This is a genomic window from Chryseobacterium sp. TB1-D10, from assembly GCF_059803555.1.
The window spans coordinates 1-114747 of the sequence record NZ_JAPFHB010000011.1 but is presented as its reverse complement, the minus strand read 5'-3'; the positions used below and the strand labels follow the sequence as shown (position 1 = coordinate 114747).

Below are 114747 nucleotides of genomic sequence, written 5' to 3'. Positions count from 1 at the left end.
CGCGAGGTAGAGCAGTAGGTAGCTCGTCGGGCTCATAACCCGGAGGTCGCACGTTCGAGTCGTGTCCTCGCAACCAATTTAAGAGAATCAATTTTTTGATTCTCTTTTTTTATTTAAAATTCGTAAATTTGATTATGGCAAAAATCCTAAAAATATATCCCGAAAATCCGCAGGAAAACCTTATTAATGAAGCTGTTAAGGTTTTACAAAACGGTGGCGTGATCATCTACCCTTCTGATACGATTTACACCATTGGCTGTGATATTTATAATCACAAGGCAATGGAAAGGCTTGCCCAAATCAAAGGAATCAAACTGGATAAGCATAAGTTCTCCATCATTTGTAATGACCTGAGCCATCTTTCTGAGTTTACAAAACCCATAGAAACCGCAACTTTCAGATTTTTGAAAGCACATTTGCCTGGCGCTTTCACATTCATTTTGGAAGCTAACAGAAATTTGCCTACCTCTTATAAAGGTCATAAAACTGTAGGAATCCGGGTTCCGGACCACATTGTTCCGCAAATGATTGTAGAAAAATTGGGTCATCCTATTGTTTCGACAACTATTCATTCTGATGATGAAATTTTGGAATATTCCACAGATCCGGAATTGATTGCTGAGAAATATGACAAATTGGTTGACCTCGTCATCGATTCTGGTTACGGCGATAACACGGCTTCCACAATCGTCGATTTGACTTCCGGCGAACCAGAAATCCTAAGACAAGGAAAAGGGATTCTTTAAATTCCAAGTTCGAAATTCCAAATTTTGAGTCATCAACTTTGAACTTTAAACCATAAACTTTAAATTCCCTAATGAAATTTATAACTTCTCCAGCTAAATTGATGAACATAGAAAATTCGACGGAATTTTTGAAAAGTACAACTCCGAAATTTATTAAGGATTCTGAATTCATTCAATCCCATTTGAAAGAAAAATCGCCGAAATATCTTTCAGAATTAATGGAAATTTCCACCAAATTGGCAGATGAAAATTGGGAAAGAAATCAGAAATGGAGCGCAAGACCTACCGCTAAAAATTCTGCTCCGGCATTGTTTGCTTTTACTGGCGAAGTTTACAGAGGTTTGGACGCCAATTCTTTGGATAAAAATGCCGTAGATTATCTTCAAAAAAATCATAGAATCCTGTCCGGACTTTACGGATTGCTGAAACCATCCGACAAAGTGATGTTATACAGGTTGGAAATGGGACGACCATTCAAATTTGATTCTTACAAAAACATCTATGAATTCTGGACAGAAAAAGTGACGGAACAATTAAATTCTGAACTTAAAAAAAATGAATTGCTGATCAACCTTGCGAGTACAGAATATTTTAAAGTCATTGACAGAAAAGCCTTGAAAGCGAAAGTCATCGATTTTGAATTCAAGCAAATACAGCCAGATGGAAAGTTGAAAACGATTGTGGTCTACACCAAACACGCTCGTGGATTGGTTTTGCGTTTTTGTGCAGAAAAGCAGGTTAAGACGTTGAATGACATCAAAGCTTTCAACTACGAGAATTATTTGTTTGATGAGAAACTTTCGACCGAAACTAATTTGGTTTTTACGAGATAAATTATGAAGCCTTCCGAAATTAAGATTCTCTTTCACGAAGAACTTTCAGAGATTTATTCAAAATCTGAGATTGAGGAATTGTTCTCTATTTTCTGTGAACATTTTTTGAATCTTAATAAAATTGAATTGCGACATAGTTTTGAAAATTATTTATCAGAAAGTGATTCCAACAAATTTTCTGAAGCCATTTATGAGTTAAAAACAGAGAAACCATTTCAACAAATTCTTGGTGAAACGGAGTTTTATGGAATGAAATTCTTTGTGAACGAACACGTCCTGATTCCAAGGCCAGAAACGGAGGAACTGTTAGAATTAGCGATCGGGAAAATACAAGAACATTTTATCATTCTGAATGAAGTGAAACGAAATGAAGAATCTTTAAAAGATTCCTCGTTCAAATCAACTTTCAAAATCCTCGACATAGGAACCGGCAGTGGAATCATTCCGATTGTTTTGAAAAAGCATTTTCCGGAAGTGGAAGTCACTGCGATTGATATTTCGGATGAAGCTTTGGAAGTAGCGAAGAAAAATGCAGAGTTCCATAAAACTGAAATTAATTTCATCAACAAAGATTATCTGAATGAAAATCTGGATAATGTTTATAATGTCATTATCAGCAATCCGCCTTACATCGGTATTGAGGAAAACCCAGATATTGAAGAATCCGTGAAAGGTTTTGAACCGAACTTGGCGCTCTTCTCTCCTACTGCGGACGCTTTGATCTTCTACAGAAAAATTGCGGAAGATTGCAAAAAGCATTTATCAGAAAACGGATTGCTTTTTCTTGAAATCAATCAAAAACTTGGTACAGAAACATTAGAATTATATCAAAATCGATTTTCTGAAGCTGAACTTTTGAAAGACATTTCGGGAAATGACAGGATGATTTTTGGCAAGAAATAGCAGATAATCTTATGAAATATTATCTATTCATAGTCTTAGCATTAATATCTTGCACTAAAGAAGATGTTATCAGTACTTTGAATTTCAAGTCTTGCCAAGTCAGTTATCCTATATATGCAAATGGAGAAAAATTTCTTTATGAAGGGCATTCCATTTCTAATAAATGGGAATTGGAGTCTGCAAAAAAAGAGTTGGCACTTTGTCTTTGTGAAGAATATTTGATAAAACCTGACAAAGAAATCAAGGATAAAATTTTGGAAATATATCACGACGAAATGAAATATTATCAAACTGCATATCCTAAAAATTTAGACTTCAACCTGATCCTAAAAAACAGAAAGGAAATCTTTGACCCAAGGATTTTAGTTGATTGATAGACTTAATGCATCTTTTTTTTGCTTCACTTTCTGAAAAGAAAAAGATATAGCACTTCACTATATGTAGCATACATTATCAGCAGATCTGAATGTTGATACAAAACAGCAAAAATGCCGCTCCAAATAAATACCCAATAATATATTGGAATTTCCTTTGGATTATTCTTTGATAATCTTCGAAACCTGCTTTGTTTTATCTGAAAAAATGATTTCTACGAAATAGACTCCAGTGTTAAGTTTTGAAATGTCGATGTTGCCTTTTTGTGCATGTTTAGAAATAGTTGTTCCCAAAGTGTTTACGATATTTATTTCTGATATTTTCTTGCAGGAAGTAACATTTAAAATATTCATTGCCGGATTTGGATATAATGTGGCTTCATTTTTCTTGAAATTAGTTTGATTTGCTGACAGATATGCGACCGAAAGTCTCAAAATTCTGCCGCCATTGCCAGTGATAAATAATTGATCTCCAAATATATCCATAGATTTTATATCGTAAAAGTCGTCATTATAAAATACTAAATTCCATGTCTGCCCTGCGTCTGGTGTTGTATAGATTCTGCTGTTATCTGCAACAAAACCAACATTATTATTGATGAATTTAATTTTATCAAACCCATAATCCAAAATGTTAGATTGAACCCAACTGCTGCCACCATCGGTTGTTTTATGAAAGCTGCTGTCACCTTCATCAGATTTTATAAATATGTTATCTTTATCTAAAGCATAAAAAATGATTTGCCAACTAGAATTATTAAAACAAGGACTCCATGTAACACCACCGTCTGTAGTCTTGTAAAGGATGGAATTCATTCCGGCTCTCATTCCAAATCCGACATTCTGATCAACGAATTTTAGGTATATAAAACTATAATTTGAAATTTTTTCCCAACTAACTCCTCCGTTGGTTGTTCTGAAAACCCCTGGCTGATTATAACCTCCACTTACATAACCAAGATTTTCATTAAGAAAAGAGATAGAATATAGACTTTCATAAAGAATAATATTGGTAGAGTTATTAGTAAGATTCCAATTTGTACCTCCATCTGTAGTTTTGTAAACAGATCCTTGGTTGGCGCCGATCGAGTATCCGACACTTTCATTAACAAAGAAGAAAGCCTGTGTATTTTGATTCGGTGGAGACTGAAGTTTTACTAATGTATTTTCATTCGTATCCATTTTGAAAAATTCTCCTTTATTGGTTTTCATAAAACCTTTATTTGGAGTTACTAAATGGAATTCATTGATCTCATCATAGGTAGGCGAATAGTTTTTCCAGTTTGCACCACCATTTTCTGTTTTGATGATTCTGCCATTGTCTCCCACGCAAATTCCATTTTGGGGATCGAAAAAATACAGAGATCTGAGATCGTAGCCACTATCGTATGTAAAAGTTGGCATTGCGCTGATCCATTGCCAACTGCTACCACCATTTTGTGTTTTATAGATTGCACCGTCACGTCCAACTGTTATCCCACTGTTATCATCAAAAAACTGCATACCATAGGCTTCTCGACTATAAAAATTTAACCCAAGTTTCTCCGCCATTTGTGGTCTTCAGCATATCGCCATGTCCTTTATTTGCAAAACCTATATTTTTTGTAGGAAAGCTGATAGAGTAAAAGTCTGAGGGCATCCCTGGTTCATTAATTGTTGAATACCAGTTTTGGCCGCCATCGACTGTCTTTAGTATTTTTCCATTATAACAAGCAGCGTGACCGGTATTTTCGTCTGTAAATACAGTTGCAGCTGCAGATCCTCCACTGATGTAACTGCTGTCGTTCCAAGTAAGTCCATTATCGAAGGATTTTAATAAGGTGCTTTGTCCGGAAACATAGATCGTATTGTCGTTGATAAAGTTAATAGAGTTCAAATTAAAACCATACTGATAAACTCTGACCCAGTTTTTACCATAATCATCGGATCTTAGAATTGCTCCATCGCCAGCAATAATTCCGATGTTATTTTTAAACTTAATTTCGCGCGGAAAAAAATCCAAAGTCCGATTAATTTCCCAAGTAACACCTTTATCAATCGTTATCAATAATTGTCTTTTGCCATTAATTATAAACCCTAAATTTCCATCAGCAAAGGTTATTTTATTATTTTGCGAATCTGAAGGTTTTGGGTATAGCATTTCAAAATTATTTTGCCCAAAGACGAAACTGCAAAATACAAGGTAAATTAATAGAGATTTTTTCATGATATAATATTTTATCCAATTCTTTTTCTGATGAATATTTCGTAAGCCAAATAGATGAGCGGCAACGCCATAATTCCTATGTAAGGAGAGTTTTGAATAGCCAGCTGTGGAAAAATAATTATCGCATAAACCAATCCGAAAAATGCACCTCCCAAGTGTGCTGCATGCCCGATATTGTCATTTGCCCTGGGATTCAGCATCATATAAACGGAATATCCGAAGTATAAAACGCCGAAAATGTAACCGGGAATACTAATTGGAAGAAAAAGAATACCTAATTTGATATTCACAGGATCTAGCGAAACTGCCGCAAAAATAATTCCTGACACGCCTCCACTTGCGCCAATGGCCGAATAAAATGGGACGTTCCTGTACACATATAGACAAAAAATATTGCCTAAAAGTATAGAACCAATGTAAATTGCTAAGAAACCAACAATTCCAAAAACCTCAATGACTAATGGTCCGAAAGCGTACAAAACGTACATATTCAGAAGCAAATGCAAAAACTCTGCGTGCAAAAATCCAGCTGACAAAAGTCTAAGATATTCTTTACGTCTTTGGATGCTGCCCACTTCGAATTTATATTTCTGGAAAAATTCCGGCTGCTGAAATCCGACGTAGCTTATGACGCAGGTAATTACAATTATGATGAGTAATATAGTATTCATTATTTTTATTTAATTATTTTGGCTAGAGCTGTTTAAAATTATTCAGTAACATCTTCGTCGAAAAGACTTCCGATGATTCCGCCATCGTCATCCAGATCTTCATCTGATGTTTCTTCGATTTCGGGTTCTTCTTCTATGATTTCCGGTGGTTCCGGGATTGTAATATTAATGTTTTTAACTTTATCTCTAGTCAATTGATTTCCAATAGCTTTGATTCCTTTGACGGTGATAAACTCGTCCAAATCGACAGTTTCCGGATCCTTTTGTTTGTTTTTGATTTTTGGATAAACTAGCTCGGCAATGGCTCCAACTTCTGTTGTCACAAATTCCAGGAACGATTTCGGATTATCGTTGCTGAAGAAGGATTGAATATTGGTTGTATTTTCCAACAGGAAACGTTTCACAAAATACTTGTCCTTCTCGCCATCGAAATAGATGCAAGTGATGGCTTGTTCCGGTTTCCATTTTTCGAGAATCAGATATTCGTCATCGAAACGGTTCATCAAATCGAAGGAAACCAGTTTGGCTTCGCCGTGAGAATTGATGGTCAAAATCTTGTCGTCGCCTTTGAAACTTCCAAGTAAAGTTCCTCTTCCGTCCGCGTTGAGACGTCTTACGGAATCATCGAACCAAATTTTTCTTGGTGCCAAAGTGGAAACGCCTTCTTCTTTGAGATCGACTTTCTTCACCGCATATTTTGTTACAAGATTACCTTTGGAGTCACGGCCTTTGATGGCAATTTCTGAGAAATCAATATCGATTTTATTTTTTCTGACTCTCGCATTTGGTTTCAACAAAACGGAAACAACTTCCGCTTCGCCATTTGGATTGGCAGAGAAATAAAGCATTTCCGAACCTTTTTTGTCGGACGCCAATTTGTAATCTGTATTTCTAGTTACACCAGTCACGGAGAAACGCTTCATATAATAAGGACCTTCTCGGCCTTCGCGATAGATGGAATTGTAAACCGTGCGTTTGTCATTCTTTTTCCAAATCGCAACATGGACAATATTTTTTCCGATGAAAGTTTTGCCTTCCACTTTGACAACCTTCATCGTGCCGTCTTTTTGGAAGGTGATGATGTCGTCTATATCAGAACAATCGAACAAGAATTCATCTTTCTTGAGTGAAGTTCCGATGAAACCTTCTTCGCGGTTGACATAGAATTTTTCGTTTGCCACAGCAACTTTGCTCGCATCAATGGTGTCGAAAATCCTTAATTCGGTTTTTCTTTCTTTTCCTTTTCCGTATTTTTTCTGAATGTTTGTGTAATAATCTATCGCATAAACAATTAAGTTTTCCAGATGATGTTTTACCTGCTCGATTTTCCCTTCTAGTGCGAGAATATTTTCTTTAAATTTATCAAGATCGAAACGTGAAATTCTTTTGATTCGGATTTCCGTTAATCTCAAAATATCTTCTTCTGTAACGGCTCTCAGCAAATGTTTGGTGTGAGGTTTCAAACCTTCATCAATTGTCGAAATCACATCTTCCCAGGATTTCACTTCCTCGATATCGTGGTAAATTCTGTTCTCGATAAAGATTCGTTCTAATGAAGAGAAGTGCCAGTTTTCCTGCAACTCGTGAAGTTCGATTTCCAATTCTTTTTTCAACAAAGAAACTGTGTGGTCTGTATTGTGTTTCAGAATATCGGAAACCGATAAGAACATTGGTTTATCACCAACAATCACACAGGCATTTGGCGAAATCGGAACTTCGCAATCTGTGAAAGCATAAAGCGCATCAATTGTTTTGTCCGGCGAAACATCGGGATGTAAGTGGATATTGATCTCAACCAAATCAGAAGTGTTGTCTTCTATCTTTTTGATTTTGATTTTTCCTCGTTCATTAGCCTTGATAATACTGTCAATCAAATCGCCTGTATTTTTGGAAAAAGGCAATTCTGTAATTGTAAGTGTATGTTTATCTTTTTGAGTAATTCTGGCTCTGGCTCTTATTTTTCCGCCACGTTTTCCGTCGTTGTAATTGGTAACATCCAACATTCCTTCCGTTAAGAAATCGGGAAATAATTCGAATTTTTTACCTTTGAGATGAAGGATTGAAGCTGTAATTAATTCGTTGAAATTATGAGGCATGATCTTGGTCGAAAGTCCGACTCCAATTCCCTCCACGCCTTGTGCAAGAAGCAATGGGAATTTTACCGGAAGGTCGATTGGCTCATTGTTTCTGCCGTCATAAGATTTGGTCCAATGCGTGGTTTTTGGGTTGAAGACAACGTCCAGAGCAAAAGGCGTCAATCTCGCTTCTATATATCTCGCTGCTGCTGCTGAATCTCCTGTATAAATATTCCCCCAGTTTCCCTGAGTGTCGATCAATAATTCTTTTTGACCAAGCTGCACCATGGCATCTGTGATAGACGCATCGCCGTGTGGATGGTACTTCATCGTATTTCCGACAACGTTTGCCACTTTGTTGTAACGTCCATCTTCTAACTCACGCATCGAGTGCATAATCCTACGTTGAACCGGCTTGAATCCATCAAAAATAGAAGGAATCGCACGATCCAAAATGACGTAAGACGCATAATCCAGAAACCAGTCTTTATACAGACCCGAAACTTTCTTCAGGCTTTCTTCGTGATGTGTACTTTCTTCCATTAATCTGTTTCTGTATTATCTAGGTGTGTATTTTCTTTATTCGATTTTATTACTTTGTTCAAAGAAAATTTCAGATCCTTTACCTGTTTTTTATTTAAAAAAGAAATATCATATTTCAGGATGAGCACGTGACTTTTTTTGCTGGAAATATAAATATATAATTTTTTAAAAATCAAAGCATTAACAATGTTGAATTTTATTAATTTGTACTTTGGAAATTCATCTTTTGAATTTTTCTTTGATAAAAGATAAAGAATATGATTGTTCCTGAAATTAAGTGCTTCACCATCACTGTCATATTCAAAAATTGGGCGTCCCAGCAAATAAAGAAAAAGAAACATTAATGTGGGGAATAGTAGCAGAACCCAAGCTTTGTCACCAAAAACATCAAATTTATTGATTTCGAGAATAAATGCAATGATTCCCAATATAAAAACAATTCCAACTAATGAGTAGATGAAGTTATAATAAGGTGTCCTATTTCTGTTACTCAGTCGCATCCTTATACTGTTTCTAAGTTCTCTTTTTTGTCAATATCGCCTTCTTCCACGACCAAATTATCCAGAATAAATAACTGTCTGTCCGGCGTATTTTTGCCCATATAAAATTCCAGAATCTGAGTAATTGTCTGATCTTTGCCTAAAACCACAGGTTCCAATCTAATATCTTTCCCTATGAAATGTTTAAACTCATCCGGCGAAATTTCTCCAAGTCCTTTGAATCGCGTTATTTCCGGATTTTTACCTAGTTCATTCAGCGCTTTCAACCGTTCTGCATCAGAGTAGCAATATCTTGTTTCCTTTTTATTTCTTACCCTAAATAAAGGTGTCTGCAAAATATAAAGATGTCCATTCTTAATCAAATCCGGAAAAAACTGAAGGAAGAATGTAATCATCAACAATCTGATGTGCATCCCGTCAACATCGGCATCAGTAGCTATAATGACGTGATTATATCTTAGATCTTCCAGACTTTCTTCGATGTTAAGAGCAGCCTGCAAAAGGTTGAATTCCTCATTTTCATACACCACTTTCTTTGTCAATCCATAGCAGTTAAGCGGTTTTCCTTTCAACGAGAAAACTGCCTGAGTTTCTACATCTCTGGATTTTGTGATCGATCCGGAAGCAGAATCTCCCTCGGTGATGAAGATCATTGTTTCGGATTTTCTTGTCGCCTTTTGATCATTATAATGATGGCGGCAATCTCTCAGTTTTTTGTTGTGAAGTGAAACTTTCTTTGCACGTTCTCTTGCCAGTTTTTGGATTCCGGATAGTTCTTTTCTTTCACGTTCCGAAATCATAATTTTTCTCAGAATAGCTTCCGCCGTTTCGGGATTTCTGTGAAGATAATTGTCCAGTTTATTTTTAAGCGAATCGATAATGAAAGTTCGAACCGTCATTCCGCCAGGTTCTATTTCGTTTGAACCTAATTTTGTTTTGGTCTGAGACTCAAAAACCGGCTCAATCACTTTGATGGAAACTGCAGCAATAATCGATTTACGAATATCCGCTGCTTCAAAACTTTTATTATAAAATTCGCGGATGGTTTTTACGAAAGCTTCGCGGAAAGCGTTCAGATGCGTTCCTCCTTGCGTCGTATTCTGTCCATTAACGAAAGAAAAATAAGTCTCAGTTTGAGATTTATCAGAATGTGTGATGGCTACTTCTATATCTTCTTCTTTCAGGTGGATGATCGGATAAAGAATATCGCTTTCCAGTTCCTCTTCCAAAAGATCCTTCAATCCATTTTCGGAAAAGAATTTTTCGCCGTTGAAAAGAATAGTCAAACCCGGATTAAGGTAAGCGTAGTTGCGAAGCATTCGCTCCACATATTCTTTTCGGAATTTGAAATTGATGAAAATTTCTTCATCCGGGACGAAACTGATTTCGGTTCCGTTTCTGTCAGAAGAATCGGCTTCGGGATAATCGATTTTGATGATTCCTTTGGAGAATTCTGCCATTTTCACACGGTTTTCTCTTACAGATTTCACCCGGAAAAATCCTGATAAAGCGTTTACGGCTTTCGTACCAACGCCATTTAGACCAACCGATTTTTTGAAAGCTTTACTATCATATTTTCCACCGGTATTCATTTTGGAAACAGCGTCTACCACTTTCCCAAGCGGAATTCCACGGCCGTAATCACGAATCGTGACTTTGCCTTCATCTACTTTGATTTCGATGCGTTTTCCGGCTTTCATCACAAACTCATCAATCGAGTTATCAATGATTTCTTTGAGAAGAATATAAATCCCATCGTCCGCCGAAGAACCGTCGCCCAGTTTTCCAATGTACATCCCAGGACGAAGCCTGATATGCTCTTGCCAATCGAGGGTTCTGATGTTATCTTCGGAATAATTTACAGGATTGATTTCGCTCATATTTTTTGATTTCTAAAAACGTTGAAACCGTGAAAGAATCGGTAACTCACAAATTTAACGAAATGAAATTTAATTTGAAAGTTTTAAGAATTAATTTTGATGGATGTTGGTAAATTTATCTACAAAAAAAACCAGACAATGGTCTGGCTTTGATTTCTTTAATTTAATCTTAAAGTTATTTTTTAATAATTTTCTTCGAAATAATATCTGACCCAGAATGAACATTAAGAATATATTGTCCCACAGGCAATTTTCTGATATCGGCTTCAGTTGATTGAGTTTCCAAAACCATCTTTCCGGAAACATCGTATAATCTGATTTTCTGAATATTATCTACACCTTTAATTTTAATAAAATCTGAACTTGGATTTGGATAAACCTGAAGATTAGCTTTGTTAATATCTGTGACAGCCAAAGCTTCCGTTTCCAAAACCTGAATATTATCGATGATTAAAACCAAAAGGTCTGTACAATTATAATGTCTGAAAACGACTTTCACATCCTGACCTTTGAAGCTGGAAACATCGACAGTCACATGCTTGGCTTCTTCCATATAACCTGCATCCAAAGTTTCTTCAAAAACAGGAGTTTCAGTTCCTGTAAAAGCCGAATTTGCAGGAATCACATAAACGGCATAATGCTCCTGGAAGATCTCATCATCAAAAGCACCAACATCAAACTTCAAGCTTAGCTGCTTTGCGGAATTGTTTGGCAAAGTGATTAATGGACTCGTTAAAGTATTATCCGGCGTAAAAGCTTCAAAATACCAAGACCAGGAGGTGGCGTAATATCCGGTAAAAGCGTCTACAGAACTGTTATCAAACTCCCATTTTTCTCCGTCGCCATCTTTATCTGTATTTAGCCAGGAATTCCTGCCAGTTTCGGTTTCAAAATCTTCTTTGAAAAGCACCGTTTGAGCTGATGCTGCCAAACCCGATAACAATAGAGAAGCAAATAATAATTTTTTGATCATAATTATTTATTTTAAAATATTTGCTAAAAATAGTAAAAATTAAAAATCCCGATCGGCATTGGAAGATTTTATTTCTTGTTTTTTGCTTCGAAGAAATTTTTGAAAATTAATTCTTCTCTTTTTCCTTTTAGTTCGAATTTTTTAAAGAGCAGGCTGCGTGCAAGATTTCTTATAAAGTGATCCTTATCACAAAGTTTCCAGTAGGAGTCCTGATGAATGGCTTTGGGTTCCCGGATTTTATAAAAAGTAGTTCCCCAATTGTCCTCGTCGTGATAAAACTCTATGATGCCGCAATGTTCCGGAATTGTTTGGTGATCTATCATTCCCATTGGCAACAGAAAACTGAAAGAATTACAGATATAATCGCCACAACCAATTTTGTCGTGTTTCAGAAATTTTTCACCGGTTTTCAGATTGGTATATTTCTTTTTGAAGTCGTTTTTGAAATCTGATTTGGATAATTTAATTTCAATTTCGTGACTGAAACCATCATTATTGATTAACAAAATATCAGCTTCCCAATCCGAATGAAAAAAATTGGTCAGAACAATTTCTTTGTCAAAATCGCAATTGGTATTGATAAAACTATGAACAAGCTCCTCTATTTTCAACATCATCTTTTAGATCTAATATTTGCGGACTGTCACGTGATAGCAGCTTTGCTGTTTTTCTTTGATGTAGAAAATGCGGCCAAGATTTTTATAAGATTCGAGGACTTCCTCCAGTTCTTTTTCCAATTTTGCATTGACTTTCAAAGCGTTATCAAAACGAACATACGAAATATCAAAAGCTGCTCCATAATTGTGAGAACTGATTCCTAAAGCCGCATTAGAATTTACTTTTCTGAGTCTGCATTGGTCTTCCAAAGTTCTTGTAACAGAAGAAACTACGAAGAAACTTTTGGTTTCTGTTGCAAATTTGGCGGCCATATTTTCCAGAGTAGTTTTTGCTTTTTTCACCAAATACGGCCGGCTGTATTCCAAAGCCAGCAGACGGTAACCGCGGGATTTCTTTTTTACTTTTACAAATTTTCCTTTTGCAATATATTTGTCTACTGATTTTGAATTTTCCAAAATTTCGACCCCAAAGTTTTGAGATGCCAAAAGATGCGGCTTGTAAAGTGCAGTAGGTTCCACCTTCAGAACTTCTTTCAGGTCATAACATTTCTGAGATTTGAAAAATGAAAAACACAACAAAAAAATTAATGATAAAAACCTCATTAAAAAAATATTAAATTAGAATTTTGACTAAAATTTATGTTTGTGTTTTTTTATAAATCTAAGAAACCAAAAGGCTGCAACCACGAATATCAGAGTGATCAATTCTTCCTAAAACCTGGAATGTTCCGTTTTCTGCTCTCCCTAAATCTTGTGTGGCGATAAATGAGCAGGAATGCAAATTTGCAAGATCAATTATATTAATAGCACCAGTTCTTCCCTCTTCAACGTAGGAAAAAGGATCTTCTGTATTTCTGATGAGAATTTTCATCCAGTTTGGACTTTTATAAATATTTTCCCCTAAAGAATAAGCCTGTGAAAGCAGCTCCGTCATAGAATATTCTGAATATATTTTATCGGTTTTGAAGCCTTGTTTGAAAATCTTCAGCAATTCATCTTTTGTCATTTCTTCTTTTCTGCCTTTCATTCCGCCAGTTTCGATAACCGTTAAATTCTGAGATTGCAAAATTGAAAGATTCTCAGATTCCATTGTATCAATAAAATCTAATAAGGCAAAAGAAACGCCGAAAAGAATTACTTTTTTATCATTTAAAGTCTGAAGCAAATCAAACAATTCCTGATGATTGTAAAGGAAATAACCATTTTCAGGTTTGTCTGATTTTTTCATCAGAAAATCAACCATATAAATCAAAGATGAATGTGTATTTTCGGAATAATTTGGAAGCAATCCAAGGAAAATATAATCTTCCGGTTTTCCTATAAATTGTTCAAAACTTTTATAGATACTTTTTTCATAAAGCGAAAAATCTGCGATGTAATGCTTGGACCGATTCATTTGAGTTGTTCCCGAACTTTGAAAATAATGATCCGAAACAGAATTTTCATCTAAAACCAGATGATTCTTAAACATTTCGATCGGTAAAAACGGAATATCATCAACTTCTTTTATTAATGATAAATCAATATTCAAATAGTCAACAAATTTTCTGTAAACTTCTACATTTTCATATTGATAACGAAAAGTTTCCAAACAAGCTGCCTGGAAATCTGATTCTGTTTTTATATCGAAAATATTCTGCTTCATTGTTTTAAATTAAATTTTGAAATTTAATCTTCAAAAGTTTTTACTTCAAACGAGTTCCCATCGTAAACACCGTACGTAAAATAGACAATCCAATCGCCAAGATTGATATATTTTGCACCTTTTTCCAAGTCAAAAACAAGAGGAAGATGGCGGTGTCCGAAAACAAAATAATTGATGTCCTCTGTTTTAAGTTTTTCCTTGGAATATTGTATCAGAAATTCTTTGTCTTCACCTAAAAATTCTTTGTCCTCTTCTCCGGAAATCAATTTATTTTTCTGAGACATATAGTTGGCAATTCTCATTGCAATATCAGGATGAAGCCATCGGAATAACCACTGGGCAAGAGGATTTGTGAACACTTTCTTCATTCTTTTATAACCTTTGTCTCCTGGTCCAAGACCGTCTCCGTGGGCTAAAAGAAATTTTTTATTCTTAATTACGTAATATTTTTTTTCAAAATAAACTGGGATTCCTAATTCTTCTTCGAAATAGTTTTTCATCCATAAGTCGTGATTTCCTACGAAAAAATAAATATCAATTCCGGAATCTTTCAGTTCTGCAATTTTTCCCAAAACACGGATATATCCTTTTGGAACCACATATTTCCACTCGTGCCAGAAATCGAAAAGATCACCCATCAAGAAAAGAACCTGCGCATCTTTTTTGATAATATCCAGCCACCGGATAAATTTCTCTTCACGTATTCTGCTTTGTTTCAAATCCGGAACTCCGAAATGCTGATCGGAAGCGAAATATATTTTTTTATTTGAATCAAGATTAATATTCATAAATTGATAATTGAAACGATTATGAATTAATCAAAATTATTACGTTCGTCGTTTTGGTCTCTTTTGCTGTAGATCCACATCCCAACGCCTAAACCAATAAACGCCGCAGACGCAGTAAGCAAAGCTCTGGATAATTTGTCCGGTGCATCATTTCCAAGGTAGTTCATCAAGAATATAATCACAAACGTTATTATTCCGATAAGAATGTATCTCAAATTCATATGTTAGAGTTTGTATGAAATCATTACACCACCTTTATAAGGAAGCAATTCTCCACTTCTGTTTGTTTTCCTTCCCATAGAATCTCCGCCAAAATCATAACGGTCTCCGCTAAGTTTGTCATACCCTTTGTAGAAGCTTTGCATTGTTCCAACTCCAAGATACACATCCATATTTAATTTTTCACTCAATTTGAATTGATATCCTGTAATCCCTCCAATGATAAAAGAATAACCCTTCTGGTAGAGGTTTGAATTGATGTAAGGTGTGACTTCACCATTTTTATGAACATAATAGTTATCATTCCAATAACCCCACTTCTGAATATTAAAATGAGCCAGAGATAAATCTGCACCTAAATAAAATCCTTTGAAAGCTTCATTAAAATAATACCTCCCATTAAAACCCAGCATATAAACTTGTGCGTGCTTGCCTGCAAAAGATTTCCAAGGAGAAATAAAGATATCTGCCTGTGCTGTAAAATGTTCCGTAAAGCCGTGTTCTACGCCAACGTTTAACATTCCAACTGGAAGGAATAAAGCATTTGCTTTAATATAAGTTTCGTTTTTCTGTGAAAAGCTAAAAAGTGATAGACAAATTAATGTGCTTAATAATAATTTCTTCATCTTACTTTTTATTCAGGATTTCATTCATTTTTGTAGCATCTCTGTTTTCGTCTTTTGCAAAATTTGCAGCCATTCCTGCGAACATTTTAGCTTCGTCTTTCTTTCCTAATTTATTATATAAAGTTGCCAAAATACTTGTAGAATCATAATTTTCCTGTGACATTACCACTTTTTCCGCCCATCGTGCTGCACTTTGAAGAGATTTTGGATCTGTTACATTATCGGCAAACACACTGGCTGCAGCAAGTAATTCCGAACTATTAAAATCATCCGGATTTTTGTAATATTCCAAAGCGGTTTTCTCGTAAGCCGGGTAATTGTCGTGTGAAATATAATAATTGAGTTTGTAAATATTCAGGCTTTTTATAAGGTCTTCTTTTGGAAGTAAACCTTCTCCTTCTTTCAGAACTTTTGCATCGTCTATTGTTTTCGTTTTATCGTCTGTTGCAGAGTTTACCAGCTTCATCAATTTGAGATAATTATCAAACTGTGTGTAATTTTTCTCTGTTAATAATTCTACGATTGCAGTTTTATTCGATACGAAAACTTTGTAATTGGCATCATCTACAGACTGTGTGAAATTGAGAAGCGCATTCACTTCTTCTCCTGAAAATGTTTTATCTTTTTTGCTGGCAAAATACTTTTCTGATGCTTGTTTTGCTAAGATTGGATCTTTGCTTGCATAAAGATTAATGAAATTAAGTAGTGCCGGCTGATCTAATTTGCCTTTCAGGAATTCATCTTTCAGATTGGTATTGACCAATTTTGGATTGTTATTTTTCTTACCTAATGCTAAGAAATCTTCCGTTTTCAGATAGCCTAATTCTTTGCCAATCACTTCACCTTCTCCATTCAGGAAAAGCAAAGTCGGGTAACTTCTGATGCCGTATTTTGCGGCGAGCGTTGGACCTTCACCTTTTTCCATATCAAAGTGGGCATTGATGAAATTTTTGTTGTAATAATCTGCCACAGTTGCATCTGTGAAAACGTTGCGTTCCATCAGTTTACAAGGTCCGCACCAGGCAGCGTAAGCATCCAGAAAGATCAATTTTTTTTCGGTTTTGGCTTTGGCGAGAATGGTTGCGAAATCTGAATCTTCAAACTTGATGTTTTGCTGAGAAAAAACAAGCTGAATGGCGAATATTAAAAAGAAAAATGATATTTTTTGCATTCTGAGAATAAATCGAATTATCTTGCGAAGATAACCATTCTGTAATAATTGGCAGAGTTTGAAATCCTAAAGTTTTAATTTTTTAACTTTGCAAATCTCTGAGAAGACTTGAGATTAAGATTAAAGATTTTCTGATATTTGTTTTAATTGATAGTCCGAAGTTGGATAGTATATAGAACGCTTCAACTTTGCGAAGCGCAGCCCGACTTGAACGGAAATCCTTTTTTGCGTGCACTCGAGTTCTATTTAGAGACAAAACGTGAGCAAAAAAGATTGGGAGTGGAAGGCGGATAAAGCTGCCCAAATAATAAACGACGAAAGAACTAATAAAATATGAGGAAATTATCCTTGCTTTTTACGAAAGATGGCTTGCAATGGCAGATTTCTAAATCCAGAAAGGTTTTGGAAGAAAAGATTTTCCTGAAAGATGAGGAAACGCCTGACAATCTGGTGACGGAAAAATTGGATGAAGTTTTGGCTTCGGAAAAGTTTTCGGAAATCTCCGTGATCTCGGCTATCAACCATTTTTCTGTGGTGGAAGAAGGTTTTGACCAGCACGATTTGGGCTACGACCTGATTGCTTACAATGCGGACGTGAAAAAGGATTCTGAGGAACTGATGTTGTCTGTGAACAAGAAATTTGGCGTTCAGTTCTATTACAGTTTTCCCAAGGATTACTATCAGAAAATCAAGGCGTTGGAAGTTCCTGTTCATTTTAATTTTTCTGGTGAGAAATTTCTGAATTCTTTGAATGTGAAAAATCGAAAGGAAATTCACGTGAATCTGTATCATCAGCAAGCAGAGTTCTTTGCCATCGAGAATAAAAAAGTAGTGCTTTACAATAATCTGGATGCGACTTCGGAAGTGGATTTTCTTTATTTCATAATGTTTACCTTGAGTAAAATTGATTTTGGAATTACGGAAACTTACTTTTATATCTATGGAGAAACCACGGAAAACGAAACCTTTATCTCGGAAATGCAGAAATTTGTGCCGAATCTGAAAATCGTTTTTGACAATCTGCACAAGAAGAATTTTGTTTTGAGTTAAGACATTTTATCTTTTTAAATCTCTCGCAGATAGGCAAATTTTGCAGATTTAATGAAAAAATCTGCTGAATCAGCAAAATCAGCGGGAAAATAATTTCAACTCTAAGAAATTAGAGAATATCATTTATCAACTATCAATTATGTATCGAATCATATCCGGAAAATGGAAAGCGAAGAAAATTGCAGCTCCAAAAAACTTCGAAGTACGACCAACCACAGACTTTGCAAAGGAAGCGCTGTTCAGCATTTTGGAACATCGTTTTGATCTGGAATTCTGCTCGGTTTTGGATCTTTTTGCAGGAATTGGTTCCATCACTTTGGAATTTGCTTCCAGAGATTGCCAGGATATCACTTCTATTGAACTGAATCCTAAACACGCCGGTTTCATCAACACAACCGCTCAGGAGTTGGGAATGGGATTGCAAGTGAATACGCAACGTTTTGACGTTTTCGATTGGTTGAAAAGAAAGAAAAATCACGAGAAAAAATATGATATTATCTTTGCTGATGCGCCTTTCGAAACCGACGAAAAAAAATACAATGAATTGATTGACTTGATTTTGAGCAACGAATTATTGAAACCAAACGGACTTTTCGTTCTGGAACATCAAAGCAGACAAAAATATCCGCATCCGAACTTGAAAGACAGCAGAAAATATGGGAATATTAATTTCTCGTTCTTTGAAGCTCAACCAGTTTCTGAATAAAATTTGAAATGAATATGAGGAATTTCAATATCAAATTTTTGAGCTTAATTATTTTATTTTTCAGCTTAAAAGTCTCTGCACAGAATTCTTACATCAATCAATACAAACCAATTGCGACGGAACTTTCCAAGGAATTTGGGATTCCATCTGCTATTATTCTTTCCATTGCCTATGTGGAAACCGGTGGTGGAAACAGCAAACATGCACAGACGCTGAACAATCATTTTGGGATGGTCGGAAAAAATACCGTGAACAATTCCAAATTCAAAAGTTTTGAAAATTCCAAAGAATCTTTCCGCGCTTTCTGCGAAATGATTTCAAGAAAAAAATATTATCAAAAACTCAAGGGAAATTTGGATTATTCTGAATGGCTGAATGCGATTGCTTCTGCCGGATATGCTGCAAAACCAACGGAATGGAAAAAGAAAATTACTACTGTCATTAATAAACTTGGACTTTAATTCTATATAAATAAAAAATGCCTCGATTATTCGGGGCATTTTTCTTTAAACTAATTTTGCGAGATAAATCTCAACTGGTTTACCTAGTAAATCAGGCGCTTTTTCTACAAATTCTCTGATGTAAGATTGCTGGTTATGAGCATCCAAACCTTCCTGGCATTTCCAGATCTCGTGAAAGATGAAAACCGTTTCGTCCTCCAGACTTTGCTGTAATTCGTACTTTTCACAGGCTTCTTCTTTTATGGTATTCAGAACCATATTTTCAAGAATCGATTTTAATTCCTGAATTTTATCTTGTTTCGATTTTAAAATCGCTGTTAAATAGATTGACATGATTAATTTAAAATTTCAGATTCAACATTGACGAATACATCTTTGAGGTAAGATTTGTATTCTTTCTCGTAATTATCGATTCGTTGCTGAGTTGCTGCTTTTTCCATATCGTGGAAATGGAAACTTCCAAGATGCTTCATTCCTGTAAACGCATTCATCCTGTGAAAACCGAACAAAACGCCCTCATCCACAGAATGTTGATTGAAAAATTCACCTTCCAACGTGAAAGCCGTTTCCGGTGCATTCCAGCTTGTGGTGACGAAATAATGTTTGCCGTGCATCAATCCGCCAGTTCCGTAATTAATCGCATGATTCACTCGTGAACGGCCGTCACTTTTGTAAATGCCGTTGTTGTGACCTGCTGTGAAAACTTCATCAATATAAAACTTCAAACGGTTAGGCACCTGAAACCACCAAACCGGAAAATGATAAACCACAACATCTGCCCATTTAAAATTTTCTGCTTCCTGAGTTGCATCAAATTCGTCATTCACATTTGTAATTCTAATTTCAAAATTCGCATTTTCAAGAACATCCTTTGTCCAGTTGGTGATGGTTTTGTTAAAGCTTCCGCCAGAATGTGCGAAGGTTTGTCCGCCGTTGATTACAAATATATTTTTCATTAATTAATTTTTTAAATTATTGATACTGCAAATTTCCGACAGAAAAATCAATTATAAAAATAATATAAATTATATATTTGCATTATAAATATGATGATACAATGATAAATCTGGAATGGCTCAGGACTTTTAAAAGTGTTTATGAAACTCAATCTTTCACGAAAGCTGCAAGAGAATTGTACATTTCTCAGCCCGGCGTCAGCCTTCATATTGGCTCGCTGGAGGCTTACGTTGGTTATACATTATTTGAAAGAATTTCCAAAAAACTGATCCCAACAGAGAAAGCGAAAATCCTTTACAACTTTACGCTGGAACCGCTTCTGAAACTGGAAACTGCAGAACAGACGTTTCATAAAACCACGAAAAATGAACGTTCGACGGTAAGTATCGGGATGTGCTTTGAGACCTTTCAGTTTACTTTGGAAAAGCATATTCCTACTTTGGATTTCAACGTCATCATCAGATTTGGATTGTATGAGCAGATGTTTTCGGATTTGGATAATGGACTGCTGGATCTCATCATCACACCAAAAAAAACGAATATCAAGAATCTTGATTTTGAAGCTTTTTCTAAAGAGAAAATTGTTCTGATCAATGGAAGCGGGACTGATACTTCCGAATTAAAGACACTGATCAAAAATCAAAAAATAGAAGAAGCCGAAGCCTGGCTGAAACAGCAAATATGGTACAGCACAGCTGCAGATATGGAACATTTAAATCACTTTTGGAATCTGAATTTCAACCGACATCCGGATTTCAAACCAAATTACATTGTTCCGAATATTTGCTCAATCGTCCGCTGTTTGAGTGGAAATTCGGGTTTTTCTATTATTCCGGATTTCCTTTGTAAGAATGAACTGGAATCAGGCGGAATTGAAATCACTTGGGAAGGAAATCACAAAATCGAAAATATTCTCCATTTTGGAGAACGACTGAAAAATCCGGTTCAGAATGAGGTAAATCTGATCAAAGAAATATTCCGAAATGAAAGATTCTAAGATCTGGGATATTATTATTTATTTAAAATTACTAAAATAAATTAGAGTACCTTAAGTTCCAAATCTATTGTTTTACCGAAGAATTTCTTAGATATTTTTTCGAAATTTTTGGTAATATCTGACAAATAAAATTTGTAAGTTGACTTGTGCTCTTCATTCAAAAGATGATGTTTGTCCAAAATCATTTTCAATTGGTTTGCAACGATATTCGGAGAATCTATAACCCGAACTCTGTTTCCGTAATATTGTTTGATCTCGTCTATCAACAGCGGATAATGTGTACATCCAAGAATCAAAGTTTCAATATTCTTTAATTTGCTATTACTCAAATAATTATAAATAATAGAATGGGTAATCGGATGATTTTTAAAACCTTCTTCTATTGCCGGAACGAGAAGCGGCGTTGCTAATTCATCGACCTTGATGAATTTGTTATGCTTACGGATTGACTTTTTGTAAAGTCCTGAATTCACGGTTGCTTTGGTCGCAATGACGCCAACATTATTATGAATTTCGTAAGCCACTTTCTCGGAAACCGGATTTATGACATCTATCACAGGTACTTTTTCTGCTACCAAATCAAGAACTTCTTTGAGCGCATTTGCCGTTGCTGAATTACATGCAATTACAATGGCCTTGCAGTTTTTCTCCAATAAAAACTGAGTGATTTTTGTTGAATAACCGACAATTGCTTCGCGTGATTTTTCGCCGTAAGGAAGGTGTTTTGTGTCTCCGAAATAGATAAGATCTTCATTGGGCAACAGTCTTTTGATTTCTTTTGCCACCGTCAAACCACCAACACCGGAATCAAAAATCCCGATTGGCTGATTGGCTGAAAGATGAGAATAGTCGGCTTTTTTATTTTTCAATTTTTGGAAAAATTATGTAGCAAAAATAAGGATTTTATTAGAAGTTTTTGTCATTTTAAAAGAATCTCAAAGTTTAGATTCCTACGGAATGACAAAATAATGTTTTTACTTAAAAGTAAATTTTAAACCATAAACAAATCACCCGCAATTCCGTCTGCTAAAAACCAGTGTTTTTCCGGGATTTTGAGATAATTATTTTCAATTATTAATATTCCGGAATTGAGCTTAGTTTCGATTTCTTTATTAAGATAATTGATTATTTCTAAGGAGAAATTTCGATTAATTTTATTTAAATCTACGCCCCAGATTGTTCTGAGTCCGATCATTATCATTTCGTTGAAACGGTCTTTTTCCGAGAGAATTTCGGTTTCTTTTGGAATTATATTTTGAGTGATATTCTTGATGTAAAGCGCATTATTGGCTACATTCCAGCTTCTTTCAAGATGTCCATTGTAAGAATGTGCGGAAGGACCAATTCCCAAATATGGTTCAGATTTCCAGTATGCCGAATTGTGTTTTGAATGAAAACCTGGCTTTCCAAAATTTGATATTTCGTAATGATCAAATCCATTATCTTTCAGAAAATCAGACATGTAATAGAATTCCTGATTCTGTTCTGCTTCCTCGGGAGATTTAACTTTTCCGTTTTCAATCCATTTTTCCAGGACAGTTTTTGGTTCGATTGTCAAAGCATAGGAGGAAACGTGCGGAACCTGAAGTTCGATGGTTTTGTTAAGATTTTCTTTCCAGATTTCGAAGTTAGAAGTTGGCGAGCCATAAATCAAATCGATGCTGATGTTTTCCAATCCGAAATCCTGAGCGCGTTTGATAGAACTTTCTGCTTCGGAAGCATTATGCGCACGATTCATCAATTTTAAATCTTCATCAAAAAAACTTTGTGTTCCTATAGACAATCGGTTGATTTCTGTTTGCGATAGTTCTTTAAGAAAATTTTTATTGAGGTCGTCGGGATTAGATTCTATAGTGATTTCAATATTTTCATCAAAACTAAAATATTTTTGGAATTCGTCTATTAGAGATTTAATTTCGTCAACACTAAGAACCGAAGGTGTTCCTCCACCGAAATAAAGAGATTTTAAAGTCTTATTTTCGAGTTCGTTATGTCGTAATCCGATTTCTTTTTTGATCGCCAAAATCATCTCATCTTTCAAGCTAAAAGAAGTTGAAAAATGAAAATTGCAATAACTGCATTTTTGCTTGCAGAAAGGAATGTGAAGGTATATCATTAAAAAAGCCCTGAAAAATTCAGAGCTCAAATTTATTCAAATTATATTATTTATCTGTATCGGAAGCCTCTTGTGTTGATAAAATTCTCGATATTGAAACCAATTGTCAACATAAAACTGTTCCCAAAATTATCCGTCAGTTCTGAAACTCCGAAGTTATAGACACCCCCAAATGTGAAGTTACCAACTCTACCTTTGATAATTGGTGACATCCCAAGATTCTCACTTCCAACTGCTGTTTTTGCACTTCGGAAACTGATCCCTGCAGAGATGTTACTCCTCTCTCCAAAAGCAGTTGCCATCAAATTATAATCCATGATTCTTGAAGAATTGGTATTTAAATTCATCATCAAAGATGGTGTCAGGAAAATGCCTTCTGTGAAATGCCAGTCGTAGCCTGCATTCAGGTAAAATTTGGTAGGTGATGGCTCTATTCCATTGACAATCGGGATATCATTACTGATAGGAATATCAATCACGGAAACACCTGCAAAGAATTTCCGATACTTTACGGCAGCACCAAGGTTGGCATATGCAATGAAGATATCATTTGTATTTTCTCCTAAAACAGGATCTCCAGCCTGCTCTGGATTGATTTTGGTGTAATCGATATTCATATTATAAAGATTGGTACCAACACCAAATGAAAACTGATCCTGGCGGTCTTCTTCGTCTGAAAGAGGTACAAAATAAGATGCACCAAGCATCAATCCATTGGAAGATATAGGTCCATTCTGATCTCTAAAAAACGAAACTCCAGCACCTACTCTATCAAATACATTTGCATGCAAACCGATAGACTGGACATTTGGAGATTCATCTAACTGAGAAAATTGTTTCTGATAATTCAGATTCAGTACCACATCATCTGTTTTACCTAATAATGCAGGATTGAACAAAAAATCGCCATCAACAAGATATTGCTGATAAAAAGGCAAAGTTTCCTGAGCTTTGACATTAATAAAAGAAACTGTTATAAACAGTAATAATATTTTATAAAATTGGTAAGTTTTCTTCACAATGCAAATATATAAAACTCTAATTATTATCGAGATATTTTCTCCAACGCTCGGATGCTTCCTGCATATCTTTTGGCATTGGACTTTCAAAATACATCTCTTTTTTGGTTGTTGGGTGGATGAATCCTAAAGTATGCGCGTGCAAAGCGTGTCTCGGTAATACCTCGAAAACATTCTGAACAAATTGTTTGTACTTCGGTAAATTTACACCTCTCATTATAATATTTCCTTCATATCTCGCATCATTAAACAAAGTATGCCCAATATGTTTGAGATGCGCGCGGATCTGATGCGTTCTTCCGGTTTCCAGCTTACATTCTATCCAGGTCATGTAACGGAAACGCTCCAAAACTTTGTAATGTGTTACAGCGTGCTTCCCGTGGCTTCCGTCTTCATAGGTGTACATCTGCATTCTGTTTTTCGGATGTCTGCCGATGTGTCCGGTTACAGTTCCAGTATCATCTTTTACATTTCCCCAGACAAATGCCCAATATAGGCGTTTTGTGGTTCTGTCAAAAAACTGTTTTGCCAAGAAACTAAGTGCATATTCAGTTTTTGCTATCACCAATAATCCGGATGTGTCTTTATCTATCCTGTGAACCAATCCCACTCTGTCCAGATCTGAATTATAATTGGGATCTTTTGAAAAATGAAAAGCCAGTGCATTTACCAATGTTTTATCCCAATTTCCAAATCCCGGATGAACCACCATTCCCGGATCTTTATCAACGATAATCAGATCACTATCCTCATAAACGATATTAATTGGAATATCTTGTGGAATGATAACATTTTCTCTTGGCGGATGTGCGAGAAGTATACTAACCTCGTCACCAGGCTTCACTCTGTAATTTTGCTTTACAGGATTTCCGTTAACTATAACGTTACCGGCTTTACAGGTTTGTGCAATTTTATTTCGGGAAGAATTCTGGCGAAATATCAGTAAAAATTTATCGATCCTAAGTGGCTCCTGTTTTTTATCTACGGTGATATTAAGATGCTCAAAAAGTCCGCTGTTTTCGTCATCAGCAGAAATATCTTGATTAATTAATTCATCTTCTAAAAAATCTTCGGTCTCGTCCAGCATATTTTAATTTTAAAAGGCTTCAACATTTGTCGAAGCCTTTTGTTTTATTCAATCACCACTTTTTTAGGCTTTGGCTTATCTACGGGTTTTGTAGATTGTGGTGTGTTTGTATTTTGTTTCACAGCTGTCGAAGTATTCGCAGGCTGTGTTGTTGTAGTTTTTGGTTTAGTAGCAGAAGTAGTTTGTGTAGCTCCTGCCGATGTGGTTGAAGGGTTGGTAGAAACTGGGGGTTTTGTAACCGCAGGTCTCTGCTCAGTAGTTGGCGGTGGAACTTCATTATATTGTATAGGCGCTAAGGTCGTATCGATTTTTGGTCGGTACATATCATCCAGCTGTTGTATTTTGCTTTGTAATTCTGCCGGTGTTTTTTTACTCGCCCAAAGATCAATCTGCATTCCCTGATCTCGCAGAGAGCCAAATTCGGGATCTTGATAATAAACGATATCGGATTCATCTTTTCCGCCGTCTTCGTGATCTACGATTCCGACTTCAAACAAAGCCTGAGCAATGATTTTTTTAGCTTCCTGAACAGTTCTTCCCACAACATTCGGAATAGAAACATTTCTCAAAGGTCCAGATCCTATTACTAAATCAACACTGGAAAACTTTGGCAGCAAAGTTCCCGGCTTGATACTTGTTCCATTGTAAATGATCTTGAGAACTGCATCACGCTGAATACTCGGTTCATAAAGTGTATCTCCGACTTTCAAACCAACAAGAGTCAATTGATTAAAAGCCAAGCCTTTATACCTGTCAATAATATCCGGAACTGCCACTTTTGCCCAGGTTCTTGGATTTACTTTCAAGACAATAGCTCTTCCGCTTTTCACACTTGATCCCGGCGATGGGAACACAGCCAAAACCTGAAACGGGCGGAATTTCGGATCATATTTAAAACTATCCACCTCATATTCCAAACCGGAATCATCGAGAATCTTGATAGCATCGTGCACTTTCATATTCATCACATTTGGCACAGGAACTTCGTCTCCGTGATGGGTATGAAACTCCAGCCAACGGAATGTAAGCCAAACCAAACCGGCGAAAAACGCCATTGCTAAAACGATATTAAGTAATACTTTCCAGTGGAAAAGCGATTTGAACATAATTATTCTTTTTCAGAAACGTAACGCAAATATAGATAATTAAATTGTATTACTCTTTCCGATGATCTCGAAAAACCTATTAAAAAAGAAAATGGGCGGTTTGGTTTAAAAGTCTTATTTTTGCACTTTGAAATACCAATGGAGTCTATACAAGTTCACGACAAAAGTTTCGTACCATACCTGAAACACGATGAAATTCAGGCAATTATTAAAGATTTAGCAGAAAAAGTTTACGAAGATTACAAGGATGAAACCCCAATTTTTATTGGAGTTCTGAATGGTGTCATTATGTTTTTTTCAGATTTTTTAAAATATTATCCTGGTAAATGCGAGATAGCATTTTTACAGGTAAGCTCATACTCCGGAACGCAATCTACCGGAATTGTTTACAAAAAAATGGAGCTTACAAAGGATGTTGTAGATCGTCATATTATCCTGATGGAAGATATCGTTGACACAGGGAACACTTTGGAAAACCTTTTCGAATATTTCAAAAATACCCAACGTCCTAAATCTTTGAAAGTAGCTTCTCTACTTTTGAAGCCTGATGTTTTCAAAAAAGATTTCATCGTAGATTATGTTGCGAAAGAAATTCCGAACAAATTTGTACTAGGTTATGGATTGGATTATGATGAATTAGGAAGAAATTTACCAGACCTGTATCAATTAGAAGAAGGTAGAATCAATCACTAATTTCCCCAAAGTATAAAGAAATAAATCTAAATAAATTAAAGAAATATGATCAATATAGTTCTCTTTGGTCCTCCGGGAAGTGGAAAAGGAACCCAAGCTCAGCATCTGATTGAGAAGTATAATCTGAAGCAAATTTCTACAGGCGATCTTTTTCGTTTTAATATGAAAAATGATACGGAGCTGGGAAAATTAGCAAAATCATACATCGACAAAGGAGAATTGGTTCCAGACCAAGTAACCATTGATATGCTAATTGATGAACTGAGAAAACCAACAGAGACCAATGGATTTATTTTCGACGGATTCCCAAGAACGGCAACCCAGACGGAAGCTTTGGAAACCATCGTGAAAGAAGAATTAAATTCTGAAATCAGTGTTTGTTTATCATTAATTGTAGATGATGCGGTTTTGGTAGAAAGACTTCTGAAAAGAGGAGAAACCAGCGGTAGAACAGACGATTCTAATGAAGAAATCATCCGAAACAGAATCACAGAATATTATACAAAAACTGCAGAAGTTGCAGAATTATATAAAAATCAAGGCAAATATGCAGAAGTAATCGGTGTTGGCGACATCTCCGAAATCTCTGAAAAACTATTTGCAGAAGTAGAAAAAATTAAATAAAAGAAGGAAGCTGGAAGTCAGAAGTTGGAAGTTATTTTCAACATCCATCCTCCAACATCCTACATCCAACAATACATTATGTCAAATTTCGTAGATTACGTAAAAATCCATTGTAAAAGCGGTCACGGCGGTGCTGGATCGGCTCACCTTCGTAGAGAAAAATACATCCCGAAAGGTGGTCCGGATGGTGGCGACGGCGGACGTGGTGGTCACGTAATTATGAGAGGTAACGCTCACGAATGGACACTTTTGCCATTGAGATACACGCGTCACGTAAAAGCTGACCGCGGACAAAACGGAGCCAAAAACCAGCTGACCGGTGCTTACGGTGATGATGTTTACATCGATGTTCCTTTGGGAACAATTGCAAGAAATGAAGAAGGCGAAATCGTTGGCGAAATCCTGGAAGACGGACAAGAAATCATCCTGATGGAAGGCGGAAAAGGCGGAAAAGGAAATGAGCATTTCAAATCCTCTACCAACCAGACGCCAAGGTTTGCACAACCCGGAATGGACGGACAGGAAGGTTTCGTCACTTTTGAATTGAAGCTTCTTGCCGACGTTGGTTTAGTTGGATTTCCGAATGCTGGAAAATCCACACTTTTATCATCCGTTTCTGCAGCAAGACCCAAGATTGCAGATTACGCTTTCACCACTTTGAAACCAAATCTTGGAATCGTGGAATGGAGAAATTACAAGTCTTTCGTCATGGCAGACATCCCAGGAATTATCGAAGGTGCAGCGGAAGGTAAAGGTCTTGGACACAGATTCCTGAGACATATCGAAAGAAACTCAATCTTATTATTCTTAATTCCGGCAGATTCTGAGGATCATTTTCAGGAATTTAAAATTTTGGAAAACGAACTTAGAGAATACAATCCAGAACTTTTGGACAAAGATTTCCTTCTATCCGTTTCAAAAGCCGATCTTCTGGATGATGAATTGAAAAGGGAAATCGCAGCAGAATTTCCGGAGAACAGACAACCATTATTCTTCTCCGGCGTAACCGGCGAAGGTCTTCAGGAGTTGAAAGATGCGATCTGGAAGAAATTGCACGGATAATTTTCGGAACAATTATTGAAAGTCTACCAATAAAAAATTATGAAATATCTATTAAGCTTAATAGTCCTTTTAGGATTAATGTCCTGCAAAACATCTCAAACTTCAAACTATTCCAAAATCGAATATGAAGTGGGACCTTGTTTTGGATTCTGTCCAACTTACAAAATAACTATTGATTCTAAAAGAAATGCAATTCTGGAAGCAGAACATTTTAATTTCACAGAAGGCGGCTCCAAAGATGATATGAATAAACCAAGAGAAGGGACTTTCAAATCTGTTATTAGCGTTGAAGATTATCAAAAACTGCTAACTTTAACAGACGCTGCGGATGCAAAAACCCTGAAAGACAATTACATTGACAAACGAATTATGGATGCTTCAAAAACCAACCTGCGCATTTTTTTCTCAGATGGAACTAAAAAAGATATATCAATGTCAGCTGGCGAAAAACCAGAAAAGTTAACAACACTTTACACTTATATTGATGAGCTTAAGAAAAACCAAAAGTGGGAAAAAGTGAAATAAATAGTTAATATCTACTTTATTTAAAATAGGCTATCTTTGCACAATATTAATTCCTCCTAATATACGGGGGAATTTTTACTTTATTAAATTAAAAAAATATTCCATTTGAATTTTGACGAATTAGGCTTAATCAAGCCAATATTAGATGCTTTAAAAGCACAAGGGTACGAACAGCCAACTCCAATACAAGAAAAAGCAATCCCATCTATCCTGCAAGGCAGAGATCTTTTGGGAAGTGCACAGACAGGAACAGGGAAAACAGCGGCATTTGCCATCCCAATTTTGCAAAATCTTTCTTCTGCCAAAGAACCTCACAGAAATCAGATCAAAGCTTTGATTTTGACCCCAACCCGTGAATTAGCAATACAAATCGAAGAGAATTTTCAGGATTACGGAAAACATTTAAAACTAAAATCACTAGTGGTTTTCGGAGGTGTAAAACAGCATCAGCAGGAAATGCAACTCAGAAGAGGTGTTGATATTCTGATTGCTACACCAGGAAGATTACTGGATTTTATTTCTCAAGGCATTGTAAAACTTCATCATTTAGAAATTTTCGTTCTGGATGAGGCAGACAGAATGCTGGATATGGGATTCGTACACGATGTGAAGAAAATCCTGAAACTAATTCCTGCAAAAAGACAAAACCTTTTCTTCTCTGCAACTATGCCGAAAGAAATTGCAAAATTAGCGGCTGAAATTCTTATCAATCCGGTAAGAGTAGAAGTTGCTCCCGTTTCTTCTACAGCGGATACAATTCAGCAAAGTATTTATTTTGTTGATAATAATAACAAGACCGATCTTTTAGTTCACCTCTTACAGGATCCTAAATTCGATCAGGTTTTGGTATTCTCAAGAACAAAACACGGCGCAGATAAAATCGTGAAAAAACTTCACCAATACAATATCTCTGCAGAAGCCATCCACGGAAACAAATCTCAGAACGCAAGACAAAACGCACTTTCCAACTTCAAATCAAAAAGAACAAGAATTCTGGTTGCGACAGACATTGCTGCGAGAGGAATTGACATTGATGAATTGAAATACGTTGTGAATTACGAACTGTCCGACGTTTCTGAAACTTATGTTCACAGAATTGGAAGAACTGGAAGAGCTGGATCGGAAGGAACTTCTTTCTCATTCGTAGATGCATTGGATCTTGCTAATCTTCGAAATACTGAGAAACTGATTGGGAAGAAAATCCCGGTTGTAATCGATCATCCTTTTCACACAGATAATTTGGTTGAGCAGAAAAGAGACAGCAACAACAAGCCTTTCAACCCAAGACCGAGACCAACAGGTCAACGTACCGAAAAGCCCAAGAATAAAAGCAATTTCTACAGGAAAAAATAATTTTATACCGAAAAGAAATGATTCATAAAAAAATGCTGTGAAAATTCACAGCATTTTTATTTATTTGAAAAAATAAGTTAGTCCTAAACTTATAACCTGTTCTGATTTCTTTTTAGAAGTACCTGCATAACCAATCTCAGACGGACTGTTTTTCAAATCCGGATATGTGTTGGACAATCCAATGTCATATTTCAAAGCAAGTTCCAATTGTCTTTTATAACTAAATCCTACCCCTGCTCCTATTCCGAGATTAAATGAATTGGCTTTTCCATAACTGTCACTTTCGTATTCAGGCTTGTTTGAATTTTTAACTTTTTGATCTATCATAAAATTAAATCTCGGACCAATCAATCCGTAAAACTCAGATTCAGCTTCGGAAAAATAGGCTTTAAAATTGAAAGGAACACTTAGATAATTATTTGCAAAAACTGCATCATATCCGGGTCTGCCTTTTGCATCTTTTGCTTTTCCCGATTCTCCAGCTCCAAAATACAAAACTTCCATCTGAAGATAATATTGCTCTGCTATACCAATGGGTGCCTGGGCAGTAATACCTCCTAAAACAGAAATCCTGGCTCCTGACGGATTGTGTGCATTTCTAACTCTGGAATAGGTTCCTCCTGCTACAACACCAAACTCAGTTGACCTAAGATCTATCTGCGCCTGGGAGAATAATGACATTAATAATAAAGACCCAAAAAGGATTTTTTTCATATCTAGTGTTTTTAAATTTTTTTTACTGTTCCAAATTTAAATAAAAAAATTGAGAAGCTCAGATAGAGCTTCTCAAATATATTTAACAAGGGATTTTTAATAAACTGATTAAGCTAGAACCTTTGCAACAGTTACTCCAATCTCTGCTGGAGAATCTACAACGTGAATTCCGTTTTCTTTCATAATAGCCATTTTCGCTTGTGCAGTGTCATCATCTCCTCCTACGATAGCACCTGCGTGACCCATCGTTCTACCTTTTGGAGCAGTTTGTCCAGCTATGAAACCTACAACCGGTTTTGTAGAACCACTCGCTTTATACCATCTTGCAGCTTCTGCTTCCAAAGACCCACCAATTTCTCCGATCATTACAACCGCTTCAGTTTCCGGATCGTTAATGAACAACTCCAAAGCTTCCTTCGTCGTAGTTCCAATGATTGGATCTCCACCAATTCCAATAGCTGTAGAAACTCCGAAACCAGCTTTCACAACTTGATCTGCTGCCTCGTAAGTTAAAGTTCCTGATTTTGAAACAATTCCAACTTTTCCTTTTTTGAAAACAAAACCAGGCATAATTCCGATTTTTGCTTCGTCTGAAGTGATGATACCAGGACAGTTTGGACCGATTAGACGACAATCTCTATCTTGGATATAATCTTTAACTTTTACCATATCAGCAACAGGAATTCCTTCTGTGATACATACAATAACTTTGATACCTGCCTCAGCAGCTTCCATTACAGCATCTGCAGCAAATGCAGGCGGAACGAAAATAATACTCACATTAGCTCCTGCTTTCTCTACAGCTTCTGCCACAGAATTGAAAACTGGCTTACCAAGGTGCTCAGAACCTCCTTTTCCCGGAGTTACACCGCCAACAACGTTGGTTCCGTAATCGATCATTTGACCTGCGTGGAAAGTACCTTCGTTACCTGTAAATCCTTGTACGATAACTTTAGAATCTTTGTTTACTAATACTGACATTTTTTATTGTAATTTATTGATTTTATAAAACTTTGTTCCTCGCAAAAATAACGATAATAATCCAAAAATTTCTTGTAATCTATAAGTTTTTGAATTAATAAAATATGATTTACTTCAGATTTTTGATTCTGACTTCCTTTCTAAGGTAATCTCGGAATTCTTCTGCGATTGGTCCAAAGTAAGTCCCTTTTTTCAAATCTCTGTTCACGCCACTTTTTGCAAGAAGCACTGTTCCCTTTTCGATACGTACTCCGGAAGCCATTCCTACCTGTCCCCAAATCGTCACTTCATCTTCGATGATGCAGCAGCCGGCAATTCCGGTCTGAGAGGCTATTAAAACTTTTTTACCAATAATTGTATCGTGGCCAATTTGAATTTGATTATCCAAAACACTGCCCTCACCTATAATCGTAGAATCTGTAACGCCACGATCAATCGTACAGCTGTTTCCAATTTCGACATTATTTTCAATGACCACATTTCCGACAGAAATTAATCGGTCAAAATTCCCATTCAGTTTTCTGTAATAGAAGGCATCGCCGCCCAAAACTGTATTAGCCTGAATGATGACGTTGTCGCCTATAATTGTTCTGTCGCCGATGACAACATTGGGAAATATGTGACAGTTTTTTCCAATTTTCACATCATTTCCTATTGTTACAGAAGGATGAATGAATGTGTCGTCTCCCACTTCCAGATCGTGGAGTTCTTCTCTGAAATTTGAAATTCTGGTAAAGTGTGTATTAATTTTATTGAAATCCCTGAAAGGATCATCGGAAATCAATAGTGCTTTTCCCGCCGGACATTCTACTTCTTTATCAATCAGAATAATCGTTGCGGCAGAATTAAGAGCTTTGTCATAATATTTTGGATGGTTTACAAAAACAATTTCTCCGGCTTTTACCATATGGATTTCATTGGTTCCCAGAACAGGAAAATTGTCTGCGCCGATATATTTTGCATTGATGATATCAGCAATCGTTTTGAGTTGTTGCGGCTGGTTAAATGTCATGGCTGGATGTTAGATTTTAGACATTAATTTTTAGATTTCAATTCATTTATTATTTCCCGAAGTAAAGTCGGGAACGAATATAAGGCGGATTAAGCTACTAAAAAAGAAAGCTGAAAACTTCACGCTTTCAGCTTTCTGATATAATTTATTTTACTCTCTCCAAGTAAGATCCGTCTTCTGTGTTGACTTTGATCTTGTCACCCGGCTCGATGAACAATGGAACGTTTATTCTCGCTCCGGTTTCTACGATTGCATTTTTTAAGGCGTTGGTTGCTGTATTTCCTTTAATTCCGGGATCAGCCTCGATTACTTCTAAGTAAACCGACTGTGGCAATTCTGCAGAAAGTGGTGTCTCGTCTGCTTCTTTCAAAATGATGGTTACCTCTTCACCAGGTTTCATAAACTGGGAATTTTCAATCATTTCTTTATCAAGATAAAGTTGAGAGAAATCGTCATTGTTCATAAAATGGAAACCATTCTCATCATCATAAAGATACTGGAATTTTCTTGTGATCACCTTCACTTCGTCGATTTTGTGACCAGCTGAGAAAGTGTTGTCCAATACTTTTCCATTGGTTACAGATTTCATTTTTGTTCTTACGAAAGCAGGACCTTTTCCTGGTTTTACGTGCATAAACTCTATCACTTTGAAAATATCATTACTGAATTCTATGCAAAGTCCTTTTCTAATATCGTTGCTTGTTGCCATTAGTTATATATAAACGTGTATTATTTTTATTCTTTATTGGATCCGTATCCCTTTACAATTCCCCTTGGAGAATTTTGTATGAATTGAATGATCTCATCTCTTTCCACTGTTGGGAGCATTTCTTTTTCAATGAATTCAATTGCTTGGGTTGTATTCATTTTCATTTGGAAAATCGCTCTATAGATCTTTTGGATTTCGAATATTTTATCATTGGTGAAGCCTCTTCTTCTCAATCCAACAGAATTAATTCCGGCGTAAGAAATTGGCTCTCTCGCTACTTTTACATAAGGTGGAATATCTTTTCTGATCAAAGAACCTCCGGAAATCATCACGTGCTTTCCGATCTTTCCAAATTGCTGAACGGCAGAAAGTCCGCCCATTACCACAAAATCCCCGATCTCAACGTGTCCGGCAATCCCGCAACCGTTTGCAATAATGACATTGTCACCTACGATGCAATCGTGTGCCACGTGGGAAGTTGCCATTATCAGACAATTATTTCCGATTTTGGTATATCCTAAAGCCTTTGTTCCTCTGTTGATTGTCACACACTCTCTCAGCGTTGTTCCATCACCGATAATCACCTGTGTTTCTTCTCCATCAAATTTAAGATCCTGAGGTACTGCACCAATCACCGTTCCCGGAAAAATTTTGCAATTTTTTCCAATTTTTACATTTTCCATGATGGTCACATTGGGGCCAATCCATGTATCAGAACCAACTGTTACGTTGGCGCCAATGGTTGTAAAAGGTTCTATGGTGACGTTTTTGCCAATTTTTGCGCGAGGATCTACTGCTGTAAGCTGATGAATCATAGATTAATTTTTAGTTTTTGCAACTTGGGCCATTAATTCAGCTTCTACAACAACGCTGTCTCCTACATAACCGTAACCCTGCATATGTACAATTCCTCTTCTGATTGGCTCTATCAATTCTATTTTGAATATCAGCTGATCGCCAGGAACTACTTTTTTCTTGAATTTTACATTATCCATCTTCACAAAATAAGTTGAATAATTCTCCGGATCCGGAACATTTGCCAAAACCAAAATCCCACCGACCTGTGCCATTGCTTCAATCTGTAAAACGCCTGGCATTACTGGTTCTTTCGGGAAGTGACCTACGAAAAATGGCTCGTTCATAGAAACGTTTTTCAGTCCAACAACGTGGGTTTCTGACAATTGTAAAATTTTATCAACCAAAAGAAACGGCGGTCTGTGAGGCAATAATTTCATAATGCCATTGATGTCAAAAACAGGTTCTGCTTTCAAATCAAAATCAGGAACATTTTTTCTTTTTTGCAATTTGTATTGTCTGTTAAGTTTTTTTGCGAACTGCGTATTTACAAAGTGTCCGGGCTTGTTGGCAATCACTCTGCCTTTGATTCTAACGCCAACCAATGCCAAATCTCCAATCACATCCAAAAGCTTGTGACGAGCGGCCTCATTAGGAAAATTTAGGGTAAGATTATCAAGAATTCCGTTTGGACGGATAGAAACTTCGTCTTTACCGAAAGCTAATTTCAGTTTTTCTGTGGTTTCAGGCGTCAATTCTTTATCAACATACACGATAGCATTGCTGATATCGCCGCCTTTGATAAGATTGGCATCCAAAAGCTGCTCCAACTCGTGCAAGAAACTGAATGTTCTGGCTGGTGCAATTTCTTCTTTGAACTCAGATAGATTTTTCATACTGGCATTTTGAGTTCCAAGAACCTTGGTTCCAAAATCTACCATTGTTGTAATTTCGTAATCGTCAGCAGGAATTACGGTGATCTCAGAACCAGTGGAAGGATCCACGTAATTCATCACTTCTTTTACAACAAGATATTCTCTTGCCAATTCCTGTTCTGTAACGCCAGCCTTTTCGATAGCTTCCACAAAATATTTGGAAGATCCGTCCAGGATTGGCGGCTCTGCACTATTCATTTCAAGGAAGACGTTATCTACATCCATTCCTACCAATGCTGCCAAAAGATGCTCGCAAGTATGGATTTTGACACCTAACTTTTCCAGAGTAGTTCCTCTTTCTGTAGTGGTTACATAGTTGACATCAGCCTCGACCTGAGGGTGACCTTCAAGATCTGTTCTTACAAATACAAATCCGGTGTTTTCTTTTGCCGGCTTGATGGTAAGATTTACTTCTTTACCTGTGTGAAGACCAATACCCGAAAGTCTGATCTCTTCTCTGATTGTTTTTTGTTTATCACTCATTGTAATAGTTTTGAGGCGGGAAGAACTGCTTCTTGGCTCCTGATACCTTTACTCTGATTTTTTATTTTCTAAATCGTTTATTCTCTTGACTATGTCCGTAAAATTACGGAAATGTACGTAATTTCTTCTGTAATCGCTGTAATTAATTGCTGGCGAGCCGTAGAGCGTTTCTCCATCTTTCGCAGCGTGGTTTACGCCACTTTGCGCTTGTATCTTTACCTGATTTCCAATTTTGATATGACCTACGATTCCTACCTGACCACCGATCTGATTCCAGTCTCCAATAATCGTAGAGCCTGCAATACCAGCCTGAGCGGCAATCACATTGTTCTGACCAATTTTTACATTGTGAGCAATCTGGATGAGATTATCAATCTTAGTACCTTTGCCTATGACAGTTGAACCGATTGTTGCACGGTCTATGCTGCAATTGGAACCAATTTCTACATCATCTTCTATAATTACATTTCCCAGCTGAGGAATTTTCTTAAAACCTTCTGCAGTTGGCTGAAAACCAAATCCATCTCCACCGACAACCGTATTGGAATGGATCACGCAATTATCACCAACAATACAATAATCGTATATTCTTGCGCCACTGTCGATTTTGCAATTTTTTCCAATCTTAACACCTTTTCCTACATAAACGTGAGGAAAAATCTGCGTTCCGTCTCCTATATTTGCTTTTTCCGAAACATAAGTAAATGCGCCGATATAAACATCTTCGCCTACTTTTGCAGTCTCGTGGAAGAAAGATCCTGGTTCTATACCTGTTCTTCTGCCCTGCATCTCCTGATAAAGATTCATCAATACCTGAAATGATAAATAAGCATCCTCCACAGCAATGACTACAGGCTTGTAGATTTTATTTTCTTGTATTAAATTTTCTGAAACGATAAGAACTGCGCACTTTGTATCATCCAAAAATTCTAAGAATCTGGACTGCCCAATGAAAGACAAATGTCCCTTCTCTCCATTCTCGATTGGGGAAACGCCAGTGATGACCGTTTCGGGATTACCGATGATTTTCCCGTTTATAAAATTTGCAATTTGTTGCGCCGTAAATTCCATAGTTTGCAAAGATAAATATTTTATTAATTATCCATTAATTTTTTATGACGAATCAAACTTACTTTTACTTTAATTATAAAATTTCCCTTGGAAAATAAGCGATGTATTTTACTGTCGCATTCTCCATACAACCAAATAATATCTGATTTTCGGACTCTTCCAATTTGAACTTGTTTCCGGTTTTGTCCATCAGATAAATTGGCTGTTTATCAGTATCATACGGCAAAAGCGTTCTTGAAATCTGTCCAACTAATTCTTCACCATTATTAATACTAAAGTATTGGTTGACTTTTTCTGTTTTTTGTTTCAAAAAATCTTCAGAAAATGGTTTTGATGAAATAATACTTTTCGGAAAATCTCTATAAATGACGACTTTGCAAAGCTTTGATAATATAAAATCCGGATTCTCCGTCCATTCTTTTATAGCCTGAAAAACATCCATATCATCCAGCATTGTGAATCTTCTGATGTCTTCCTCCGTAGCCTCATCGAATTTATTTTTAATTAAAAAATATTTCAAGTTTGATGGCGCATCTAATTCCAAATTATTGGAAACCAGATATTTTGCTCTGTTTAAGATTTGAACCAAAACGTGTTCTGCCAATGCTGCCGTTTTGTGGTAATAGACTTGCCAATACATAAACATCCGGGCCGTGAGATAATTCTCAATTGAATAAATCCCTTTGGCATCGATCACCAGTTTTTCGTCGCTGACGTTCATCATAGAGATGATTCTTTCCACATTTACGTCGCCTTCGGAAACACCTGTGTAGAAGCTGTCACGTTTCAGATAATCCATTCTATCCACATCTAACTGAGAAGAAATCAATTGATTGAAAAACATTCTGTGGTATTTTCCCTGAAACATTTCAATCGCTAAATCCAGTTTTCCTCCGAATTCTTCATTCAATCGGGTCATTAATAAAATCGAAATTTTCTCGTGGTGCCAATCATCCATCAACCTGTTTTCCAAAGCGTGAGAAAACGGACCGTGGCCGATGTCGTGCATCAAAATTGCCAACATCGCCGCCTCTTCTTCTTCTTTTGAAATCGTAATTCCTTTTAGCTTCAAAGTTTCCAAAGCTTTGAACATCAGATTCATCGCTCCTAAAGCGTGATGAAATCTGGTGTGTTTTGCGCCGGGAAAAATCAGTGAAAGTAAGCCGGTTTGAGAAATTCGCCTAAGTCTCTGAAAATATGGATGTTCTATGACGTCAAACAGAATCTCATGTGGAATTTTTATAAAGCCGTGAACGGGATCGTTGATGATTTTGAGTTTATTCTGCACCGTTTATAATTGATAAATGATTATTGATGAATGATACAAAAATAGGGAAATTGTTTTTGATATTTTAGAGTTGATATAAAATCAAATTGTGGTAAAAATTTATATTATATCTTTATCATAAAATAGTATTTAAATTATTAAAATGAAAATATTAAGAATTTTCACATTAGCAATTGCAATTATTTTGATAATAACTTATCTCATTATAGTACTAGAATTCCGTATTTTAAATAAAGGACAAAAAGGTTTATCTAATGTTGATATGAAATATCTAAATGGATTTATTTTTGTTTCGGAATCGATCTTATTATATTTTTATTTTTTACTAAAAATGAATTTTAGAAAAACAAAGTAATTCTATTTAATTATTTGAAATTTGAGAAGAAACTCAAACATAAATTCTCAAACTCTTTACCAACACTTTAATAGAAGTCTAGGATTTTATTTTTTAAATAAATTTATAAATTAGCAAAAACCTAAAAACTACAAAATGAAAAAAATCATTAGCCTTTTAATACTATCTTTTGGAATAGCTGCGACGGCGCAAAACTCTCCTCCAGTTATAAAAAATCCATTGATAACGTCCAGTGGTTTGAAAATAAAATCTCGAGAAGGATCACTTACTGAAAAGGAGATAATTAATCTTTCGAAATTTAAAAATCTTAATATTCAAAAAATAATTTTGAAAGATCTGTCTAATGATTCCGAGGAAAACTCACTTGGATTGATGATGGAATATGAAACTTTTGACCGAGTCTCTAAGAAGACATTAACAGTTGAAAAAAATGAACTTCGAAAATTAATTGAGGCGCTTGAAACTATTGAAAAAAAAGAGAATTCAAACGGTGGCAGTTCTAATAAAAAATACAAATTTGTTCTGGCAAACAGTATTGAGGTTGGAGCCGTGTACAAAGAATATTCAAAGATTTGGGTCAACTATTTTATTTTCCCAACTGAATTTTACAGTCATAGCGTAAACGAATTCAGCAGAGATGAATTGAAAGAATTGGTCAGAATTTTAAAAAATGCAGAAAAAGAACTGTAACTCCTGTTAAAATATTAAACCAAAATCCTCAAACTCTTTGGCAAAACTTTAATAGAAACCGGAGACTTTATCTTTTTGAATTCCCCATCAATGTGCCAATTTTTTGTATTGACTTTGAACTCGATGTCTGAAACCGGAAGATAAGTTACGTAATCATCGTCTTTTAAACGTTTTGTAAACATCCTAAAAGCGAAAAAAGGAGAATATGTGAGAGGAAATTTCTTGACCAAAACCAAATCCACCAGACCATCACTTTTGCTCGCCATTGGCGCAATGTAAGCGTTGTTCCCAAACTGGCGTGTGTTGGCGATGTTCAGCATCAGGTATTTTCCGTTGTAATGTTTGTAGTCCTCTTGTAAGAATTTGATTTTGATCGGTTTATAATTAAAAAAGGTTTTGATGGAAACCTTGATGTAATTCTTAAAACCTCGGTTGGTTTTTTCAAATTCCTTGACCACTTTGCCGTCAAATCCAGTTCCTGAAACGTTGATAGAAAAATGTTCGTTCACTGTGAAGGTGTCGATTTCCCGGAACTTCTCATTTTTAATTTTATCTAATAGTAGAGAAATATTCTTACTGAAATTATTTTCGTTGGAAAAACCGTTGCCTGAACCAGCCGGAAAAACAGCCAGGATTTTTTCTGAATTAATCAATTTCTTGGCAACCGTGGAAATTGTTCCATCACCTCCTACTGCTACAAACACATCAATATCATCCCAATTTACATCGATAAAAACATCGGTATCTTCCAAAGATTTCGAAATTAGATATATTGGATTTTCGACCTTTTTCGAAAGTTCTTCCAGGAAAGGCTGGTAATTTTTCTTTGCGGAAAATGGATTGATAATGAAGGCTGCGTTCATAAGTTCAAAAGTAAAAATACTCTGAGACTTTCAGAGTATTTTGTTGATTTATTTTAAAATGGAATGTTATTTTCGGAAAGCTTCCCTTCGTCAAGCTCAGGATAAATTTTGACTCAGCTAGACAATCATTAAACAATTCATTTAATTGAGATTATTCAATTTTAAATCCTTTTGTAATCGGCTTTCCAGTTTTGTATGTTTTCTTTGATTTTCGATGCAGACCAATCGTTTTCGGCTGTTTTATTCATTAATTCGACCAAATCTCTATCTCCTGAAAACCGCAGGGCAAAAATCTGAGAATCAGAAAATTGATATGGCGAACTCTCCAGTCTTTTTCCAGTCAATGTAAAATAACGAAACTTAAATTCATTAATAATAATCCTATTCTGCAATCCTAAAGCGTAGTGTTGCCGAAGCATAAATGAACAGATAATCACCATTATAATAACGACTGATAACACAAGCCATAGCAAACTGATATCACGATCATCCACAGAATTGTCCCAAAATTCAAATAGCGAAAACGTAAGCAAAACAAGCATTACAGGATAAAAAATGAAATGGTGCAAAGGATAAAATTTCCTGTGATTTTGCAAATTTTGACCGCTCATTTTACTTGATTTTGTACTGAGTTATAAATTCCGGTTTCAGAAATTTTTTGATTTCAGAAAACTTAAAAGTAATATTAACAACACCTGCTGCGTAAGCCGTAATCTCGTATTGGTTGTAGACAAAAGTAATTTTATCCTGATCGAAAAAGAAATTATTGTTCAATTTTATTTTGTCTTCCAAAAGCATTTCTTTTTGTTCAGGCTGATCAAAATGGCTTTTCAGAAGCGCATCCCACGCCGGATCTTCCGGATTTTTGAAAATATAATTTTGATTGACAACCACATTTTTATTCAAATCAAAAACTTTATAACTTTCAAAATAATAGCCGTGCGCACCGCCTGAATAGCCGCTTCCGCTGTACAACAAGGTAAGTACGTTATCATTGTAAGAAATGACTTTCATTGCAGAAGTATCATCCCAGGTTTGTTTAAACTCCGGCGACCATTCTTTGGAATCTTCTTTTGTTTTTGCAAAACTTGCCTGCATTTGTTTTGTTAAATCGGCTTGTAAGGAATTTTTGTCATAAACTTTTGTTTCTACCAAAGCTTCTTTATAAATGCTATCCAGGATAACTTTATTTTCGATAGAAGGAAAAACCAATAATTGCTTGTTGAAAGCTGTGGTCAGGTTTTTATTAATTACCATAGAATCCTCTACTCTTACCGAATCTATTACGAATGATTTTTTGGTCTGCAAACTGTCTGAATCTTTTGCTACTACAATGTTTTTGACTTCTGTTTTTGTACACGACGTCAAAATAACTGCAAAGGAGAAGAGTGTAATAAAGTTTTTCATATTTATAATATTTAGTTTTTGAATGGATAACAAAAAACCTTCCAAAATTGGAAGGTTTTTAATTATAACTTAAACGTCTATTCTTGCATAGACTGCATTCTTTTCTATAAATTCTCGTCTTGGTGGAACCTCATCGCCCATCAACATTGAGAAAGTTGAATCTGCTTCTACCGCATTTTCAATCGTTACTTGTTTCAGGATTCGGTTTTCTGGGTTCAATGTTGTTTCCCAAAGCTGTTCAGGATTCATCTCCCCAAGACCTTTATAACGTTGAACCTCAACACCTTTTCCGTCCGGAGCCAATTCCAAAGTGAATTGTTCACGCTCTTTTTCGTTATAAGCATAGATTTTCTTGTTTCCTTTTTTCAAAAGATACAAAGGCGGTTGTGCGATATAAATGTATCCATTCTCAATCATCTCGTTCATAAAACGGAAGAAGAATGTCAAAATCAAAGTCGAGATGTGAGAACCATCGATATCCGCATCGGTCATAATGACGATTTTGTGGTATCTTAGCTTACTCATATTCAACGCTTTGGAATCTTCCTCTGTTCCTACAGAAACACCAAGCGCTGTGTAGATATTTTTAATCTCCTCGTTGTCATAAACTTTGTGAAGCATTGATTTCTCAACATTCAGAATCTTACCTCTCAAAGGCAAAATCGCCTGAAAATGACGGTCACGACCTTGCTTAGCAGTCCCACCTGCGGAATCTCCCTCGACAAGGAACAATTCTGATTCAGCCGGGTCTTTGGAAGAACAATCGGACAGTTTCCCTGGCAATCCAGAACCACCCATTGGCGATTTTCTCTGAACCATTTCTCTCGCTTTTTTCGCAGCCTGTCTTGCTTTCGCTGCCAAAACAACTTTCTGAACGATGATTTTAGCTTCGTTAGGATTTTCCTCAAGGAAATTAGTTAGCATTTCGCCAACGATTTTGTCAACCGCTCCGGAAACTTCGGAGTTACCTAATTTCGTTTTGGTCTGACCTTCGAACTGAGGCTCCATTACTTTTACAGAAACTACAGCAGTCAATCCTTCACGGAAATCGTCGCCTGTAATCTCTACTTTTTCTTTTGCAGGAATACCTAAGTCATCTGCATATTTTTTAAGCGTTCTTGTCAAGGCTCTTCTGAAACCAGCCAAGTGCGTTCCACCTTCGTGGGTATTGATATTGTTAACGTAGGAGTGCAAATTCTCTGTAAACGACGTGTTGTAACGCATCGCCACTTCCACAGGAATCCCCTCTCTTTCGCTTTCCATAAAGATCACGTTCTCCATAATGGATTCACGGTTTCCATCGATGTATTCTACGAATTCTCTAAGACCGCCTTCCGAATGGAAAACTTCTGAATTGAAACTTCCGTCTTCGTTTGGATGTCTCTCATCAATCAAAGTAATCGTAATCCCTTTATTTAGGAAAGATAATTCTCTAAGTCTGTTCGCAAGCGTATCATAATTATAAACCAATTCCTGGAAAATAGTTCCGTCCGGCTGGAAGAAAACTTCAGTTCCTCTTTCAGAAGTCGTTCCGATTTCGGCAACATCTGCCAAAGCTTTTCCTTCAGAATATTTTTGTTGATATAGTTTTCCGTTACGGCTAACAGTCGCCACCAATAAAGTAGAAAGTGCATTCACACAAGAAACCCCAACCCCGTGAAGACCACCGGAAACTTTGTAAGAATCTTTATCGAATTTACCACCGGCTCCGATTTTGGTCATTACCACCTCAAGCGCAGATTTCTGTTCTTTCTCGTGGAAATCAACCGGAATCCCACGACCGTTATCTTTTACAGAAATGCTTTCACCTTCGTGAATAGTCACTTTAATTGTGTCGCAATAGCCTGCCAGCGCCTCATCAATCGAGTTGTCCACTACTTCATAAACCAAATGGTGAAGACCTCTCACGCCAACGTCACCGATGTACATTGATGGTCTCAACCTCACGTGTTCCATTCCTTCCAGGGCCTGGATGCTACTCGCTGTATATTCTTTTTGACTCATATTTTTTATATTAAAGACATAATACTCAATCTTTCAAATAGTTAGCTTGAGAATATTTCCTTTTAATTTGTTAAATTCTTTTGTTAAAATGCTTACAAATATCGTGATTTTTTTCGAGATATGAAAGGATTAAATTGAGTGGAATGGGATAAGTTTTTAACAGGGAAGTTTGGGAATTGATAAAGTTTTTGAACAAAAAAATCGAACCTTAGCAGCTCGATTTTTTTTTAAAATATTAATAGATTTTATTTCTTAATTAGTTTTGTTTTGTAGAGCTTTCCACCTTTATCCTTTCCTGTAATGATGTAATTCCCAATTGGTAATTTAGAAACATTCGCCTTACCAGACTCTGCTTTTACAGACAACTCTCTACCCTCCATTGTGTAGACTGAAATCTTTTCTATCTCATTATTAAAATAAAAAATATCAGTTGCCGGATTTGGATAAATTTTAAATTCTAAAGCTGATTTGAACTCAACAGTATTCAACGTAGACAAGTCCGCACTCTGTGTACTATCGAAAAACGTGTAAGCATTGGAATTGCCTCCAAAAAGGTACAATTGATTATTCACAATTCTAGAATTATGATTTTTTCTTCCAATCATATTGTTCGATGTAATGGTTTTAAAATCATTATTTTCCGGATTATAAAGACCTAAAAATGACTGTTCAGAATAATCTCCTGAAACAATTATATTACTTCCATTTACAGCTAAGGAATTTGCAGAGACAGGTTTTGAAAGTGTTGCAAAATTATTGCCCCAAGCATTATTTGCTATATCAAATTTAGAAATATTTTTAGATGTATTAGCCCGGAAAATACGAACATTGTCAACCTGAAAGTTGGTTGTTCGTAATGGCCAGTAACCACCTGTATATTTAAATGCAATCCTAAATGAATTAGGATAATCCGCCAAAGATAAATTCCCGGAATTTGTAAAGTTCAATGCATAACCATTAGTTGAACCTGTCGCAATCTTGGCCGGTAACAATACTTTCGACGAAGTCTTAATATCGCCGGTCCAGTTTGTGATTACATAACACTCAAACAAAGCTCCGTTGTTATAAGCATCCTTTGAATCGAAATTCAAAAAATAATTCTTGGTATCTGTGGAAGAAGTTTTTTGATATTCCGGGGATATTAACCAAATTATATTAGTTTCTTCCTGAAAATCATTGAAACTTGTAAAGGCCGTTACTTCTGTATAACGATTAAAATCATAAACTTTACCTCGATAATATTTCTGTCCTTCTTCGGCATAATTTATCCAGTCTGCAAGTTCCAAATTTCCGGACAAATTAGCAGTTTCAAAATCCTCAGTCGCAATATTACTTTCCGAATAACCACCTATTATATATAAATTCTTATTCACAATCTTACCTGTCGTTTGGAGAGCTTCTTGAATATCCGGAAGTTGAGACCACTGATTTGTAACTGTATCATATTTGTAAACAGACTTGGAATATAAAGCTTTCAGCCCTCCAGATACGTTCCCTCCAAAAAAGTAAATGTCATTCCCATTGACGGAGGAACCAGCATTAGAAACCGGAAATGGATTGGGTGTGCCGTAAGTTAGATTACCATTCTGCAAATCGACGATTTCAAGTTTGTCGTTATTAACATCACCTGTTGTTTTGCCGTTAAAAATATAAAGCTTATTATTTACAATTTCCGCATTGGCGTAAGCTTTCGCAACGGTTGGAACGCCCGTCGGAAAACTCTGCCACACGTCATTTGCATAATTATATTTTTCAATTTCCGTGGTATAAGACTGGCTCGCAGTAAAACCATTAATAATATATTCATTAGCTCCATCGGTTGCCGATGCAGAACCACTTCTCGCAACATTCATATTGGCATTGTTGACAAAGTTTAAACTTTGTGATAACACAGTGGAAATCCCCGCAAAGAGTAATAAAAAAGTAAATTGTTTAAGCATCGATCTATTGATTATTAGTTATTTTGTCTGATTCGCAAATATAAAAATTTATTCACTTGTTCTCCACAAAATCCTAAAGAAGTAGAGATTACGAATGCATTGAAGGAAGCCTGGAAAGAATATTTGAAGAAGGTATTGAAAAGTACGCTGTCACTTCCAAATAAAAAAACCTGGAAAATTTCCAGGATTTTTATTTAAGATAATTTGAATCTACTATACCGATTTCATCCACAAAACCTCATCAATCTTATCAACTTTCACCAAATTATTCTTAGTTAAAGTTTTTGAAGCCTTGTCCCATTTCTTTCCGGAAAGCTGAGAACGGTTTTTAACTTCATTAAGTTCTATAGATTCTTCCTGAGAATTAAGGATTTCTAGGATCACTTTTTCATCTTCTCCTAACTCCACTTTTGGAACCACTTTCTCCGGTCTCATCTGAGGGAAGAAAAGAACTTCCTGGATGGATGGATTATTGGTCAGGAACATAATCAATCTGTCCATTCCGATTCCTAATCCAGATGTTGGCGGCATTCCATACTCCAAAGCTCTTAGGAAATCTTCGTCGATAAATCCTGTTGCTTCGTCATCGCCTTTTTCTGCTAATTTCAATTGATCTTCGAAACGTTCTCTTTGGTCGATTGGGTCATTAAGTTCAGAATAAGCATTTGCAATTTCTTTTCCGCAAACCATCAACTCGAAACGTTCGGTCAAACCTTCTTGTGTTCTGTGTTTTTTGGTCAAAGGCGACATTTCTACAGGATAATCTGTGATAAATGTTGGCTGGATGAAGTTGCCTTCACATTTCTCTCCGAAGATTTCGTCGATCAATTTTCCTTTCCCCATTGTTTCATTCACATCGATTCCAATAGATCTGGCGAAGTCGAACAATTCTTGTTCAGATTTTCCAGTGATATCGAAGCCTGTATATTTCAAAATCGCTTCCGTCATAGAAACTCTTGGATACGGCGCTTTCCAGCTGATGGTGTGTTCTCCGAAAGTAGATTCTGAAGCGCCATTCACAGAGGTTGCGCAGAATTCCAACAATTTCTCCGTGAAATCCATCATCCAGTTGTAATCTTTGTACGCCACATAGATTTCCATTGCGGTAAATTCCGGGTTGTGGGTTCTGTCCATTCCTTCATTTCTGAAGTTTTTCGAGAATTCATAAACACCGTCAAATCCACCAACAATCAATCTTTTCAAATATAATTCGTTTGCAATTCTAAGATATAATGGAATATCCAAAGCGTTGTGATGCGTGATAAAAGGCCTTGCCGCAGCACCTCCAGGAATCGATTGAAGAATAGGTGTTTCAACTTCAAAATAACCAGCATCATTGAAAAAAGTTCTCATCGCATTGAACAATTTTGTTCTTTTTACGAAGATCTCTTTCACTTGAGGATTCACGATCAAATCTACGTAACGCTGTCTGTAACGTAATTCCGCATCGTTGAATGCATCGTGCACGACTCCATTTTCGTCAGTTCTTGGTTGAGGAAGCGGGCGTAAAGTTTTGGTTAAGATTTGAAAATTCGTCACCTTTACAGTCATCTCGCCAACCTGCGTGTTGAACAATTCACCTTCCACGCCGATGATGTCACCGATGTCAAGAAGATGTTTGTACACCTCGTTGTATAAAGTTTTGTCTTCACCAGTACAGATCTCGTCTCGGTTAAAATAAACCTGAATCTTACCTTCAGAATCCTGCAATTCTGCAAAACTTGCCTTCCCCTGAATTCTTCTGGACATCAATCTTCCAGCAATCACCACCTTTTTCCCTTCTTGGAAATCCTGTTTTATAGACTTCGTGGAATCGGTGATTTTGTATTCAGCGGCCGGGAATGCATCGATTCCCAGGTCGGTCAGTTTTTGCAATTTTTCGCGACGGATAATTTCCTGTTCTGATAATGACATTTTAATTCAATTTTTTGGAATTGCAAAAATAGTGATTTTAAAATGTTTATGGAAGTTAAATTTTTTGCTGTTAATTTGAACGCAAAGTCCGCGAAGTTTTTTTGAAATTATTGAAAATATTTTGAGGTTCGCAAAGGCGTTTCACTCAACAAAGGTTTGAACACTAATCAATAGAAAGAATAAATTCTTTGTCAAAGTTTTCTTTTTCTGATTCTGACATTCGGTTTCGTAAAACTATAATTGTATAACCACCAAATAATTTACCTTCTCTAGAAAACATCCAGTCAGAGATTTTTTCTTTTTCAATTTTAACTTTGTCATTTAAATTTATACTGGTTTCTGAATTCGGCACATTGTCAATAATTCCAAAATAATCATTTCCAATTTTTTCAATATCAACTGCCCAAATATGTTCAGATTTATTATTTAAATCATAACGAATTTTTAAAGCAAAATTTTCACTTTCTGGAGATTTTAAAGCTTTATCAAAATCATCTAAAGTCGCATTCGCTAATTCAATCGCCAAATTCATTTCTTTATCGTCATCATTTAATGAGTAAATTATGGGTTCGTCGCCTCTTTCTATCTTGTCCATTTTAAAATTATTTATTTTAAAACCAACTTTTCCTGCTTTCTTTCGCGACAAATGTCCAAGCCAAAATCCGGCTGATCTTTTGACCTTGCGCCATATCGATGGTTTTGAATTCCGGTACATTGAGGTTTTTCAACAAAGTCGTGAGTTGATGCAGATTGTCTTTCTTGGAAACCAAAGTGGTGAACCACAAAACCTGCGACTGGAACCGGACACTTTCGTTGATCATTTTCTTGATGAAAGCATCCTCGCCACCTTCGCACCAAAGTTCGGATTGATTTCCGCCGAAGTTGAGAATCGGTTTTTGAACTCTGTTGTTTCTTAGATTCTTGGTTTTCCTGCGATTGCCTTGCAATGCTTCTTCTGCGGACTCGTGGAAGGGCGGGTTGCACATTGAGAACGTGATTCTGTCTTCTGGCGAAAGGATATTTTTAAAGATAAAGTCAGAATCTGGTTGGAATTTCAAATGGATATTTTCTGACAAATCCGGATTGCTGTCTAAGATTTTCTGCGCGTTTTCCAAGGAATCTTCATTAATATCTGTTCCCAAGATTTCCCAACCATAAGAACTATTCGCAATCAAAGGATAAACGAGATTGGCACCGGTTCCAATATCCAAACCTTTCACTGAATTTCCAGTTGGAATCTCGCCATTTTCTTCCACTAACAAATCTGCCAAATAATGGACGTAATCCGCACGACCAGGAATCGGCGGACAAAGATTGCCTTCCGGAATATCCCAATCTTTTACATTGTAATATTTCAAAAGCAAAGCTTTGTTGAGTAATTTCACAGCTTGTGGAAGACTGAAATTAATCGTCAAAGTATCATAATCATTTTTGAAAACGTAATGTTTGAGTTCGGGAACTATGGTAATCAATTCTTCGAAATCGTAGGAATTGCGGTGGATATTTCTGGGATGAAGGCTGGATTTTTCGGTCATTATTTTTCTTTCTCTAATTTTTGGATTCCGGTTTTCACATCTGGGTGGCTCATAAATAAATTCCAAATCAAACCTGTTCTATGATTTTCTATCATCACGGTCATTGGCGCCTGATTCAGTCCCATAAAAATTGGCGAACACCAATTGTTATTCAAATCGAATGAATCCCTGAAACCATATTCACCCCAAAGAAAGTCTCCGTAATTGAGGTAGAAATTCTTCAAAACTGCCATAGATTCAGTTGGCGTGTACGGAAAAGACGCAATAGCACCAGTCGGCGTCAGTTTTCCTGTATCTTCTTTTTCTACAGGTTCATCCGGATTGTAGCCATTTGGTCCGTCGGAAGCGGTTAAACCCCAACCGTCTTTGCCGTAACCTTTTTGTTTTTTCGGATTTTCGACGCAATATAGATAATTAATTTTGGCAATATTCTGATTGTTCTTGAAATAGTTGGTGTATCTGTCCGTCAAACCGTGTGGGTCGTAACCCATAAAGGAATAATGTGCGAAAAACAATGGTCCGCCTTTGTTGACACCGACATCCAGCTTGATGCCATAATAAGTATTTCCGTTCGTGTACATTGCTCCCTCATTGGAATTTCCCCAATCTTTCCTGTAATCCTGCGCAATTTTGTCCTGACTTGCCCAGCCGGAATAATAAAGGCTTACAGGAACGGAATGCGTCGGAGAAGCGATTGCCATCAGATAAGTGACCATCGTTTCATTCCAGCCAATCAGATTATGATTGATAACCCAACCTTGATCTGGTGACCAGTGCCAATAGAGATATTTGCTATCAGGTTTTTGGCGGAACCAATCCCACTCGATGCCTTTCCAGAATTTATCGATTTTTGTTCTGATGTTTTTTTCTTCAGCATTGTCTTTATTGAAATATTGATGTGCTGCCAATAAACCCTGAATTAAAAATGAGGTTTCTACCAAGTCTGCACCATTATCTTTCTTTCCGAAGAACGCTTCTGTCTTTCCCGTTTTTCCATCGATGAAATGGGCGACTGCGCCGTGATATTTGTCGGCTTTCTCGATGAAGTTGACAATTTTTGTAAAACGTTCAACTGATTCTTTTCTTGAAATAAAACCACGTTCTGTTCCTGCGATCAGCGCCATTACTCCGAAACCTGAAGCACCGGTCGCAATCATATTTTGTCTTCCGTTGGTATTTTCTTTTGACAATCCACTTGCGGTTTCTGCGCCGTCCCAATAATAATTGAATGATGCTTCCTGAACCATTGACATCAATTCTTCATCGGACATATTTTTAGTTTCAGCAGAGATAGTTTCTGACAATTTTGATTCATTGAAAAGCTTGTCGAGGAAACTGATTTTGTAGGCATATTTCTTTCCGGTTTCATTGGTGAAATCTGCAAACCGATCCATGTAAGCATCCTGTATTCCTACTGGTTTGAAATCTTTACCATTTTCAGAACGGTAGATTTGGACGTATCTGATATTGTCATTTGTAAATGGATTCCATTTCAGGTCGACGTGTTTCATATAAGCTTTGGCTGATGAAATCTTCGGAACTTCAGAAATGTTTTTCTTTTCTTTTGAATCGATGAAGGCAATATCATCTAACCAGATTTTATTGTTTGATTCAGAATTTTCGGGTTGAGAGAAAACAAGGGCTTTTATTAATTTCGGATCATCTTTAACCGAAATATCAAGATTTGAAATATCAATTAAAACATTTTCCCATTGATTCTTTTTTGTTAATTTAATATTAACTGATTTGGAAAAAGTTCCGTCGGTTTTTTGAAGTTTAATTGTTGGTAAAATATTGGAGTCACTTTTCTCAGATTTAATCCAAAAACTTAAAAAATTAGCTTTGTTGAAAAAGTCTTTTCCTCTCAATTCTTCATATTCTATCGACGCTTCCCATTTTCCATTTTTTGCATTTTTGTAATCCAGCAAAAGAGAATTTCCCGGAGAATGGAATTCATTTTTATCAACTATTAATTTTGAATTCTGATTTTTGACAGTCGAATTTCCAGAGGATTTTACATTTCCGTAGAAGAAATTGTCCTTCATCAGGCTGTTTGTGAACAAAGTATAATCGTATTGATGTTCCTGAGCGAAAAATGAAGCGGAAACAAAAAGGAGAGATTTAAAAAGGATTTTCATAAAATTGAAATTTCTTAAAGTTAATTAAATTCTCCAAAAGAGACATAAAAAAAGACAGCAGAAACTGTCTTCATATTTTTTACTGATTTCAAATTTTATTTCGAGGATAAAATATATTGCGCCATAAACTTAGCATTCTCCTTACTGAAACCGTGCGCCGGCATTGGAACATCGCCCCAAACTCCGGAACTTCCTTTGATAATTTTATCGGCCAACATTTCTACATTTTCTGGTGTGTTTTCATATTTTGATGCGACTTCTTTATACGATGGGCCAATCATTTTTTCATCTAATTTGTGACAACCAAGACAATCAGAACCTTCTATTAAAGATTTCCCTTCCGCAATCGGATCTGTAACAGTTTTTGGTGCAGGAAGTTCTTCTTCTACTAAGACATCTTTATTTCCAGAGTTTTCGTTTTTGGAACAGGAAAACACTGTCATTAAAATAGTTGCGATAATTATTCTTTTCATTTTCAGATTTTGCCCAAATATAAATAAAAAAGACATCCTAAAAAGGATGTCTTTGTATGACAATTATTAAAATTCAATTATTTTTTGATAATCACTTTCTCATTGAAAGTTACACCAATACCAGTTCCTTTTACAACGTAAACGCCGTTTGGTAAAGAACTCACATTGATTGCAGCATTATCAGAAAGATCCAGATTATCTTCTAAAACCAATTTACCGGAAGCATCATAAATCTTAACCAAAGTTTTGCCTAAAGTAGCAGATCCACTCTTGATATGAATCTCATTTTTAGCAGATTTGGATAAACCACGAATTTATCTTTCTGAACATCTGCAACTGCAAGATTACATTCTGCAGGCACTGAAAAATCTTCTACCTGATCATTCATACCGGTTCCGGTTCCGGTAATCAATCCGGAAGCGGCACCTACTCCCAAACCTCTTTTTGCAAAGACATTCCATATCAGACACTTATCTGCACCACCTGTGGCAGCCTGATCAGCAGCAATAATTGCATCTCTACCTTTTACAAATGTAGGGCTGCAACCTTGTAATTTAAGTCCATTCATTACTAATTGAAGTACTCTAGCGCTTCCTGAGTTTGGAGCAGCTACGACATCTGATGCATATCCGTATTTTTCTACCATTTTCCAATGAAGATCCCAAAGCATCGTAGCCCATACAAATCCAACAGAGTGAACATTGACAACCGTTACGCCATTAGATACGTAAGTCATCCCATTTGTACTGCCATAAGTGTAAGGATTGATAGCTGGATCTGGAGAATATTGAGCTGGTCTGATTCCAAGACCGTTGGTTGGCTCATCAACAGCAAAAGTGCCTATTCCTCTAGGTACAGATTCGTTATCACCTGGACGATTTGTCAACATCAAGGCAAAGAAATCTGACCATCCTTCACCCATCTGTTCATTATCAGAATTGGTATTAAGACAAGAGAATCCATTCCCTGTATTTCTGTTGGAAATACCATGGCCGTACTCGTGGGCAACAATACCATTATCCAAACTGCCATCTATCCAGATACTTTGATCCTTGATATTTGCATTGACTGTTGTGCTTGCTGCTAATTTGGATTTAATCAATTCGCCTTCTGCATTTTCTGTAAGGACTCCAGGAATCGTCACAGTTGCATCTACACCTCACATATTTCCTACGGCAGGAGAATCTGTTGCATTATAGACAATAACTCCCAAAGCACCTTTGTCCTGTGCATTCTCGAATTTGACAGTAAAGTTACAATCCCCCCTTTCTATCAATGCAATCTTTCCTGTAAGGTTTGTATTGCTTAATGTTGTACAGCCTTTTATTGGAGTTACAAGAACTACATCAGCAGTCACCGGATTACTGGCGATGGTTGGACCAAATTCTGTATTAATCCCTACGACAGGATTTCTACCAACGAGGTCAGAAGGTGAGTTATACGATAGGTAACTTTGAGATTTTGGTCCCCAAAGGTACATTTGCATTCTTGGAACACTTCCGTCTGCTGGTGTGGAGAAATTGGCATTATCTGTTCCACCGCCATCACGTGCTTCTGCTCTAACAGCATCGTTACCTGCACCGCCTTTTCCAAAATTATTGATCTGGAAATTTCTTGCAGATTCTGTGAATCCAAATTTATAGAAGACATCGTGCACTTTATTATTCATGTAGAATAACTGTGTAATCGTCGCATTCGTATATTGAGCCGGTGGTGTATTTACGTCCAAAGGGAAATCAAAAATTCTATTAGCTCCACCTTCTGCAACATCACCTATTGCATTTGTATTGGTATAATCTGTGTATGCGTATGCATTGTTGCCTCTGGTGTAGGTATAATGATTGGTTCCGTCAGAATGCCAACCTTCCGGAGAAGCATCCAAGAACCAAGGATTGGAAACTAATGTTCTGTCTCCAAATGAAGGTGCTTCAATTGGCAATGCAAAAACTCTATAGGAAGCATTATCTGCTGCCAAAATTTTGTTTGATGACAAAGCCGCAGTTTGTTCTGCTTTTACCTTAGCAATTCTTTCCTGACTCGTGTAAGAATGTGTATCAAATTTACAAGAAACCAAAAGATTATTTTTCTCAAGAATTTCGCCAGTTGCTGCATTTACCAAAACATTCCAGTAATTGCTGCTGTCAGCTTCTTCAAAGTTAACTTCGTAAGCTAAAATTAATTGATTTGCTTTCGGATAATAAACCGTACTGGTCAGAACACTGTTTTCTTTCCCAGCTTCGAAAGTATATTTGCTACTGCTTTTAAGGTTTAGATTTTTAAGAATAGAATCAAAAGCTGCTTTACTTGTAATTACTGCTTTTTTTGAACTAACAGTTACAGATGAAACATCCGAAAAATTATCTGAAAAATGAGACACAGCATTATCCTTAATCAAAGCCGATGAAATGGCATTAAAAATAGGAATCCCTTCATAAGTCTGCTGCACATTTACAACAGTTCCTTTCAAACTTTCTGACTTGTCAGTGTTCATCACCTTTATTCCACTTGCCGCTGTTTTATCATATTTCTTATTTGCAGAGATATAATTTTTAACAACTGACTCATAATTCTGAGCCTGGATAAAAGAAAACGCAAAAAATGCGGCAATTGTAATTCCGCGGTTAAGAGAGTTAATTTCCTTCATACAACTATTTTTATTAAACAAGGTACTAATGTAGTTAATCTATGTATAATAATCTTATAATTAATGAAAAACATACCAAAAACATAATAAAATTAACTTTTAACCAGATAACAAATAGATCTATTTTCAAAATCATCAAAATGAAATGAATCATTATCTTTGCAGAATGATAAAAATTGGCAACATAGAACTTCCGGATTTTCCACTTCTTTTGGCTCCAATGGAGGATGTGAGCGATCCACCGTTCAGAAAATTGTGTAAAATGCATGGAGCAGATTTGATGTACTCGGAATTTATCTCTTCGGAAGGATTGATTCGTGACGCAATCAAAAGCCGAAAAAAACTGGATATCTTTGATTATGAAAGACCCGTTGGAATCCAGATTTTTGGTGGCGATGAGGAAGCAATGGCAATGTCGGCAAGGATTGTGGAAACTGTAGAGCCGGATTTGGTGGATATTAATTTCGGTTGTCCTGTAAAAAAAGTAGTTTGCAAAGGTGCTGGCGCAGGCGTTTTGAAGGATATTGATCTGATGGTAAGATTGACGAAAGCTGTCGTGAGTTCCACGCATTTGCCTGTTACAGTAAAAACCAGATTGGGTTGGGATAGTGATTCAATTAATATTGATGAAGTGGCAGAAAGATTACAGGATGTCGGCATCAAAGCATTGACCATCCATGCGAGAACACGTGCACAAATGTATAAAGGTGAAGCCGATTGGGAACATATTTCCAGAATCAAAAATAATCCGAATATTGAGATTCCTATTTTTGGAAACGGCGATGTAGATTCTCCAGAAAAAGCTTTAGAATATAAAAACAAATACAACTGCGACGGCATTATGATTGGTCGTGGCGCCATTGGTTATCCTTGGGTTTTCAATGAAATCAAACATTTTTTCAAGACCGGAGAAATCTTGGCAGAACCGACTATTGCAGAAAGGCTGGATGCCGTGAAGAACCATGCACTTTGGTCCGTAGAATGGAAAGGCGAACGTCCCGGCATTGTAGAAATGCGTCAACATTACAGTAATTATTTCCGTGGAATTCCACATTTTAAAGAATTTAAAACTAAGTTTCTGCAGGCTTTAACGCTTGAACAAATTGATGAAATCATCGAGGAGACGAAGCATTTCTATTTGGAAAATGTAATTTAAAATTTAAATTAATTTACAATGTAGAAATATGCCGATCCTACGGAGCTTGTTTTTTTAACAGACTAATTTTTCTTTTCTAGAAACATCTCATTTCTACGAAGCTTTGCTGTAAACAGAATAAAGATTTCTAATGATTGTAACTTTTAACACTCTGCCATCAACTTATTAAATCTCAAAAAAAATAAAAATGAAAAAACTCCTTCTTCTTTCCATTCTCGCGATGGGATTTTCCAAAGCTCAGTTTTTCGAATCTCCGGAAAAATTTACAAAAACTGATTCTCTGAAAGGTTCTAACACCAAATTCAGAAACTTCTGGGATGTGAAAAAGTACGACATCGTTTTGGAAGCCGACTTCGATAAAAAAAGCATCAAAGGAAGCAACAAGATTACATTGGAAATTGAAAAGGATGTTAAAAATCCAACTTTCCAAATCGATCTTCAAAAACCGATGAAAGCTGACAAGATCACAGCTAGTTTTACAATAACTGATAAAAAAATAGACGGTGATTTTATCTTTTTATCAACAAATAAAAGCTTTAAAAAAGGAGAAAAATTAACGATTGATATTGATTTTTCCGGTAATCCTGTGATCGCAACACGTCCACCTTGGGACGGCGGCTGGATTTTCACCAAAGATAAAAACGGAAATCCATGGATGAGCGTTGCAGATGAAGGAATTGGCGCAAGCATCTGGTTACCAACCAAAGATATTTGGAGTGATGAGCCTGACAATGGCATTACTTTCAAAATCATTACCCCAAAAGATTTAGTTGGCGTTGCTGGTGGAAGATTAATAAAAGAAGAAAATATTGGTGATAAAAAAGCGTGGACTTGGGAAGTGAAAAATCCGATCAACGATTATTCCATCATCCCATCCATTGGGAAATATGTGAATTTCAAAGATAATTTTGATGGCGAAAAAGGAAAACTAGACCTTGATTATTGGGTTTTGGATTACAATCTTGATAAAGCAAAAAAACAATTCGAACAAGTAAAACCAATGATGAAATCCTTCGAACATTGGTTTGGTCCATATCCTTTTTACGAAGATTCCTACAAATTGGTAGAATCGCCGCATCTTGGAATGGAGCACCAGAGCAATGTAGCTTATGGAAATCATTACGGAAACGGTTATCTTGGAAGTGATATTTCCGGGACCGGAATTGGTTTGAGATTCGATTACATTATTATTCACGAGTCTGGACACGAATGGTTTGCCAACAATATCACGGCAAAAGATCAGGCTGATATGTGGATTCATGAGGCTTTCACAGATTATTCCGAGACACTTTATGTGGAAAGTCTTTGGGGAAAAGCAGATGCTGATACTTATCTGCAAGGCTTGAGAGATAAAATCGCTAACGATAAACCAATCATCGGACAATACGGCGTGAGAAATGAAGGCAGCGGCGATATGTATTTCAAAGGTGCGAATATGATCCACACGATCCGGACAGTCATTAATGATGATGAGAAATTCAGACAAATATTGAGAGGTTTAAACAAAGATTTCTACCATCAAACTGTAACGACTCAGCAGATTGAAAAATATTTTTCTGATAAATCCGGAATCGATCTTTCATCAATTTTTGATCAATATTTAAGAACGGTTAAAATTCCGACTTTACAATACAAACAAAGCGGAAATCAACTGACTTACAAATGGACCAACGTGATTCCTAATTTGAAGTTCCCAATCAGACTGGCAGACGGACAAGAACTGAAACCAACGGAACAACCTCAAACCGTAACTTTAAAGTCTGACAAACCTGTTGAATTTAACAAAAATTATTACATCGAAGTAAAGCAGGTTTACTAAGATTTGACTACATTTATTTAATTGAAACCATTTCAAAGTTATTTGAAATGGTTTTATATTTAATACCAATTAAAAAAATTCAAAAAAAACATTATGAGAAATAAATTCATTTTTTGGGGAATCGTTGTATTGATCGTTACCTGGACTACAGCTTTGCTTATAAAAGCACACTACTGGATTCCGATTTTCCTGACATTTTTATACATTTTAGGAATTTACAATACATACCAGACAAAACATGCCATTCTAAGAAATTTCCCGGTTTTTGGTTATTTCCGATTTATATTCGAAGGTATTTCGCCGGAGATTCAGCAGTATTTTATTGAGAGAGAGACCGATGGTAAACCATTTCCACGACATCAGAGATCTGCTGCTTATCGCCGCGCTAAAAACGTGAGCGACACTGTGCCATTCGGAACGCAGCTGGAAATTAATCACCGAAAATACGAAGGTATTAAACATTCTATCTACGCTAAACATCCGAAAGAAGAATTACCAAGAGTGACTATTGGTGGTGAAGCCTGCACACAACCCTATAATGCTTCATTGTTTAATATCTCTGCAATGAGTTTTGGAGCCTTGAGTGATCGTGCTCAGATGGCTTTGAACCGAGGTGCGAAAAAAGGAAATTTCTATCACAACACGGGCGAAGGCGGCATCTCGCCACATCATTTGGAAGGCGGCGATCTTTGCTGGCAAATCGGAACAGGCTATTTTGGATGCAGAAATGAAGACGGAAATTTTGATGCCGAACTCTTTACTAAATATGCAAATCTGGAAAATGTGAAAATGATTGAGATCAAATTATCGCAAGGTGCAAAACCAGGCCACGGCGGCGTTTTGCCAGCTGTGAAAAATACACCGGAGATTGCAGCCATTCGTCACGTAAAACCTGGTGTAACTATTCTTTCGCCGCCATCCCACAGTGCATTTTCTGATGCCGAAGGTTTATTAAAATTCGTTCAGCAACTTCGGGATCTGTCTGGCGGAAAACCAACTGGGTTCAAACTTTGCATCGGCGACACCAAAGAGTTTGAAGATATTTGCGAACAGATGAATATCCTGAATATCTATCCGGATTTTATCACAGTAGACGGTGCAGAAGGCGGAACCGGAGCTGCACCACCAGAATTTTCAGACGGCGTTGGGATGCCTTTGGAACCAGCATTGATTTTCGTCAACAGAACTTTGATTAATTATGAAGTAAGAGATAAATTAAGGATTATCGCCAGTGGAAAAGTTTTGACATCGCTCGATATTCTGAGAGCTGTTGCAATGGGCGCTGACCTTTGCAATAATGCCAGAGGTTTTATGTTTTCTTTAGGCTGCATCCAAGCTTTGCGATGCAATACAAATACTTGTCCGACAGGCGTGGCAACGCAGGATAAAATGCTGATAAAAGGACTTGATACCAATGACAAAACAGAACGTGTTTACCAATTCCATAAAAATACTTTGCACACTTGCAACGAACTGATTGCAGCTGCGGGACGAGAATCTTATGATCAGGTAGATGCATCTATGTTTATGCGAGGCGACGAGTTTGAACATCTTTCTGATACTTATTTTCCTGATATTTTGGAGAATGTGAGGAAACGATAATGACTTGTAGTTAAAAAAAATCCAGCAAAAAAATTGCTGGATTTATCTTTTATAATTTATTAATTATATTTATTCCCACTCAATAGTAGCAGGTGGTTTCGAGCTGATGTCGTAAGCAACTCTGTTGATTCCTCTAACTTCATTGATAATCCTGCTGGAAACCGTATCCAAAAACTCGTAAGGCAGTCTGCTCCAGGTTGCAGTCATAAAATCGATTGTGTTTGCAGAGCGAACGACAGCTGTGTATTCATAAGTTCTCTCGTCTCCCATTACTCCAACAGATTTTACTGGAAGCAGAACCACGAATGCCTGGGATACTTTTTCATAAAGATCATTTTTGTACAATTCCTCAATAAAGATATCGTCAGCTTCTTGTAGTATTTTCACTTTTTCAGCATCCACTTCTCCCAAAACTCGAATTCCCAAACCTGGGCCAGGAAACGGATGTCTGTAAACCAATTCGTGTGGAATACCCAATTCCTCTCCTACTTTTCTCACCTCATCTTTGAATAATTCTCTTAATGGTTCCAACAATTCGAAATCCATTTCTTCGGGCAATCCGCCAACGTTGTGATGCGATTTGATTACCGCTGAAGGTCCTTTCACCGATTGAGATTCTATGACGTCAGGATAGATTGTTCCTTGAGCGAGGAATTTTGCGCCTTCAATTTTTTTAGATTCTTCATCGAAAACGTGAACGAACTCGTTACCGATTATTTTTCTTTTTTGTTCCGGGTCGCCAACGCCGGCTAATTTGGATAAGAATCTTTCAGAAGCTTCTACCAATTTGATGTTCATCTTGAAATGCTTACCGTAATTTTCCATTACTTTTTTGTCTTCGTCTTTTCTCAAAAGTCCGGTATCTACGAAGATGCAATTTAGCTGATCACCAATTGCTTTATGAATCAAAACTGCGGCAACGGAAGAATCTACGCCTCCGGAAAGTCCCAAAATGACTTTGTTGTCACCCACTTTTTCTTTGATTTCTGCAACGGTTTTTTCGATGTAATTGGTCAGTTTCCAATTTTTTTCTGCTTTGCAGATTCCAAAAACGAAATTTTCCAGCATCTTTCCTCCTTCCTCAGAATGTGAAACTTCCGGATGGAATTGAACGCCGTAGATTTTCTTTTCAGGATTTGAAATGGAAGCAATAACGCCGGATTTTGCATTGAGTTCAAAACCGACTGGCAATTCTGAAACCTCATCAAAATGGCTCATCCATACAATGGAGTTTTGGTAAACACCTTTTAACAATTCATTTTCTTTAACGATTTCCAAATGTGCTTTTCCATATTCGCCCTTTTCGCCTTTAGCAACTTTTCCACCTAAAAGATGCGCAGTCAACTGCATTCCGTAGCAGATTCCCAAAACCGGAATTCCCTGTTCGTAAAGTGCTTTGTCTACGAGATGTGCATTTTCTGCATTCACAGAACTTGGTCCGCCGGAAAGGATGATGCCTTTTGGTTTCCTGTCCAGAATGTCGGACAATGGTGTGTTGAATGGTAATATTTCTGAATAGACTTCCATCTCACGGATTCTTCTGCCGATAAGTTGGTTGTACTGTGAACCGAAGTCTAAAATGATAATTCCGTTGTTCATTTTATTGATGATAAATGATGATTGATAAGTGATGTGCTTTGAAAAACTTCAGTGTGACAATGTGCTGTATTTTCTGTGATTGTCAGGCTGAGGCTCTCGAAGACATATAATAAATTTTATTCCATATTAAGTTTCCGAATTGCAAACTAGCCCCGATTGCAACGGCATCCTTTTTTTGTTTTTTGATCACTTTCTTTTTATGTACAAATGTTGTAACAAAAAAAGATATAGTGGAAAGCGGGAAACAGCTCCATAAAATTTTTATTAAAAACTGTTCAACATAGTAAAACAGCTCCTAAAAAAAAGAGACATTGGTTGCCCAACATCTCTCGGTATTTTAAAATTTCGCAATGTCGTCTCTGTAAAACGCGTAATCAAATTTCACAGGAAGTGCGTCTTCGTAAACCTTTTTTCGAGCTTCTTCGTACGTGTCGCCAAGTGCGACAAGATTCAGAACTCTACCACCTGTGGAAACCACTCTGCTTCCTCTGTAATCTGCTCCGGCGTAGAGAAGCGTGCTGTTTTTAACTTTATCTACGTTTGTAATCTCGTATCCTGTCTCGTGGTTTTTTGGGTAACCTCCTGAACACATTACCAGACAAACGGCTTTCTTGTTTTTAAATTTAAGATCCAATTCTTTTCCGTGAAGACAATCCTCGATCACATCCACAAGATTGTTCTCCAAAAGTGGCAAAAGAACCTGAGTTTCCGGATCTCCCAATCTCATATTGTATTCCAGAAGGTAAGTTCCGTTTTTGGTGATCATCAAACCGAAAAATATAAATCCTTTGAAGTTAAGGCCTTCTTTTTTAAGACCTTCAACCGTTGGCGTCATAATATTCTGAATGAAATCCTGATTGTGTGCTTCTGTAAATTCAGGGCTTGGTGCCACAGAACCCATTCCGCCGGTGTTAGGACCTTTGTCGCCGTTTCCTGCTTTTTTATAATCTTTTGCAGCTACGAAAGGGAATATTTTTTCACCATTGGAAACTCCGATGATCGAAGCTTCAAAACCTTGTAGATATTCCTCGATCACAACCTGAATACCTGCATCTCCAAAGATTCTTTTGATCATAAAATCGTGAATCGTTCCTTCTGCTTCTTCTAGATCGTCTGCAATCACCACACCTTTTCCTCCAGCCAATCCGCTAGCCTTGATTACTAAAGGATATTCCTGCTTCTGCAAATATTCTCTTGCATCTACATACGAATCAAAAACAACCGCTTTTGCTGTTTTGATGCCGTAATTTTGCATAAATTTTTTAGAAAAAGCTTTGCTGCCTTCCAGAGAAGCTGCTTTTTTTGAAGGACCGAAAACTTTGAGATCTACTTTTTTGAATTCGTCCACAATCCCTTCTACAAGAGGAGCTTCCGGACCTACAATGGTAAGATCCACTTTGTGCTGAATTGCAAAATCTCTAAGTGCCAATATATCACTCTCGTTGATATTTTCGCCTAATTTTTCGGTAGTGGCGTTTCCTGGTGCAAAATACATTTTTGTAATTCTGCTGTCTTCGCTCAGTTTCAAGGCTAAGGCTGAAGCACGGCCACCATTTCCTACAATAAGTAATCTCATCTGTTGGTATTTAATATTTTTTTATCAGAAGAAAGATCTGTAATCAAGTTTTATTTTGAAGAAAAACTTGCCTTACCTGTATTTCTTTCTGCTCTCAGTTTAACATTTTTAAAGTGCCAAATTTAAGATTTTTTGAGGACAAATCCTGTACCCTTTATGGAGGAATTTCTTAAAAAAATTATAAATTTTGATATTACTGAGGCAATTGCATTGGAACTTCCATCAATAATATTTCTGAATCTGCGGTAGATTCCAAAACAAAACTTTCTGTATCCCAAATTCCTAATCCGTCTCTTTCATTCAAAATCTGATCTCCAATTTTTGCAGAACCTTTGATAACAAAAGCGTAAACGCCGTTTCCAGCTTTATGGATTTTATATTCTTTAGAAAAACCTTTGTCAAACTTAGCCAAATTGAACCAAGCGTCCTGATGAATCCAAACGCCCGCATCATCAGCATTTGGAGAAAGGATTTGCTGAAAATCATTCTGAACAGAATTTTCTTCAATGCTTACCTGGTCGTATCGTGGAGTGACGTCGGTTTTGTTTGGGATGATCCAGATTTGTAAGAATTTCACCGGTTGTTCCGTGGCATTTTCCTCGCTGTGCATAATTCCTGTTCCGGCAGACATTACCTGGATATCGCCTTTTTTGATGATTCCTGAATTGCCCATATTGTCGCCGTGTCTCAATTCGCCCTCCAACGGAATAGAAATAATTTCCATATCGCGGTGCGGATGTCTTCCAAAACCCATACTTCCTTCTACAAAATCGTCATTCAAGACTCTTAGAACTCCGAAATTATTTCTCTCCTGATTCTGATAACCGGCGAAACTAAATGTATGTTTGCTTTTCAACCAACCGTGATCTGCGTGGCCTCTGCTGTCTGATTTATGATAAACTGTTTTCATTTTAAATTGATTTAATTTGTTAGACTTTTTAATGACACAAATTTCCAGCTTTCAAAATCCCTGCACATTGATGTACGATAAGAACGGTTCTGTGAGTTGAGCCCTTCGACAAGCTCAGGATGACAAACTTTAAAGGATTAAAACGCTTCTTCCATTTTAGAATCTTTCCTGAGGAATAGAAATAAAGCAAAAATAAGTACTGTAACCAAACTCAAATATTTTAAAATGTCTGAGAATAGATCTGAATTGTCCTGAAAAGCGCCCAATGTATTGGTCATCATTCCGGTTCCTATCTGATTTGCAGCCATCATTGATCCTGAAACCAAAACCGCAAGTTCTGGAAATTCCATCGTGGCCCAGCCAATACTTCCCGGGAACAATGATCCCATAAAAAAACCAATCGCTACCATCAAACTTAAAACTATGGGAGCTGAAGATGAAGAAATTAACAGCCAAAGTAAAATTCCCACCAACAAAGGAGAAATCAAAAACATCCTTGAAAGATCAAACCGTTTTGAGAAAATTCCAAATAACAATCGGTTGACTGCAATTCCGCCCCAAAACAGAGACAAACCGACAGAAGCACTGCTGTTATCCAGTCCTAAATTTTTAAGAATGACAGATCCGAATCCTCCAAAAGTTCCTTCCAAAAATCCATATAAAACAATCGTAATGAAGAAAAGCCAAAGTTTTGATGGAATTTTAAATTGTTTTGGTAATTGAAAAATATCGCCACTTTCCAGTTTGATAAACATTAATAATATAAAACTAACGAGCACCGCCACAAAAATAATTGCCGGAATGAAAATCCAATCTTTTATATCAGAAATCAAACCCATCATAAAAGGTGAAGTTGATGTTCCCAAACCTACCAAAAATTGCAAAACCAGAATGGCTGAAGTTTTATTTTCATTGAATAAACTTGCTGCTAAAGGATTGAGCGTCGTGATGGAAAGTCCAAATCCAAAGCCTGTCATTGCCACCAAAATCAACAGACTGTAAAAAAGAATTGCTTTATCATTCAAGAAAAATTGCAATGTCCATAATATTGCTGTTGACAATATCATTAATAAAATCCCTGACGATAATATTATTTTCGTACCAAATTTATTGACTAAAAATGGTGTAACGAGACAAGATATCGTAATAAAAATAACCTGCGGAATAAAAAGATTACCGAACTGCGAAGCCGATAATCCAAACAAAGACTGATCTGTCAAAACCGGAGCCAACGCCGGAAATATTACAAAATTAACTCCAGTAAGAAACCCTAAAAGGAAGATAATGACGATTTTGAATGTCCTGGAATCCATTATTTCAAAACATTATTTTTAAGATGTTCTCCTACTCTCAGAGCCATTGCCACAATCGTAAGAGCCGGATTCACAGCGCCACTCGAAACAAAAAAACCTCCGTCTACGATATACAGATTTTCCAGATCGTGGGCTTTACAATACGTATCAACTACAGAAGTTGAAGAATCTGTTCCCATTTTCGTCGTTCCATTTTGATGTGCCGGAGAAGCAATTCCAATGCCTTTGCTAAAGTAAATCCCCTTGAAGAAAAACGAATTAAATTTGCCGGAATGTTTCAGCGCTTGTACGAGTTCGTGCTTCAGCAGATCGTGACCTTTTTGGTTATTCGGTTTGTAAGAAACTTTGATTTGTCCATTTTCCACCGTTATTCTATTTTCCGGATCAGGTAAATCTTCGGAAGTCAGCCAAAAATCTACAGCATGTTCTGCCATCAACTCGAAAGTGAATCCCGGCGCAGGAACCGGACTGTCAGCTGCAATCTGATGTTCGTCAGATTTCCCCAACATCTGGATATGACCCAACGGAAATTCGTAACCGCGATTGGCGTGGTAAAAATCATTAATTCCAAAAGTTTTTCCAAATTTCGAATGGTTCTTTTCTGTATACAAAGCCACCAAAGCTGTGTTCTGATGAAACATATAATTTCGACCGACCTGATCCGAACTATTAGCCAAGCCATTTGGAAACCCTTCGCTGGCGCTTTTCAGAAGCAAAGCGGCAGAGTTGATCGCTCCGGCGGAAAGAACAATCAAATCTGCAGACAAAGTTTTAATTTCTCCATTTTGGTCAACCACAATTTCAGAAATCCTTTTTCCCGAAGCGTCGGTATTCAGTTTGAGAACTTTTGTATTGGTTGCCAATTCTACATTGGGATATTCCAAAGCTTTTGCTAAAACGGAAAGATGCGCATCGCCTTTTCTCTCTGATGCATCGGGAAAACCATCGAAACGATCTAGTGTGTAAGGCGCATTTGCAGTTTGATGTGGTTTAAAATTAACACCAACGGGCAGTTCAAAAGGATGTAAACCATAGTTTTTCAATTCATCAAAAATCTCCTGGATTCTTGGTTCATGAGGCAAGGGCGGATTTGGATAAGGCTCAGCATCGAATGGTTCCGTAGGATCACTCCCTCTTTTTCCGTGAACGTGATAGAGTTGTTCTGCTTCCAGATAATAACTTTTCAGATCTTCATATTGGATTGGCCATGCAGGCGAAGTGCCACCGAAATGTTTGATTTCCTGGAAATCTTCTTTTCTAAGTCTGAATAATGCTGCGCCATAAAATTTGGTATTTCCACCGACATTGTAATGCATACCGGGGCGGAATTCGTTACCATTCTTATCCAGCCACAGTTCCGTAGTTGTATATCTGTTCTTCTGGAAAACTTCAACAGAATCCCAGTTTTCTTTTTCCACTGGTACAAAATCACCTCTTTCTACAACAAGTATTTTTTTTCCAGTATTTGCGAGTTGATAAGCCATAGTTGCACCGCCAGCGCCGCTACCTATGATAATGATGTCGTACATTTTAATAATTTAAAGAAACTAAGTTAGAGACTTATATAGGAATTTAGCTTAATAAAAACTTAAATTTTGATTAAATTTCAAACAAAAAAACCACCCGATCTGGATGGTTTATATTATAAATCTATTTTATTTTAAAAATGAACCTGCTGAATTTCTTCTGCAATTTCTTTTGGTGTTTCTTCCTGAGATTTGATGAAAATCAAAGTAATCAATGCGCCCAATAACATACAAGCGCCACCAACCACAACATAATCAATGGCCATATTTCCAAACAGTTTTGAAACTATTGGTCCTCCGAAAACACCGTTGATTATTTGTGGAACAACAATGAAGAAATTAAAAATCCCCATATAAACGCCCATTTTTCTTTGTGGAATAGCATCTATCAACATTGCGTAAGGCATCGCCAAAATACTTGCCCAAGCAAAACCTAATCCTACCATCGAAATCCAAAGCATCGAAGTATCTTTGATGAAGTACATAGAAATCAGACCTAAACCTCCACTTGCCAAAGCTAATGCGTGCGTTTGTTTTTTGCCAATCTTTTTAGCAATTGGTGTAAGTAGAAACGCAAAAGGAATTGCAAATAAATTATACATTCCAAATAAATGATTTGTTAAATCTCCAGCCGTGCTAAAAGCTTTTGAGTGAGTATCCTCCGGAGAAAGTCCAAAATGATGTGTTGCCAAAGCGCTGGTTGTGAAAACCCACATTGTAAAAAGCGCAAACCAAGAAAAGAACTGAACGATTCCCAGTTTCTTCATCAGGTTTGGAATATTCGCAAAGTCTTTGAACATATCAGAGAATTTGGAATGCTCTTCTGCCACTTCTTTTCCACCTTCGAATTCTGCAAACTCTGCTGGAGAATATTCTTTGGTTGTGAAAATCGTGTAAAGAATCGAAACAATCAAAACAGTTGCGCCAACATAAAATGCATAAATAACGTTATCTGCCACATAACCCTCTGCTGCTACATTTGAAACACCTAATTTCGTTAACCAATTTGGCATTTCCGAACCAATCACTGCTCCAATTCCAATCAAAATGGTTTGGATTGAAAAACCTAATGTTCCCTGATGTTTCGGCAACATATCACCGACTAAAGCTCGGAAAGGTTCCATTGCAATGTTGACAGAAAAGTCCATCATCGCAAGGAAAATAACGGCAAGCAACAAAACATTCGCAGCAATCATATGCGTTACGGAAGCTGCGTTTGGAAGGAGAACTAATCCAATCGCACAGAGAACGGCACCAATCAAAAAGTACGGTTTTCTACGGCCAAGCGGACTCCAAGTGTTGTCGCCCATATGACCGATGATTGGTTGCACAATCAGCCCTGTAACAGGCGCCACCAACCAGAACCAAGAAAGCTCGTGAACGTCAGCACCAAGGTTTGCGAGAATACGGCTCGCATTTCCGTTTTGCAATCCAAAGGCCATCTGGATTCCCAAAAATCCCATACTCATATTGATAATCTGAGCGATGGAGAGATTTGGTTTAATTTTTTTTGTCATTTTATATTTTAAGGTTTTTAAGGTCTATTTTAATTTCTGAATCATAGCGTCTTCAATTGGTGATTTTATTTTCACCACTTCATCCACTACTTCATTTGGAACCGTTACAGAGAGAACATATTGTTTCACTTTCCATTTTCCACCGATTTTTTCGACAACGCCGGAACCTCGGCAGATTTTCATTTGGGTATCAAGAATTTCATCAAACCAAGCGTAATTTCCGTCTTTGCTGAAATAGATATTTCGTTTTAAGGATTTGAAATTCCAGGTTGTTTTCTTGTCGAAAAATGGTTTTGCCCATTCTTTAAATTCTTTTTTGTTCCAGACTTCTGTCGCATCTGTTCCGATGAAAGTTGATTCTTCCGCAAAACAATCAAAGTATTTTTCAAAATCTGCATTGGCTGCAAGCGTGTTGAAATCATCCAGTAATTTGTTGATATTCTTTTTCTGAACATTCTCGTAGAAGCCTTTTTTCTGGGCAGAAAGAGAAATTGAAACAGATAGAATTAGAAAAAGTAATAGAGACAAATATTTTTTCATAATCTATTTTAAGGTTTTAAGTTTATTATTTTCGAGTAAGGATTTCATTTGAGTGATGGCTACTTTGTTGAGTTGAACAAGTCTTTCATTTTGAGAAAGATTTTGCTGTATAAATAATGCATTGATACTTTCCAGATTACTCAAAACTACCAATTGTTCTAATGTTGCCTCATCTCGAATATTTCCTTTTTTCTCAGGATTTTTATCTCTCCATTCTTTGGCCGTGATTCCAAAAAGTGCAACATTCAACAAATCTGCTTCATTCGCATACACAAAACCTGTCTGTTGTTTCGTAATTTCTTTAGGAATCAAATTAGCTTTGATGGCATCGGTATGAATTTGATAATTGATTTTGGAAATGGTTCTTTGTAAGTTCCACTCGAGATTGAGTCGGCTATTCTCATCATCTTTGAGTCGCTGAAATTCCTTAATCAAATAAATTTTAAACTGCGGACTAATCCACATTCCAAACTCAAAAGCAATATCGGGACGAGCATAAGTTCCTCCGTATCGTCCAGCTGTAGCTTTGAGCCCAATCGCATTTGTTTTTTCGACCCAATCTTTTACACTTAGTTTGTAACTATTCAAACCAGCTTGACTTTTAATTGTGGCGAATTCGCCATAATTAAAATCTGGATTATATACAGATTCCCAAATCCCAAGATATTCAACTGTATTTCTATTTCTCAACCAATCCGAAATAAAAAAGTCACCATCTTTAGCTTTCAGCATATCGGTCAGTGAAACATATTCTTGTTCATTATCAAGAATAACAGTTATTTCTTTTCCTTCGACTTGTATTTTTTTATTTTTCGCCATTTCAGAACGATAAACTAATTTTATTTAAGCTCTAAAATTAATGAAGATTTTCCAGCGACAGACAAATTTGTTTTCAAATCAAAATCTTTGTCAGAAAGGATGTCCTTTCCTTTTGTCAAATTATTAAGACCTTCGGAAAAACGCTTCAAATCAAGGTTTTGGGTTTCTTTGTTGTTATTGATGACCACCATTACCCTTTTGTTATCGGTGTAACGGAAATAAACATAAACGTTATTATTCGGAATGTAATGCAAGGTTTTTCCTTTGTGAATCGCCTCATTTCCTTTTCTCCAGTTTAGGATTTTTTTGGTGTAATCGAAGTATTCACTTTGAGAAGCCGTTCTTCCCGATTTTGTGAAAGCGTTGTTTTTATCACCAGCCCAACCACCTGGAAAATCCTGACGAATCTCGCCGTCACCGCCTTTTCCTTTGTCACCGGCCATTCCGATTTCGGAGCCGTAATACAATTGCGGAATGCCACGAACGGTTAAAATCAAGCTCATCGCTAACTTGTAATCTTCAACTTTTGGATAGGTTTGATTCAATCTGTTCGTATCGTGATTTTCTGCGAAGACCAAGATGTTATTGATGTCCGGATAAAGGAAATCATTGGTAAAATTCCCGTAAACTCTCTGCATTCCTGCATCCCAGCCTGGCTCTTCCTTGAAAGCCTGCCCAACGGCATCAAACAATGTAAAATCCATTACAGAAGGCAAATGAGAATTATAGCCTTCTATCGCTGCGATTTTGGAATCCTTCTGCCAATACGCCATTTGAGCTTGGTCTTGCATCCAAACTTCACCAACAATGTTGAATTTTGGGTATTCGTCTGTGATGCGTTTTGTCCATTCTGCGATTCCTTTTTTGTCGTTGTAAGAATAAGTGTCAACTCGAAGTCCGTCAAGGCCAGCGTATTCTATCCACCAAATCGCATTTTGAGCCATATAATTGACAACCATTGGATTACCTTGATTCATATCCGGCATTGTTGTATCGAACCATCCGTCCATACAAGCGGCTTCGTCCACTTTTGCTGCATTGGTATCGAACTGCGTGGTCATTCTGTAATTGCTTCTCTGGAAACCATTCTTACCTTCTTCCCAATAATGAATCCAATCTTTGGAAGGCAAATCCTGGATAATCCAACTTTTTGAACCCCAATGGTTTGTAACATAATCCATCACAAGTTTCATTTTGCGTTTGTGAAGTTCGTCCGCCAGATTTTTGTAATCATCGTTGGTTCCGTAGCGTGGGTCGATTTTGTAATAATCGCTTTGTGCGTAGCCGTGGTAAGAAAAGCTTGGCTCGTTATCCTCCAGCAAAGGTGTGTTCCAAAGTGTGGTAACACCCAATTCACTTAGATAATCCAGGTTTTTTACAATTCCGGCAATATCACCGCCGTGACGGCCGCCAGTTTTTGTTCTGTCAGATTTCTCGGCTGTGTCTGGTGTATTGTCATTTTTCGGATTTCCGTTGGCGAAACGGTCCGGCATTACCAGATACATTACGTCTGACGAAGTGTAAGAATCTCTGTTTGCAGAATTCTGTTGTCTTTGTTTGAATTCGTAATCGATGGTTTTGACGGTTTTGTTTCCGTTTTTGAAATTCAGTTTTGTTTTTCCGGGCTGAATTCCGTTGGTGTCGATGGTTACGAAAAGGTAATTTGGGTTTTCAACTTTTTTAACTTCTTTGATTTTGATTCCGTTGGAGAATTCGGGTTGAAGATTGTTGATGTCTTTTCCGTAAACCAGGAGTTGAAGTTCCGGATTCTTCATTCCGCTCCACCAAAATGCAGGTTCTACTTTCTGAACCTGAGAATAGAAAATGGAAGAAAGGATGATTGAAGAAAATGTGATTATTTTTTTCATAAAATATTTTTTTAAGGTCTATATTAAATTTAAGCAAAATTTTGTTTCATTGAGTTTTAAATTTGAACACAAAGTCCACAAAGATTTTTTTTATTATCTAACTGTTTTTAAGGTTCACAAAGGCGTAAAACTCATCAAAGATTATCGTTACTTCCTAAATTATTAAAAGTAAATAATTATGTTTTTATATTGATTTAAATTTCAACAATTTCTGCTCTCTTAGCAATTTTGTTAGCGAGCCAACTTACGTAGAATAATTGGAAACTGTGATAGATCATTACCGGTAGCAAAAACAAAACTTTCTGCTCATCCGGAATTCCTAAAACCAAGAGGAATAAACTTCCGTGAACCAAAGATTTCTTGGAACCGCAAAATGTTGTGGTGATGACATCTTTTGGTTTGAAGTTCAGTTTTTCGGCGATGAATTTCAGAATGTAATAGGTTGCGAAAAACAAAAAGACAACACTCAAAGCCAAAGCAACGAACACAAATGAAGGCACAGAAACGAAAATATTTTCTATAAATGCTGTTGAAAAACTTTCGTAAACAATCATTAAGATAATCAGTTTGTCAAATTCTGAAATGACATTCGCATATTTCGTTACCCATTTTTTGAAAATTGGATTAAGCAAAACCCCTAAAATGATTGGTAGCAAAACTTTCAATAATAATTGCTGGATGATTTCGGATTGATTTCCGCCTTCTCCATTTGATGTCAGGAAAAAACTCATCAAAAGTGGTGTCATCACAATACCAATAATTCCTGAAATGGATGCATTGAAAATCGCTGAAGTGACATTTCCTTTTGCGATAGAAACCATTACAACTGAAGATGAAACCGTGGAAGGTAAACTTGCCAAAAAGAAAACTGACAGCCAAATATTGTAGTAAGGCGTATCTTTCAAAAACGGATAAAATATCAATGCCAACAATGGAAATATGATAAAAGTCCCTGATTGAATCAGTAAATGCAGTTTCCAGTTGGAGACGTCTTTTACAACTTTTTTCAGATTAAGTTTCAGTCCATACAACAGAAAAATCCCTGCAATTCCCCAATCTATGAATCCTGCCAGATTGAAATACTGGTTGTAGGATTCGTGGAAGGGAATGACTTTCGCCAATATGACCATTCCAATCAGAAGGAAAAGAAAGATATTTTGTTTGTTGAAAAGTTTGGAAATCCAATTCATACCAGAGGATTTTGAAAAAAAATTAAGAAAAACTTTGTCAAAGCGTTAAACTCTGACAAAGTTTTGATTGAAGTAGAAACCCATAGCCCCGATTGCAGCGGTTACCCCACAGCAAGCCTTGGAAAAAGCTTTGGCGCGAGGAGTAATAGCGGAAAGCGGGATTAAGCTCCTAAAAAAACTCCCCCCCCGATTTCCGAACAAGCTCGAAAATCTCCCGTTCAGGGAAGGGGAATTTCTTATTATTTTATGGGTTTCAGGGAAATGGCGTAACCACCGCTTCTTACCAAATGGATTGGAAGTTTGGTTTTGCTGTCCACTGTCTTTTTGTAGATTTTGTAACTCTGCGGATTGTTGATGTAATCTGCATCTTTACCGTCTTCGTAAACTGTCGCTTCGTACTTTTTGCCTTTGTCAAGGAATGAGAAATCTACGGTGTAATCTCTAGCATTTTCGTCGGTAACGCCGCCAACAAACCAGTTTTCGGTTCCTTTTGCTTTACGCGCCGTGTGAATGTAATCGCCGGGTTCCGCGGAAAGGATTTTGGTGTCGTCCCAATCTGCCGCAACGTCCTTGATGAACTGGAATGCGTCCATATGTTTAGCGTAATTCTCCGGTAAATCTGCCGCCATCTGAAGAGGCATATACATCACGACGTAAAGCGCCAATTGTTTCGCCAAAGTCGTCTGAACGAAACGTTTGTCGCCTGGGAAATAGTAGTCCAATTTGGTTTGGAAAATCCCCGGCGTGTAGTCCATAGAACCGCCCATCCATCTTGTAAAAGGAAGAATTGTCTGATGGTCTGGCTTGTTTCCGCCGAATGCTTCGTACTCTGTTCCACGAGCGGCTTCTGCAGAAATATAGTTCGGGTAAGTACGGCTTTCTCCACCAGGACGAACGGATTCGTGGGAGTTGACCATAATTTTGTAGTCGTTAGCTTTTTCTACAATTCTGTAATAATGGTTGATGGTCCATTGCGAATAATGGTGCTCGCCTCTTGGGATGATATCGCCCACGTAACCTGTTTTCACAGATTTGTAACCGTATTTGTTCATCGTTTCAAAGGCTTTGTCAGACCATCTTTCATAGTTTGAAGCGGAGCCTGAGGTCTCGTGGTGCATAATCAAATCTACGTTTTTGGAATGGGCGTAATCATTCAACATCTTCAAATCGAAATCCGGATAAGGCGTGATGAAATCGAAAACGAATTCTTTGGAATGTCCGAACCAATCTTCCCAACCTGTGTTCCAGCCTTCTATCAACAACCCTTGGAAACCGTTTGCAGAAGCGAAGTCGATATATTCTTTGACTTTTGTATTGTTGGCGGCGTGTTTTCCGTTGGGTGTCAATTTGGAGAAATCGGTTTTTCCGATGTGAACATTTTCTGCTGTAGAGTATGCCCATTGGGATTTTCCGATAATCATTTCCCACCAAACGCCCATATATTTGGTTGGTTTGATGTAAGATGTGTCTTTGTATTTTGTAGGTTCGTTCAGGTTGAACATCATTTTGGAATCCATTACCACTTCCGCTTTTGGGGAAACGATGATGGTTCTCCAAGGTGTTGTAGATGGCGTTTGGATATAGCCTTTTGCGCCTTGTCTGTCGGCTGTCAAGTGTGTTTTGAATTTGAAATTCTGAGCGTCCACTTCCAAATGAGAAGCCGGATAATCCAGAACTGCTGCTTCACCAACATTCACGTAAAGTGGATCTTTGCCTTCTTTTTTCAACATCAAAGGTGACTGAACTGCATTTTTGATTAAAGTCTGAGATGCGTTTGAGTCAAAAGCTTTTGGCCATTGCGTTGGGATTTCAGATATTTTTGTGGTTTGGTATTGATATTCCTGAGAATCGTAGTCTGCAACAATCCACCAGGCTTTCATATCGGTTGGAAAATCAATCTCGGAATCTTCCTCTCTGATGACGAAATAATTCAGGTTTTTCTGTTGAGGAAACTCGTATCTGAAACCTAAACCGTCGTTGAACAATCTGAATTTGATAACGATGCTTCTGTCAGACGAAGTTTGGTTAAGAGTTACCGCCAACTCATTATAATCATTGATATAATTCTTTTTCTCGCCAAGAATTGGTTGCCAGGTTTCGTTTTTGGAATCTCTTTTTTCGGATGTTTTTGTGAAGCCGTTATTGAGGTCAAAACTTGCATCTTCCGGTTTTGCAATCTCGGAAGCGAACTTGATGGATGAGTCTTTGAAAAGTCTCAATCCTAATTTGGAATCTTCTACAACAACATTTCCATTATACTTTAAATTATAAAATGGAACGCCGTTCTTCAGTTTAAAATTTGCTTCGAATTTGCCGTCCGGAGACTTTAAACTTTGGGCATTGATTCCTGTAAACATCATAGAGAGCAAAGCTGCTCCAATGGTGAATTTTTTCATTTTTTTTAAGGTTTATATATGTGTTACAATATAAAAAAAGTGTTGCAACTAGGCAACACTTTAATTATTAGATCGGGAAATTATTACAATTTTACAAGTTTGTAAGTTCCTCTCTTCAAATCAACAGTGATTGTGTAGAAATTATCTCCACCACTGAATTTGATATTATTATTATCTCCGTTGATTCCCAAGTAACCGGTGTTTCCAGCAGTATGGATATTACCCCATTCTTTACCAGTCCAATCTTGTTGTCCGAGGAATTTGAATTCTGCATTATCAGGAATCTGTCTGATCATTTCAAACTTTCCGTTTCCAATAGAATTGAAAACCTCTGCACCTGCTGCGTTCCAACCTTGCAAAGATCCTACAAGATATAGGTTAGGAATATCCCAAGAAGCAGTTGTAGGCGTTACTGTTAAAGATTTAATTCCAAAATCTGCATCGATAACAACTTTGTATATTCCTGCTGCACCTGTAAATTTCATGTTTTCGTGATCTCCAAACTCAACATTAGAAGATACTGTTTTGAAATATCTCTTATCCGCATCTGTTCTTGCGTCATCAATACTATAGTTTAAAGGATTCCAATCAGCTTGTCCTAAGAATCTAAAGTTATCTGGTTGCAGATAAGTATAGATTTCTGAGATATTGTCATGCTTATACAAGTTGATAGCGTCTGCAGGAGTCCATCCAATAGCAGTTGCACCTCCTACTAAGAAGAAGTTTGGATAATCTATTTGATAAGGGGTCACTTTGAAAGTAACGATTGTAGATTTAAGCATGATGGAACCACCTGTAGAAGTTGTAGATGCTGTAACTCTTACATCAATATCATTAGCTTGACTCATTATAGCACCTGCATTCACAACAGCTGTATTAAGATCTTTGTTTGTTACTGCCAATAATTTAACATTTGTAACTTGTCCTAAAGAAGTAAAAGTTGTTGCTCCTTTTTTCGCAACCTCAACCAAATACATTACATCAACCCCATAATTAGAATAATCATTCCAAGTAAAAGTAGTTGCAATAGCAGTCTGATCTGCTGAATTAAGAACTAAAGAACTACCTGCTGTAGGTGCCGTAACGATTGGACCAGCAATTGGATATGGTGTAACTGTAAAACTGATACTATTTGAAACTTGTGAACCTGATTCTACTCGTACATAAACTGTAGATGTAGCATAGGGCGACAAACCTCCTTGAAGAAACTTGCTGTTAACATCTCCTACTGTAGTTATAAAAGTATTTGTAGTAGCAGTTCCCAAAGTAATTTTTGTAGCGAAATCTTCTGTTAAAGAAAATACAACGGTATAATCTGCAGACCCTGCTTTGTCCCAAGTCAGGACAAAAGGATTATTTTTCATACTCTCATACAATACACTACCTCCTAAAGATGTATCATATAATTTGAAACTAGCTTCTGGTGTTGCCCAGTCTCTGTCTGCATCATTATCACACGCAGTAATAACGAAAGCTGAGACCAAAGCAACAAGGAAATATTTAAATATATTTTTCATACTGATTTAATTAAAATTTACAGAAATTATTTAACAGGGATAAATGTATAATTACCTGATATATCATTAAAATATACATCATATTCCCATTCTGCCGTTACTGGAATATCTGCTCCGCCTTGGTCTCCAACGCCAAAGAATTCGTTATTGGTACTCCAAGATACTGTCCCAGAATTATTAGCTCGAAATTTAAAAACGCCTTCTTTCAAAGTAACCTTCGAAGCAGACCAAGAATGTGGATCAAAAGCAGATTTGGTAAGCTGAATATCGGTAGACCCAGTAGATGTTCCAAAAAGAGAGATAGTCGTGTAAGCAGTAGTTGGATTCGGAAGCTTTACTAAAGAATATGTAAGAGCAGTGGTATCTAAAGTTAATTTATAATAACCTTCCTCAGGAACTGTAAGGTTCCCTGAACCTCCATTTGTGCTTAAAACGCCTGCCGATCCAAAACCAAATTGAGCATCCCAAGATCCTTTCACCTTGATTATTTTAAATCCTAAATCTGTACCAGCCTTGAACAATCCTGTATAAGTATAAACACTTGCGTTTGAAGTTTTGAGCAATGGGAGTAATGTATTGTTTGTAGCCAAATTATCCCAATTTCCAACTGCTGCGCTACCTATTAAAAATAAATCCGAATAGGTATACGTAGGACTTGCACGATAAGGTGTTAGCATTAAATTTGTAATATTTGATGCCTGAGACACATCATTACTTGTTGTAAGGGCAGTGACACGAAAGTACATATTACTAGGTTGATAAGCTACTAGCCCGATGCTTTTCGCCGCTTCATTTAATTCCTTCACAGTAAATGCCTTATTGGTTACTGACTGCGTTGTTGTTGCAAGAACTTTGGGACTACTGAAAGCTTGTGTAGAGCTGATCTCCACATTATATTTAAGTTCAACAGGAACTGTCATTTTAGGAGCCTGCCAAGAAATTGTAAGCGCAGGATTGTTTTGGAAATTTTCATCTAAAACAAGATTAGATTTAGATAAGTCCATTAATACTGGAGCAATTTCGCTGTCTATTTTAATTATTTCCCGATCTTCACAAGATGTTAATCCTAATATAATAGCGATACCAAAAGCAAATTTTTGAAATATTGAATGTTTCATAATTGTATTAAATTAATATTAATAACCAGGATTTTGGATTAGATTTGGATTAGCAACGATATCATTTGATGGAATTGGAAATAAATTCCTAGTTTCATCGACAGCTTTACCATCCTTTACACCTCCTTTCCATGGCCAAAGATAACTACCAGAAGTAAATCTTCCGTATCGGATCAGGTCCGTTCTCCTTGTTAATTCCCAAGACATTTCCCTAGATCTCTCGTCTAAAAAGAAATTTGTATTTATTACTGTAACACGTGGTGCACCTGCTCTATCTCTTAAAGCATTTACATAACCTAAAGCAGTAGCAACATCGCCACCTGCGCCACCTCTGGCAACAGCTTCACCGTACATTAAATATATATCAGCTAAACGGTATAATGGAATATCTGCATCTACAAAATTCCCAGAAGTATCAGATCCTGGAGTATTATCAGAAAATTTAATGTTTTTGTATTTTATGAAACCATATCCATCTGTAAATGTTGAAATATTATTGATTTCAAGGTCTTGCCCATCTGTGTAAAAATTACCTCTTTTATCTTGAGGTGCACCATTAAATAGATTTACAAAAGATTTTGTAGTTCTAATACCACCCCAGCCACCATTGATTCCGAATTGTGCAGAAGGCATAGTTCCGCCAACTGCGGCGTGTACCATAAATGTACTTCCACCATAAGTTTTTGTGCTTGTACCATCATAGTTAACAGACAAAATAACTTCTGGATTATTGACATTATTATCTGCCATAAACAAGGAACCATAATTTGTCTTTAAGGAATATCCAGCTTGTATAACTTTATTACAATATGTAATACAATCTGTATTTCTTTGAGTTCCTGTATATACTTGAGCATTAAGATATAACCTTGCTAATAGTGACCAAGCAGCTGCTTTGTCAGCTCTACCATATTCGTTAGCTTTAGCATTTTTCAAATCATTGGCAGATGCAAGCAGTTCTGATTCTACAAATTTAAAAAGATCTGCTCTTGCAATTCTTGGTGGCGGGTTATTGATAATATCTGTTGTCTCCAAAACATATGGAACATTTCCAAATAAATCTAATGCATGATAATATGATTGCGCTCTCATAAAACGAGCTTCTGCTCTCATATACTTTGCTTCAGTTAGATTATCACCAGTTATTCCATTTGCAGATAATTTTTCATCAGTTGTATTTTTGATAAATTCATTACTTACAGCGATTACATTGTAGATTCTGAAATAAATTGCTGCCACAAAAGGATTTGATGCGTCCCAAGTCATTTGGTGCATTGCTGGTAAACCAGCATCCGCCCAGGCAATTACAGCTTCATCTGTAGTGAGCTCCTGCATACTGAACATCTGACGCAAATAGTTGGAAAATCCTCCATCGATACCTCCAATATCTGTATTCCCATCACCATTATTCTGATCACCTTGCCCACCTATTGCTAGTCCTGCATAGATTTTTGCCAAAGCAGGTTTATAATTGTTAAAATCTTTATAAAGGACTGCTGAAGTTAAGCCTAATACTGGCTCTCTTTCCAGATCGTTTACACAAGACACTGCCGCTATTAATGTACCTAATGTTATAGATCCAATAATTATTTTTTTGAATAAATATCTATTTGTCATGATTAATTAAAATTGAAAATTAAAACCTAGTGAATATACTTTTGGTCTTTGATAAAATCCGTTGTCAATGTTTCCAAAGATTTCTGGATCTATACCCTTATATTTTGTAACTACAAATACATTTTGTGCCATCGCATTCACTTTAAGATTAGTGCCTTTGCCAGCGAATTCACCTACGTTATAGCCAACAGTTAAATTGTCCATTCTTAGGAATGATGCGTCTTCTATAAACATGTCAGATAATAATTGTGTAGCAGCAAATTGAGTTTCTAAAACGCTTGAATTTGTGTTACTTAGAAAATTATTAGCTTGTATATTTGCTATAGAACTATTAGAAGCTGAGTTATTGTAAACATAATTTCCTACAACTGCTCTAAGCGATGTTCCGATATCCCAATTCTTGTAAGTAACCTTAGTTGAAAATCCGAAAATAGCTTTAGCATTTGGCGACTTATAAAAATACTTATCGTTTTCAGTAATTTTACCATCTCCATTTCTATCTACATATACACCTTCTAAAGCTTTTCCATTATTGTCAAAGACCTGTTGATAGACATAAAATGCATTAAGTGCTTGTCCAACAGTGATAGCTTGTACATAGTTATTAATACCAGAAATACTACCTGTAGAAATTTTATATGCAGCATCTACATATTGAGAAAGACTTGTAACTTTAGGGCTGAACTTTGTGAAATTGAAGTTTAAATCCCAAGTTGTATTTTCATTTTTAATCGGAACTAAATTCAAATTAGCTTCATAACCTTCATTTTCAATTACCCCTACATTTTTAATGTTAAAGTTGCTCAAATCTCCTGCCCAAGTTGGTACCTTTGCGATTAGATCGTCTGACTTTTTATTAAAATAATCAAATGATCCATTAATTCTACTATCTAGGATTCCAAAATCCAATCCAATATTTTTAGTTGTAGTAGTTTCCCAAACCAAATTAGGGTTATAAGAATCAGGACGAAGTAATGTATAGAAATTACTGCCCAGCTGATACTGAGAAGTACTACTATTACTAGATGAATAGGATCCAAACGCAGGATAAAAAGTTCCAGTTTCTTGTTGTCCGGTTTTACCCCAACCACCACGTACTTTTAGAGAATTAAGAACGCTAATATTTTTCATAAAGCCTTCTTCATTTATTTTCCAAGCCAATGATACAGCAGGGAAATTACCCCAAAGTTGATTTTTATCAGTACCATTCCAAAATGTAGAAGAACCATCTCTTCTTATGGAAGCATTAATCACATATCGATTTGCTATTGTAAAAATCCCTCTACCATAAAATGATAACAAAGTTCTTCTAGTGTCACCAGCTGTGGAAAAGTCTGTTTTTTGACCATTACCATAATAAGTTGGTGCTTCAGGAGTTATAGAACGGGTATCTTGATAAGAGTAACCGCCAATAATATCGATGTTTGTACTAATTACTTCAATTTTCTTTACGTAATTCAAATACGACTCAAACAATTTACTTTTAATCTCTTGAGAATATGAACGATAAGATCCTAATGTTCCTATTCCTTGAGCAAAATCTTTAGATACATTTACAGAACCATCACTTTTAGCATAATCATATGATCCGGTAACACTTAGCCTTAAATCAGGTAAAAAATGAAATTTATAATCTAATTGTAAACTTGGAATTACTCTTAATACAGAAGAAAGATCTCTTTTACTGTACAATAATCCCAATGGATTTCTTGTCCCATTGACATTTAGTCCGGTAGTTGCATTAGCTGGATCTAACCATTCGTAATATCCTCCGTAATTTGAATTTCCTGAACGTATAGGCTGTGTAGGATCAAAATATGTAGCTGCACCTATAGCTCCACCATCAGGAAAACGGTTTTCAGAAAATGTTCCTTTAAAATTAGCATTAACGGTCAAATGATTATCAAAAAATTTAGGGTTTAAATTCAATCCCATTGAAGTTCGTTTAAAATCATTAGTTCTTACAATACCATTTTGTTCATTGTATCCTAAAGATAATCTGTATGGTAAACCTTTAATTCCTCCAGTAAAGGCTAAGTTATTATCTGTACCCCATGCTTTTTGATAGATCGCATCTTGCCAGTTGGTATCAGACTTACCCAACAAAGCTTTTTGCGCTGCAGTACCAAAAGTATTCACAAAACCTCTGAATTGATCTGCATTCATTACGTCTGTGTTGCCCATTTTTGTAGAAACAGAAAAATTGGTATTGAAGTTTACTCTTAGCTTTCCAGCTTTACCTTGCTTGGTTGTAATCAAAATAACTCCATTGGATGCTCTATTACCATATATTGCAGCGGCAGAGGCATCTTTTAGAATATCAAATGTTTCAATGTCATTTGGATTAATTAATGCTAAAGGATTTGTAGCACCACTCAGGCTGTTAAAATCAATAGGAATTCCATCTATTACAATCAATGGATCGTTATTAATAAATGAAGATCCTCCACGTACTCTAATTGTCGAACCCGCTCCAGGAGCTCCACTATTTCCAGTAATCTGGACACCCGGTGTTTTACCAACGATCAGTTGATCGGCTGTTGTAGCCCCTCCATTAAAATCTTTCGATGTAATAGAAGAGATAGATCCCGTAAGATCTTCTTTCTTCTGCTTACCGTAACCAATCAGCACAACCTGCTCGATCTCGGTTTCTTTTTTCGCCGTATCCGTGGTTTGTTGTGCATGTAACATTGATCCGAGCAATAAGAATGCAGGAGCAATTTTTAATACATTATAGTTTCTCACAAAAAATAAATTTTTAAGGTTTATATTATTTTCAAATTTGTTTCAGAACCATACCTGATCCTGTTTCGCAATTTATAAAAAAAACAACATTATGTTAAAATATTTTTAAAATTGTTATATTTAGGCTGATTAATCTTTGAAAAATAGTAAAATTATACAGTTAAATATTTTAAAATCAAATATTTATAACATTTAACACTTTTATTCTGAATGTGAAATTTTAACACTTTTTCAAACAATTGTTTAACGTTTTCTTCTCCTAAATTAACCAATATTAATCCTATATTAATGAAAAATGAAATCAAAATCAACAAATGTTAAAATTTTAATTATCGATATTCGAACGCTTTTTAACATTCATCATTCAAATTAATAATATCAAAACCTCTCCTATTTTTACACGGAAAATTGTATTTTTGCAAATCTAATTTCAGATTATAATGTCAGACAGAAAATTGATTACGGCAGCGTTGCCTTATGCAAACGGACCGGTTCATATAGGGCATTTGGCGGGTGTTTACATTCCGGCAGACGTCTATGCAAGATTCCAGAGAAGATTGGGAAAAGAAGTTGCTTTTATTTGCGGAAGCGATGAGCACGGCATTCCAATCACTATTCGCGCAAAAAAAGAAGGCGTAACGCCTCAGGATATCGTGGACAAATACCACGGTATTATCAAAAAATCTTTTGCAGATCTTGGGATTTCTTTTGATGAATATTCCAGAACAACGTCACCAAAACATTACGACGTAAGTCAGGATTTTTTCAAGACATTATATAATAAGGAGAAATTCACGGAGGAAGTTTCTGAACAATATTTTGATGAGCAAGCTAATGAATTTCTGGCTGACCGATATATCGTAGGAACTTGCCCAAATTGTGGCAACGTAAATGCTTACGGAGACCAATGTGAAAATTGCGGTTCTACCCTTTCACCTTCGGAACTTATCAATCCGCATTCTATGTTGAGCGGAAATGTTCCTGTTCTGAAAGAAACCAAAAACTGGTATTTACCTTTAAATGATTATGAAACTTTCCTTAACGAATGGATCATAGAAGGTCATAAAGACGACTGGAAAACCAATGTTTACGGTCAGGTAAAATCCTGGCTGACTGACGGTCTGAAACCAAGAGCAATGACGCGCGCCCTCAACTGGGGCGTTCCGGTTCCTTTGCCAAATGCTGAAGGAAAAGTACTTTACGTTTGGTTCGATGCGCCAATTGGTTACATCTCTTTTACTCAGGAATGGGCAGAGAAAACCGGCAAAAACTGGAAAGATTACTGGCAAAGTCCGGAATCTGATCTGATTCATTTTATTGGAAAAGACAATATCGTTTTCCATTGCATCATTTTCCCTGCGATGATGAAGGCGCACGGCGATTATATTATGCCAACTAATGTTCCGGCTTTTGAGTTTTTGAATCTTGAAAATGAGAAAATATCAACTTCAAGAAACTGGGCAGTTTGGGCGCACGAATATGTTGAAGAATTCCCGGGACAACAAGATGTTTTGCGTTATGCATTACTTTCTTCAGCTCCGGAAACTAAAGATAATAACTTCACCTGGAAAGATTTTCAGACCAAGAACAATTCTGAATTAGTAGGAATCTTCGGGAACTTTATCAATAGAGTTGCAGTTTTGATTCATAAATATTACGATGGCGTAATTCCTGCAGGAAATGCAGATGCAGAAGAATTAGTTGAAATCAAAAGATCGGCTGCGGAAATCGCTCAATATTTAGAAAACTTCGAATTCCGAAATTCATTGACAGCGTTGATGAATCTGGCGAGGTTTGGTAACCAATATCTTCAGATCGAAGAGCCCTGGAAAACCATTAAAGTGGATCCTGAGAAAGCATCTCATTCATTATTTATCGGCGCTCAGATTGCGGTGGCTTTGGCTCAGTTGTCAGAACCGTTTATGCCTTTCAGTTCTGAAAAATTGCTAACGATGTTCAATGTTGAAAAACTGAATTGGGAAGATATTGAAACAAAAAATATCCTGATCGAAACCGGACATCAAATCAATGAAGCATCTCTTCTTTTCTCAAAAATTGAAGATTCAACGATCGAATTCCAAATCCAAAAATTAGAGAATACAAAAGAGGAAAATAAAAAAGCTATCGCTCTTCAAACGGTTTCACAATCTGAAGGAGCAGAAGCCGAAGCGCAGATTCCTAAAATTTTACTACCTGAAAAAGATCAGATTCAATTTGATGATTTCACTAAAATCGATTTAAGAACTGCAACCATTCTGACAGCGGAAAAAGTGGAGAAGGCAGACAAACTTCTGAAATTCACAGTTGATACTGGCGTTGACGTGAGAACTGTGGTTTCTGGTGTAGCAGAGAGTTTCAAACCTGAAGATTTAGTTGGAAAGCAAGTGATGATTTTATTAAATCTTGCCCCAAGAAAAATTCGGGGAATTGAATCTCAGGGAATGTTCCTTTTAACAACAAAATCAGACGGAAAATTGACTTTCGTAACGCCTGACGAGACTGTAGGAAACGGAATTGAAATAGGATAAATTAAATCTTTACTGAATAAATTAAAAAGATCTTTTAGAATTACTAAAAGATCTTTTTTTTCGCACAATTATTGCTGTCGTTTTAGAAATAACAAACAATCTATGCGAAATTTATATTTATTAATTATAATTTTCTTTATCTCTTGTGGCAAACAAGATAAGTATAAAGAGGAAGTAGCTGTAGATGCTTCTCTGGTTTCTATAATGGATGAAAAAGAAGTTGATAACCAACTCCCGCCGCCAAATCGTATTTCAGAAAAATCAGCTTCTCCATCTGCACCTCAAACAACATCAAGCAAAATAATCAAGAACGGAAGAATCGAAATAGAAGTTGGAGATATTACTAAGTCTCAAAAAATCATCACAGATAATCTTAAAAAAAATAACGCCTACAAGCAGGGAGAATTTTTCAGTAACAGCGGAGATCAGGAAACGTTGAAAATGACCATTCGGGTTCCTAATGAGAATTTCGATAATCTTCTGCAATCTATGGATAACGGTCTTGGAAATGTTATTTCCAAAAACATAGGCACAGATGACGCTACAGAAGAATACACTGATGTTTCTATAAGGCTCGAGAACAAATTAACTTATTTAGAAAAGTACAGAGATCTTCTCAAAAAGAGCAATTCTACAAAAGACATTCTTGAAATCCAGGAGAATATCCGTGCACTGGAAGAAGAAATAGAATCATCAAAAGGAAGATTGAAATTCATAGACGACAAGGTAAAATACAGCACTATTGAACTTACTTTAATAAAAAACAAACCGAGAGATTCTGTGACTTCAAAGATTGGATTTGGAAGTCAGTTTGCAGATTCGGTTGCTGCCGGTTGGAATAATTTTATAGGATTTATTCTGGGATTGATTTCATATTGGCCATTTTTATTAATCATACCAATTCTGATCATCTTATTCAGAAAATGGAGAAAGCGAAAAGTACAATCTCCGAAATAGAATAAAAATTAATCGCTGAAGTTTGAAACCTCAGCGATTTTTGTTTTAAATCCTTTTTAATTTAAATATTGTTTTAATATTAATTTTACAAATACTCTTTATGATCGACATAAAAAGTACAATCCGGAAACCTATCTTCCAGAACGATAAGATGTTCCAAAATATTTTCATCCTCTAACTCTGGAAAAGAACCATTTTTCGTTTCTCTTAAAGATGAAACAAAAATTTTTTTTATATTTTTCAGTTGGTCTAATGCAATCAAATCTTCTAAAATAATTCCGGTTCGCCAAATGTCCAGATATTCCAGGTCGGTCAGTTGATTCAGGAATGGCAGGCTGGCTTTTGTGATATGGGGCTGTTTCATTAATGTAAGACTTTTCAGCTGCTGAACTTTCGAAATATATTTTACGCCTTCATCCGTAACGGCAGTTTCTTTGAGATAGATAGAATGGATGATTTTCACTTTGTCCGTCAGCATTGCGAAATAGTTATCATCATAATAAGGATCATCTACTCCGATAATTACTGACACTTCCTCCTGAATATCTTTGGAATCTTTGATCTGTGCAAAGTACCACCAGAACTGTTTTTCTTCGCCTTTCAAACGCATTATCAGATTGCTTTAGAATTAGAATTTTTAATTATATTTTCTATAATACTTGGAAAAAATTACTCCGTGGATTCCGCGGAGTAATGTGAAAAATCTATAGAGTTTTCATGGTTATTATTTTAAAAAATATATCCAAAAGTAATCTGAAATTCTTATCACTAAAATAAACTGCTATTTTTAACATATTAATGAGCTGAAATTACTTTTCCGGCCAGAAATTAAAACTTATACCTCCTGTATATTCTGGGTTTTTCAAATTAACAAACGACACACCACCATTGATGGCAATTCTTCGTCCCAGTTTTATCAGAAGCCCAACATCGGTAGAAGCTCCATAATAAGATTCATCTATTTGTAACACTTCCGGCTTATTGTACTCGACCATACGCTGATTAGAAAAACTATTCACTAATGCAAATCCAACTCCAGCATAAATAAATAAAGGACTGAAAACATGATAGCTTGTACCAAGCGATAACATAAATTTACCTTGTTCTTGTTTCGTAGCTTCACTAAGGTATGTATATGTAGTTCCATTTGCGGTAGTGTAGACATCCCTATTCTTAGATACACCTTCGCGTTCGGTGTAGGTAGTGAATGCTTTATCAGATAATCTAAAAAGCATAAAGAAACCGAAATTATCCGTTGTCTGAAAAAAACTCAGACCATAAGGAGAAATCTCGCCATACTGATAGCCTATAAACATTGCTTTGGGACTTTTACGCTCCAACTTCTTTTCCGCTTTAAAAAGAGAAGCATTACCTGTAGAATAAGCTAATTTTCTATAATATCTGGCATCTGCAGGAAATGAATACTGGTAAGCTAAATAGATATCATAATAACTTTGATCGTCGCCATTTTTAGCTGCTTCTATTTTACTTTCCAGCGATTTATCAAGTTCTGCTTTATATTCCATTTTCTGAATATACTCTCTACTCTTCCTCTCCGACTCTTCAGCTGAAGGCGTGAACAGATCGAACACACCTTTCACCACATCCTGATAAGCTTTTTCTTCCTGTTGTTTTCTTGCAGCTTCTGCCAAAAATATATTGTTATAAATAGTAGCTTCACTTTCAGAAGTACTCTCTGAAGATGAGGAAGACGATGACAAAGAACCATCAGACATAGTAGCTTCACTCTCCGACGAACCTTCTGAAGATGAGGACGGTGAAGAAGAAGAAGAAGAAGAACTATTAGACTCTGAAGAATTTGTTTTGTCTTTAGATGGTGTTGCTGTCGTATTATTTGATGCAGAAGATTTCTTTTGATTTATGATAGCATCAAGTTCAGCAACGGATTGAGGATTGTAAAAAGCTTTCGTAACAGACACAGCAAAGTCTGAGATATTGACTGCCTTTCCATTCATTGCTACAGGACATATATACTTTTCATACATATCGTCGGCATTCCCACTACTGACTGCAAAACCAGACAAATCTATTGTACCGTTTGGCAGTCTAACTGCTGTACTCACATTAAGTGATACAGAAGAATAGCTCTGTGGCCATTGTGACAAACCCAATTCAGATTTTGAATATTTTTTTTGGGATGATCCATATAATGAATTGGAAAGGACAGATACGTTAGAATTATAATATCTCAGATAAATACCATCTTTTCGCTTGACAAATTCATAATTTACTTCCCAGCTCAGATTCGTGTAAGAGTTCGAACTTTTTGAATAAGGTCCCAAAGTTCCGCTCAGTTTATTTTGGGCACTGGTAAACAATATCATTGTTGACATAAATAAAATCATCATTAATTTTTTCATAAGTATATTTTTTTAGTTGTTGTTTCTATATTTAATTTATTCAGCTTTCACCGCTTCTATTTTTTTCGCGTAGAGGAAAGTGTCTTTATAGAAATTGGCAGGTGTATTGGATCTTATCCCGACATAGTTTTCCCAAATGATTTTGTAGTCGGTTTTGTTTATAGCTTTTAAAATAAAATCGAAAGAATTAAAAATAATAATATTCCCTGCCATCGAAATGGAGGATTTGAGATCATCAATTTTAAAGTTATCATAAGTGGAATCTGATCTATACAACTGCGTTTGTGAAAAAGCACTCGTAGCAAAGAAAATCAAACTGAACTTTCTCATCAGGAAAGCCAATTGAGTTTTCATATCTATATTTGTTTATTCTTTACAAATCTAAACCATCCCCAAATCAAAAAAAATACGCCAAAAGGAGTATTTTTTAAGGATTAACTTGACAGTTAACAACTTATCTTTCTTTGAATTTCAAGTCAGATAAATTATCAATCAGAATATTTTACTGTTAAGCTCATTTTTCGACACAACAAAAAACCGCCCTGTAAAAGAGCGGTTTTCATTTTAATATGATTAAAAGGTTTAATATTTTCCTTCGTCCTGAACTTCTTTGTTCTGATATTCCTGAACCAGTTCTATAGCATTGGTAATGACATCGCTGAGTGCAGTGATAAATGTTCCTTCCTCTGCCAGACTCATCGCGTGTTTCAAAGCATCAATTTCTTTCGGAATACATTCATAACTGATATCTCTGTTGGCTTCCTGGATACCTTCGATAATTAGACCGTTGATTTCTTCTTCAGGTCTTCCTCTCAAATGCTTTTCGTTTCTGATAATGATGTGATCAAACATTCTTCCCGCAATTTTTCCAATTTCACGGATGTCACCATCTCTTCTGTCGCCTACACCAGAGATGATTCCGATTTTTTTATTAGCCTCAACACTTTTCAGGAAATCTTCAATCGCTTCATAACCCGCCGGATTATGCGCAAAATCGATCATCACTTTGAAGTTTTTGAAGTTGAAGATATTCAACCTTCCCGGAGTCAGCTGTGCACTTGGAATAAATGTGGTTAATGCCAAAGCAATATTAGGAATTTCAAAACCGTAAACGTAAGCGGCTAATGACGCTGCCAATACGTTGGCAATCATAAACTTTGCTTTTCCTTCCATCGTAATCGGGATATTTTTCACCCTTTCGATCCGGATTTTCCACTCACCTTTTTTGATCGTCACAAAACCTTCCTCATAAACACAAGTGATCTTTCCTTCTTTTGCAAAACGTTTGATGTGCGGATTATTTTCATCAAGACTGAACAACGCTACTTTTGAACGCAGATCATCAACCAACCTCATCGAATATTCGTCGTCAGCATTCATGACGCACCAGCCATCTTTTTTCACACTGTCCAGAACCACACGTTTTACTTTCGTAAGGTCTTTCAGATTGTGAATATCGCTGATTCCCAAATGGTCTTCTTTAATATTAGTCAAAATCCCAATATCGCACGTTCCAAAACCCAAACCTGATCTAAGAATTCCGCCTCTTGCTGTTTCCAAAACCGCAAATTCCACGGTTGGATCTTTCAGGATAAATTCTGCAGATTGTGGTCCTGTTGTATCGCCTTTTTGTAGTAAAGTATTTTGAATATAAATCCCATCCGATGTTGTAAATCCTACTCTTTTTCCGTTGTTTTTTACGATGTGTGCGAGGATTCTCGTGGTTGTTGTTTTTCCATTAGTCCCTGTCAAAGCTATAATCGGAATTCTGAATTCTTTTCCTGGCGGATAAAGCATATCCACAACCGGAGCAGCAACGTTTCTTGGCAGACCTTCACTTGGCGCAAGGTGCATTCTGAAACCTGGTGCAGCATTCACTTCCAATATTGCGCCTCCACTTTCTTTCAGAGGTTGCGTCAGGTTTTCTGCCATGATATCAATCCCGCAAACATCCAATCCAATGATTCTGGAAACGCGTTCCGCCATTTGAATATTTTCCGGGTGGATCATATCTGTCACATCGATTGACGTTCCGCCGGTAGACAGATTAGCAGTTGATTTCAGGTAAACTATTTCACCTTTGTGAGGAATGGTTTCTAAAGTATAATTTAGTTTTTCAAGAAGTTCGTTGGTATCTTTGTCAACATCTATTTCGGTAAGGACATTTTCGTGTCCGTAACCTCTTCTTGGATCTGTATTTTCTTTATCAATAAGCTGTTGAATATTAAGCTCGCCATCGCCAACAACGTGAGCCGGAACTCTCCTCGCAGCTGCCACCATTTTATGATTAATGACCAAAACCCTGAAGTCAAAACCTGTGATATATTTCTCGACAATTACTTTTCTGGAATATTGCTGAGCGTGAGTCAATCCAACTACAGCGGTTTCAAAATCATTTACATTGATGGAAGCACCTTTCCCGTGATTACCATCCAATGGCTTGATCACAATTGGGTAACCAATTTTTCTAATGGCAAGATCCAAACCTTCCTCGTCTACAACCAAACTTCCAGACGGAACTGGAATAGCGGCATCTTCCAACATTTTTTTTGTGAGTTCTTTGTTACAGGCGATATCTACAGCAATGCTGCTTGTGTTTCCTGTAATTGTAGCCTGGAATCTCTGCTGATTGATCCCATATCCCAACTGAACCAAAGAGTTTTTCCCTAAACGAATCCAAGGAATTCTTCTGGAAGCCGCTTCTTCTACGATACTTCCTGTAGATGGACCCAGTCTTTCGCTCTCACGGAGTTCCTTCAAGTTATGAATACATTTTTCAATGTCATAATCTTCCGCAGACATCAGACATTCTGCAATTCTCACCGCTTCTTCTGCTGCGAAAATTCCGGCTTGCTCTTCTCTGTAATTGAAAACGACATTGTAAACACCTGGTGTTTTAGTCTCGCGCGTTCTTCCGAATCCGACATCCATACCTGCAAGAGTCTGAATTTCCAATGCGATATGTTCGATCACGTGACCCATCCAGGTTCCCATTTCTACCCTTTTGAAGAAACCACCCTCGCAGCCTTCGGAGCATCTGTGGGAAATCAATGATGGTAACAATTGTTCGATTCTTTCGCGGAAACCTTCAATTTTATTGGTTGGAAAATGTTCTGTTTCTTCCAAGTCCAATCGCATTTGTATCAATTTCTTTCTGGTAATGCTCCAGATATTAGGACCTCTAAGAACCTGTATTTTTTCGATTTTCATATTTAGTAGTAGATGTTAGATATTAGACTTTGGATATTTGATTTAAAATCAATGCATTAAAATACTTTTTGTAAAATGTTCAGTATTTAAAAAGCATTTTCCTCAAATCATTTATAAGTTCTATTTTATCAAAGATAATAGAAAAGCAATTAATTAAAGAAAAATCGGAAATAATTATTTTACTATTAAAGATTATCATTATCAATTCTTTAAAACAATTAACAATTTGTTAATTTAAAATCAGTATTTCCTTCAAACAACGACTTAATAATTAAAACTTTAAATAGTAGAGCCTAATTTTTACCTGGAAAATATGAGGTATATTCTATTTTGATTTATTATTTTTGTTTACTATGAAATCAAAAGGAAAACTAGTCATCATTGGAGGTGCTGTAAACAAAGGTAGTTTTACAGAGACCAGTTTTGACCAAAACGTCGAAAAAAACCTAAACTTTTTTGAACGAGGAATCCTCAGAAAAATCATCGATGAATCTAAGTCTAAGGAAGATTCCGTCATCGAAGTCATTACGACTGCATCTCAGATTCCAGACATCGTAGGACCTGAATATAAAAAGGCTTTCGAATATCTTGGTATTAAAAACTGTAATATTCTGGATATCCAAAACCGTGAACAGGCGAATAGTGATGCCATAGTTGCAAGAGCCAATGCGGCTGATGTCGTAATGTTTACAGGAGGCGATCAGCTGAGACTGACCTCAATTCTTGGCGGAACCAGATTCCATGACGCCATTCTTACAAAATACCAGACCGAAGATTTTATATATGCAGGAACTTCTGCCGGAGCTGCTGCTGCTTCAGAAAATATGATCTATCAAGGTTCCAGCTCAGAAGCTCTGTTGAAAGGCGAAATCAAAACCACGCAAGGTCTTGGCTTTATAGAAAATGTGATTATTGATACGCATTTTGTACAGCGAGGTAGGATTGGAAGATTGTTTCAGGCGGTTGTTAACAATCCGAGAACTTTGGGGATTGGTCTTGGAGAAGATACAGGATTATTTATCCAAGATGACACAATGACAGCCATCGGATCCGGACTCGTCATCATTGTGGACGGACTTCAGATCAAAGATACAAACCTTACTAATATTGATCTTGGTCAGCCAATTTCTATCAAAAATCTGGTTGTGGATGTGCTTTCTATGAATGATACTTTTGATCTCAAATCAAGAGAAATGAAGATCGTAAATTCTCAGTACAACCCTATTCCGCAAGTGATTCCGAATAGTTAATAATTAGATGTTAGATTTTAGGTATTGGATTAAAAAACTTCGGCTACGCTCAGTTTGATATTTTTAATATATCCGTCTAAAAATAACAGTTATCAGTCTGAGGTTTTAAAAACTTCAAATAATTTCAGTCTGAGGCTCTCGAAGATTTTTTTAATTTAAGTTTGAAGTTTCAACTTTATTTGTCTGAATTACTCGAAGCTTTCATTGCCAGTCTGATGTTCTCGAAGACCTATAAAATCTAAAATTCCCTATAAAAATGAAAATAATAATCCACGGCGGTTTTTTCTCCGAAAGCAACCAAAGCAACGAAGTGAAATTAGCAAAACAGAATTCACTGAAAGCGATTGTGAAAAAGTCTTACGAGTTTCTACAGAACAATTCAGCTTTCGACACCGTTGCTTATGCGGTTTCACTGTTGGAAGATGATGAGCTGTACAATGCCGGCATTGGCTCGCAAATCCAAAGTGACGGAATCATCCGGATGAGCGCTGCGATTATGGATGGAGAAACTCAGAAAATGAGTGGTGTTATTAATATTCAGGATGTGAAGAATCCGATTTTTGTTGCGAAGGAATTGATGAAGGAAGATGATCGTGTTCTTGGCGGAAGCGGTGCGAAAAATTATGCCACAGAAAATGGTTACGAAGATTTCTCTACAGAAATCCCTCAACGAAGAAAAGAATACGAAGATAAACTGAAAACAGGCGGTAAAGGCACTGTGGGTGCAGTTGCATTAGACAAACACGGAAAATTGGCCGTTGCTACTTCAACCGGTGGAAAAGGTTTTGAAATCCCGGGAAGAATTTCCGATTCTGCAACTGTAGCCGGAAATTATGCCAATCAATTCTGTGCGGTAAGCTGTACGGGCGTTGGTGAAGACATTGTAAGCAATGCGACCTCAGCAAAGATCGTAACCAGAGTTACAGACGGCCTAACAATCGAAAATGCCTTTGACAGAACGTTCGAAGAACTGAAAGAAATTGACGGTTTTGCCGGCGCAATCGGCATTGATTGTGAAGGGAATATTTTCCATCAGGATTCTTATCCGACGATGGTTTTTGCGAGTTTTGATGGAGTTGATTTTGAGGTTTTTGGGTAAATAGTTATAATTCTATTATTGAAAATATTATCAGAAAATCAACCACTCAAAAATGCCATCCGTATCGTTTGGCAAATCTCAGCAATCCTTTCTCTTTTAATCTTATTGATCTTATTTTTTGTTGACGACAAGATAATTCTGTCCGCAGTTCCACTTTGTGAGGCTCGAAAAAAAGGGTTGGAATGTTTCCTTTGTGGATCCACAAGAGCTTTCATCGAAATTAAAAACCTGAATTTTAAAAGTGCTTTAGACTTAAACAAATTTAGTCCAATACTTTTCTCTTTGCTCGTATTGAACGCATTGGCATATTTGCTATATCTTTTAAAAACTAAAAAACAAAACTATGAAAACAGCAAGTCTCGTAAAGGGCATTTTAGCAATCTTCGGAATGCTTTTCGGATTTATTCCTTGCCTGGGAGCGTTCAATTGGATAAATATTCCTTTTCAATGGTTGGATTAGTGATCAGCATCGTCGCCTATGTTAAGGAAGATGGTTTACCTAAAAATAATGCAACAGCCGGAATCATTATGTGTGGGATAGCTGCATTTTTGGGATTCATCCGATTGTTTATTGGTGGCGGAATTGTGTAGACAGATTGTTGATATTAATTGCTAAAAACCTTTGTTGCTAGTGTCACTCCTACGGAGTCCTGATTTATCATACCATCTTTTTTCTACAAACATATTGCTTCTCTGGAGCAATATTCAAACACTTCATGTTTGAATATTTTAGAAAGTTTATTGATTACAGACCAAAATAAAACCGCCTCTTTACAAAACAAGACGGTTTTATAATTTATAATTAATAACTCATAATTAATCAAGCCAGCCCATTTCCTTCATCCATTCGTCGTTGTAGATCTTCGCTACGTAACGGCTTCCGTGATCGTGAAGAAGTACGACGATGATGTCATCTTTCGTAAACTGATCTTTCATCTGAACCAACGCTGACATCGCACTTCCTGCAGAATACCCGCAGAAAATTCCTTCTTCCTTAGCCAGTCTTCTTGCGTAGATTGCACCGTCTTTGTCCGTCACTTTTTCGAAATGATCGATGACACTCATATCGTAATTTTCCGGAAGAATATCTTCACCAATTCCTTCTGTAACGTAGGTGTAAGCGTGATCCAAATGGATTTCTCCAGTCTCGTGGATTTCTTTCAGGATCGAACCGTAGGTATCAACTCCAATGATTTTGATGTCCGGATTTCTTTCTTTGAAGAATGTACCGCAACCCGTAACCGTTCCGCCTGTTCCGGCTCCGGCTACAAAATGCGTGAGTTTTCCCTCGGTTTGTTCCCAGATTTCCGGCGCTGTACTTTCGTAATGGGCTAATCTGTTGGAAAGATTGTCATATTGATTCACGTACCAGCCATTTTCTGTCTCTTTCGCCAGTCTTTTGGAAACTGAGTAGTACGAACGCGGATCTGTTGGTTTTACATCCGTTGGACATACGATTACTTCTGCTCCAACCGCTCTTAGAATATCACATTTTTCTTTGGATTGTTTGGAGTTGGTCACGAAGATACATTTGTATCCTTTTTGGATAGCTACCAATGCCAATCCCATTCCTGTATTTCCGGAAGTACCTTCAATAATGGTTCCGCCGGGTTTCAAACGGCCGTCTTTTTCCGCATCTTCTATCATCTTCAAAGCCATTCTGTCCTTTACGGAATTTCCTGGATTTGTAGTTTCCACTTTTGCCAAAACCAAAGCCGGAAAATCCTCTCCAAGAACTCTGTTTATTTTAACTAATGGTGTATTGCCAATGGTTTCTACGATATTGTTGTAATATTTCATAATATATAATTGATGATTGATAGTCGATAAGTGATTTGATTGGTTGACGTAGATTAATCAATTATCATTTATCGATTATAATTTATATTCTAGCTGTATTTGATGGCTCTTACTGGTGATATTTTACTGATTAAATAACTTGGCAGGATCATCGCTATCCCGGAAACAATAAAAATGCCCACCGAAACTGCAATGATATAAACTGGATTAAGATCTACCGGAACTGTGCTGATAAAGTAATTCTCCGGATCCAATTTGATGATTCCTGTGTATTTTTGGATTAATAACAATCCAATTCCTATCACATTTCCTGCCAACAATCCTGGGATCATAATCAGTAATGTGTAATTGATGAAAATAGATCTGATCTGTGCATTGGAAGCTCCCATTGTCTTCAGAACCCCGATGGAGTTGGTTCTTTCGATGATTAATATTAATAAAACCATCACAATATTGATCACGACTACCAAAAGCATAATTGTAATAATAAGCGAAATATTTTGATTGAAAATATTGATCCAATCCAGAATCTGCGGATATTTTTCGGTTACCTTTTCGGCATAGTTCTGGTAGCCAATATATTTTTCGATTTCCGGAAACACCTGGTCAATTTTGTCTGTATCGTTTAAGAAAACATCCAATCCTCCGACTTGCTTGTCATCCATATTCATCACTTTACGAACGTGATTGATGTCGCCAATCATATACAGATCATCCACCAATTTAATGTCGGTTTTATAAATTCCTTTAACAATAAATTTTCTGTAAATCGGTTTCTGGTCTTCTTTTGAAAAAATAGTGACAATACTGTCATTCGTTTTCAGAGAAAGGTCGTTTGCAATTTTTTCTGAGAGGATAATCTCATTATTATAACCATCTTCCTTGTAGTCCGGAATAGATCCTGAAATCATAAACGGCTGAAATCTGGCTTTGTCAAAATCTTTTCCAACACCTTTCAGAATGATTCCTGCAAAATTGGTTTCTGTCCTCAGGATCCCACTGACTGAAGCATAAGACTGCAAACCTGCAACGCCGGGAATTTTTTTCACGGCATTAATGTCCAAACCTTTTGTTTCCAAAACAGAAGAATTGTAGGAAGAATTGGAACGCGTGGATTTGACAGAAATATCTCCGCTGAAATTGGAAATTCTGTCCTCAATTGCTTTCTTAGAACCAAGACCTGTAGAAATCGTAATCAGAGAAACAATAATGCCTAATGCCACGGAAAGCCTGCCAATATAGACAATGACTTTCGAGAGATTATTTTTGTTATCTTTGGAAAACGCTATCTTTTTCGAGAAATATAACGGAAAATTCAAATCAATGATTTTAAGCCTCAAAAATAAAACTTTAGTTTTTATCCTGCTAATTTATTTTAGTTCAATCACTTTTATTAAATCCCAAAATTCTTCCAAAGATTGTTTTGCAACTGCTGCGGACAGACCGGAACTTTATCTTCCGCTTTTGAAAAATAAAAATGTAATAGTTGCGGCGAACCAAACCAGTCTTCTGAAAGATAAAAAACATTTGGTTGATTTCTTAGTTGAAAATAATATTAAAATCAAATCCATCTTCGCTCCCGAACACGGTTTCCGCGGAACTGCAGATGCAGGCGAACATGTGAAAAGTGGGATTGACACAAAAACCGGATTGCCCATCGTTTCACTATATGGGGATAATAAAAAGCCAAAATCAGAATATCTGAAAGGTGCCGATGTGATTTTGTTTGATATTCAGGATGTTGGTGTTAGATTTTACACTTATATTTCAACATTGTCCTATATAATGGAAGCGGCGGCTGAAAATAATATTGAAGTGATTGTCCTCGACAGACCAAATCCGCACGACGGCTACACAGACGGACCTATGATGCGTGATAAATGGAAAAGTTTCGTCGGATTGCACAATGTTCCGGTAGTTTACGGACTCACGATTGGTGAATACGGAAAAATGGTGAATGGTGAACAATGGCTGAAAAATGGAATTCAGGCAAAATACACTTTGATCCCGATGCTCAATTACTACAAGCAAAAACGATATGGTGTTTCTGATAAACCTTCGCCAAATCTACCTAATGACAAATCCATCAACCTTTATCCAAGTCTTTGTTTCTTCGAAGGAACGCATGTTTCTGTAGGACGCGGCACGGATTTGCCTTTTCAAATCTATGGAAGTCCGTGGACGAAAAATTTAAATTATCAATTCACGCCAAAGCCAACTGAAGGTGCAAAAGATCCTTTCCTGAATGGAAAATTGTGCTACGGTGAGAATCTAAGTAATTATTCCAAAGATTTGCGAGGGTTACACTTACAATGGCTCCTGAAATCTTACAAAGACTATAAAAATCCTCAGCAAAATTACTTTTTACAAAATCTATTCTTTGATAAATTAGCAGGAAGTGATGAGCTGAGAAAGCAAATTATTGCTGGCAAATCTGAAAAAGAAATCAGAGAAAACTGGAAGAAAGATCTTGAAAATTTTGAAAAAATAAGACAGAAATATATCGTCTATCCAAACTAAAAAACCCTCGCAATTTGCGAGGGTTTTTGTTTTTATAATAATTGAAGATTATTTAAAGAAGAAAGAAAAACCTGCGTTTACCCCAAATGTATTGGTTGAATTTTTCACATCGTTTTCCCTATTTGAAGTATTGACATAAGCCAGACCTAAATCAATTCCTACCGATGGTGTCACAAGAAAAACAACACCTCCCTTGGCTCCCCAAGCTAAACCGTCAGTTGTAAACTTTGTTTCTTCGATATTAAAATAATCAGCTGGATATTTCATGGTATTAGAAAAATAACCTACACCAGCACCTAAATAAGGCATAATCTTAGAAGCAGATTTGAAATAGTAAGTAGCAGTAGGCATCACGATTACAGTGCTTTCTGTACTTTCATAATCAAATTCTTCCCCTAAAATGTATTGCGAACCTTCATTTTTCGTTGACTTGAATCCCAAATCAAGTCCTATTGCGAAATTATTCGCAACAAAATATCCAACAGAAGGCGTTACATTAAACGTTGTAGATTTTGGTCCATCAACAGATTCACCATTATATTTTACTTTTGAAGTAGTACTGTTAAAACCTAAAGTGGTAGATCCACCTGCAACCCAAGATCCTTTTTCAGTTTGAGCATTTACTAATCCGAAAAGTGCAATTGCACTCATTACTAATAATTTTTTCATAGTTTACCAAATTTTAGGGTGCAAAAGTATTAAAATATATTAATACTCCAAATATTTAATAAAAAAAATGATGAAAAATTATTTATATGGAAATCAATTCTCTTCGGCCAGCCATTCCCCATAAGAATTTTCGGTCTCGTGAAGTTTAAGGTAAGCAAGCTGAACTTCAGATGGAAGTTTGGATTTGATTTTGGAAGCGATATCATACAGCATATTTTCGCAAGTCGGCTGGTAATCGCAAAAGATGACTTTATGACCTTGATCCTGCAGACTTTCACCAAGACTTTTATGAGGAGAGGCACCATTTACCAAAACCGAATGATCCCATAGATCGATGATTTCTTCTTTTACAATCTTCTTGATGTCACCAAAATCTACGACCATTCCGTTCTTGTGATTATTAAGATCATTAATAGGATTTCCCCTTACAGTTACGAATAATTTGTAAGAATGACCGTGCATATTCTTACATTTTCCATCATAATTATAAAGCACGTGAGCCGTCTCGAAAGTGAAAATCTTGGTAATCCGTATCATTCTGCAAAGATAATCAAAAATCCGTTTTATTAATTTGGTAAAAGATTTGTTGCCATCTTTCTAATTGCGTATTTTTGTCTGTGAAAACACAATTTATATAATGAAAAAAACATTTCTGTTATTAAGCTTAATTTCTTCCGTTTATTTCTATTCCCAGGATTTTGCCGGCATCAATAAAATTCTTGAAAAAATCGAGAATAAAAGCAAAAAAATAAAAGATGCCTCAGATTATGATCTCAAAGGTAAAAAGTTCGTTTTGGTAGAAGATTATGAGGATCACGCAGAACGCCATATTCTGGAATTCAATACCGATGGGACTTTGACGCTGATTGAATTAATTGATGACAAATCGAGTTGCAAAAGTTTCTCCAATATATTCACCGGTGATTTTATCCGCAAAAAAAATGCAGTTTCCGTAAGAGCAAACTTTTTAGAAGGAAAAAAAATCGCAATGCCTTTGGTTTACAATCTATACATCATGAACGCCAATAATATCTGGTACATGAAGGATATTAACAACAGCAAACGTTGGATTGAGAATAACAACTTGATCAAAAAGAAGAAATAAACTTTACTTTTCTTTTATAAAATCAATACAAATTTCGACGGCTTCGTCTAATTCTTTTGGTAAAGAATTATCTTCCCAAGGTTCTTTTGCTCCAAAAGTGTGACCTGCATTTTCTATAACCCTGAATTGAGAATCTTTTATCCAATGATGAAGATTTTCGGAATGGTCTATGGTTACAGATTCGTCTGCAGAACCGTGAATGATTAAAGTTGGAATTTTAAGATTCTCACAAGCTTTCTGAACATCAAATCTATACTTGTTATTTTCATAATCTTCGAAGAATTGAAAATAATGAGGCATTTTTTGTTTCGTTCTTGCGTTTTCTATGTGGTAAACGCCTTCTTTTTTCCAGTTTTCAAAAGCTTCATTTTTTGGAAATCTATCGAGTGTGGAAATGCTCGCCAATGTTATTAATTTTGTAATATCCTCATTTTCAGAAGCTTTGATAACAGAAATTCCGCCACCTCTGCTGTGACCTAATAATATAATATTCTCAAAATCAACTTCTTTTTGAGTTTTGAAATGATTAATGACAACTTCCAAATCATCCAATTCTTTAGAAAAATTATTTTGTCCGAAGGCTTCAAGATCACCAAAGTTATTTGGATCTTCAATTGTAGTTCCGTTATGTGACATATTGAATTTAACGAAATAGAATCCCGCTTTAGCAAACTTTTCTCCCATCAACTCCCAGGTTCCCCAATCTTTGTAACCTTTGTAACCGTGGACAAAAATTAAAAGTGGAAGTTTTTCTTCAGAGACAGGGAAAATGGCATCTGCTAAGAATTCTCTTTCGCTTTTTAGAATGATATTTTTTTCTTTGATTAAGGTCATTTTGTGTTTATTTAAAATAAAAAAGGAAGTTAATGAAAACTTCCTTTAAAAATTATATCGTCATTGAAAAAATCCGAGTTTCCGGTTTATTCCTCAACATTCTGAGATCGAAAACCATCGCTACATTTCTTGTGAATGCTCGTCCTTTTTCTGTAATCTTTATTTGATTTTCTGAAATCTCAACCAATCCGTCAGATTCCATTTCTCTTAATTTTTCTAAAGAATTTTCAATCTCAGGGAAAGAATTTTGCAGATCCCAACTCGTTTCCAACTGGCACATCAAATTCAGAATATGCTTTCTGATTTTCAAATCTTCATTATCCAGAATATGTCCACGGAAAACAGGAATTTGTCCTTCTTCTACCAACTTTTGATATTCCTCAACCGTTTTTACATTTTGAGCAAAAGCATACCAGGAATCTGAAATGGCGGACATTCCCAAACCAACCATCAACTGGGTTTTGCTGGACGTGTAACCCATAAAATTACGGTGCAGTTTTTTCTGAGTTAATGATTGATAAAGATCGTCGTGCTCCAAAGCAAAATGATCCATTCCTATTTCTATATAGCCAAGGTCTTCCAGAAGTTTTTTTCCGTCTTCGTAAAGTCTTCTTTTTTCATCACCGCTTGGAAGATCATTTTCATCAAAACCACGCTGACCAACGCCTTTTACCCAAGGAACATGTGCGTAGGAATAGAAAGCCAATCGGTCAGGTTTCAGTTCCATAGTTTTACGGATTGTGAATTCCATGGCTTCCCAAGTTTGATGTGGCAATCCGAAAATCAAATCGTGACTCACACCTTTGTAACCTATTTCTCTTGCCCAATCTGTCACATTTTTCACATTTTCGAAAGGCTGAATTCTGTTGATTGCTTTTTGAACTTTCGGGTCATAATCCTGAACGCCAAAACTAACTCTAGTAAATCCAAGATCAAACAACGTTTGCAAATGGGCTTTCGTCGTATTATTCGGATGACCTTCAAAACTGAATTCCTGATCTTCGGCAATTTCAACTGTGTCGAAAATACCTTGTAAAAGTATTCTCAGATTTTCCGGCGAAAAGAAAGTTGGTGTTCCGCCACCAAGGTGAAGTTCTTTTAGCTTTGGTTTTTGATCAAATAATTCCAGATACAATTTCCATTCTTTCAAAACACTTTCCAGATAAGGAATTTCTACGGAATGTTGCTTTGTAATCCTTTTATGACAAGCACAAAACGTACAAAGCGCTTCGCAAAACGGCAGGTGAATATAAATGGAAATCCCTTCTTCAGAATTGCTTTCCGAAAAAGATTTTATAACTGATTGTCTCCAAAGATCTGCGGTAAAATCTGCCTCGTTCCAATATGGAACTGTTGGATATGACGTGTAACGCGGACCGGGAATATTGTATTTATCAACTAAAGAATTCATTCCTGCAAAGTTACAAAAATTGAGTTTGGAATGAATTTGAATAAGGATGACTTTTGATTGGTAGTTTCTATATTAAATATTACAGGTCCGCTCCTATGGAGTTCAAAAATCTGGTGAACTTGTTTTGCTACAAACATTGCGATCCTACGGAGCTTTAATTATTGAGAAAATGTAATAAAGTTTGATAAGAAATCTATTGAAGACAAAACCCCTAGCCCCGATAGGAACGGCATCCTTTTTTGCTTTCTGGTACAAATCTTTCTTTTGATGACGAAACGTTCTGAAAGCAAAAAAGATATAGTGGATAGCGGGAAATAGCTCCTAAAAATTTAAATTAATTTCTTTTTATTATTTCTTGACAACTGTTATAGACTGTCTTCCAAGATTGGAATGAACGGCTAAAATATATTCGCCAACAGGATATTTGAAATCCAGAGAATACTTTTTCAGACCTTTATTAATGACATCATCTTTCAGGATATTTCCCAGATATTTTCCCGTCAGATCGTATAATCCAATGATGATATGATCCGAATGTAAATACTGAACATTGAGATTAAGCTTGTCTTTTATGGGATTTGGAGCGATTTCGATTTTTAGATTGACTACTGTTTCATTTTCTGTTTCATTGGTTGCCAAACCTGTAGTTGTCATTTTATAAATATGATTTCCCGAGGCAAACGCAACATTGTTATTCACAAAAAAGATTCGGTTAAGTGATCCGCCCAGATTGTTGTTGACCCAGGTATTTCCACCGTCAAAGGTTTCCATAAAACCGGAGTTGTGTCCGCCCATCCATCCGTGCGTTTCTGATACAAAACCTACAGCCTGAACATAATGATCCGGAAAGTTTTTTGTCTGCCAGGTTATTCCACCGTCAAAAGTTTTTAATAATTTTCCCTGAGTTTCAGATTCTATGGAGCAGAACATTGTTTTATGATCTTCAAAAAGCTGCATTTTCCAAATGTAATCGCCAGGCTCATTGGTTCTGTAAATCTGAGTCCAGGTTTCGCCACCATTTGTCGTTTTTAAAATAACAGCACCGTCATTATCTCCTCCGGAAACGAAACCAACATTCTCATCTATGAACAATACTTCGACAAGTGCAGTCGCGTAAGCGGACATATCTATAAATTTCCAAGTATTTCCGGAATCTGTTGATTTGATGACATAAGCCGGAGAAAACCAAGCACCACAGCCGTAAACCGTAGATGTTCCAACAGCATCTAATCCGCATATTGCTGGTATATTAGGGACAATGTTGCTTACTTTCGTCCAAGTTGTGCCACCATTTGTAGTTTTGTAAAAATTATTATTGAGTGTTCCTACGAAGCCAATATTTTCATTGAGAAATTCTATATTTCGAAAATATTGTCCTGTGGTGGAACTCACGGTCTGCTCTGTCCAGCTTACGCCGCCATTGGTTGTTTTGAAAACAGTTCCGTTTCCACCTCTTGCCGCCCAGCCGAGATTTTCATTAAGGAAGAATACATCATCATATCTTCCTGTGGTAGAAGGAGGTGCTGATAATGATTTCCAATTGTAAGTCTGTGCTAAAGCCAAACCCGCAATAAATAAAAATGGGATAAATAATTTTTTCACGGTTTTAATTTTGTCTAAAAATAAAAAAATCGGGAGAATATTCCCGATTTAATTTTATAATGTGTTGAATTTTATCTCAATTCTGCGTTCAATTCTTTTGTGAAAGATTTGATAAGCGAGTTCATTACTTCTGTAATATCTTTGTCTTCAAGCGTTTTTTCTTCGTTGAGGAGTTCAAAACTCATAGCGTAAGATTTTTTTCCTTCCGGAAGATTCTTACCTTCGTAAACATCGAAAAGGTTGATTTTCTTGAGGAAAGGCGATTTGTTTTTCTTCGCCAATTCGTACAATTCTGAGTAAGAAATCGTTTTATCCACGAGCAATGCAAGGTCTCTTCTGATCTTGTTGAATTTCGGAATATCAACGAATTTCAAGTTCTCTTTGCTTCTGAAAGACTGGCAATTTTCCAGTTCGATCTCAGCGTAGAAAACTTCCTGGCTGATGTCGAAATCCTTCAACAATTGTGGGGAAACTTTTCCTAATCTTGCTAAAGTTTTTCCGTCAGCCGTGATTTCCAAAGCGTCAGAAAAACGTGAGTCTTCCAAAGCGGATTCGTGAAGATCAAGATTTAATTTTTCAAGAAGAATTTTGACATAAGCTTTCAAATGGTAGAAATCCGTTGCACTTTTTGGCTGAAGCCAGTTTTCTGCAACCTCTCTCCCAGTCGTCAATACTGCTAATTGTTTTCTTTCTTCGTAAGTTTCTTTTTTATGATAAATTTTCCCTAATTCGAAAAATTTGATGTCGGCTGATTTTCTGTTGATATTGTAAATCGCATTTCCTAAAAGTCCTTCTAACAAAGACTTTCTCATAAATGCCAGATCGTTGCTCAATGGATTTAACAACTTTACCGCATCGGTTTCGTCTTTTACTGAAGTCAATGAATTGTTCATTACCTCGTTGAAGCCGTTTCCTTGTAAAGTCCTTGCCCAGGCATTTTCCAAAGCGTCCTGATCTTCGAAATCCAATTTTACAGGTGTAAAAGAAATCTTCTTTGGTGCTTCGATCTTGTTGTAACCGTAGATCCTTAAGACTTCTTCGATGACGTCGATTTCTCTTGTGACATCGGCTCTGTAAACTGGGATTGATAATTCTAATCCGTTTTGAATTTCGTTAAGAATCGTGATCTCCAAAGATTTTAAGATCTCTTTGATCTTCTCTCTGTGAATTTTAGTCCCCAGAATCTGATCGATCTTCGAATATCTGAAAACGACGTAATGATCTTTGATTTTCTCTGGATAACTTTCCAGAATCTCGCCAACCAATTTTCCGCCAGCCAATTCCTGAATCAACTGGATCGCGTGCGTCAAAGCGGTTCTTGCATTGTTCGGATCCACACCTCTTTCGAAACGGAAAGATGCGTCGGTATTCAGTCCGTGGAATTTCGAAGCTTTTCTGATCGCAACCGGATTGAAGTAAGCACTTTCCAAAAATATCGTTTTGGTTTCCGAAGAAACACCACTTTCGCTTCCGCCAAAAACGCCGGCGATGCAAAGCGGATTGTCTTTTCCGTCTTTAATAATGATCTCGGCACCATTCAAAGTTCTCTCAACACCATCTAAAGTTTTGAATTTTGTGCCTTCTTTTACGGTTCCAACTTTCACAATTTTGTCTGCAATTTTGTCTGCATCAAAGGCGTGAAGCGGTTGTCCGAGGCCGTGAAGGATATAATTGGTAATATCTACCACATTATTAATTGGCGAAAGTCCGATGGCTTTCAATCTTGCTTTCAACCAATCCGGAGAAGTCTTCACTTCTATATTTTCTATAACTGCTCCCAAGTATCTTGGTGTGAGTTCAGAATTTTCTATTTGTAATTTGAAATCGTGAGAACCTTCAATATTTAAGACTTTGGATTCAATTTTCGTGAATTCTAATTTCAGGTTATTGGAAACCAGGAAAGCCTGCAAGTCTCTCGCAACACCATAATGCGACATTGCGTCGGTTCTGTTTGGCGTTAATCCGATCTCGTAAACCTCATCGTTTGTTAATTCAAAATAATCTGCAAAGTTTTTTCCAACTTCGAATTTTTCTGAATCCAAAACCATAATTCCGCCGTGATCATCGCTTAAGCCTAATTCGTCTTCTGCGCAGATCATCCCTTCGGAAACTTCGCCACGGATCTTTGCTTTTTTGATATCGAAAGAAGTGCCGTCTTTTGCATAGATCTTAGTTCCAACCACTGCTACTGGAACGGTTTGTCCTTCAGCCACATTTGGTGCGCCACAAACAATTTCTAAAACTTTTCCTCCTCCAACATCGACTGTTGTTTTGTTGAGTTTATCTGCATTCGGATGTTTTTCGCAAGTCAATACTTTGCCAACAACGATTCCTTCCAAGCTACCTTTTACGCTTTCAAATTTATCCACGCCTTCCACTTCCAGACCAATGTCCGTAAGATACGCACTGATCTTCTCAGTAGAAAGTTCAGTTTTGATATAATCCTTAAGCCAATTATTTGAGATTTTCATTTTTTATATTATTGTCGGATGTCAGAAATCTGATGTCCGAGATTTTTAATTATTCTTTGTTCTTTATTCGGAATCTCTGAGTTTAGATTCCTACGGAATGACAAAATTGTTTTTATTGTCCAATCTTTCCTTTCCGCGAAGCTGCAGCCCGACTTGAGTGGAAATCCTTTTTTTGCGGCTGGAAAAAGCTCTGGCAAAAAAGATTGGGAACGGAAGGCGGAAAAGCTGCCCAAAATATTTATTAAACAAAATTTGAGACTTGAATCATCAAATCTCAAATCTTACAGTATTTATAAAACTAATGAATAAATCATTAATCAATTATCATCTATCACTTATAATCCAATCACTGGCATAGAAAGCATCAGGATACTTTCGTTTTCCTCCAATCCGTCAACCGGTTCTACAATTCCTGGTCTGTTTGGTTGAGACATTTTCATCGTGACATCGTCTGAAGCCAAAACGGATAACATCTCTGTCAGGAATTTTGAGCTGAAACCGATGTTGATATCATCACCGTTGTAATCGCAAGGGATCTGCATATCCGCTTTGTTCGCGTATTCTGTATCTTCTGCGTGAAGGTGAAGCACGTTTCCGGACAATTTGAATCTTACCTGATTGGTAGATTTGTTGGACATAATGGACGCTCTTCTGATAGAACTCAAAAGCAAACCTCTGTTGATGGTCAAAACGTTTGGATTTTCTTTCGGAATCACAGCGTTATAATTTGGATATTTCCCATCAATTAAACGACAGATCCAAGTGTTGTTTCCGAAAGTGAATTTCGCCATATTGTCACTGAACTCGATCAAAACATCTTCCGTTGAATTGTTCAGGATATTTTTGAAGATCGCCAATGGTTTTTTCGGCATAATGAATTCCAAAGTCTCAGGATGCGTGACATCTGTTCTTTTGTAAACCACCAATCTGTGAGAATCTGTGGACACAAAGTTGGTCTCATCTTCTTTGAATTGAAACAAAACACCCGTCATTACCGGACGAAGAGAATCGTTACTCGTCGCAAACAAAGTGTTCGCTAAAGCTTCTGCCAAAACGCCACCGGAAATGGTCACCTTTTGAGACGCATCGAATTCCGGCAATTCCGGATAATCGTCTGCATTGTCAAGCGCTACTGCAAAGTTATCTTTCTCATCCAAGATCTCAAGAACGCTTCCGTTCCCGTCTTCGGAATCTTTCACGGCCAAAGTCAAAGGTTGCTCTCCGTAAGTTTTCAAGAAATCCTGAAAAATCTTTCCTGGAACTGCTATTTTTCCTTTGTCATCTGACTTCACTTCAAGAGAAGTAATCAAGGTTGTTTCTCCGTCTGATGCTGTAACAGTCAACAAGTTCTGATCTAACTCGAAAAGAAAATTCTCCAAAATTGGTCTGGATTGTGAACCGGAAATCACACCGCTAACGGTCTGTAAAGCTTTTTGCAAATCGCCACTGGCAACAATAAATCTCATAAACTGTATTTATTTCAATTCTACAAAGATAATGAATTTGATGTGATTTTAAAAGCGGTATTTATTTAGTTATTAACAATTTTTAGATTTATCTATCTTTGTTGATATTATTCCTATGAAAAAACCGCCATTTCATAAAAGCGTTCAGTTCACAATCCGTGGGATTTTGTGGATTTTGAGAAACGAACGTAACTTTCAGATTCATATTTTGGGATTAATTATTAATCTTTTTTTGATTGTCTATTTGGGACTTTCTAATTTTGAAACGGTCTTGATCATTTTGGTTTCATTTTTTGTTTTGGTCACGGAAGTGTTGAATACTTGCGTTGAAAAGATCTGCGATTACATCCAGCCGGAATTTGATTTGAGAATCGGAATGATTAAGGATTTAGCTGGTGGAGCAGTTTTGCTGGCGACTATTTCTGCAATTTTTGTTGGGGTTTTGGTTTATTGGCCTTATTTGAAGTTGTATTTTTATTGATGAAAATTTAAACGCAAAGTCCGCTTAAGATTTTTTGAATTTATTGAAAATATTTTAAGGTTCGCAAAGGCGTAAAACTCAGCAAAGATTTAATAATACATTTATCGTGGAATACCAATCCTATTTACTATTTAAAATTAGGGAGATTTAATCATAGATTTTTGTATAAAATTTTTACATTTGTTTCAATATAATTCTAGAATGAGCAAAAAAAACATAGCCGTCGTAATGGGCGGATATTCTGATGAATACAAAGTTTCTCTGAAAAGTGGGCAATTGATCTTCGATTCTTTGGATCGTGAAATCTATAATGTTTACAAAGTAGTCATCCTGAAAGATGAATGGTATTTTTTAGACGAAAATGATAATAAAAAGCCAATCAACAAAGCCGATTTTTCTGCTGATCTTGGAAATGGAGAAAGCCTGAAATTCGATGCTTGCTTCAATATCATCCACGGAACGCCTGGCGAAAACGGAATCCTACAAGCTTATTGGGACGCTGTTGGACAAAAATATACAGGTTGTGATTTCTATCAAAGTGCATTGACATTCAATAAAAAAGATACATTAGCAGTTCTTTCGAAATACGGAATTCCGTCTGCAAAAAGTATTTATCTGAGAAAAGGTGAAGACATTTCTGATGACAAAATCGTGGAAGAACTTGGATTGCCACTTTTCGTAAAGCCAAATCAAAGTGGTTCTTCTCTTGGCATTTCTAAATTGAAAGAAAAAAGCGAATTGAAAACTGCATTGGAAATTGCTTACAAAGAAGACGACGAAATCCTAATCGAAAGCGCTTTGAATGGAACTGAAGTTTCTGTTGGTGTTTTGGATTACAAAGGTGAAGTCATTGTTTTGGGAATTACGGAGATCATTCCTGATAAAGAATTCTTTGATTATGAAGCTAAATATGAAGGTGCTTCTCAGGAAATCACACCTGCAAGAATTGATGAAGAAACTACAAAAAAAGTTGAGGAAATATCAATTAAAGCTTATAAATCGTTGGGAATGAGTGGATTTTCCAGGTCAGAATTCATTATCGTTGATGGAATCCCTTACCTTTTGGAAATGAATACGAATCCCGGGTTTTCGCCGGCAAGTATTCTTCCGCAACAAGCGAAGATTTACGGAATTTCCATCAAAGACCTTTGTGGAAGCGAAGTTGAGAAAGCATTAAAAAAATAAATTAGTAGCTGGTGGCATTTAGCGATCAGCTATTTGCTTTTAAAAAAAGTATTAAATTGCTGATTCTTATATTAAATTTTAGATGACGTTAAAATCTAAAATTCATAATCTAAAATTTAGAATTTCTATGAAAATTGCTGTTTTCCCTGGATCGTTTGATCCTATAACGCTTGGACATTACGATATTGTTGAACGCGCGGTTCCGCTTTTTGACAAGATCATCATCGCCATCGGAAAGAATTCTCAGAAAAAATATATGTTCTCTCTGGAGCAACGCAAAGAATTCATCAGAAAAACTTTTGAAAAATTTCCGAATGTAGAAGTGGATGATTTTGAAGGTCTTACAATCGATTATTGTAAAAGCAAAAACGTGAATTTTATTTTGAGAGGCCTGAGAAATCCTGCCGATTTTGAATTTGAAAAGTCAATTGCCCAAACCAACCGTGCTTTGACGAGAGAAAATACGATTGAAACTATTTTCCTCTTGACCTCTTCTGGCAAATCTTATATCAGTAGCAGCATTGTACGGGAAATCATTTCTTATGGTGGTAACTATGAGATTATGGTTCCCGATGCAGTTAGGGTTTAAATAAGCAAAATTCTAAAATCTTTTATCTACATCTCGAATTATTGTCTTTTGATGTTGATTTTCAAATCTAGATCCAGCCTATTTAATTTCTTTTACAGTATTATTTTAACCAAAAGTTTTTCCATCGCTCTACTAGAAGAAAAAACCTATTACTTTACATTAAAAATTCTAAAATCACTACCTTCAAAAAGAGGTGTGAAATTTTTTACTTTTTATAATAAATTCTCCAATTGCTGGAAGACTGGAATGAGCGATTTCCCTTTCTCTGTAAGGTAATATTCTATATGCAAAGGTTTCTGTGTAATTACAACCTTTTCCAACAAATCCGTTTCTTCCAATTCTTTTAAAGCAACTGCCAAAGACTGCTTATTAGACCCTTTTATTTCACGCAATAAACTATTAAAACGTAAGCTGGATTTTATTGCCAAGCAAAAAATTTCTGGCTTTAATTTGCCCGAAAGTAATTTTAAAAACTTTTGTGCTGGGCAAATTTCTGGACTATCTGTTGAGTTTTGAGTAGTCATTTTTTCTTGACTCATTGTGTGTTTTTTTTAAAAAATGCATATTTGAAAACTAGATAAAAACGCATTTAATTTTTACAAACATACAAAATCAAAATAAATTTTAACAAGAAAATTTGTAATTCTATTAATAGATTAATCACAAAAAGCTTTAAAACATAAAAAAAAACATTATCAAAAAATATAATAATATTAAAAACACAAATATGAAAAAAAAACATCTATTATCTGTTTTGACAGCAGTATGTTGCGTTGCATCAATCCACGCCTCTTCAGGAGATAGTAATGCTGTCTGCTCCCATCACAAGAATAATATCTTGGGGAGTTACATTCCAATTACGACTTACGATTTAGATCCCCTAATCGTAGTTTCACAGAACGTGAATGAAAAGGGTTTGGTTGTTATGAGCGGTCAGTTTAACAAACCTTTTACAAACAGTAACATTCTTCTTTCTGTGAAATATCAAAACGCCCAAGGAGAATGGATTACTGGCTGGTGCAAAACTTTATACTCGTACAATCAGTATAATGAAACCCTGAAAGCAACTTTTGAATTACCTGCTTCTACCAATCCGAATTACAATTTAAAAGTAGAATTAAGTTCAGATTCAAGTACAAGCAATTTTGGCAGCGTTACGTGGGACAAAGTTGTCAATCATTACAAACAATCAGATTATACAGCAGCTAATTGTGATCTTGATGAAAATGAATATACCATTCTACTAACGCCAAGGAAAGAAAGTACATTGATTATGGATTCCAATGGAAAAGTTACAGGCGTAAAAGACAGAGTAACGTCAGCTTATTCTTGGAACAAGCTTGGGAATGTAATCATGAACAACAAAAAAAATAATGTTGTCTTTTCTCCTAAAAATCCAGCGACACTGTCTGATAATAATGGCTTTAAGTCCATCAAAATGCTCAATCAAGGTGCAATAAGTGATACATTAGGCTCCACTTCTGAGATGATATATGATGCTGTTGCCGGACATCCCGTACCTTATTTGTACACTTATAATGATCCTGTATATATGATTGCCGGGAAATTTTCCATCAATGGTTTACTACTGAAATTTAGCCAGTGGCCGGGAGATCCAAACGGACCCGGTTATCATGATTTCAGGAATCCGAACCTATTAAAAAGCAGATATTTTAATTTATATAATACGATGTATGAAAAACTTTCAGATTTTATGCAGGATCAGGAGCCTATTGTGATTGTATCCAGTCAGGCAACGGGTTTACGAATTTATAAAAGCAATGGCACATACATCAGTTTTAGTAATTTGACTGGAACAAGTAATTATGGAGCTGTATTTTTCGGATACGGTAATGATCAAGGCGGAGCAAGAAGAGGTCCTGGCTCTGAAAACTTGATCATATCAAATACACCAGAAATGACATTTTACGGAATGGGCGCTTTGCGAAATGATGCTACAACGACTTCACAATCAGTAAGATCTTTATCCGATATAGAATCAGAAATTGCAAAATTTACCAATTACGTTGGGATTTTTGATAATGTAAAACTGGATACCGGCAGCTGTTCCAATTCATGTTTTGCAATCAATAACGGTGCACAACCAGGTATTGTAACAGACTGGACAAAAGCTCCGAACAGTTATATTTTTACGGGGAAGGATAAAAATGGAAGTAATGTAGATGGATTGTATATTCCTGTAAAAAAGGCTTATGAAATGTGGTCTAAAGGTGGGGATTTCATGAAGGATGACAATGGTAATTATACTAATATTCCACAAGGAGGAACTGCAACAGCTGGATTATATTGGGAAGATGAACCAGGTCTTATAAAATCTGTTGCCTTAGAAGGTACAGGAGAAAATGCCAAGATCAAAATCATGGTAAACAAAATAAAAGAAGGAAACGCAGTCATATCGTATAAAGTAAACGGTCAAATATATTGGACCTGGCATTTGTGGGTAACTGATGATCCAACTAATGGCAGCACTTATCATCACGGTTTTGAAAAGGACAAAGAAGGAAACTTAGTTACTGACTGGAAGTGGATGGACAGAAACTTAGGTGCTACAAATGCTAATTTTGTTGGGAATGACTGGCATAAATCTGCTGGACTACAGTATCAATGGGGAAGAAAAGATCCTTTTCCTTCATTTGGTCTTAAAGATTTAAGCCTCTATTCAATTAGTGGCGAGATTAATTTAGCATATAATGATCCTGTTTTTCAGTCCAAATTTATAAAAGTCAGAGGAAATAAATATACCACACAACTTAACACAGGTACAGACACCCCAAATGGAAATATAAGATTCTCGATAAGAAATCCTATTAATTTTATAGCAACACCAATATATGTTGCCAAAAACGGAGAACCTTTATTGAATGATGGCGAAGATTATTTAAAACAGAAACAAAATGGTCTATGGCAAGGAGTCAGTATGACAACTTGGTTTTCAAAGGAGAAATACAAAAAATTCATCCCTCCTTATCGCGAAAACATAATCGCATGGGATTTATGGGGAGATACACGTCAAGGTAATTATTCAGACATTGATGATCCTGCTGCGGGTGAATCAAGCTCTAGATATGCGATGAAATCATCATTCGATCCTTGCCCTTGTAACTGGAGGGTACCTTCCAGCTATTTTTCAGGAGGAAGAAATTTTGAAGACCCATCATTTCAAACAAATAGATACAGCCCTTGGGGAAAACATACAGGAAATGTAAATAACCCTGAGTTTAAACCAGATGCATTAAATTCTAATTATCCGGGAATAAAAATTTATCCTCAGTTTGGATTTGATTTTTCAGGAGTTAACGGAATGAATCTTGGAAAATTCCCTATTAATGGTAATTACGAAGGGTATCCAAATACAGCGTCCCCTACGAAATACGGAACAGGGTGGATAACTCCAGTAATCAATTATCAAGATCAAAGTGCAGATGGTGGCCTATTAACCTCTACATTTACTACCGCAATTGAGACAATTCCGGAAATAGGAACTTATTTACCAACATTCGGCGCAGCAGGTTTAGCATTAATTTCAGATCCCCTAAATAAAATAGGTCATACAATAGTAGGCTGGCATAATTTTTCAAACACTGCTTATGCTGGTAGCGGCGGAGTGCGTTGCATTTATGATCCTAATAATGCTTACATGCCGGAAGAATTCGAAACAGAATTTATTGCCAGTGCCAACGAACTTTATTCTCTTGAGACATTAAAATCTTGGGCAAAATTGCCAAATAGTTATGTGGAATACACCAATTCATCGTTAGTAACTCCTAATCCGAAAGGTAATAGTGTTGATACAAATAAAGATAATGACAGAATTATTGAAATACCTTTAAGAAAGGCGTACGCAATGCATAAATTGTATCTTAGTACCGACTTTTCTTTCCCCGCAGAAAGCACAAAATCTTCTTCTGTTGTTTGGACCAACAATACAAATCTGATCCAAAAAATGGAAATTATCAATGGATCTATAGAAGGCGCTATTTTAAAAGTTACCCTAAATCAAAATCAAATAGGCAATGCTGTTGTTGCCTTCCATGTAGGTACGGGAACTTGGACAGCTAATAAACATAATGATCCTGTATTATGGAGTTGGCATATTTGGGCACCAAGATCTATTATTGAAAAATACACTTTTGATCCGGAAAATGCTAGTAACGGCGGAGTTATAACTGCCAATGGACAGTTTGTAGATCCAATGACGAGTGCAGGTGTCCCTATGAAAACTACCTTTATGGATAGGGATTTAGGAGCAAAGGTACCTTTTATCAACGAGAATATTATAGGTTTAGCGGATGTAGAAGGACAACCGTTGGCTTCATCAAATACTCAAACAGATATCTATAAGAAGTTAGACCAAATGCATGATAGTGGAGGACTACATTTCCAATGGGGCAGAAAAGATCCACTTCCTGTATTCTACAATCCTGGAATGTTCTATAACTTCCCTCAAGTATGGACTAATGGAGTTCTTTCGAGGCCTTTTAATACTTATACTGTATATAGACAAACCAATCCAGCTAATGCAACAACAGGTGCTATTCCTTACTCAGTAAATATGACAGAAGCTGCATATACAAGCACATATACTCAGCCTTATTCAACATATTCTAATCTTGCTGCAGTTTCAGCACTTGATTCTAAAGTAGATAAGTTGAAAAAAGTGGTAAAATATTCTGTAGCAAACCCATTAAATTATTTATATCAATCTGACAACACAAAGCTAGATTGGGTTTCAGACGAAAATGGTATCATGCCGGAAAGATGGGGACATGCCACTGAAAAATCTCCATACGATCCTTGCCCTGCAGGCTGGAGAATTGTTGACTTAGAGAGTGTTTCTACAGGAATTATATTGGGGAACATTATTTCAAAAGGAAATACACCTTGGTTTTATAATGCGAAATTCAATACCAGTATCTATGGAATGGATCCAGGTAATGGAAATAACCTCAATGTAAGAAATGAATCTTACAACCAAAGTAGAATTAACTATGTAGGTGGAATGGTGAGGGCTACATCGGCACAAAGTAAAACGAATTCAAGATTCGGATTCGTATTAAACAAACCTGAGTATAATATTGGAGTATTTTCAAATAATGGAATAAGAGGATTTAATGGAGGTAATGATTTAACTGCTTCAATGGATGCTGCAAAAGTGACATTTTTCTTTTCAGGGATCTGGACATCTGCCAGTCAAGGAACTGGCCCTTCTCTAGGAATGCTGTTTAATGCAACCGGAGGAGGTACAAGTGATCTCTTATATACATTAGTGCCAACATTCGGTTTCCGACCACAAGCCGCAATGTCTTGCCGTTGTGCCGAGATTAAATATGATGCTAATGGTAATGAAATTGGGAGATATGATCCTAATAAAATACCTGTTCCACAAGATGCTCTGCAAAAAGCTACCAAGCCTATCTCCAAAACAGAAATAGAGCAAATAGTAAAACAAGATAAATTTACTGTTTTCCCTAACCCTGTAAAAGACCTATTAAACCTAGACGCGAAAGATGAAAAAGACTATTATTTTCAAATCTATAATATGTCTGGACAAATGGTAAAACAAGGGAAGTTTAATAATAAACAGGCAGATATTTCAAAATTACCTGCAGGAAATTATTTAATAAGAATTAATAATTCTGAAAGCATAATTAAGATTATAAAACAATAAGAAACGTTAGTAATTTTTAATGTAACTAAGAGTAGGTTTTTTAGCCTGCTCTTTTTATTTTCTAAACTAAACCTTACATGTAACAACACAAAAAAACCGCCTAAAATTAGGCGGTTTTTGTGGTTTCTCCAGGGATCGAACCAGGGACACATGGATTTTCAATCCATTGCTCTACCAACTGAGCTAAGAAACCAT

At 36.5% G+C, this 114747-nt stretch carries 99 protein-coding genes, 2 tRNA genes and 1 pseudogene; 30 read left to right on the top strand and 72 right to left on the bottom strand.

Annotation, left to right across the window (positions count from 1 at the left end; translation table 11 throughout):
* The 5 genes from OPU68_RS15615 (at position 1) to OPU68_RS15595 (ending at position 2856) form a co-directional block, all read left to right on the top strand.
* Positions 1-76, top strand: a tRNA-Met gene (locus OPU68_RS15615).
* A 58-nt stretch (positions 77-134) separates the two neighbouring features.
* The gene (locus OPU68_RS15610) at positions 135-746 is read left to right on the top strand and encodes an L-threonylcarbamoyladenylate synthase (RefSeq protein WP_498474887.1); all 612 of its coding nucleotides are present in this window, start codon (positions 135-137) and stop codon (positions 744-746) included.
* Positions 747-817: 71 nt separating this feature from the next.
* Positions 818-1579: a peroxide stress protein YaaA gene (yaaA, locus tag OPU68_RS15605; protein ID WP_498474886.1), complete on the top strand. Its 762-nt coding sequence runs from the start codon at positions 818-820 to the stop codon at positions 1577-1579.
* A gap of 3 nt (positions 1580-1582) precedes the next feature.
* Positions 1583-2482: a peptide chain release factor N(5)-glutamine methyltransferase gene (prmC, locus tag OPU68_RS15600; protein WP_498474885.1), complete on the top strand. Its 900-nt coding sequence runs from the start codon at positions 1583-1585 to the stop codon at positions 2480-2482.
* Positions 2483-2493: 11 nt separating this feature from the next.
* Positions 2494-2856 carry a hypothetical protein gene (locus OPU68_RS15595; RefSeq protein WP_498474884.1) on the top strand — a complete coding sequence of 121 codons (363 nt, stop codon included), beginning with the start codon at positions 2494-2496 and terminating at the stop codon, positions 2854-2856.
* Positions 2857-3018: 162 nt separating this feature from the next.
* Here OPU68_RS15595 and OPU68_RS15590 read toward each other — a convergent pair whose 3' ends face one another.
* From OPU68_RS15590 to OPU68_RS15525, 14 genes are all read right to left on the bottom strand, one after another.
* Positions 3019-4407, bottom strand: a complete 1389-nt coding sequence (locus OPU68_RS15590) for a YCF48-related protein (protein WP_498474883.1) — start codon at positions 4405-4407, stop codon at positions 3019-3021.
* Positions 4376-5062, bottom strand: a complete 687-nt coding sequence (locus OPU68_RS15585) for a WD40/YVTN/BNR-like repeat-containing protein (protein ID WP_498474882.1) — start codon at positions 5060-5062, stop codon at positions 4376-4378. The genes OPU68_RS15590 and OPU68_RS15585 overlap by 32 nt, the downstream gene beginning before the upstream one ends.
* 11 nt (positions 5063-5073) lie before the next feature.
* Positions 5074-5733 carry a rhomboid family intramembrane serine protease gene (locus OPU68_RS15580; RefSeq protein ID WP_498474881.1) on the bottom strand — a complete coding sequence of 220 codons (660 nt, stop codon included), beginning with the start codon at positions 5731-5733 and terminating at the stop codon, positions 5074-5076.
* Between the two features lie 38 nt (positions 5734-5771).
* Positions 5772-8351: a DNA gyrase/topoisomerase IV subunit A gene (locus OPU68_RS15575; protein WP_498474880.1), complete on the bottom strand. Its 2580-nt coding sequence runs from the start codon at positions 8349-8351 to the stop codon at positions 5772-5774.
* A complete protein-coding gene (locus tag OPU68_RS15570) occupies positions 8351-8851 on the bottom strand; it encodes a hypothetical protein (protein ID WP_498474879.1) in 501 nt (166 codons plus the stop codon). The genes OPU68_RS15575 and OPU68_RS15570 overlap by 1 nt, the downstream gene beginning before the upstream one ends.
* A 2-nt stretch (positions 8852-8853) precedes the next feature.
* Positions 8854-10731 (bottom strand): DNA topoisomerase IV subunit B, encoded by a 1878-nt coding sequence (locus OPU68_RS15565; protein ID WP_498474878.1) that lies wholly within the window; start codon positions 10729-10731, stop codon positions 8854-8856.
* Positions 10732-10906: 175 nt separating this feature from the next.
* Positions 10907-11704 (bottom strand): T9SS type A sorting domain-containing protein, encoded by a 798-nt coding sequence (locus tag OPU68_RS15560; protein WP_498474877.1) that lies wholly within the window; start codon positions 11702-11704, stop codon positions 10907-10909.
* Positions 11705-11772: 68 nt separating this feature from the next.
* On the bottom strand, positions 11773-12321 hold the full coding sequence (locus OPU68_RS15555) for a hypothetical protein (protein ID WP_498474876.1): 549 nt from the start codon (positions 12319-12321) through the stop codon (positions 11773-11775).
* 9 nt (positions 12322-12330) lie between these two features.
* Entirely contained in the window at positions 12331-12900 is a 570-nt protein-coding gene (locus OPU68_RS15550; protein ID WP_498474875.1) for a DUF5715 family protein, read from the bottom strand.
* Positions 12901-12982: 82 nt separating this feature from the next.
* Positions 12983-13966, bottom strand: a complete 984-nt coding sequence (locus tag OPU68_RS15545) for a LuxE/PaaK family acyltransferase (protein ID WP_498474874.1) — start codon at positions 13964-13966, stop codon at positions 12983-12985.
* Positions 13967-13989: 23 nt separating this feature from the next.
* Entirely contained in the window at positions 13990-14754 is a 765-nt protein-coding gene (locus OPU68_RS15540; protein WP_498474873.1) for a UDP-2,3-diacylglucosamine diphosphatase, read from the bottom strand.
* A 26-nt stretch (positions 14755-14780) separates the two neighbouring features.
* Positions 14781-14975, bottom strand: coding sequence for a hypothetical protein (locus tag OPU68_RS15535; protein WP_498474872.1), 195 nt, complete (start codon positions 14973-14975; stop codon positions 14781-14783).
* Between the two features lie 3 nt (positions 14976-14978).
* On the bottom strand, positions 14979-15599 hold the full coding sequence (locus tag OPU68_RS15530) for a DUF3575 domain-containing protein (protein ID WP_498474871.1): 621 nt from the start codon (positions 15597-15599) through the stop codon (positions 14979-14981).
* Between the two features lies 1 nt (position 15600).
* Positions 15601-16770: a thioredoxin family protein gene (locus OPU68_RS15525; protein WP_498474870.1), complete on the bottom strand. Its 1170-nt coding sequence runs from the start codon at positions 16768-16770 to the stop codon at positions 15601-15603.
* Between the two features lie 333 nt (positions 16771-17103).
* On the opposite strand from OPU68_RS15525, the gene OPU68_RS15520 reads away from it, so the two are divergent.
* The 3 genes from OPU68_RS15520 to OPU68_RS15510 all read left to right on the top strand — a co-directional run bounded on the left by OPU68_RS15520 (position 17104) and on the right by OPU68_RS15510 (position 18987).
* Complete coding sequence (locus tag OPU68_RS15520) at positions 17104-17820, top strand: DUF3822 family protein (RefSeq protein ID WP_498474869.1); 717 nt, start codon at positions 17104-17106, stop codon at positions 17818-17820.
* Positions 17821-17959: 139 nt separating this feature from the next.
* On the top strand, positions 17960-18526 hold the full coding sequence (locus OPU68_RS15515; RefSeq protein ID WP_498474868.1) for an RsmD family RNA methyltransferase: 567 nt from the start codon (positions 17960-17962) through the stop codon (positions 18524-18526).
* 38 nt (positions 18527-18564) lie between these two features.
* Complete coding sequence (locus tag OPU68_RS15510) at positions 18565-18987, top strand: glucosaminidase domain-containing protein (protein WP_498474867.1); 423 nt, start codon at positions 18565-18567, stop codon at positions 18985-18987.
* Positions 18988-19032: 45 nt separating this feature from the next.
* Here the strand turns inward: OPU68_RS15510 and OPU68_RS15505 are convergent, their stop codons facing one another.
* Both OPU68_RS15505 and OPU68_RS15500 read right to left on the bottom strand, forming a co-directional pair.
* Positions 19033-19320 (bottom strand): putative quinol monooxygenase, encoded by a 288-nt coding sequence (locus tag OPU68_RS15505; protein ID WP_498474866.1) that lies wholly within the window; start codon positions 19318-19320, stop codon positions 19033-19035.
* Positions 19321-19322: 2 nt separating this feature from the next.
* A complete protein-coding gene (locus tag OPU68_RS15500; protein WP_498474865.1) occupies positions 19323-19943 on the bottom strand; it encodes an NAD(P)H-dependent oxidoreductase in 621 nt (206 codons plus the stop codon).
* 101 nt (positions 19944-20044) lie between these two features.
* Between OPU68_RS15500 and OPU68_RS15495 the strand changes: the two genes are divergently transcribed.
* On the top strand, positions 20045-20941 hold the full coding sequence (locus tag OPU68_RS15495) for a LysR family transcriptional regulator (protein ID WP_498474864.1): 897 nt from the start codon (positions 20045-20047) through the stop codon (positions 20939-20941).
* A gap of 41 nt (positions 20942-20982) precedes the next feature.
* On the opposite strand, the gene murI is transcribed toward OPU68_RS15495, so the two are convergent.
* From murI to OPU68_RS15470, 5 genes are all read right to left on the bottom strand, one after another.
* On the bottom strand, positions 20983-21810 hold the full coding sequence (gene murI / locus OPU68_RS15490; protein ID WP_498474863.1) for a glutamate racemase: 828 nt from the start codon (positions 21808-21810) through the stop codon (positions 20983-20985).
* Between the two features lie 122 nt (positions 21811-21932).
* The gene (gene hemW / locus OPU68_RS15485; protein ID WP_498474862.1) at positions 21933-23057 is read right to left on the bottom strand and encodes a radical SAM family heme chaperone HemW; all 1125 of its coding nucleotides are present in this window, start codon (positions 23055-23057) and stop codon (positions 21933-21935) included.
* A gap of 50 nt (positions 23058-23107) precedes the next feature.
* On the bottom strand, positions 23108-24076 hold the full coding sequence (locus OPU68_RS15480; RefSeq protein ID WP_498474861.1) for a PorP/SprF family type IX secretion system membrane protein: 969 nt from the start codon (positions 24074-24076) through the stop codon (positions 23108-23110).
* A gap of 19 nt (positions 24077-24095) precedes the next feature.
* Positions 24096-25163: an RluA family pseudouridine synthase gene (locus tag OPU68_RS15475; RefSeq protein ID WP_498474860.1), complete on the bottom strand. Its 1068-nt coding sequence runs from the start codon at positions 25161-25163 to the stop codon at positions 24096-24098.
* 44 nt (positions 25164-25207) lie between these two features.
* Complete coding sequence (locus tag OPU68_RS15470; protein WP_498474859.1) at positions 25208-26269, bottom strand: PASTA domain-containing protein; 1062 nt, start codon at positions 26267-26269, stop codon at positions 25208-25210.
* Positions 26270-26407: 138 nt separating this feature from the next.
* Here OPU68_RS15470 and hpt point away from each other — a divergent pair, with 138 nt between their 5' ends.
* The 5 genes from hpt (at position 26408) to OPU68_RS15445 (ending at position 30526) form a co-directional block, all read left to right on the top strand.
* Positions 26408-26962 carry a hypoxanthine phosphoribosyltransferase gene (gene hpt / locus OPU68_RS15465; protein ID WP_232705463.1) on the top strand — a complete coding sequence of 185 codons (555 nt, stop codon included), beginning with the start codon at positions 26408-26410 and terminating at the stop codon, positions 26960-26962.
* 45 nt (positions 26963-27007) lie between these two features.
* Positions 27008-27586 (top strand): adenylate kinase, encoded by a 579-nt coding sequence (locus OPU68_RS15460; protein WP_498474858.1) that lies wholly within the window; start codon positions 27008-27010, stop codon positions 27584-27586.
* Between the two features lie 78 nt (positions 27587-27664).
* Positions 27665-28648, top strand: a complete 984-nt coding sequence (gene obgE / locus OPU68_RS15455) for a GTPase ObgE (protein WP_498474857.1) — start codon at positions 27665-27667, stop codon at positions 28646-28648.
* Between the two features lie 39 nt (positions 28649-28687).
* A complete protein-coding gene (locus tag OPU68_RS15450; RefSeq protein WP_498474856.1) occupies positions 28688-29173 on the top strand; it encodes a DUF6438 domain-containing protein in 486 nt (161 codons plus the stop codon).
* A gap of 105 nt (positions 29174-29278) precedes the next feature.
* The gene (locus tag OPU68_RS15445; protein WP_498474855.1) at positions 29279-30526 is read left to right on the top strand and encodes a DEAD/DEAH box helicase; all 1248 of its coding nucleotides are present in this window, start codon (positions 29279-29281) and stop codon (positions 30524-30526) included.
* A gap of 60 nt (positions 30527-30586) precedes the next feature.
* Here the strand turns inward: OPU68_RS15445 and OPU68_RS15440 are convergent, their stop codons facing one another.
* The 8 genes from OPU68_RS15440 to OPU68_RS15405 form a co-directional block, all read right to left on the bottom strand.
* Positions 30587-31240, bottom strand: coding sequence for a porin family protein (locus OPU68_RS15440; RefSeq protein ID WP_498474854.1), 654 nt, complete (start codon positions 31238-31240; stop codon positions 30587-30589).
* A 108-nt stretch (positions 31241-31348) separates the two neighbouring features.
* Positions 31349-32221 carry a succinate--CoA ligase subunit alpha gene (gene sucD / locus OPU68_RS15435; protein WP_498474853.1) on the bottom strand — a complete coding sequence of 291 codons (873 nt, stop codon included), beginning with the start codon at positions 32219-32221 and terminating at the stop codon, positions 31349-31351.
* A gap of 109 nt (positions 32222-32330) precedes the next feature.
* A complete protein-coding gene (locus tag OPU68_RS15430) occupies positions 32331-33233 on the bottom strand; it encodes an LpxD N-terminal domain-containing protein (RefSeq protein ID WP_498474852.1) in 903 nt (300 codons plus the stop codon).
* A 145-nt stretch (positions 33234-33378) separates the two neighbouring features.
* Positions 33379-33942 carry an elongation factor P gene (gene efp, locus OPU68_RS15425; RefSeq protein ID WP_498474851.1) on the bottom strand — a complete coding sequence of 188 codons (564 nt, stop codon included), beginning with the start codon at positions 33940-33942 and terminating at the stop codon, positions 33379-33381.
* Between the two features lie 26 nt (positions 33943-33968).
* Complete coding sequence (lpxA, locus tag OPU68_RS15420) at positions 33969-34757, bottom strand: acyl-ACP--UDP-N-acetylglucosamine O-acyltransferase (RefSeq protein WP_498474850.1); 789 nt, start codon at positions 34755-34757, stop codon at positions 33969-33971.
* A gap of 3 nt (positions 34758-34760) precedes the next feature.
* A complete protein-coding gene (locus OPU68_RS15415) occupies positions 34761-36155 on the bottom strand; it encodes a bifunctional UDP-3-O-[3-hydroxymyristoyl] N-acetylglucosamine deacetylase/3-hydroxyacyl-ACP dehydratase (RefSeq protein ID WP_498474849.1) in 1395 nt (464 codons plus the stop codon).
* A 48-nt stretch (positions 36156-36203) separates the two neighbouring features.
* Positions 36204-37226 (bottom strand): UDP-3-O-(3-hydroxymyristoyl)glucosamine N-acyltransferase, encoded by a 1023-nt coding sequence (gene lpxD, locus OPU68_RS15410; RefSeq protein WP_498474848.1) that lies wholly within the window; start codon positions 37224-37226, stop codon positions 36204-36206.
* A gap of 73 nt (positions 37227-37299) precedes the next feature.
* A complete protein-coding gene (locus tag OPU68_RS15405) occupies positions 37300-38514 on the bottom strand; it encodes an HD domain-containing protein (RefSeq protein ID WP_498474847.1) in 1215 nt (404 codons plus the stop codon).
* Between the two features lie 490 nt (positions 38515-39004).
* On the opposite strand from OPU68_RS15405, the gene OPU68_RS15400 reads away from it, so the two are divergent.
* The gene (locus tag OPU68_RS15400; protein WP_498474846.1) at positions 39005-39559 is read left to right on the top strand and encodes a hypothetical protein; all 555 of its coding nucleotides are present in this window, start codon (positions 39005-39007) and stop codon (positions 39557-39559) included.
* A 14-nt stretch (positions 39560-39573) separates the two neighbouring features.
* Here OPU68_RS15400 and OPU68_RS15395 read toward each other — a convergent pair whose 3' ends face one another.
* The 13 genes from OPU68_RS15395 to OPU68_RS15335 all read right to left on the bottom strand — a co-directional run bounded on the left by OPU68_RS15395 (position 39574) and on the right by OPU68_RS15335 (position 54477).
* The gene (locus OPU68_RS15395) at positions 39574-40422 is read right to left on the bottom strand and encodes a diacylglycerol/lipid kinase family protein (RefSeq protein ID WP_498474845.1); all 849 of its coding nucleotides are present in this window, start codon (positions 40420-40422) and stop codon (positions 39574-39576) included.
* Between the two features lie 161 nt (positions 40423-40583).
* Positions 40584-41033 carry a DUF6526 family protein gene (locus OPU68_RS15390; protein WP_498474844.1) on the bottom strand — a complete coding sequence of 150 codons (450 nt, stop codon included), beginning with the start codon at positions 41031-41033 and terminating at the stop codon, positions 40584-40586.
* A 1-nt stretch (position 41034) separates the two neighbouring features.
* Positions 41035-41829 carry an RsiV family protein gene (locus OPU68_RS15385; RefSeq protein ID WP_498474843.1) on the bottom strand — a complete coding sequence of 265 codons (795 nt, stop codon included), beginning with the start codon at positions 41827-41829 and terminating at the stop codon, positions 41035-41037.
* A gap of 69 nt (positions 41830-41898) precedes the next feature.
* On the bottom strand, positions 41899-43833 hold the full coding sequence (gene gyrB, locus OPU68_RS15380; protein WP_498474842.1) for a DNA topoisomerase (ATP-hydrolyzing) subunit B: 1935 nt from the start codon (positions 43831-43833) through the stop codon (positions 41899-41901).
* Between the two features lie 245 nt (positions 43834-44078).
* A complete protein-coding gene (locus OPU68_RS15375) occupies positions 44079-45773 on the bottom strand; it encodes a Kelch repeat-containing protein (protein WP_498474841.1) in 1695 nt (564 codons plus the stop codon).
* 213 nt (positions 45774-45986) lie between these two features.
* Positions 45987-47687 carry a lysine--tRNA ligase gene (lysS, locus tag OPU68_RS15370; RefSeq protein WP_498474840.1) on the bottom strand — a complete coding sequence of 567 codons (1701 nt, stop codon included), beginning with the start codon at positions 47685-47687 and terminating at the stop codon, positions 45987-45989.
* 163 nt (positions 47688-47850) lie between these two features.
* On the bottom strand, positions 47851-48282 hold the full coding sequence (locus OPU68_RS15365) for a DUF2314 domain-containing protein (RefSeq protein WP_498474839.1): 432 nt from the start codon (positions 48280-48282) through the stop codon (positions 47851-47853).
* Positions 48283-48298: 16 nt separating this feature from the next.
* Positions 48299-49222: a 23S rRNA (adenine(1618)-N(6))-methyltransferase RlmF gene (gene rlmF / locus OPU68_RS15360; RefSeq protein WP_498474838.1), complete on the bottom strand. Its 924-nt coding sequence runs from the start codon at positions 49220-49222 to the stop codon at positions 48299-48301.
* On the bottom strand, positions 49222-51360 hold the full coding sequence (locus tag OPU68_RS15355; protein WP_498474837.1) for a glucoamylase family protein: 2139 nt from the start codon (positions 51358-51360) through the stop codon (positions 49222-49224). Before OPU68_RS15355 ends, rlmF begins: the two co-directional genes overlap by 1 nt.
* Before the next feature lie 95 nt (positions 51361-51455).
* On the bottom strand, positions 51456-51833 hold the full coding sequence (locus tag OPU68_RS15350) for a c-type cytochrome (RefSeq protein WP_498474836.1): 378 nt from the start codon (positions 51831-51833) through the stop codon (positions 51456-51458).
* Between the two features lie 77 nt (positions 51834-51910).
* Complete coding sequence (locus OPU68_RS15345; protein ID WP_498474835.1) at positions 51911-52075, bottom strand: T9SS type A sorting domain-containing protein; 165 nt, start codon at positions 52073-52075, stop codon at positions 51911-51913.
* 8 nt (positions 52076-52083) lie between these two features.
* Entirely contained in the window at positions 52084-52977 is an 894-nt protein-coding gene (locus OPU68_RS15340) for a M36 family metallopeptidase (RefSeq protein WP_498474834.1), read from the bottom strand.
* A gap of 15 nt (positions 52978-52992) precedes the next feature.
* Positions 52993-54477: a M36 family metallopeptidase gene (locus OPU68_RS15335; protein WP_498474833.1), complete on the bottom strand. Its 1485-nt coding sequence runs from the start codon at positions 54475-54477 to the stop codon at positions 52993-52995.
* A gap of 166 nt (positions 54478-54643) precedes the next feature.
* Here OPU68_RS15335 and dusB point away from each other — a divergent pair, with 166 nt between their 5' ends.
* From dusB to OPU68_RS15320, 3 genes are all read left to right on the top strand, one after another.
* Positions 54644-55633 carry a tRNA dihydrouridine synthase DusB gene (gene dusB / locus OPU68_RS15330; protein ID WP_498474832.1) on the top strand — a complete coding sequence of 330 codons (990 nt, stop codon included), beginning with the start codon at positions 54644-54646 and terminating at the stop codon, positions 55631-55633.
* 187 nt (positions 55634-55820) lie between these two features.
* Entirely contained in the window at positions 55821-57452 is a 1632-nt protein-coding gene (locus OPU68_RS15325; RefSeq protein ID WP_498474831.1) for a M1 family metallopeptidase, read from the top strand.
* A gap of 93 nt (positions 57453-57545) precedes the next feature.
* The gene (locus tag OPU68_RS15320) at positions 57546-59054 is read left to right on the top strand and encodes an FMN-binding glutamate synthase family protein (RefSeq protein ID WP_498474830.1); all 1509 of its coding nucleotides are present in this window, start codon (positions 57546-57548) and stop codon (positions 59052-59054) included.
* Positions 59055-59123: 69 nt separating this feature from the next.
* Here the strand turns inward: OPU68_RS15320 and guaA are convergent, their stop codons facing one another.
* From guaA to OPU68_RS15245, 15 genes are all read right to left on the bottom strand, one after another.
* Positions 59124-60653 (bottom strand): glutamine-hydrolyzing GMP synthase, encoded by a 1530-nt coding sequence (gene guaA, locus OPU68_RS15315; protein WP_498474829.1) that lies wholly within the window; start codon positions 60651-60653, stop codon positions 59124-59126.
* Positions 60654-60990: 337 nt separating this feature from the next.
* On the bottom strand, positions 60991-62229 hold the full coding sequence (purD, locus tag OPU68_RS15310; protein WP_498474828.1) for a phosphoribosylamine--glycine ligase: 1239 nt from the start codon (positions 62227-62229) through the stop codon (positions 60991-60993).
* Positions 62230-62422: 193 nt separating this feature from the next.
* Entirely contained in the window at positions 62423-63139 is a 717-nt protein-coding gene (locus tag OPU68_RS15305) for a pirin family protein (RefSeq protein WP_498474827.1), read from the bottom strand.
* Between the two features lie 137 nt (positions 63140-63276).
* Positions 63277-64452 carry an MFS transporter gene (locus OPU68_RS15300; protein WP_498474826.1) on the bottom strand — a complete coding sequence of 392 codons (1176 nt, stop codon included), beginning with the start codon at positions 64450-64452 and terminating at the stop codon, positions 63277-63279.
* Positions 64452-65981 carry a GMC oxidoreductase gene (locus OPU68_RS15295; RefSeq protein WP_498474825.1) on the bottom strand — a complete coding sequence of 510 codons (1530 nt, stop codon included), beginning with the start codon at positions 65979-65981 and terminating at the stop codon, positions 64452-64454. The genes OPU68_RS15300 and OPU68_RS15295 overlap by 1 nt, the downstream gene beginning before the upstream one ends.
* 131 nt (positions 65982-66112) lie before the next feature.
* On the bottom strand, positions 66113-67495 hold the full coding sequence (locus OPU68_RS15290) for an MFS transporter (protein WP_498474824.1): 1383 nt from the start codon (positions 67493-67495) through the stop codon (positions 66113-66115).
* A 24-nt stretch (positions 67496-67519) separates the two neighbouring features.
* Positions 67520-68035 (bottom strand): nuclear transport factor 2 family protein, encoded by a 516-nt coding sequence (locus OPU68_RS15285; RefSeq protein ID WP_498474823.1) that lies wholly within the window; start codon positions 68033-68035, stop codon positions 67520-67522.
* Between the two features lie 3 nt (positions 68036-68038).
* Positions 68039-68854, bottom strand: coding sequence for a KilA-N domain-containing protein (locus tag OPU68_RS15280; RefSeq protein WP_498474822.1), 816 nt, complete (start codon positions 68852-68854; stop codon positions 68039-68041).
* A gap of 20 nt (positions 68855-68874) precedes the next feature.
* Entirely contained in the window at positions 68875-70722 is a 1848-nt protein-coding gene (locus OPU68_RS15275) for a glycoside hydrolase family 13 protein (protein WP_498474821.1), read from the bottom strand.
* A 194-nt stretch (positions 70723-70916) separates the two neighbouring features.
* Positions 70917-71912 (bottom strand): bile acid:sodium symporter family protein, encoded by a 996-nt coding sequence (locus OPU68_RS15270; protein WP_498474820.1) that lies wholly within the window; start codon positions 71910-71912, stop codon positions 70917-70919.
* Positions 71913-72151: 239 nt separating this feature from the next.
* Positions 72152-74308 carry a glycoside hydrolase family 97 protein gene (locus OPU68_RS15265; protein ID WP_498474819.1) on the bottom strand — a complete coding sequence of 719 codons (2157 nt, stop codon included), beginning with the start codon at positions 74306-74308 and terminating at the stop codon, positions 72152-72154.
* 83 nt (positions 74309-74391) lie between these two features.
* Positions 74392-75825: a SusE domain-containing protein gene (locus OPU68_RS15260; protein WP_498474818.1), complete on the bottom strand. Its 1434-nt coding sequence runs from the start codon at positions 75823-75825 to the stop codon at positions 74392-74394.
* 26 nt (positions 75826-75851) lie between these two features.
* Complete coding sequence (locus tag OPU68_RS15255) at positions 75852-76943, bottom strand: SusE domain-containing protein (protein ID WP_498474817.1); 1092 nt, start codon at positions 76941-76943, stop codon at positions 75852-75854.
* 18 nt (positions 76944-76961) lie between these two features.
* On the bottom strand, positions 76962-78560 hold the full coding sequence (locus OPU68_RS15250) for a RagB/SusD family nutrient uptake outer membrane protein (RefSeq protein ID WP_498474816.1): 1599 nt from the start codon (positions 78558-78560) through the stop codon (positions 76962-76964).
* 6 nt (positions 78561-78566) lie between these two features.
* Positions 78567-81305 (bottom strand): SusC/RagA family TonB-linked outer membrane protein, encoded by a 2739-nt coding sequence (locus OPU68_RS15245; RefSeq protein WP_498474815.1) that lies wholly within the window; start codon positions 81303-81305, stop codon positions 78567-78569.
* 440 nt (positions 81306-81745) lie between these two features.
* Here OPU68_RS15245 and metG point away from each other — a divergent pair, with 440 nt between their 5' ends.
* Complete coding sequence (gene metG / locus OPU68_RS15240) at positions 81746-83833, top strand: methionine--tRNA ligase (protein ID WP_498474814.1); 2088 nt, start codon at positions 81746-81748, stop codon at positions 83831-83833.
* 102 nt (positions 83834-83935) lie between these two features.
* Positions 83936-84790 (top strand): DUF4349 domain-containing protein, encoded by an 855-nt coding sequence (locus OPU68_RS15235; protein WP_498474813.1) that lies wholly within the window; start codon positions 83936-83938, stop codon positions 84788-84790.
* Between the two features lie 85 nt (positions 84791-84875).
* Here the strand turns inward: OPU68_RS15235 and OPU68_RS15230 are convergent, their stop codons facing one another.
* The 4 genes from OPU68_RS15230 to cphA all read right to left on the bottom strand — a co-directional run bounded on the left by OPU68_RS15230 (position 84876) and on the right by cphA (position 90381).
* A complete protein-coding gene (locus OPU68_RS15230) occupies positions 84876-85400 on the bottom strand; it encodes a hypothetical protein (protein ID WP_498474812.1) in 525 nt (174 codons plus the stop codon).
* A gap of 199 nt (positions 85401-85599) precedes the next feature.
* Positions 85600-87171, bottom strand: coding sequence for a hypothetical protein (locus OPU68_RS15225; RefSeq protein WP_498474811.1), 1572 nt, complete (start codon positions 87169-87171; stop codon positions 85600-85602).
* 36 nt (positions 87172-87207) lie between these two features.
* Entirely contained in the window at positions 87208-87525 is a 318-nt protein-coding gene (locus OPU68_RS15220; protein WP_498474810.1) for a hypothetical protein, read from the bottom strand.
* Positions 87526-87753: 228 nt separating this feature from the next.
* Positions 87754-90381, bottom strand: a complete 2628-nt coding sequence (cphA, locus tag OPU68_RS15215; protein ID WP_498474809.1) for a cyanophycin synthetase — start codon at positions 90379-90381, stop codon at positions 87754-87756.
* 353 nt (positions 90382-90734) lie between these two features.
* Between cphA and OPU68_RS15210 the strand changes: the two genes are divergently transcribed.
* The 4 genes and pseudogenes from OPU68_RS15210 to OPU68_RS15195 all read left to right on the top strand — a co-directional run bounded on the left by OPU68_RS15210 (position 90735) and on the right by OPU68_RS15195 (position 93321).
* A complete protein-coding gene (locus OPU68_RS15210; protein WP_498474808.1) occupies positions 90735-91631 on the top strand; it encodes a cyanophycinase in 897 nt (298 codons plus the stop codon).
* 256 nt (positions 91632-91887) lie between these two features.
* A complete protein-coding gene (locus tag OPU68_RS15205) occupies positions 91888-92730 on the top strand; it encodes an isoaspartyl peptidase/L-asparaginase (RefSeq protein ID WP_498474807.1) in 843 nt (280 codons plus the stop codon).
* A gap of 18 nt (positions 92731-92748) precedes the next feature.
* Positions 92749-93012: pseudogene (locus OPU68_RS15200) on the top strand (DUF2752 domain-containing protein); the annotation flags it as partial.
* Positions 93013-93177: 165 nt separating this feature from the next.
* Positions 93178-93321, top strand: a complete 144-nt coding sequence (locus OPU68_RS15195; protein WP_498474889.1) for a hypothetical protein — start codon at positions 93178-93180, stop codon at positions 93319-93321.
* A 225-nt stretch (positions 93322-93546) separates the two neighbouring features.
* Here OPU68_RS15195 and OPU68_RS15190 read toward each other — a convergent pair whose 3' ends face one another.
* Both OPU68_RS15190 and OPU68_RS15185 read right to left on the bottom strand, forming a co-directional pair.
* On the bottom strand, positions 93547-94530 hold the full coding sequence (locus OPU68_RS15190) for a PLP-dependent cysteine synthase family protein (protein WP_498474806.1): 984 nt from the start codon (positions 94528-94530) through the stop codon (positions 93547-93549).
* 89 nt (positions 94531-94619) lie between these two features.
* Positions 94620-95849 (bottom strand): ABC transporter permease, encoded by a 1230-nt coding sequence (locus OPU68_RS15185; protein ID WP_498474805.1) that lies wholly within the window; start codon positions 95847-95849, stop codon positions 94620-94622.
* A gap of 4 nt (positions 95850-95853) precedes the next feature.
* Between OPU68_RS15185 and OPU68_RS15180 the strand changes: the two genes are divergently transcribed.
* A complete protein-coding gene (locus OPU68_RS15180; protein ID WP_498474804.1) occupies positions 95854-97050 on the top strand; it encodes an exo-beta-N-acetylmuramidase NamZ family protein in 1197 nt (398 codons plus the stop codon).
* 48 nt (positions 97051-97098) lie between these two features.
* Here OPU68_RS15180 and OPU68_RS15175 read toward each other — a convergent pair whose 3' ends face one another.
* Positions 97099-97719, bottom strand: a complete 621-nt coding sequence (locus tag OPU68_RS15175) for an OmpW family outer membrane protein (protein WP_498474803.1) — start codon at positions 97717-97719, stop codon at positions 97099-97101.
* Between the two features lie 93 nt (positions 97720-97812).
* Complete coding sequence (locus tag OPU68_RS15170) at positions 97813-98256, bottom strand: 6-pyruvoyl trahydropterin synthase family protein (RefSeq protein ID WP_498474802.1); 444 nt, start codon at positions 98254-98256, stop codon at positions 97813-97815.
* Between the two features lie 100 nt (positions 98257-98356).
* Here OPU68_RS15170 and OPU68_RS15165 point away from each other — a divergent pair, with 100 nt between their 5' ends.
* The gene (locus OPU68_RS15165; RefSeq protein ID WP_498474801.1) at positions 98357-98824 is read left to right on the top strand and encodes a hypothetical protein; all 468 of its coding nucleotides are present in this window, start codon (positions 98357-98359) and stop codon (positions 98822-98824) included.
* A 3-nt stretch (positions 98825-98827) separates the two neighbouring features.
* On the opposite strand, the gene OPU68_RS15160 is transcribed toward OPU68_RS15165, so the two are convergent.
* The 5 genes from OPU68_RS15160 to dnaN all read right to left on the bottom strand — a co-directional run bounded on the left by OPU68_RS15160 (position 98828) and on the right by dnaN (position 106608).
* Positions 98828-99658, bottom strand: coding sequence for an alpha/beta hydrolase family protein (locus OPU68_RS15160; RefSeq protein ID WP_498474800.1), 831 nt, complete (start codon positions 99656-99658; stop codon positions 98828-98830).
* Between the two features lie 52 nt (positions 99659-99710).
* Entirely contained in the window at positions 99711-101069 is a 1359-nt protein-coding gene (gene hemN / locus OPU68_RS15155; RefSeq protein WP_498474799.1) for an oxygen-independent coproporphyrinogen III oxidase, read from the bottom strand.
* Between the two features lie 348 nt (positions 101070-101417).
* Complete coding sequence (locus OPU68_RS15150) at positions 101418-102671, bottom strand: WD40/YVTN/BNR-like repeat-containing protein (protein ID WP_498474798.1); 1254 nt, start codon at positions 102669-102671, stop codon at positions 101418-101420.
* A 71-nt stretch (positions 102672-102742) separates the two neighbouring features.
* Complete coding sequence (gene pheT / locus OPU68_RS15145) at positions 102743-105142, bottom strand: phenylalanine--tRNA ligase subunit beta (RefSeq protein WP_498474797.1); 2400 nt, start codon at positions 105140-105142, stop codon at positions 102743-102745.
* Positions 105143-105477: 335 nt separating this feature from the next.
* Positions 105478-106608, bottom strand: a complete 1131-nt coding sequence (gene dnaN, locus OPU68_RS15140; protein WP_063968383.1) for a DNA polymerase III subunit beta — start codon at positions 106606-106608, stop codon at positions 105478-105480.
* Positions 106609-106723: 115 nt separating this feature from the next.
* Between dnaN and OPU68_RS15135 the strand changes: the two genes are divergently transcribed.
* The 3 genes from OPU68_RS15135 to coaD all read left to right on the top strand — a co-directional run bounded on the left by OPU68_RS15135 (position 106724) and on the right by coaD (position 108863).
* Entirely contained in the window at positions 106724-107089 is a 366-nt protein-coding gene (locus OPU68_RS15135) for a diacylglycerol kinase (protein WP_498474796.1), read from the top strand.
* A 201-nt stretch (positions 107090-107290) separates the two neighbouring features.
* Complete coding sequence (locus OPU68_RS15130) at positions 107291-108274, top strand: D-alanine--D-alanine ligase (protein ID WP_498474795.1); 984 nt, start codon at positions 107291-107293, stop codon at positions 108272-108274.
* A gap of 127 nt (positions 108275-108401) precedes the next feature.
* Complete coding sequence (gene coaD, locus OPU68_RS15125; RefSeq protein WP_133942954.1) at positions 108402-108863, top strand: pantetheine-phosphate adenylyltransferase; 462 nt, start codon at positions 108402-108404, stop codon at positions 108861-108863.
* Between the two features lie 212 nt (positions 108864-109075).
* On the opposite strand, the gene OPU68_RS15120 is transcribed toward coaD, so the two are convergent.
* Complete coding sequence (locus OPU68_RS15120) at positions 109076-109387, bottom strand: winged helix-turn-helix transcriptional regulator (RefSeq protein WP_498474888.1); 312 nt, start codon at positions 109385-109387, stop codon at positions 109076-109078.
* Positions 109388-109590: 203 nt separating this feature from the next.
* On the opposite strand from OPU68_RS15120, the gene OPU68_RS15115 reads away from it, so the two are divergent.
* The gene (locus OPU68_RS15115; RefSeq protein WP_498474794.1) at positions 109591-114552 is read left to right on the top strand and encodes a T9SS type A sorting domain-containing protein; all 4962 of its coding nucleotides are present in this window, start codon (positions 109591-109593) and stop codon (positions 114550-114552) included.
* A 120-nt stretch (positions 114553-114672) separates the two neighbouring features.
* Here the strand turns inward: OPU68_RS15115 and OPU68_RS15110 are convergent.
* Positions 114673-114745 (bottom strand) — tRNA-Phe (locus OPU68_RS15110).
* Between the last annotated feature and the right edge of the window lie 2 nt (positions 114746-114747).

Bases quoted from the DNA above. Each gene is read 5' to 3' on its own strand.
- OPU68_RS15610 (WP_498474887.1), top strand. From the start codon at position 135: ATGGCAAAAATCCTAAAAATATATCCCGAAAATCCGCAGGAAAACCTT.
- yaaA (WP_498474886.1), top strand. From the start codon at position 818: ATGAAATTTATAACTTCTCCAGCTAAATTGATGAACATAGAAAATTCG.
- prmC (WP_498474885.1), top strand. From the start codon at position 1,583: ATGAAGCCTTCCGAAATTAAGATTCTCTTTCACGAAGAACTTTCAGAG.
- OPU68_RS15595 (WP_498474884.1), top strand. From the start codon at position 2,494: ATGAAATATTATCTATTCATAGTCTTAGCATTAATATCTTGCACTAAA.
- OPU68_RS15590 (WP_498474883.1), bottom strand. From the start codon at position 4,407: ATGGCGGAGAAACTTGGGTTAAATTTTTATAGTCGAGAAGCCTATGGT.
- OPU68_RS15585 (WP_498474882.1), bottom strand. From the start codon at position 5,062: ATGAAAAAATCTCTATTAATTTACCTTGTATTTTGCAGTTTCGTCTTT.
- OPU68_RS15580 (WP_498474881.1), bottom strand. From the start codon at position 5,733: ATGAATACTATATTACTCATCATAATTGTAATTACCTGCGTCATAAGC.
- OPU68_RS15575 (WP_498474880.1), bottom strand. From the start codon at position 8,351: ATGGAAGAAAGTACACATCACGAAGAAAGCCTGAAGAAAGTTTCGGGT.
- OPU68_RS15570 (WP_498474879.1), bottom strand. From the start codon at position 8,851: ATGCGACTGAGTAACAGAAATAGGACACCTTATTATAACTTCATCTAC.
- OPU68_RS15565 (WP_498474878.1), bottom strand. From the start codon at position 10,731: ATGAGCGAAATCAATCCTGTAAATTATTCCGAAGATAACATCAGAACC.
- OPU68_RS15560 (WP_498474877.1), bottom strand. From the start codon at position 11,704: ATGATCAAAAAATTATTATTTGCTTCTCTATTGTTATCGGGTTTGGCA.
- OPU68_RS15555 (WP_498474876.1), bottom strand. From the start codon at position 12,321: ATGATGTTGAAAATAGAGGAGCTTGTTCATAGTTTTATCAATACCAAT.
- OPU68_RS15545 (WP_498474874.1), bottom strand. From the start codon at position 13,966: ATGAAGCAGAATATTTTCGATATAAAAACAGAATCAGATTTCCAGGCA.
- OPU68_RS15540 (WP_498474873.1), bottom strand. From the start codon at position 14,754: ATGAATATTAATCTTGATTCAAATAAAAAAATATATTTCGCTTCCGAT.
- OPU68_RS15535 (WP_498474872.1), bottom strand. From the start codon at position 14,975: ATGAATTTGAGATACATTCTTATCGGAATAATAACGTTTGTGATTATA.
- OPU68_RS15530 (WP_498474871.1), bottom strand. From the start codon at position 15,599: ATGAAGAAATTATTATTAAGCACATTAATTTGTCTATCACTTTTTAGC.
- OPU68_RS15525 (WP_498474870.1), bottom strand. From the start codon at position 16,770: ATGCAAAAAATATCATTTTTCTTTTTAATATTCGCCATTCAGCTTGTT.
- OPU68_RS15520 (WP_498474869.1), top strand. From the start codon at position 17,104: ATGAGGAAATTATCCTTGCTTTTTACGAAAGATGGCTTGCAATGGCAG.
- OPU68_RS15515 (WP_498474868.1), top strand. From the start codon at position 17,960: ATGTATCGAATCATATCCGGAAAATGGAAAGCGAAGAAAATTGCAGCT.
- OPU68_RS15505 (WP_498474866.1), bottom strand. From the start codon at position 19,320: ATGTCAATCTATTTAACAGCGATTTTAAAATCGAAACAAGATAAAATT.
- OPU68_RS15500 (WP_498474865.1), bottom strand. From the start codon at position 19,943: ATGAAAAATATATTTGTAATCAACGGCGGACAAACCTTCGCACATTCT.
- OPU68_RS15495 (WP_498474864.1), top strand. From the start codon at position 20,045: ATGATAAATCTGGAATGGCTCAGGACTTTTAAAAGTGTTTATGAAACT.
- hemW (WP_498474862.1), bottom strand. From the start codon at position 23,057: ATGATATACCTTCACATTCCTTTCTGCAAGCAAAAATGCAGTTATTGC.
- OPU68_RS15475 (WP_498474860.1), bottom strand. From the start codon at position 25,163: ATGCTGGACGAGACCGAAGATTTTTTAGAAGATGAATTAATTAATCAA.
- OPU68_RS15470 (WP_498474859.1), bottom strand. From the start codon at position 26,269: ATGTTCAAATCGCTTTTCCACTGGAAAGTATTACTTAATATCGTTTTA.
- hpt (WP_232705463.1), top strand. From the start codon at position 26,408: ATGGAGTCTATACAAGTTCACGACAAAAGTTTCGTACCATACCTGAAA.
- OPU68_RS15460 (WP_498474858.1), top strand. From the start codon at position 27,008: ATGATCAATATAGTTCTCTTTGGTCCTCCGGGAAGTGGAAAAGGAACC.
- obgE (WP_498474857.1), top strand. From the start codon at position 27,665: ATGTCAAATTTCGTAGATTACGTAAAAATCCATTGTAAAAGCGGTCAC.
- OPU68_RS15450 (WP_498474856.1), top strand. From the start codon at position 28,688: ATGAAATATCTATTAAGCTTAATAGTCCTTTTAGGATTAATGTCCTGC.
- OPU68_RS15440 (WP_498474854.1), bottom strand. From the start codon at position 31,240: ATGAAAAAAATCCTTTTTGGGTCTTTATTATTAATGTCATTATTCTCC.
- sucD (WP_498474853.1), bottom strand. From the start codon at position 32,221: ATGTCAGTATTAGTAAACAAAGATTCTAAAGTTATCGTACAAGGATTT.
- OPU68_RS15430 (WP_498474852.1), bottom strand. From the start codon at position 33,233: ATGACATTTAACCAGCCGCAACAACTCAAAACGATTGCTGATATCATC.
- efp (WP_498474851.1), bottom strand. From the start codon at position 33,942: ATGGCAACAAGCAACGATATTAGAAAAGGACTTTGCATAGAATTCAGT.
- lpxA (WP_498474850.1), bottom strand. From the start codon at position 34,757: ATGATTCATCAGCTTACAGCAGTAGATCCTCGCGCAAAAATTGGCAAA.
- OPU68_RS15415 (WP_498474849.1), bottom strand. From the start codon at position 36,155: ATGAGTGATAAACAAAAAACAATCAGAGAAGAGATCAGACTTTCGGGT.
- lpxD (WP_498474848.1), bottom strand. From the start codon at position 37,226: ATGGAATTTACGGCGCAACAAATTGCAAATTTTATAAACGGGAAAATC.
- OPU68_RS15400 (WP_498474846.1), top strand. From the start codon at position 39,005: ATGAAAAAAATCATTAGCCTTTTAATACTATCTTTTGGAATAGCTGCG.
- OPU68_RS15395 (WP_498474845.1), bottom strand. From the start codon at position 40,422: ATGAACGCAGCCTTCATTATCAATCCATTTTCCGCAAAGAAAAATTAC.
- OPU68_RS15390 (WP_498474844.1), bottom strand. From the start codon at position 41,033: ATGAGCGGTCAAAATTTGCAAAATCACAGGAAATTTTATCCTTTGCAC.
- OPU68_RS15385 (WP_498474843.1), bottom strand. From the start codon at position 41,829: ATGAAAAACTTTATTACACTCTTCTCCTTTGCAGTTATTTTGACGTCG.
- gyrB (WP_498474842.1), bottom strand. From the start codon at position 43,833: ATGAGTCAAAAAGAATATACAGCGAGTAGCATCCAGGCCCTGGAAGGA.
- OPU68_RS15375 (WP_498474841.1), bottom strand. From the start codon at position 45,773: ATGCTTAAACAATTTACTTTTTTATTACTCTTTGCGGGGATTTCCACT.
- lysS (WP_498474840.1), bottom strand. From the start codon at position 47,687: ATGTCATTATCAGAACAGGAAATTATCCGTCGCGAAAAATTGCAAAAA.
- OPU68_RS15365 (WP_498474839.1), bottom strand. From the start codon at position 48,282: ATGGACAAGATAGAAAGAGGCGACGAACCCATAATTTACTCATTAAAT.
- rlmF (WP_498474838.1), bottom strand. From the start codon at position 49,222: ATGACCGAAAAATCCAGCCTTCATCCCAGAAATATCCACCGCAATTCC.
- OPU68_RS15355 (WP_498474837.1), bottom strand. From the start codon at position 51,360: ATGAAAATCCTTTTTAAATCTCTCCTTTTTGTTTCCGCTTCATTTTTC.
- OPU68_RS15350 (WP_498474836.1), bottom strand. From the start codon at position 51,833: ATGAAAAGAATAATTATCGCAACTATTTTAATGACAGTGTTTTCCTGT.
- OPU68_RS15335 (WP_498474833.1), bottom strand. From the start codon at position 54,477: ATGAAGGAAATTAACTCTCTTAACCGCGGAATTACAATTGCCGCATTT.
- dusB (WP_498474832.1), top strand. From the start codon at position 54,644: ATGATAAAAATTGGCAACATAGAACTTCCGGATTTTCCACTTCTTTTG.
- OPU68_RS15325 (WP_498474831.1), top strand. From the start codon at position 55,821: ATGAAAAAACTCCTTCTTCTTTCCATTCTCGCGATGGGATTTTCCAAA.
- OPU68_RS15320 (WP_498474830.1), top strand. From the start codon at position 57,546: ATGAGAAATAAATTCATTTTTTGGGGAATCGTTGTATTGATCGTTACC.
- guaA (WP_498474829.1), bottom strand. From the start codon at position 60,653: ATGAACAACGGAATTATCATTTTAGACTTCGGTTCACAGTACAACCAA.
- purD (WP_498474828.1), bottom strand. From the start codon at position 62,229: ATGAGATTACTTATTGTAGGAAATGGTGGCCGTGCTTCAGCCTTAGCC.
- OPU68_RS15305 (WP_498474827.1), bottom strand. From the start codon at position 63,139: ATGAAAACAGTTTATCATAAATCAGACAGCAGAGGCCACGCAGATCAC.
- OPU68_RS15300 (WP_498474826.1), bottom strand. From the start codon at position 64,452: ATGGATTCCAGGACATTCAAAATCGTCATTATCTTCCTTTTAGGGTTT.
- OPU68_RS15295 (WP_498474825.1), bottom strand. From the start codon at position 65,981: ATGTACGACATCATTATCATAGGTAGCGGCGCTGGCGGTGCAACTATG.
- OPU68_RS15290 (WP_498474824.1), bottom strand. From the start codon at position 67,495: ATGACAAAAAAAATTAAACCAAATCTCTCCATCGCTCAGATTATCAAT.
- OPU68_RS15285 (WP_498474823.1), bottom strand. From the start codon at position 68,035: ATGAAAAAATATTTGTCTCTATTACTTTTTCTAATTCTATCTGTTTCA.
- OPU68_RS15280 (WP_498474822.1), bottom strand. From the start codon at position 68,854: ATGGCGAAAAATAAAAAAATACAAGTCGAAGGAAAAGAAATAACTGTT.
- OPU68_RS15275 (WP_498474821.1), bottom strand. From the start codon at position 70,722: ATGAAAAAAATAATCACATTTTCTTCAATCATCCTTTCTTCCATTTTC.
- OPU68_RS15270 (WP_498474820.1), bottom strand. From the start codon at position 71,912: ATGAATTGGATTTCCAAACTTTTCAACAAACAAAATATCTTTCTTTTC.
- OPU68_RS15265 (WP_498474819.1), bottom strand. From the start codon at position 74,308: ATGAAAAAATTCACCATTGGAGCAGCTTTGCTCTCTATGATGTTTACA.
- OPU68_RS15260 (WP_498474818.1), bottom strand. From the start codon at position 75,825: ATGAAAAATATATTTAAATATTTCCTTGTTGCTTTGGTCTCAGCTTTC.
- OPU68_RS15255 (WP_498474817.1), bottom strand. From the start codon at position 76,943: ATGAAACATTCAATATTTCAAAAATTTGCTTTTGGTATCGCTATTATA.
- OPU68_RS15250 (WP_498474816.1), bottom strand. From the start codon at position 78,560: ATGACAAATAGATATTTATTCAAAAAAATAATTATTGGATCTATAACA.
- metG (WP_498474814.1), top strand. From the start codon at position 81,746: ATGTCAGACAGAAAATTGATTACGGCAGCGTTGCCTTATGCAAACGGA.
- OPU68_RS15235 (WP_498474813.1), top strand. From the start codon at position 83,936: ATGCGAAATTTATATTTATTAATTATAATTTTCTTTATCTCTTGTGGC.
- OPU68_RS15230 (WP_498474812.1), bottom strand. From the start codon at position 85,400: ATGCGTTTGAAAGGCGAAGAAAAACAGTTCTGGTGGTACTTTGCACAG.
- OPU68_RS15225 (WP_498474811.1), bottom strand. From the start codon at position 87,171: ATGAAAAAATTAATGATGATTTTATTTATGTCAACAATGATATTGTTT.
- OPU68_RS15220 (WP_498474810.1), bottom strand. From the start codon at position 87,525: ATGAAAACTCAATTGGCTTTCCTGATGAGAAAGTTCAGTTTGATTTTC.
- cphA (WP_498474809.1), bottom strand. From the start codon at position 90,381: ATGAAAATCGAAAAAATACAGGTTCTTAGAGGTCCTAATATCTGGAGC.
- OPU68_RS15210 (WP_498474808.1), top strand. From the start codon at position 90,735: ATGAAATCAAAAGGAAAACTAGTCATCATTGGAGGTGCTGTAAACAAA.
- OPU68_RS15205 (WP_498474807.1), top strand. From the start codon at position 91,888: ATGAAAATAATAATCCACGGCGGTTTTTTCTCCGAAAGCAACCAAAGC.
- OPU68_RS15195 (WP_498474889.1), top strand. From the start codon at position 93,178: ATGGTTGGATTAGTGATCAGCATCGTCGCCTATGTTAAGGAAGATGGT.
- OPU68_RS15190 (WP_498474806.1), bottom strand. From the start codon at position 94,530: ATGAAATATTACAACAATATCGTAGAAACCATTGGCAATACACCATTA.
- OPU68_RS15180 (WP_498474804.1), top strand. From the start codon at position 95,854: ATGATTTTAAGCCTCAAAAATAAAACTTTAGTTTTTATCCTGCTAATT.
- OPU68_RS15175 (WP_498474803.1), bottom strand. From the start codon at position 97,719: ATGAAAAAATTATTAGTAATGAGTGCAATTGCACTTTTCGGATTAGTA.
- OPU68_RS15170 (WP_498474802.1), bottom strand. From the start codon at position 98,256: ATGATACGGATTACCAAGATTTTCACTTTCGAGACGGCTCACGTGCTT.
- OPU68_RS15165 (WP_498474801.1), top strand. From the start codon at position 98,357: ATGAAAAAAACATTTCTGTTATTAAGCTTAATTTCTTCCGTTTATTTC.
- OPU68_RS15160 (WP_498474800.1), bottom strand. From the start codon at position 99,658: ATGACCTTAATCAAAGAAAAAAATATCATTCTAAAAAGCGAAAGAGAA.
- hemN (WP_498474799.1), bottom strand. From the start codon at position 101,069: ATGAATTCTTTAGTTGATAAATACAATATTCCCGGTCCGCGTTACACG.
- pheT (WP_498474797.1), bottom strand. From the start codon at position 105,142: ATGAAAATCTCAAATAATTGGCTTAAGGATTATATCAAAACTGAACTT.
- dnaN (WP_063968383.1), bottom strand. From the start codon at position 106,608: ATGAGATTTATTGTTGCCAGTGGCGATTTGCAAAAAGCTTTACAGACC.
- OPU68_RS15135 (WP_498474796.1), top strand. From the start codon at position 106,724: ATGAAAAAACCGCCATTTCATAAAAGCGTTCAGTTCACAATCCGTGGG.
- OPU68_RS15130 (WP_498474795.1), top strand. From the start codon at position 107,291: ATGAGCAAAAAAAACATAGCCGTCGTAATGGGCGGATATTCTGATGAA.
- coaD (WP_133942954.1), top strand. From the start codon at position 108,402: ATGAAAATTGCTGTTTTCCCTGGATCGTTTGATCCTATAACGCTTGGA.
- OPU68_RS15120 (WP_498474888.1), bottom strand. From the start codon at position 109,387: ATGACTACTCAAAACTCAACAGATAGTCCAGAAATTTGCCCAGCACAA.
- OPU68_RS15115 (WP_498474794.1), top strand. From the start codon at position 109,591: ATGAAAAAAAAACATCTATTATCTGTTTTGACAGCAGTATGTTGCGTT.